Origin of the sequence: Streptomyces sp. NBC_00878 (assembly GCF_026341515.1) — a bacterium.
Taxonomy (GTDB): Bacteria; Actinomycetota; Actinomycetes; order Streptomycetales; family Streptomycetaceae; genus Streptomyces.
Genome location: NZ_JAPEOK010000001.1, coordinates 1261445 through 1376787 on the forward strand (window position 1 = coordinate 1261445; position 115343 = coordinate 1376787).

84 protein-coding genes and 3 pseudogenes (1 of these 87 cut by a window edge) are annotated in these 115343 nt (G+C 71.0%); 41 read left to right on the forward strand and 46 right to left on the reverse strand.

Annotated features, from left to right (window positions below):
• The 6 genes from OHA11_RS05065 to OHA11_RS05090 all read left to right on the forward strand — a co-directional run.
• Positions 1–228, forward strand: partial view of an amino acid adenylation domain-containing protein gene (locus tag OHA11_RS05065; RefSeq protein WP_266506960.1) — the 3' end only. It extends 3615 nt beyond the left edge of the window; only the last 228 of its 3843 coding nucleotides appear in the window; the start codon falls outside the window, past its left edge; the stop codon is at positions 226–228.
• Complete coding sequence (locus OHA11_RS05070; RefSeq protein WP_266492366.1) at positions 228–10097, forward strand: non-ribosomal peptide synthetase; 9870 nt, start codon at positions 228–230, stop codon at positions 10095–10097. Before OHA11_RS05065 ends, OHA11_RS05070 begins: the two co-directional genes overlap by 1 nt.
• 49 nt (positions 10098–10146) lie before the next feature.
• A complete protein-coding gene (locus OHA11_RS05075; protein ID WP_266492369.1) occupies positions 10147–11262 on the forward strand; it encodes a GSCFA domain-containing protein in 1116 nt (371 codons plus the stop codon).
• A gap of 16 nt (positions 11263–11278) precedes the next feature.
• Positions 11279–11902: a hypothetical protein gene (locus OHA11_RS05080; protein WP_266492372.1), complete on the forward strand. Its 624-nt coding sequence runs from the start codon at positions 11279–11281 to the stop codon at positions 11900–11902.
• Between the two features lie 72 nt (positions 11903–11974).
• Complete coding sequence (locus OHA11_RS05085; protein WP_266492375.1) at positions 11975–12856, forward strand: TauD/TfdA family dioxygenase; 882 nt, start codon at positions 11975–11977, stop codon at positions 12854–12856.
• 4 nt (positions 12857–12860) lie between these two features.
• Complete coding sequence (locus OHA11_RS05090) at positions 12861–13616, forward strand: SpcZ (protein WP_266492378.1); 756 nt, start codon at positions 12861–12863, stop codon at positions 13614–13616.
• A gap of 69 nt (positions 13617–13685) precedes the next feature.
• Here OHA11_RS05090 and OHA11_RS05095 read toward each other — a convergent pair whose 3' ends face one another.
• Positions 13686–14150, reverse strand: a complete 465-nt coding sequence (locus tag OHA11_RS05095) for a MarR family winged helix-turn-helix transcriptional regulator (protein WP_266492381.1) — start codon at positions 14148–14150, stop codon at positions 13686–13688.
• A gap of 173 nt (positions 14151–14323) precedes the next feature.
• Between OHA11_RS05095 and OHA11_RS05100 the strand changes: the two genes are divergently transcribed.
• The 4 genes from OHA11_RS05100 to OHA11_RS05115 all read left to right on the forward strand — a co-directional run bounded on the left by OHA11_RS05100 (position 14324) and on the right by OHA11_RS05115 (position 17470).
• The gene (locus tag OHA11_RS05100) at positions 14324–15163 is read left to right on the forward strand and encodes an SDR family NAD(P)-dependent oxidoreductase (RefSeq protein ID WP_266492384.1); all 840 of its coding nucleotides are present in this window, start codon (positions 14324–14326) and stop codon (positions 15161–15163) included.
• 73 nt (positions 15164–15236) lie between these two features.
• On the forward strand, positions 15237–16019 hold the full coding sequence (locus OHA11_RS05105) for an SDR family oxidoreductase (RefSeq protein WP_266492387.1): 783 nt from the start codon (positions 15237–15239) through the stop codon (positions 16017–16019).
• A 209-nt stretch (positions 16020–16228) separates the two neighbouring features.
• On the forward strand, positions 16229–16882 hold the full coding sequence (locus OHA11_RS05110; RefSeq protein WP_266492389.1) for a hydrolase: 654 nt from the start codon (positions 16229–16231) through the stop codon (positions 16880–16882).
• Positions 16883–16921: 39 nt separating this feature from the next.
• Entirely contained in the window at positions 16922–17470 is a 549-nt protein-coding gene (locus OHA11_RS05115) for a dinucleotide-binding protein (protein ID WP_266492391.1), read from the forward strand.
• 106 nt (positions 17471–17576) lie between these two features.
• Here OHA11_RS05115 and OHA11_RS05120 read toward each other — a convergent pair whose 3' ends face one another.
• Together OHA11_RS05120 and OHA11_RS05125 are read right to left on the reverse strand one after the other, a co-directional pair.
• The gene (locus OHA11_RS05120) at positions 17577–18233 is read right to left on the reverse strand and encodes a response regulator transcription factor (RefSeq protein ID WP_266492393.1); all 657 of its coding nucleotides are present in this window, start codon (positions 18231–18233) and stop codon (positions 17577–17579) included.
• A gap of 99 nt (positions 18234–18332) precedes the next feature.
• Positions 18333–20087 carry a sensor histidine kinase gene (locus tag OHA11_RS05125; protein WP_266506961.1) on the reverse strand — a complete coding sequence of 585 codons (1755 nt, stop codon included), beginning with the start codon at positions 20085–20087 and terminating at the stop codon, positions 18333–18335.
• A gap of 165 nt (positions 20088–20252) precedes the next feature.
• Between OHA11_RS05125 and OHA11_RS05130 the strand changes: the two genes are divergently transcribed.
• From OHA11_RS05130 to OHA11_RS05150, 5 genes are all read left to right on the forward strand, one after another.
• Positions 20253–20945, forward strand: a complete 693-nt coding sequence (locus OHA11_RS05130) for a response regulator transcription factor (RefSeq protein ID WP_266492395.1) — start codon at positions 20253–20255, stop codon at positions 20943–20945.
• Positions 20942–22459: a HAMP domain-containing sensor histidine kinase gene (locus OHA11_RS05135; protein WP_266492397.1), complete on the forward strand. Its 1518-nt coding sequence runs from the start codon at positions 20942–20944 to the stop codon at positions 22457–22459. The genes OHA11_RS05130 and OHA11_RS05135 overlap by 4 nt, the downstream gene beginning before the upstream one ends.
• Positions 22456–24411 (forward strand): glycoside hydrolase family 9 protein, encoded by a 1956-nt coding sequence (locus tag OHA11_RS05140; RefSeq protein WP_266492399.1) that lies wholly within the window; start codon positions 22456–22458, stop codon positions 24409–24411. Before OHA11_RS05135 ends, OHA11_RS05140 begins: the two co-directional genes overlap by 4 nt.
• 199 nt (positions 24412–24610) lie before the next feature.
• Positions 24611–27454, forward strand: coding sequence for an AAA family ATPase (locus OHA11_RS05145; protein WP_266492402.1), 2844 nt, complete (start codon positions 24611–24613; stop codon positions 27452–27454).
• Positions 27455–27630: 176 nt separating this feature from the next.
• Complete coding sequence (locus OHA11_RS05150) at positions 27631–29355, forward strand: AfsR/SARP family transcriptional regulator (RefSeq protein WP_266492405.1); 1725 nt, start codon at positions 27631–27633, stop codon at positions 29353–29355.
• A gap of 150 nt (positions 29356–29505) precedes the next feature.
• On the opposite strand, the gene OHA11_RS05155 is transcribed toward OHA11_RS05150, so the two are convergent.
• Positions 29506–32295, reverse strand: a complete 2790-nt coding sequence (locus tag OHA11_RS05155; RefSeq protein WP_266492408.1) for an alpha-L-rhamnosidase — start codon at positions 32293–32295, stop codon at positions 29506–29508.
• Positions 32296–32776: 481 nt separating this feature from the next.
• On the opposite strand from OHA11_RS05155, the gene OHA11_RS05160 reads away from it, so the two are divergent.
• A complete protein-coding gene (locus OHA11_RS05160; protein WP_266492412.1) occupies positions 32777–34639 on the forward strand; it encodes a glycoside hydrolase family 76 protein in 1863 nt (620 codons plus the stop codon).
• A 10-nt stretch (positions 34640–34649) separates the two neighbouring features.
• On the opposite strand, the gene OHA11_RS05165 is transcribed toward OHA11_RS05160, so the two are convergent.
• Positions 34650–34937, reverse strand: coding sequence for an Atu4866 domain-containing protein (locus OHA11_RS05165; RefSeq protein ID WP_266492415.1), 288 nt, complete (start codon positions 34935–34937; stop codon positions 34650–34652).
• A 256-nt stretch (positions 34938–35193) separates the two neighbouring features.
• On the opposite strand from OHA11_RS05165, the gene OHA11_RS05170 reads away from it, so the two are divergent.
• Together OHA11_RS05170 and OHA11_RS05175 are read left to right on the forward strand one after the other, a co-directional pair.
• A complete protein-coding gene (locus OHA11_RS05170; RefSeq protein WP_266492418.1) occupies positions 35194–36234 on the forward strand; it encodes a LacI family DNA-binding transcriptional regulator in 1041 nt (346 codons plus the stop codon).
• Between the two features lie 180 nt (positions 36235–36414).
• Positions 36415–38562, forward strand: coding sequence for an RICIN domain-containing protein (locus OHA11_RS05175; RefSeq protein ID WP_323186522.1), 2148 nt, complete (start codon positions 36415–36417; stop codon positions 38560–38562).
• A gap of 106 nt (positions 38563–38668) precedes the next feature.
• Here the strand turns inward: OHA11_RS05175 and OHA11_RS05185 are convergent, their stop codons facing one another.
• From OHA11_RS05185 to OHA11_RS05200, 4 genes are all read right to left on the reverse strand, one after another.
• Positions 38669–41023: a glycoside hydrolase family 3 N-terminal domain-containing protein gene (locus OHA11_RS05185; protein WP_266492421.1), complete on the reverse strand. Its 2355-nt coding sequence runs from the start codon at positions 41021–41023 to the stop codon at positions 38669–38671.
• A gap of 145 nt (positions 41024–41168) precedes the next feature.
• Entirely contained in the window at positions 41169–42089 is a 921-nt protein-coding gene (locus tag OHA11_RS05190; protein WP_266492423.1) for a carbohydrate ABC transporter permease, read from the reverse strand.
• Complete coding sequence (locus OHA11_RS05195) at positions 42086–42937, reverse strand: carbohydrate ABC transporter permease (protein ID WP_266506965.1); 852 nt, start codon at positions 42935–42937, stop codon at positions 42086–42088. The genes OHA11_RS05190 and OHA11_RS05195 overlap by 4 nt, the downstream gene beginning before the upstream one ends.
• Positions 42938–42993: 56 nt before the next feature.
• The gene (locus OHA11_RS05200) at positions 42994–44319 is read right to left on the reverse strand and encodes an ABC transporter substrate-binding protein (protein WP_266492425.1); all 1326 of its coding nucleotides are present in this window, start codon (positions 44317–44319) and stop codon (positions 42994–42996) included.
• Positions 44320–44696: 377 nt separating this feature from the next.
• Here OHA11_RS05200 and rox point away from each other — a divergent pair, with 377 nt between their 5' ends.
• Both rox and OHA11_RS05210 read left to right on the forward strand, forming a co-directional pair.
• Positions 44697–46154 carry a rifampin monooxygenase gene (gene rox, locus OHA11_RS05205; RefSeq protein ID WP_266492428.1) on the forward strand — a complete coding sequence of 486 codons (1458 nt, stop codon included), beginning with the start codon at positions 44697–44699 and terminating at the stop codon, positions 46152–46154.
• 396 nt (positions 46155–46550) lie between these two features.
• A pseudogene (locus tag OHA11_RS05210) lies at positions 46551–46691 on the forward strand (SDR family NAD(P)-dependent oxidoreductase); the annotation flags it as partial.
• Between the two features lie 62 nt (positions 46692–46753).
• Here the strand turns inward: OHA11_RS05210 and OHA11_RS05215 are convergent.
• The 8 genes and pseudogenes from OHA11_RS05215 to OHA11_RS05250 form a co-directional block, all read right to left on the reverse strand.
• Positions 46754–49135 carry a glycoside hydrolase family 65 protein gene (locus OHA11_RS05215; RefSeq protein WP_266492430.1) on the reverse strand — a complete coding sequence of 794 codons (2382 nt, stop codon included), beginning with the start codon at positions 49133–49135 and terminating at the stop codon, positions 46754–46756.
• Positions 49132–49908 (reverse strand): HAD family phosphatase, encoded by a 777-nt coding sequence (locus OHA11_RS05220; RefSeq protein WP_266492433.1) that lies wholly within the window; start codon positions 49906–49908, stop codon positions 49132–49134. The genes OHA11_RS05215 and OHA11_RS05220 overlap by 4 nt, the downstream gene beginning before the upstream one ends.
• Positions 49905–50144, reverse strand: a pseudogene (locus tag OHA11_RS05225) (hypothetical protein); the annotation flags it as partial. The pseudogene OHA11_RS05225 and the gene OHA11_RS05220, both read right to left, overlap by 4 nt.
• A gap of 155 nt (positions 50145–50299) precedes the next feature.
• The gene (locus OHA11_RS05230) at positions 50300–51175 is read right to left on the reverse strand and encodes a universal stress protein (protein ID WP_266506967.1); all 876 of its coding nucleotides are present in this window, start codon (positions 51173–51175) and stop codon (positions 50300–50302) included.
• A gap of 58 nt (positions 51176–51233) precedes the next feature.
• Complete coding sequence (locus OHA11_RS05235) at positions 51234–51455, reverse strand: hypothetical protein (protein ID WP_266492436.1); 222 nt, start codon at positions 51453–51455, stop codon at positions 51234–51236.
• A 189-nt stretch (positions 51456–51644) separates the two neighbouring features.
• Complete coding sequence (locus OHA11_RS05240) at positions 51645–52163, reverse strand: flavodoxin domain-containing protein (protein ID WP_266492438.1); 519 nt, start codon at positions 52161–52163, stop codon at positions 51645–51647.
• 16 nt (positions 52164–52179) lie between these two features.
• Entirely contained in the window at positions 52180–52902 is a 723-nt protein-coding gene (locus OHA11_RS05245) for a CBS domain-containing protein (RefSeq protein WP_266492441.1), read from the reverse strand.
• An 11-nt stretch (positions 52903–52913) separates the two neighbouring features.
• Positions 52914–55607 carry a bifunctional GNAT family N-acetyltransferase/acetate--CoA ligase family protein gene (locus tag OHA11_RS05250; protein WP_266492443.1) on the reverse strand — a complete coding sequence of 898 codons (2694 nt, stop codon included), beginning with the start codon at positions 55605–55607 and terminating at the stop codon, positions 52914–52916.
• 230 nt (positions 55608–55837) lie between these two features.
• Here OHA11_RS05250 and OHA11_RS05255 point away from each other — a divergent pair, with 230 nt between their 5' ends.
• Complete coding sequence (locus OHA11_RS05255; protein ID WP_266492446.1) at positions 55838–56668, forward strand: universal stress protein; 831 nt, start codon at positions 55838–55840, stop codon at positions 56666–56668.
• Between the two features lie 34 nt (positions 56669–56702).
• The gene (ppk2, locus tag OHA11_RS05260; RefSeq protein ID WP_266492448.1) at positions 56703–57506 is read left to right on the forward strand and encodes a polyphosphate kinase 2; all 804 of its coding nucleotides are present in this window, start codon (positions 56703–56705) and stop codon (positions 57504–57506) included.
• A gap of 71 nt (positions 57507–57577) precedes the next feature.
• On the opposite strand, the gene adhP is transcribed toward ppk2, so the two are convergent.
• The 3 genes from adhP to OHA11_RS05275 all read right to left on the reverse strand — a co-directional run bounded on the left by adhP (position 57578) and on the right by OHA11_RS05275 (position 60320).
• Positions 57578–58600 carry an alcohol dehydrogenase AdhP gene (gene adhP / locus OHA11_RS05265; RefSeq protein WP_266492450.1) on the reverse strand — a complete coding sequence of 341 codons (1023 nt, stop codon included), beginning with the start codon at positions 58598–58600 and terminating at the stop codon, positions 57578–57580.
• A gap of 21 nt (positions 58601–58621) precedes the next feature.
• Positions 58622–59527 (reverse strand): universal stress protein, encoded by a 906-nt coding sequence (locus OHA11_RS05270; protein WP_266492453.1) that lies wholly within the window; start codon positions 59525–59527, stop codon positions 58622–58624.
• Between the two features lie 163 nt (positions 59528–59690).
• Entirely contained in the window at positions 59691–60320 is a 630-nt protein-coding gene (locus OHA11_RS05275; RefSeq protein WP_266492455.1) for a hypothetical protein, read from the reverse strand.
• Between the two features lie 250 nt (positions 60321–60570).
• On the opposite strand from OHA11_RS05275, the gene OHA11_RS05280 reads away from it, so the two are divergent.
• Positions 60571–62295, forward strand: a complete 1725-nt coding sequence (locus tag OHA11_RS05280; protein ID WP_266492457.1) for a SulP family inorganic anion transporter — start codon at positions 60571–60573, stop codon at positions 62293–62295.
• Here the strand turns inward: OHA11_RS05280 and pflA are convergent.
• The 9 genes from pflA to OHA11_RS05325 all read right to left on the reverse strand — a co-directional run bounded on the left by pflA (position 62289) and on the right by OHA11_RS05325 (position 73080).
• A complete protein-coding gene (gene pflA, locus OHA11_RS05285; RefSeq protein WP_266492459.1) occupies positions 62289–63032 on the reverse strand; it encodes a pyruvate formate-lyase-activating protein in 744 nt (247 codons plus the stop codon). The two genes, OHA11_RS05280 and pflA, sit on opposite strands and share 7 nt — an antisense overlap.
• Complete coding sequence (pflB, locus tag OHA11_RS05290) at positions 63029–65296, reverse strand: formate C-acetyltransferase (protein WP_266492461.1); 2268 nt, start codon at positions 65294–65296, stop codon at positions 63029–63031. Before pflB ends, pflA begins: the two co-directional genes overlap by 4 nt.
• Positions 65297–65619: 323 nt before the next feature.
• Positions 65620–66543 carry a carbamate kinase gene (locus tag OHA11_RS05295; protein WP_266492464.1) on the reverse strand — a complete coding sequence of 308 codons (924 nt, stop codon included), beginning with the start codon at positions 66541–66543 and terminating at the stop codon, positions 65620–65622.
• 3 nt (positions 66544–66546) lie between these two features.
• Positions 66547–67548, reverse strand: a complete 1002-nt coding sequence (gene argF, locus OHA11_RS05300; protein ID WP_266492465.1) for an ornithine carbamoyltransferase — start codon at positions 67546–67548, stop codon at positions 66547–66549.
• Between the two features lie 55 nt (positions 67549–67603).
• A complete protein-coding gene (locus OHA11_RS05305) occupies positions 67604–68833 on the reverse strand; it encodes an arginine deiminase (RefSeq protein WP_266492466.1) in 1230 nt (409 codons plus the stop codon).
• Positions 68834–68878: 45 nt separating this feature from the next.
• Positions 68879–70435 (reverse strand): APC family permease, encoded by a 1557-nt coding sequence (locus OHA11_RS05310; RefSeq protein WP_266492469.1) that lies wholly within the window; start codon positions 70433–70435, stop codon positions 68879–68881.
• A 195-nt stretch (positions 70436–70630) separates the two neighbouring features.
• A complete protein-coding gene (locus tag OHA11_RS05315) occupies positions 70631–71071 on the reverse strand; it encodes a pyridoxamine 5'-phosphate oxidase family protein (protein WP_266492471.1) in 441 nt (146 codons plus the stop codon).
• A 226-nt stretch (positions 71072–71297) separates the two neighbouring features.
• Entirely contained in the window at positions 71298–71993 is a 696-nt protein-coding gene (locus tag OHA11_RS05320; RefSeq protein ID WP_266492474.1) for a pyridoxamine 5'-phosphate oxidase family protein, read from the reverse strand.
• Between the two features lie 19 nt (positions 71994–72012).
• A complete protein-coding gene (locus OHA11_RS05325; RefSeq protein ID WP_266492476.1) occupies positions 72013–73080 on the reverse strand; it encodes a zinc-dependent alcohol dehydrogenase family protein in 1068 nt (355 codons plus the stop codon).
• Positions 73081–73353: 273 nt separating this feature from the next.
• Here OHA11_RS05325 and OHA11_RS05330 point away from each other — a divergent pair, with 273 nt between their 5' ends.
• Positions 73354–74055, forward strand: a complete 702-nt coding sequence (locus OHA11_RS05330; RefSeq protein ID WP_266492477.1) for a CBS domain-containing protein — start codon at positions 73354–73356, stop codon at positions 74053–74055.
• Between the two features lie 286 nt (positions 74056–74341).
• Here the strand turns inward: OHA11_RS05330 and OHA11_RS05335 are convergent, their stop codons facing one another.
• Entirely contained in the window at positions 74342–74764 is a 423-nt protein-coding gene (locus OHA11_RS05335) for an Hsp20/alpha crystallin family protein (protein WP_266492479.1), read from the reverse strand.
• 146 nt (positions 74765–74910) lie between these two features.
• Positions 74911–75939 carry a type I glyceraldehyde-3-phosphate dehydrogenase gene (gene gap, locus OHA11_RS05340; RefSeq protein WP_266492481.1) on the reverse strand — a complete coding sequence of 343 codons (1029 nt, stop codon included), beginning with the start codon at positions 75937–75939 and terminating at the stop codon, positions 74911–74913.
• Positions 75940–76275: 336 nt separating this feature from the next.
• Here gap and OHA11_RS05345 point away from each other — a divergent pair, with 336 nt between their 5' ends.
• The 7 genes from OHA11_RS05345 to OHA11_RS05375 all read left to right on the forward strand — a co-directional run bounded on the left by OHA11_RS05345 (position 76276) and on the right by OHA11_RS05375 (position 85777).
• Positions 76276–77148, forward strand: a complete 873-nt coding sequence (locus OHA11_RS05345; RefSeq protein ID WP_266492487.1) for a universal stress protein — start codon at positions 76276–76278, stop codon at positions 77146–77148.
• A gap of 186 nt (positions 77149–77334) precedes the next feature.
• On the forward strand, positions 77335–80022 hold the full coding sequence (ppdK, locus tag OHA11_RS05350) for a pyruvate, phosphate dikinase (RefSeq protein ID WP_266492490.1): 2688 nt from the start codon (positions 77335–77337) through the stop codon (positions 80020–80022).
• A gap of 281 nt (positions 80023–80303) precedes the next feature.
• A complete protein-coding gene (locus OHA11_RS05355) occupies positions 80304–81029 on the forward strand; it encodes a CBS domain-containing protein (RefSeq protein WP_266492497.1) in 726 nt (241 codons plus the stop codon).
• Positions 81030–81260: 231 nt separating this feature from the next.
• Complete coding sequence (gene adhE / locus OHA11_RS05360; RefSeq protein ID WP_266492498.1) at positions 81261–83963, forward strand: bifunctional acetaldehyde-CoA/alcohol dehydrogenase; 2703 nt, start codon at positions 81261–81263, stop codon at positions 83961–83963.
• 165 nt (positions 83964–84128) lie between these two features.
• Positions 84129–84605, forward strand: a complete 477-nt coding sequence (locus OHA11_RS05365; protein WP_266492501.1) for a pyridoxamine 5'-phosphate oxidase family protein — start codon at positions 84129–84131, stop codon at positions 84603–84605.
• 129 nt (positions 84606–84734) lie between these two features.
• Positions 84735–85400: a DUF4389 domain-containing protein gene (locus OHA11_RS05370; RefSeq protein ID WP_266492502.1), complete on the forward strand. Its 666-nt coding sequence runs from the start codon at positions 84735–84737 to the stop codon at positions 85398–85400.
• Positions 85397–85777, forward strand: a complete 381-nt coding sequence (locus OHA11_RS05375) for a hypothetical protein (RefSeq protein ID WP_266492503.1) — start codon at positions 85397–85399, stop codon at positions 85775–85777. The genes OHA11_RS05370 and OHA11_RS05375 overlap by 4 nt, the downstream gene beginning before the upstream one ends.
• Positions 85778–85821: 44 nt before the next feature.
• On the opposite strand, the gene OHA11_RS05380 is transcribed toward OHA11_RS05375, so the two are convergent.
• From OHA11_RS05380 to OHA11_RS05405, 6 genes are all read right to left on the reverse strand, one after another.
• Positions 85822–87705 (reverse strand): PAS domain S-box protein, encoded by a 1884-nt coding sequence (locus OHA11_RS05380; protein WP_266492505.1) that lies wholly within the window; start codon positions 87703–87705, stop codon positions 85822–85824.
• Between the two features lie 251 nt (positions 87706–87956).
• A complete protein-coding gene (locus OHA11_RS05385; RefSeq protein WP_266492507.1) occupies positions 87957–88880 on the reverse strand; it encodes a universal stress protein in 924 nt (307 codons plus the stop codon).
• Between the two features lie 167 nt (positions 88881–89047).
• Positions 89048–89665 (reverse strand): hypothetical protein, encoded by a 618-nt coding sequence (locus OHA11_RS05390; protein ID WP_266492510.1) that lies wholly within the window; start codon positions 89663–89665, stop codon positions 89048–89050.
• A gap of 140 nt (positions 89666–89805) precedes the next feature.
• Complete coding sequence (locus OHA11_RS05395) at positions 89806–92190, reverse strand: phosphoketolase (protein ID WP_266492511.1); 2385 nt, start codon at positions 92188–92190, stop codon at positions 89806–89808.
• A 246-nt stretch (positions 92191–92436) separates the two neighbouring features.
• Positions 92437–93288, reverse strand: coding sequence for a universal stress protein (locus OHA11_RS05400; RefSeq protein WP_266492512.1), 852 nt, complete (start codon positions 93286–93288; stop codon positions 92437–92439).
• 84 nt (positions 93289–93372) lie between these two features.
• Complete coding sequence (locus OHA11_RS05405) at positions 93373–94281, reverse strand: universal stress protein (protein WP_266492514.1); 909 nt, start codon at positions 94279–94281, stop codon at positions 93373–93375.
• Positions 94282–94676: 395 nt separating this feature from the next.
• Here OHA11_RS05405 and OHA11_RS05410 point away from each other — a divergent pair, with 395 nt between their 5' ends.
• Both OHA11_RS05410 and OHA11_RS05415 read left to right on the forward strand, forming a co-directional pair.
• Positions 94677–95141, forward strand: a complete 465-nt coding sequence (locus OHA11_RS05410) for a Crp/Fnr family transcriptional regulator (protein ID WP_266506969.1) — start codon at positions 94677–94679, stop codon at positions 95139–95141.
• Between the two features lie 35 nt (positions 95142–95176).
• A pseudogene (locus OHA11_RS05415) lies at positions 95177–95887 on the forward strand (CBS domain-containing protein).
• 367 nt (positions 95888–96254) lie between these two features.
• On the opposite strand, the gene OHA11_RS05420 reads toward OHA11_RS05415, so the two are convergent.
• Positions 96255–96842 (reverse strand): hypothetical protein, encoded by a 588-nt coding sequence (locus tag OHA11_RS05420; RefSeq protein ID WP_266492516.1) that lies wholly within the window; start codon positions 96840–96842, stop codon positions 96255–96257.
• Positions 96843–97067: 225 nt separating this feature from the next.
• Between OHA11_RS05420 and OHA11_RS05425 the strand changes: the two genes are divergently transcribed.
• Positions 97068–97769 carry a response regulator transcription factor gene (locus tag OHA11_RS05425; protein ID WP_266492517.1) on the forward strand — a complete coding sequence of 234 codons (702 nt, stop codon included), beginning with the start codon at positions 97068–97070 and terminating at the stop codon, positions 97767–97769.
• Positions 97770–97903: 134 nt separating this feature from the next.
• Positions 97904–98899 carry a nitroreductase family protein gene (locus OHA11_RS05430; protein WP_266492519.1) on the forward strand — a complete coding sequence of 332 codons (996 nt, stop codon included), beginning with the start codon at positions 97904–97906 and terminating at the stop codon, positions 98897–98899.
• Here OHA11_RS05430 and OHA11_RS05435 read toward each other — a convergent pair.
• The 3 genes from OHA11_RS05435 to OHA11_RS05445 all read right to left on the reverse strand — a co-directional run bounded on the left by OHA11_RS05435 (position 98885) and on the right by OHA11_RS05445 (position 104186).
• Positions 98885–100618: a GAF domain-containing protein gene (locus OHA11_RS05435; RefSeq protein ID WP_266492524.1), complete on the reverse strand. Its 1734-nt coding sequence runs from the start codon at positions 100616–100618 to the stop codon at positions 98885–98887. The genes OHA11_RS05430 and OHA11_RS05435 overlap by 15 nt on opposite strands.
• Before the next feature lie 211 nt (positions 100619–100829).
• The gene (locus tag OHA11_RS05440) at positions 100830–103235 is read right to left on the reverse strand and encodes a glycoside hydrolase family 65 protein (RefSeq protein WP_266492526.1); all 2406 of its coding nucleotides are present in this window, start codon (positions 103233–103235) and stop codon (positions 100830–100832) included.
• A 75-nt stretch (positions 103236–103310) separates the two neighbouring features.
• Positions 103311–104186: a universal stress protein gene (locus tag OHA11_RS05445; protein WP_266492528.1), complete on the reverse strand. Its 876-nt coding sequence runs from the start codon at positions 104184–104186 to the stop codon at positions 103311–103313.
• 351 nt (positions 104187–104537) lie between these two features.
• Here OHA11_RS05445 and OHA11_RS05450 point away from each other — a divergent pair, with 351 nt between their 5' ends.
• Together OHA11_RS05450 and OHA11_RS05455 are read left to right on the forward strand one after the other, a co-directional pair.
• Positions 104538–104939 carry a Crp/Fnr family transcriptional regulator gene (locus OHA11_RS05450; RefSeq protein WP_266506971.1) on the forward strand — a complete coding sequence of 134 codons (402 nt, stop codon included), beginning with the start codon at positions 104538–104540 and terminating at the stop codon, positions 104937–104939.
• Between the two features lie 24 nt (positions 104940–104963).
• The gene (locus OHA11_RS05455) at positions 104964–105641 is read left to right on the forward strand and encodes a CBS domain-containing protein (RefSeq protein ID WP_266492530.1); all 678 of its coding nucleotides are present in this window, start codon (positions 104964–104966) and stop codon (positions 105639–105641) included.
• 138 nt (positions 105642–105779) lie between these two features.
• On the opposite strand, the gene OHA11_RS05460 is transcribed toward OHA11_RS05455, so the two are convergent.
• Positions 105780–106712, reverse strand: coding sequence for a pyridoxamine 5'-phosphate oxidase family protein (locus tag OHA11_RS05460; protein WP_266492531.1), 933 nt, complete (start codon positions 106710–106712; stop codon positions 105780–105782).
• A gap of 207 nt (positions 106713–106919) precedes the next feature.
• On the opposite strand from OHA11_RS05460, the gene OHA11_RS05465 reads away from it, so the two are divergent.
• The gene (locus OHA11_RS05465; protein WP_266492532.1) at positions 106920–107594 is read left to right on the forward strand and encodes a CBS domain-containing protein; all 675 of its coding nucleotides are present in this window, start codon (positions 106920–106922) and stop codon (positions 107592–107594) included.
• 57 nt (positions 107595–107651) lie between these two features.
• Here the strand turns inward: OHA11_RS05465 and OHA11_RS05470 are convergent, their stop codons facing one another.
• From OHA11_RS05470 to OHA11_RS05485, 4 genes are all read right to left on the reverse strand, one after another.
• Positions 107652–107963 carry a DUF1876 domain-containing protein gene (locus OHA11_RS05470; protein ID WP_266492533.1) on the reverse strand — a complete coding sequence of 104 codons (312 nt, stop codon included), beginning with the start codon at positions 107961–107963 and terminating at the stop codon, positions 107652–107654.
• A gap of 50 nt (positions 107964–108013) precedes the next feature.
• Positions 108014–109363 (reverse strand): nicotinate phosphoribosyltransferase, encoded by a 1350-nt coding sequence (locus tag OHA11_RS05475; protein WP_266492534.1) that lies wholly within the window; start codon positions 109361–109363, stop codon positions 108014–108016.
• 44 nt (positions 109364–109407) lie between these two features.
• Positions 109408–110022, reverse strand: a complete 615-nt coding sequence (locus tag OHA11_RS05480; RefSeq protein ID WP_266492535.1) for a hypothetical protein — start codon at positions 110020–110022, stop codon at positions 109408–109410.
• A gap of 131 nt (positions 110023–110153) precedes the next feature.
• Positions 110154–110972 (reverse strand): universal stress protein, encoded by an 819-nt coding sequence (locus OHA11_RS05485; protein ID WP_266492537.1) that lies wholly within the window; start codon positions 110970–110972, stop codon positions 110154–110156.
• A gap of 257 nt (positions 110973–111229) precedes the next feature.
• On the opposite strand from OHA11_RS05485, the gene OHA11_RS05490 reads away from it, so the two are divergent.
• The 3 genes from OHA11_RS05490 to OHA11_RS05500 all read left to right on the forward strand — a co-directional run bounded on the left by OHA11_RS05490 (position 111230) and on the right by OHA11_RS05500 (position 114965).
• Positions 111230–112108 (forward strand): universal stress protein, encoded by an 879-nt coding sequence (locus tag OHA11_RS05490; RefSeq protein WP_266492538.1) that lies wholly within the window; start codon positions 111230–111232, stop codon positions 112106–112108.
• Positions 112109–112211: 103 nt separating this feature from the next.
• Entirely contained in the window at positions 112212–113687 is a 1476-nt protein-coding gene (locus OHA11_RS05495; protein ID WP_266506973.1) for a bifunctional aminoglycoside phosphotransferase/ATP-binding protein, read from the forward strand.
• Positions 113688–113936: 249 nt separating this feature from the next.
• Positions 113937–114965: an alcohol dehydrogenase catalytic domain-containing protein gene (locus OHA11_RS05500; protein WP_266492540.1), complete on the forward strand. Its 1029-nt coding sequence runs from the start codon at positions 113937–113939 to the stop codon at positions 114963–114965.
• Positions 114966–115343: the final 378 nt, after the last annotated feature.

A 115343-nucleotide genomic window follows, 5' to 3' on the forward strand; every position in this document is an offset into this window, starting at 1 on the left:
TCACCGGCCCGGCTGGTCCTGGTGCAGGCCACCGGCGGCGGCCCCGACCCGGCGTTCCTGGCCGACGTGCGCGCCTTCTGGCAGCGCCGTGCCGAGGGTGAGTACCGGGTCGAGCCGCTGGACTGCGACCACTGGGAGATGCTGGAGAGCGGCGGGGCGCCGCGCGTCGCGCGGATCCTGAACGACGAACTCACCGCCCTCGCACCGGTCTTCACCGGGGAGGCGTGATGTGCCACGAGAGCTACGACTCCGCGACACGGCGTCCCCGCGCGACCGACAGTCCCCCTGCGACCGACAGTCCTCAGGCAGCCGACAACCCGTGCGCGGCGAACAGCCCCGGCGGCACCGACCACGTCCCCGGCATCGCCCCCGCCGAGCACGACGAGCAGACCCTGGCCGGTGCCGTCCTGAGCCAGGCGTGCCGCACCCCGGCCGCCCCCGCCGTCGTCGACGGCGACCGCGTCGTCGACTACGCCGCCCTGGACCGCCTCAGCGGTGCCGTCGCCCGAGGGCTGCGCGCCCACGGTATTCGCGCGGGGCAGGCCGTCGCGGTCCGGCTGCCGCGCTCCTGGCAACTGGTGTGCGTGATGCTCGGCATCCGCCGGGCCGGCGCCACGGTCGTCCCGCTCGACGCGCAGAGCCCGGACGGACGCCGCCGCCACGTTCTCGCCGACTCCGCCGCCGCGGCGCTGGTCCACGCCGGTCCGGACGTCCCGGACACCCCGCCGGGGGTGCTCGCGCTCGACGCCGCCGAACTCCTCGGCACGTCCGATCGTCCGTCCGACGAGTCGGCGCCCGCCCGCCATGAGATTCCGAGCGACGGCCATGACGGCCATACCGGCCATGAGTCGCGGGGCGACAGCCACGAAGCACCGGGCGACAGACACATAGCGCCCGGCGACAGCGACGCACCCCCGTCCTTCCTCTTCTACACCTCCGGAACCACCGGCCGTCCCAAGGGAGTCGAGGTCAAGGACACCGGCATCCTGCGCCTGGCCCGGCCCGGCTGGATCCGCCTGCCCGAGGGCGCCCGGTACGCGAGCGTGTCCAACCCCGCCTTCGACGCGCTCAGTTTCGAGGTGTGGGTGCCCCTGCTGACCGGCGGCACCTGCGTCGTCCTGAGCGACGAGCAGATCCAGAGCCCCCGGCGGCTGGCGGACACCCTGCGACAGGCCCGCATCGACGCCCTGTTCGTCACCGCCGCGCTGTTCAACGCGGTCGTCGACGAGGTACCGGACTGCTTCTCCACCGTCGCCCAGGTCCTGGTCGGCGGCGAGCAGCTCAACGCCGCCCGCGTCCGCCGCTGGTACCGCGACAACCCCGGCAGCCCGACCGAACTCGTCAACGGCTACGGCCCCACCGAGTGCACGACCTTCGCCCTCCACCATCGGGTACCGAGGGACTTCGACGCCGACATCGTCCCGGTCGGGCAGCCCCTGCCCGCCACCGGCGCGCTCCTGGTCGCCGACGGCTCGCGCGCCGCGGACGGCGAGGCCGCCGAGCTGTACCTGTCCGGCGCGGGACTCGCGGACGGCTACCGCAACCTGCCCGAGGAGACGGCCCGCCGCTTCGTCCGCCTGCCCTGGCACGACGGCGGACGGGAGCGCTGGTACCGCACCGGCGACCTCGCCCGCCGCGACCCGTCCGGCCTGATCACGTACATCGGCCGGGTGGACCGGCAGGTCAAGGTACGCGGCTTCCGCATCGAACCGGCCGAGGTGGAGCGGCAGTTGGCCGCCCACCCCGCGGTGCGGCAGGCCCACGTCTGCGTCCGCCGCGACCCGGACGGCGCCCACGAACTGCTGGCCTACCTCGTCCTGCGGGCCGACGTGTCCCCCGACGACTACCAGCGTCATCTGGCGGCCACCCTGCCGCCGTACATGCACCCGCACCGCACCCACCTGATGGACGCCCTGCCGCGCAACGCCAACGGCAAGGTCGACGAATCCGCCCTGCTGGCCTCCGCGGTGCCGCCCTGGCGCCGCTCCTCCAGCGCGACGGACGGCGATGTCACCGACCTCCAGCGGGAGTTGCTGGAGATGGCCGGACGCCTCCTGGACCTCCCCGACCTGCGGCGCGACGACCGGTGGGTGAGCGTCGGGGGCGACTCGCTGAAGGCCCTGCGGCTGCGCTTCGAAGTCCGCCGCCGCTGGCACGTCGACCTGCCCCAGGCCCTCGTCCTGCGCGCCGACTTCGCCGCCCTCGCCGACACCATCGCCACGGGCAGCACGGCCCCGGTCCACCCGCCGGTACCCGCCCCGACCGGCCTGACCGGCGCGCCCGCCACCTCCGAGCAGGAACGCCTGTGGCTGCTCCACCGCGGCGACCCGCACAGCCACGCCTACGACGTACCGCTCGCCTTCCGCCTGGAGGGCACCCCCGACCCCGACGCCCTGCGCGAGGCACTGCGCCGGCTCGTGGCACGGCATCCCGCGCTGCGCACCTCCTTCCATGCCGCCCCCGACGGCCTGCGCCAGGAGATCGCCGCCCCCTACGACCCCTGGGAGCGGGTCGGCCCGCGCGACGACGAGGACTGGCGGGACGCGGCCCGCCGCTTCTTCGCCCCGGCCTTCGACCTCGCCGAACCGCGCATGCTGCGGGCCGGGCTGGGCGACACGGCCGACGGCCCGGTCCTCCTGCTGCACCTGCATCACATCGCCACCGACGGCTGGTCCCTCAACGTGCTGTTCCGCGAACTGTCCGCCGACTGTGCCCGCGCCGCGGGTACACCCAACGTCCCGCCGCCGGACGACACACCACGGACCGGCCCGGTCGAAGCGGCCCTGTGGCAGCGGGAATGGCACCGCAGCCCCGCCTACCGTGACCAGCGCCGGGCCCTGGCCCGCCACTACGCGGCCCTGGACCGCCCGGCACCCGCCCAGCCGGCCTCCACAGGAAGAGCCGGAACAGGCACCGGGAACGCCGACTCGGGCGCCGGGACAGGTCGGCTGCTGCACAGCTCGCTCGACACCGGACGCCGTTCCCGCCTCGACCGGCTGGGAGCCGAACTGGGGCTGACCCGCTTCCAGTTGCTGCTGTCCGTGTTCGCCTGGAGCCTGTACGGCATCACCGGCCGGACCCGGCCACTCGTCGCCGCTCCGGTCGCGGGCCGGCCCGTGACGGAGTTCGAGTCCGCCGTCGGCATGTTCGCCAACACTGTCCTGCTGCCGCTGGACCTCGTCCCCGGCGAGACGCTCCGCGCCCAGCTCCACCGACAGGCGCGGGGAGTCCAGGAGGTCATGGACAGACAGGACGTGACACTGGCCGACGTCCTGACCGACCATCGCTTCCAGGACGACGGCCCGCCCTTCGACTTCCTGTTCGTCCTGGAGAACACCGACTTCGACGCCCTCGCCCTGCCCGGCTGCCGAGTGCGTCCGCTGTGGCCGGAGCCCGCCGAGGCCAAGTGCGCCCTCACCCTCTCCGTCGTCGACTCGGACACCGGCCTCGCCTGCCTGTGGGAGTACGCCGAGGACCGCCTCGACGCCGACCGCGTCCGGGCCGCCGCCCGGCTGTTCGAACGCGGCGTGGACCTCCTCACCTCAGACACCCCGGGCACGCTGGCCGACCTGGTGGCGCCCTACCGGCGCGGCCTGCCCGACCACGGCCGGGGCCCCACGGCGACACCGGCCTTCACCACGGTCGCCGACGGCTTCGCCCGCCAGGTCCGCCGTACGCCCGACGCACCCGCCGTCAGCATGGGCGAGCGCACGCTGTCCTACGCCGAACTCGACGCGCGGGCAGCCGCGTTGGCCGCCCGGCTGCCCGCGCCCGCCGACCCCGGCGAGCCCGCCCGGGTGGCCCTGTACCTGCCGCCGTCGGCCGAGCACGTGGTCGCGCTGCTGGCCGCGGCCCGCCGCAACCTCACCGTCGTACCGCTCGACCCGTCCTATCCGCCGGCGCTGCTGCGGCAGATCCTGCACCGGGCCGAACCTCGTTGCCTCCTGGTGGCGCCGGGCACGCAGGCGGACGCCGAATCCATCGCACCGGCCGGACTGCCCCGGCTCACCGTCGATCTGTCCGCCCCCGCACCCACGGCGCCCATGGCGTCCGCGGCGGAACCGCACGCGGGTCCGCGGCCGCTGTACACGCTGTTCACCTCGGGCTCCACCGGCACTCCCAAGGGCGTCGACGTCCCCGACCGCACCCTGGCCAATCTGCTGCACTGGCAGAGCGAGCACGGCGGCCTGTCCGGGCCGGCCGTCACCCAGCAGTTCTCGATGCTGTCCTTCGACGTCTCCTTCCAGGAAGTCCTCACCACCCTGTGCTCGGGCGGACGGCTGTGCCTGCTGCGCCCCGGCTGGCGGCAGGACGTACCGGCCCTGCTCGACCAGTTGGAAACGGCGGGCGTCGAGCGGATCTTCCTGCCGTACGTGGCACTGCAACTCCTCGCCGAACACGGCGTCCGCCTCGGCCGCTTCCCCTCCCGGCTGCGCGAGGTGGTCACGGCGGGGGAGCAACTGGTGTGCACCGATGCGATCCGCCGCTGGTTCGCCGGACTGCCCGGGGCGCGGCTGTTCAACCACTACGGCCCCACCGAGACGCACGTCGTCAGCGGCCTGTGCCTCGACGGCGACCCCGCCTCGTGGCCGCTGCGGCCCGCCATCGGGAGGCCCGTGGCGAACGCCGTGCTGCGCGTGGTCGACGACGCCGACGAACCCGTCCCGCCCGGCACCACCGGGCACCTTCTCGTCGGCGGGCCAATGGCCGCGCCCTGCTACCTCGACGACCCGGACCTCAACCGCACCCGGTTCACCGAACTGCCCGGCCTCGGCCTCTTCCACCGCACCGGCGACCTCGCCCACGTCGACACCGAAGGACTCTTCCACCACGCCGGACGCAACGACGAGCAGATCAAACTCAGCGGCCACCGGCTGGAGTTGGGCCAGGTCGAGGCCGCACTGCTGCAACACCCCGGGATCGCGTCGGCAGCCGTCGCCCGCGACGGCGACTCGCTCGTCGCCATCCTGGAGTGCCGGGGCGACGCATACCCGAGCACCGACGAACTGACCGCCCATCTCGCCGAGTTGCTGCCGTCGTACGTACGGATCCGCGACTTCCGCCGGGTGGACGCGCTGCCGCGCACCCCGAGCGGCAAACTCGACCGCAGGGCCGCCCTCTCCGCCCCAGGACGGCCCCTGCGGGCCGCCGGCATCGTGTCGGCGCAGCCTGTCTCGGCACAGGAAGCCCGGCTGTGCGCGCTGTTCACCGAAGTGACCGGCAAACCCGTCGCAGCGGACCAGCGGTTCTTCGACGCCGGTGCCACCAGCCTGGACCTGATGCGGTTCCACCTGCGCTGCGGAGCCGACCCGGGTCTCGCATTCACGGTGTCCGACCTCTTCGAACACGTCACCGTGCGCCGCCTGAGCCGGTTCCTGGAGACCCAGGGGACCCAGGAAACCCAGGGGACCCCGGAGACCCAGGGGACCCCGGAGACCTCCGACCGCGCCCCGCGGGAACGCCGCGCACCGAGGGAACGGCCCGTGGACGAGCGTGAGAACACCACCGGCACCGAGCCCGTCGCGATCATCGGCATGGCCGTACGTCTGCCCGGCGCACCCGACCTCGCCTCCTTCTGGCACCTGGTGAGGACGGGCGGATCCGGCATCGAGCACTTCCCGGCGGCCGAGGGTCTCGTCGGCGCCCGCAGCCAGTTGGACGGGCTGCTCGCCTTCGACCCGGACCGGTTCGGCATCGGCCGCCAGGATGCCCGCCTGATGGACCCTCAGCAGCGCCACCTGCTGATGAGCTGCGTCGAGGCGCTCGCCCACGCGGGCCTCTCCGACCCCGGCGGGCGGCGCGTCGGTCTGGTCGCCGGCTGCGGGGAGAACACGTACTTCCAGGCGATGCTGCGCGAGGCCGACCCCGCCGGTCTCCCCGACGGCTTCCGCCTCGCCCTGCACCACGAGAAGGACTTCCTCGCCACCAAGGCGGCCTACCACCTGGGCCTGACCGGCCCGGCCTTCACGGTCCAGGCGGCGTGCGCCAGTTCACTGGTCGGCGTGCACGTCGCGGCCGGGCTGCTGCGCGAGGGCGACGCCGACGTCATGCTCGCCGGCGGCGTCCTCGTCGACACCGGCCTGACCGACGGCTACGCCTACCGGCCGCAGCACATCTACTCGCCGGACGGCCGCTGCCGGCCCTTCAGCGACGACGCGGCCGGCACGATCGGCGCCAGCGGTGTCGGCGTCGTGGTCCTCAAACTCCTGTCACGGGCCCGGCGCGACGGCGACACCGTCTACGCGGTCCTCACCGGGTCCGCCCTGAACAACGACGGCTCCGACAAGCTCGGTTACAGCGCACCCGCGCTCGCCGGACAGCGTGAGGTGATCCGCACGGCCCTGCGGCGCAGCGGCCGGGACGCCCGCGAGATCGGCTACGTCGAGGCGCACGGGACCGGCACCCGGCTCGGCGACCCCGTGGAGGTGGCCGCGCTGCGCCAGGCGTACGGCCTGTCCGACTCGGCGACGTGCGCGCTGTCCTCCGTCAAGAGCCAGATCGGGCACTTGGGCGCCGCCGCGGGCGTCGTCGGCCTGGTCCGCGCCACGCTGGCCGTGCACCTCGGCCTCGTCCCGCCGACCGTCGGCTTCCGGCGCCTCAATCCGGAGATCGGTGACGACCCCACCCCCTTCCACGTCCCCACGACCGGCATCCCCTGGCCGCCGGACCGCCCGCGCGTCGCCGCCGTGAGCAGCTTCGGCATCGGCGGCACCAACGCCCACGTGGTCCTGGAAGCCCGTACGGACCCGGAGCCGGAGCCGGATTCGGATCCGAACCCTGTCTCGGCCGCGGGGCCCGCGAGCATCCCCTGCCTCGTGCTGTCCGGCCACAGCGCGAGCGCGCTGCGCGCGGACGCCCGCCGCATCGCCGACCACCTGGCCGCTCGCCCGGAAACCTACGCACAGGTGCTGCGCCACCTCCAGGCGGGCCGCCCGGCCCTGTCCCACCGCACGGCGGCCGTCTGCCCCGACGCGGACTCGGCCGTGACCTGGCTGCGCGGGGTGGGTACGGGGGGCACGACAGCAGTCGAGGCTCCGCATACGGCAAGTACGCCGGGTACGGCAGGTGCAGCGGGTACGGCTAGTACGGGGACCAGCGCGGCGGCGCCCCGCGTGCTCGCCGCCGAAATCACCCCGCACGCCCTGGCCGAGGCATGGACCGCGGGAGCCGCCGTCGGCTGGCCCACGGGGCCCGCCCAGGCGCCATGGGACTTCCCGCCGCCCGCCTTCGACCTGACCGACCACGACTTCCCCCGTACCGCGGCCGCGTCCGGCGCTGTCGCGGTCGCCGACGGACCGGCCGCCTCCGGCGCACCGGCGAGGGCACCGGAGGACCACTGGCTGTACCAGAGCGCGTGGGTGCGGGCGCGGCGCGCCGCCGAACCGGCCGCCCCGCCCTCCGGACGCGTCCTGGTCGTCGTCACCGACGATCCCGCGGCCCCGGAACGCTGGAAGGGCGCGGCCCGCCACCACACACGGATCGTGCACGTCACAGCGGCCCAGACCTACGCCCGCCGCACGCCCGACCGGTACGAGGCCGACCCCGTCGACCCCGACTGCCTGGCCCGGCTCCTCGACGAGATCACCCGCGACGCGCCGGAGGGCGTGGAGTGGCTGCACGCTCTTCCGCTCGGCGTCGAAGGGGCCGCCGACGAGCGGTCGTTGGACCGCGCCCGGTGGGCCTGTCTCGACGCCCCGGCGGCGCTGTGCCGGGCGCTGGCCGATCTGCCGGGCGAGCGGCGGCCCCGCGTGTGGTGGCTGTCCCACCAGGCGCAGCCGGTCACCGGCCCCGTCCGTCGTCCCGAACTCGGCCTGCTGGCCGGTGCGTTGGAGGTGCCGCGCCAGGAACTGGGGCTGCGGACGCGCTGGATCGATCTGCCGAGCCCCGAACCCGGCGACTGGGCCCACCTGTTGCCTCTGGCCATAGCCCTCTCCGAGACCGGGACCGAGACCGCGCCCAAGACCGAAACCGCCCTCGGGACGCGGCTCGCGCTACGCCGCGGCTACTGGTGGCGCCTCACCCGCCAGCCCCTGCCGGACACCGAACTCGCCCCGGTGGACGACGCGCCGACGAGCCTCGGCACCCGCCCCGCCCTCGGCGGTACCAACGGCATCCACCCCGCCCTCGGCGACAGCGACGGCACCCACCTCGTCCTCGGCGGTACCGGCGGTATCGGCGGCGCGATCGCCACCCGGCTGCTGGAACGCTCCACGGGCCGCGTCGTCCTGCTCGCACGAAGTCCGCACCTGCCGCGCGGCCTGCAACCGTGGGCGGAGCGCGTCACGGTGGTCGCCGCCGACCTGGCCGAGGACCCGCTCGACGACATCCTGGCGCGGCTCGCCCCGCACCTCGACGGTCTCACCGGCGTCGTCCATGCTGCGGGCACCGCCGCCGGTGGCCTCCTGGTCCGCCGGGACAGTGCCGCGATGCGGCGCGCGACCCAGGGCAAACTACGCGGCGCCCTGCTCATGGAACGCCTGATCGCCGACCACCGCCCCGGGTACGCGGTCTACTGCTCGTCCATGTCCGCGGCTCTCGGAGGTGTCGGCCAGTTCGACTACGCGGCGGCGAACGGTGTCCTGGACGCGTTCGCCCACCACTGCCCCGACGGATCCGATGAGTCCAACGACTCCAATGAGTCCGACGAGTCCAACGAGTCCAACGAGTCCAACGAGTCCAACGGCACCGTACGGCTGGGCATCGGCTGGGACGTGTGGCGGGACACCGGCCTGGCCGTCGACGTGCTCGGCGCCGACGCACGCCACCAGGCGCACCTCGCGGTCGGCCTGACCACGGACGAGGCCCTGCGCGTCTTCGACAGGACCGCCGCCCTGCAGTTGCCCCACGTGCTGGTCTCCACGACCGCGCTGGAGGAATCGCGGTACTTCTACGAGCCGACCGAGGAGACCGAGTCGACCGACTCGGCGACACCAGCACGCGGGGAAGGGAGGACGACGCTTCCACCGGAGGACGCGCCCGCCGAACTCACCGCCGCCCTGTGTCATCTGCTCGGCGTCGACGTCCTCGACCCGGCCGCGTGCCTCTACGACCTCGGGGCCGACTCGCTCACCCTCCTCGACCTGCTCTCCGAGGTGAAGCGGCTCTACGGCGTCGACCTCGACCTCGCCCAACTGGGCCACCGGGTCAGCCTGAACGAGATCCTGGCCCGCCTCGACAGGCCGACAGCCACCACCACCACCACCGCCACCGCCACCGCCACCGCCACCGCCACCGCCACCGCCACCGCCACCGCCACCAGTACACGTACCCGCACCGCCGCGTCGGCCGAGGACGCGGTGACCGTCGAGGTCTGGCAGCCGGGAGAGCCGGGAGACGGACACGACGTCCTGTGCTTGGTGCACCCCATTGGCGGCGACATCCAGGCGTACCGGCCGCTGGTGTCGGCCCTCGCCCCCGAGCTGACGGTCTGCCTGATCCCCGACCCCGCGCTGCGAGCCCCCACCCTGCCGCCCTGGTCGGTCACAGAGCGCGCGGCCCGCTACCACGCCGCGCTGCACGCCCGCTTCCCCGGCCCGGACAGCCGGTTCCGGCTCGCGGGCTGGTCGTTCGGCGCCTGGGTGTCCCAAGCCATGGCCGCCCGTGCGGAGGCGGCGGGCGCTCCTGCCGGACACCTGTACCTGCTCGATCCACCGGCGCCGGACACCGGGCCCGTCCTGGGGAGCTACGACGAGGAGGCGGTCCGCGCGGTGTTCGCGCACGAACTGCGCGGCAACGGCACCCCCGTCCCGCCAAGCACCGCCCCCGCCACCACGACCACAACGACAACCGCCCAGGCGTACGCCGAACGGCTCGCCCACTGCTGCCGGGCGAACCTCGCCGCCATGGCCACGCACCGCCTCCCCCGGCTGACCCGCACACCGAGCACCCTGTGGCTGGCCACCCACCCGGTCACCGACCTGCCGACACCCATCACCTTCACCGCCCCGCACACGACGGCAGGAACGGCACGGACGGCAGAGCAGTGGGCCCCGCTCCTGGCCGGCCCGTCGACCACGCACCACGTCGACGCCACCCACTACGAACTCGTCGCCACCCCGCACGCCGAACACATCGCCCGGACGATGAACGCCACTTGACGGACCGTCACATCACCGAGTCGCCGCACAGAACGAGGAAACGATCCCCGTGCACCCCTACGCATCCCTGCCGCCGCGCTCCTTCTGGCGCTCCGCGGTCGGCGAGCGCGACCCCGAGACCATCACCGACCTGTGGACTCCCGCTTTCCCCATCGGCCAGGACGAGCCCGTGCTGACCACCGGCTCCTGCTTCGCCCGGCACATCGGCCCGGCGCTGCTCGCGGCGGGCATGAACTGGTACGACGGCGAGCCGCCACCCCCGGGCCTGACCGCCGCCGAACGAGACGCCCGGCAGTTCGGCCAATTCTCCTTCCGTACGGGCAACGTCTACACCGCCGCCGCCCTGTTCCAGTGGCTGAGCTGGGCATTCGGCGACAGCGCGCCCCCGGACGAGGTGTGGGAGCAGGGCGGCCGCTTCTTCGATCCGTACCGCCCCGCCGTCGAACCCGACGGCCACGCCACTCCCGACGCCGTCCTGACCGCCCGCGACCGCACCCTGGAGGCCATCCGTGCCTCCGTGGCGAAGGCCGGCTGTCTGATCTTCACCCTGGGCCTGACCGAGGCCTGGCGCGACCGCTCCTCCGGCACCGTCCACCAGGTCTGCCCGGGAACGGTCCGCGGCACCTTCGACCCCGACCGGCACGTCTTCCACAACTTCACCGCGGCCGAGGTGCACCAGGACCTCACGGCGACCGTCGCCCTCGCCCGCCGCGCCAACCCCGGGCTGCGGGTGCTGCTGACGGTGTCGCCGGTGCCGCTGACCGCGACGGCCACGGCCGGCCACGCCCTCACCGCCACCACGTACTCCAAGTCCGTGCTGCGGGCGGCGGCCGGCCAACTGGCCCAGGAACTCGACCACGTCGACTACTTCCCGGCGTACGAGATCGTCACCGCCCACCCCTTCAAGGGCGCGGGCTACGAGCCCAACCTGCGCACGGTCGGCCCCGACGGCGTCGCCTTCGTGATGCGCCACTTCTTCGACGCCCTGCACGGCCACGGCGGGACGGACCGGCCCCGCCCCACCACCCACCGCCACCACCCCGGCAGCCCCGACAGCCCCGACAGCCCCGACAGCGGAGAGGACCTCTGGTGTGAAGACGCCGTACTCGACTACTACGACCGCGGCGAGCACGAGGAACGCGGCGAGGTTCCTGCTCCTCGGTGACTCGCACGCCGGACCCGTGGGACGCGCGGCCCAGGCCGCCGACCTGCCGTTCCAGGGCGGGCCGATCGGCTCGGGGCGCGAGTTCAACGCGGATTTCTTCGACCTGCGCGGCGCGGACGTCGTCTTCCGCGACGAGGAGGCCGAGCGCCGGTACCGCGGTTTCCTGACCGCCCTGGACGCGAAGGGACTGGACGATCTGCGCGTTCCCCTGGTGGCCACCCTCGGCCTGAGCCCGCACACCCTGGCCACCACCGAGTACTGGCGGATCTACCGTGACCGGGGCGGCGCTTTCGCCCCCGGCTTCCTCTCCAGCGGCCTCTTCGCCGACATCGTCCGCGCGATGGTGCGCGGCGCCCTCGCCTTCTACGCACACGCCCTCGGCCTGGGCCTGCGCGTCCTCGCGGTACTGCCGCCCCAGCGCGTGCCCGGCATGTCCGACCCGGACGTCTTCCTCGCGGCGCAGGAGGCCGTCCACGGCGAACTGGACCACCTCGGCGTCGAGGTGGTCGACCTGCGCTCCCGCGTCACCGACGCGAGCGGCTTTCAGCGACCGGCATTCTGCGAGGCCGACGACACCATCCACGGCAACCTCGCCTTCGGCCGCCTGATCGTGCACGACCTGCTCGCCCGGGGCCTGTGACCCCGGCCTTCCCTCGCCACTCCAAGCCCCGCCCCCATCCTCATCGCACCCCCCACCCAGGAGGACCCGACCATGGACCAGTTCGCACTGGACGCCCTGCAGCTCGTCACCACCCGGCCCCGCGAGAACTACGGCACCCTGGCCGTCGCCCCGCTCACTCCCGTCCTCGGCGCCGAGATCTCGGGCCTGGACCTGAGCAAGGAACTGACGCCGGACCAGCAGGACGAGGTCAAGCGGGCCTTCCTCGCGCACCACGTACTCGTGTTCCGCGACCAGCACCTCACCACCGAGGACCACAAACGCTTCGCCGCCCTCTTCGGCCCGCTCCACCCGGTGGCACTCCCGGCCGAGGGCTCCGACCCGTACGTCCTGGAGATCAGCGCCGACAGCACGTCCCGTGAGATCGCCGGCAACGGCTGGCACGCCGACGGCACCGCCGACGCCGAACCCTCCCTCGGCTCGATGCTCCACATCACCCGCATCCCCGAGCCGGGCAGCGGCGGCGACACCCTGTTCGCCGACATGCACCTCGCCTACGACCTGCTCTCCCCGGCGCTGAAATCGTTCCTGGACAGCCTCACCGCCGTCCACGACGGCGCGCGGCCCTGGCTCCTGGCGGGCCAGACCCCGCCGCCCGAGTACGACGTCCCGCGCGCCGAACACCCGGTCGTCGTCCGCCACCCCGAGACCGGCCGCAAACTCCTCTTCGTCAACGCGCCCTACACCTCCCGCATCACCCAGCTCTCCGCCGCCGAGAGCACGGCCCTCCTCGACCTGCTCTACGCACACATCGCCCGCACTCCCCTGCTGCACTGCCGGGTCCGCTGGCAGCCGAACACCCTTGTCTTCTGGGACAACCGGTGCGTCCAGCACCACGCCGTCTGGGACTACTACCCCCACTCCCGCCACGGCCGGCGCGTCGCCATCGACGGCACCCGCCCGACGGCCTCCTGACCCGATGACGACGACCGAGGCGAAAGACTTCCGCGCCCTCCTGGCAGGCGTGACCCCGCGGAGGGAACACGGCCCGCCGCCGGCCTGGTTCCGCCAGGCGGCCGCTGTCCTGTACGAGGGACAGGAACCCACACGCCGTGACACGTGGGCCCGTGAGCTGCGTACCGCACTGAGCCGTTCCGGCGGCCGGGTCCCACTCACCGTCACCCACGCGTGGCACGCCCGCACGGTCCTCCCGCTCCTGGCCGAGACCGCCACCCGCCTCGGCCAGGACACGGCCCCCTACGAGGCCCTCGCCGCCGTCCACCACGACGCCCTCACGGACCGCACACCCTCGGCATCCAGCTGGACCGCCGCCCTGGAGCCCGCCCTCCGCCGGATCTACCGCGCAGCCTTCGCCTACGCCGAGGCCTACACGACGGCCCACGACAACGCCCGCGCCTACGCCCTCGCCAACGGTTTCACCCCCGCCGACGCCGACACCTACGGCCGCGACTACGCCGACCAGACCACCGAACCAAACGCCCGGGCCTTCGCCACGGCCAACACCACCGCGAATGCGCGCGCGACCGCCACGGCCTACGCGACCTCCGACCCGGACGCCTATGCCCGTACTTTTCCGGGCGCCCGGACCCGGGCATACGTGCGCGCGGCCGCCGCGACGCTCCCGGAGAACACGCCGGGCGGGACGTCCCGCCACACCTCCTGCGACAGAATCGCCGACGGCCTCCTGGACCAGCTGAACCGCACACGGGCCTGAGCCGCACAGCGGACCACCACTACACGACGGACCGGCCACGACGGAAAGCCGGTGCCGTTACCTTTTCCTTTACCGCGCATTCCTCTCGACGGCATCCAGAATTCGGTCCAGAACGTCACCGAAAAGATGCACCTCGTCGGGTGTCAGCGGATCGAAGACAAGCTGCCGTACGCATTCCGCGTGTTTGGGTGCGGCGGCCTCGATCGCCGCCCTGCCCTTTTTCGTGAGGCACACCATGGAGCCGCGGGCATCATCGGCGCAGGGCTCGCGTGTGACAAGTCCCCGCTTCTCCATGCGGGTGATCTGGTGGGACAGCCGACTGCGTTCCCAGCCGACCTCGGCTCCGAGGTCCCTCGCCCGCAGCACACCGTCATCGGACTCCGACAAGGGCGCCAGGAGGGCGTAGTCCGCCGCCGAAAGGCCCGAATCCCGTTGCAACTGCTGGTCCTGGGCCCGTTGGAGCTCGCGGAACAGCCTCCGGTACTTGGCCCAGACGTCGGCCTGGTGCGGGGTGAGCCATCGCGGTTCGGACATGCGCTCACCGTACCAGCTTGTTGATATGTCACTGAATATCTTGTTCGCCTCGCGTTCCTGGGTGTGCGACTCCCAGGAAAAGCACAGCCTTCATGGCGCCGTGGCCGACGGGCACACTCGAACACGTCAACAGGAAATCCCCGAAAAGGGGAAACGACGAAAGAGGCTTTCCCATGGCTACGTGGTTTGTCACCGGCGCTTCCCGCGGAATCGGTGCGGAAATCGCTCGCGCCGCTCTGGCAGGCGGTAACAATGTCGTGGTCGCCGTGCGAAACCCGGAGCGGGTACCGGCCGACCTGAAGAATTCCGACCAGGTTTTCGCGGTCGCCCTGGACGTCACGGACCACGACAGCATCCCGCGGGCGGTCGACGCCGCCGTGGAGCGCTTCGGCGGCATCGACGTCCTGGTCAACAACGCCGGCCGCGGTCTGCTCGGCGCACTGGAGGAGATCACCGACGCGGAGGCCCGGTCACTGTTCGACCTCAACGTCTTCGGCCTGATCAACGTCACCCGTGCCGTGCTGCCCGTCATGCGCAAGCAGGGGTCCGGCCGGCTGGTGCACATCGGTTCCCGGTCCGGTTTCGAGGGCGAGCCCGGTGTCAGCCTGTACTGCGCGTCGAAGTTCGCGGTCGCCGGCATCAGCGAAGCGCTCTCCGCCGAGATGGCACCGTTCGGTATCCAGTCGATGGTGGTCGAACCGGGCGTCTTCCGCACCGACTTCCTCGACGCCAGCTCCCTCTCGGTGGCCGCGAACCGCATCGCCGACTACGACGACACCCCCGCCCACGTGACGCTGGACTGGATCGACCGGGCCAACCACGCCCAGCTCGGCGACCCCGTCAAGGGCGCCGCCCTCATCGTCGAGGTCGCCTCGACCGAGAAGCTGCCCACGCACCTCTACCTGGGGCGCGACACCCTTGAGCGGCTCGACGTCAAGTACCGGCAGGTGCAGGACGACCTCGCCGAGTGGCGCGAGAAGTCCGCCGCCACCGGGCACAGCGACGCCGCCTGACGCATCGCCGCCCCACCGAACCGCTGCCGCCCAGCCGGGCAACCACCGCTCGCATCAAAGAGATCGAGGATTTGTGATGTCTGCTGCTCTGCTCACCGGTACTCCCCTCGCCGGCCGTGTCGCCGTCGTCTCCGGCGCCTCCAGCGGCATGGGTGCCGTCACCGCCGAACGCCTCGCCGAACTCGGCGCCACCGTGGTCGTCCTGGCCCGGCGCAAGGAGCGCCTCGACAACCTGGTGAAGAACATCGAGACCGCCGGCGGCACCGCGCTCGCCCTGGCCGTCGACGTCACCGACCGCGCCGCCGTCCAGAGCGCCGCCGACCAGGTCGCCGCCCGCTTCGGCAAGGCCGACCTCGTGTTCAACAACGCCGGCGTCCAACTCATCTCCGGCATCGAGGAGTTGAAGGTCGACGACTGGCAGCGCCAGATCGACCTCAACATCAGCGGGCTGATGAACGTGATCGCCGCGTTCCTCCCGCACCTGACGGACTCCGCCGCCCAGGGCAAGCCCGCCGACCTGATCAACACCTCGTCCATCGCGGCCACCCGCATCCTGGCGAAGTTCTCCATCTACTCCGGCACCAAGGCGTACATCAGTCACCTCACCCGGCTGCTCCGCGTCGAACTCGGCCAGAAGATGGTCCGCGTCGCCACCATCGAGCCCGGCATGGTCGACACCGAGCTCCCCGACCACGTCACCGACCCGGACGCCTCCAAGCTGATGGCCGACCTCATCCACGACATCGACGTACTCCAGAGCGCCGACGTCGCCGAAACCGTCGCCTTCATGGCCGCCGTCCCCCGCCACGTCAACCTCACCGAGATCACCATCCTGCCCACCGCCCAGGCCATCTGAGTCCGTCCGTCATGGCGGGGGAGGAACAGCGTCCGGCTGTTCCTCCCCCGCGGCTCCGGTCCGTACTCGGCCGCTGCTCCTACGTAGTTGTCACCGATGTCGTGGCTCTCGGCCGACTGCCATGGTCGAACCGGCGGTCGCACACCGGGCCGCCGACCGGTTCCCATCCGGTCCCATCCCGTTCCATTCCTTCCTCTTCCGGAGATGACATGGCAGCCAACGGCATCACGTACACCGGTCTCGACGCGCTCCTCACACCCGAGAAGTCGGTGCTGCTGCTCATCGACCACCAGGGGGCCCAGTTCGCGGGCATGCGCAGCATGGACGCCACCCTGGTGGTCAACAACGTGACGGCGCTGGCCAAGGGAGCCAAGCTGTTCGACGTACCGACCATCCTTACCACCGTGGTGGAGGACCGCGGAGGTCGCCTCATCCGTTCGGTGCAGGAGGTCTTCCCCGACCAGACGCCGATCGACCGTACGGCCATCAACACGTGGGAGGACCAGCGTGTGGTGGACGCGGTGGCCGCCACGGGCCGCAAGGACCTCGTCATAGCGGGCCTGTGGACGGACATCTGCCTTGCCTGGCCCGCGATTCACGCCATCGCCGACGGCTACCGCGTCTTCGCCGTGACGGACGCCTCGGGCGCCACCACCAACGAGGCCCACGAGCGTGGCATCGAGCGCATGATCCAGGCCGGTGTGATCCCCACGTGCGCCGGAACCGTCATCGCGGAGTGGCAGCGGGACTGGGCCCGGGAGGAGACTGTGCCCGGTATGACCGATATCCTCCTTGAGCACGGCGGCGTCTTCGGCACCAGCCTGGCCTGGGAACTGCAGCTCCTGGGGCAGGCCAAGGACTGACGCCACCGTGCAGGCACGACCGAACAGCAAGGACCCGACATGAACATCACAGTGATCGGACGAGGGCGGGTCGGCGGCGGCCTGGCCCGCTTGTGGGAGAAGGCCGGCCACGAGGTCAGGGCCCTGGGCCGCGACGGAGGCGACGCCTCGGACGCCGACGTCGTGGTCGTGGCCGTACCCGGCAACAGCATCGCCGAGGCACTCCAGCGCGTCACCGGGCTGAAGGGCCAGGTGACCATCGACACGACCAACCTCTACACGGAGCGCGACAGCGCCTTCCCCTCGCTCTCGCATCAGATCAAGTCCGTCATCGGCGGTCCGACCGCGAAGTCGTTCTCGACGGTCTTCGCCTCCGCGTACGAGCAGATCGGCGCGCAACGCGTGACGCCGAGCAGTCTGTACGCGGCCGAGCCGGACGCGAAGGGCATCACCGCGCGGCTCATCGGCGACGCCGGCTTCGATCCCGTGTACGTCGGTGACCTCGATCCGGGGGCACGGCTGCTGGAGGACAGTTCCGCTCTGACCCGCGCGCTGGCCGGTCAGATGGGCCCGTTCTTCTACCGCTACGCCCGGCCCGGAGAGCTGTAACACCTCCGCCGAGGGCACCGGGAAGCCGAGCGTCGAGGCTTCGCCCGGTGCCCTCCGCCTCTCTCCCCGTACAGGACCTGAGCCGGTCCGTGTGCCGCGCGGCGGGTCAGCTCGATCCCAGCCCCGCGTCCCGCGCCAGCAGGGCTGCCTGGACCCGGTTCTCGCACCGCAGCTTCGTCAGGATCCGGCTGACGTACGTCTTCACCGTCGCCTCGCTCACATGGATCCGCTCGCCCGCGTCGGCGTTGGACAGCCCCTCGCCGAGCAGCGCGAGCACCTCCAACTCCCGTGCGCTCAGGGTCTCCAGACGCCGCCGCGCGTCCTCGGCCCGCGCGGCGGTCTGCCCCGAGGCGAGCGAGTCGACCACATGCCGTGTCGCGCCGGGCGACAGATACGCGTCCCCGGCCGCCGCCGCCCGCACCGCCTGGATCAGCTCGGCCGGCGCCGAGTCCTTCAACAGGAACCCGGCGCCGCCCTGGCTCAGCGCACGCAGGACGTTCTCCCGCTCGCCGAACGTCGTCAGGATCAGCGGCCGTACGGACGGCGCCGCCCGCCGCAGTTCGGCGAGTGCGGACAGCCCGTCCAGGACGGGCATCTGGATGTCGAGCAGGGCCACGTCCACGGCGTGGGCGCGGACCAGGTCGACCGCCTCACGGCCGTTGGCGGCCTCCGCCACGACATCGATGTCGTCGGCGGAGGTGAGGATCATCCTGATACCCGCCCGGATGAGCGGTTCGTCATCCGCGACGAGGACCCTGATCACAGTTCTCCTGCAAGGCGTACGGCGGGGACGAGTGACGACCACACCATCGCCTGAGGACGACGGGGCGGCCGAGCACTCAACCTTACTCACGGAACATGGTTATGACTCGACCATGTAGGCCGTCTTCTCGATCAGTTTGCCGCCCTTGAAGCAGAAGCGGTAGGCGGGTTCCTTTCCCCCCTTGGCCGGCCCGTCCTCCGTCGACAGGTAGGACGAGCACGCCGCTCCCGCCGGAACGGCGGGCCCCTCCTCCACCAGTCCCTCGGCCAGGAACGACTTGCCGCGCGGCAACTTGTCCCGCACGGCCGTCTCGGCGTCGCCGACCTGCACCGAGTTGTAGACCGACGGGTTGATCATGACCTTGTCGGCCTCCTTGCCCGCCCAGAAGTAGAGACCTACGACGAGCGCCCCCACCCCGACAACCACGACGGCCAGCACTGCGATGCCGCATCCGATCGCTACGCCCTTCTTCTTGCGTCCCATGGCGATGTCGAGCTCCTTCTGCCTGTCCGGCGGACCGGACCAGTCGATGTCCGCACCACCGTCGCCGGGCACCGCCCCTTCGCTCTGCCCCCGGAAGTCGTTCGCCGCATCGACGAACGTCGTCACTTCCCGCCCCGAGTCCGATCGCCGCCTGCTGCCATCCGACGCGTGCGGCGCCCGGGGCCCGTAGGGCAGTACGGCCGCGACGCGGAACCCGCCGTCGGCCGTGGACCCGGCATGCACCATGCCGCCGACCAGCCGGGCCCGTTCCTGAAGCCCGGTCAGACCGTGCCCGCCACTGACCACGGTTCGCCGTCCCCCACCGGTCGTCGCGGGCACCGGCCCATTGGCCACCTCGACCACCAGTGAATCCGGCTCGTACCGCAGCTCGACGGCGGTCGAGGCTCCCGGAGCGTGCTTCAGGGCGTTGGTCAGCGCCTCCTGCACGATCCGGTACGCCGCGTGGTCCGCGGCTGGAGCCAGTGGCCGCGCCTCGCCCGCACGCCGCAGCTCCACGACCGCCCGTGTGCCCCGCGATGCCGCCACCAGGCCCTCGATCCCCGCGACGCCCCGGGCCGCTGGCTCCGGGCCGCCCTCGCGCTCCGGTGCCTGTTCGGGCGTACCGTCCCGCAGGATGCCGACGGCCTCGCGCAGTTCGTGCATCGCGGCCACGGACGCCTCCCGCAGCACGCCGACCGCCTGACGCTGGTCGTCCGTAAGGTCCGGGCCCACTTCGAGCGCGCCCGTGTGGACGGCGATCAACGCCAGTTGGTGGCCGAGGCTGTCGTGCATGTCCTGCGCTATGCGCTGGCGCTCCCGCAAGCGGGAGTGGGACGCGATCATCTCGCGTTCGCGCAGCAACTGGGCGTTGTGCTCGTGCAGCGCGTGCAGGAGCGTGCGCCGTTGGGTGCGGTAGCGGCTGGCGAGGGCGGGAACGACCACCGTCGCCAGGAACGAGAGCGTGGAGAACAGCAGCGTCTCCAGCACGGACAGGGGGAACGTCTCCTGCAGGACGGACAGTCCCGCATAGAGGACGTACGAGGCCATGAGAAGCGCGAGCGGCCGCCGCCGCGCCTCGATCCTCGAACCCGCCGACCAGGCCACGACCATCAGCACGGCCCAGAAGGAATTCACCGCGCCTGCGAGCGCGGCCGTGAGAACCAGGACGCTCGCCGGGAACGCCCGCCGCAGCAGTGAGACCATCGCCACGGCCACCGCCGCGACGACCGCCCTCGGCGCTCCCTCGCTCCATTGGCCAAGAACCATGAGCAGGGCAAGGACGAGGGCCAACACCGTCTCACCGGCAATCCGCCGCCGGGACCACGTGTCCGCCGCTATCAGGTGTTTCCAAACATCGCGGGCCTTCGTCATCACGTCCACGCGCCAACGGTAGACACCATCGGCCGTGCGCACAGCATCCGTTCGTCGCACCCGCGAGCGACGAAAGTCGCGCCGCTCGGGCACCGCGTGAGCACCGCGAGATCGCCGCATGAGCACCGTGAGAGGCCGATGCCCACACCGTCTAAGCTCCGGGCCATGCGCGTATTGGTCTTGGAGGACGATCCCGAGCTGGGGCCCGTCGTCGCTGCTCAGCTGCGTGGTGCGGGGTTCGCGGTGGACCTCGCGCGGACGCTGGCCGAAGCGGATCTCAAGCTCTCCGTCAACAGCTACGACTGTGTCGTGGCCGACCGCTCGGTCCCGGACGGCGACTCCCTCACCCTGCTCGCCGGACACCGGCGGACAGGATCGGTGCTGCCCTTTCTGCTGCTGACCGCGCTGGACGCGGTGAGCGACCGGGTGGCCGGATTCGAGCACGGTGCGGACGACTACCTCGTCAAACCCTTCGCCTTCGCCGAACTGGTCGTACGGGTGCGTGCGCTGTGCCGCAGGGAGCAGACCACGCGGCCGCCGGTCCTGCGCGCGGGTGACCTGGAGGTCGATCTGCCACGGCGCCGAGTGTCCAGGGCCGGGGTGCTGCTGAGCCTGTCGGCCAAGGAGTTCGCGGTCCTTGAGCTGCTGATGCTGCGCGCGGGCGAGGTGGTGACGCGCACCGAGCTGATCGAGAGCTGCTGGGACGAGGCGAGCGAGCCGATGTCCAACGTGGTGGACGTCGTGATCGGCCAGCTGCGCCGACGGCTCGGGCCGCCCGATCCGATCGGGACGGTGCGCGGTGTCGGCTACCGGCTGGGCGGTGCCGATCAGGAGTCGGCCGCCGAGGCGCGGGCGTGAGCCGCCCCGGCGCGGTGCCCCCCAGGTCGCCCGCCGTGGCCCGGCTGCGGCGCACCCGTCGGCTGATGACGCTCCTGTTCGCCTCGGCGACGGCGGCCTGTCTCGTCGTCCTGGCCACCGTCGCCGTCCGCATCGATGCCGAATCCCGCCGGTCCGGTCTGGACCACGAGGTCGGCAGCCGCGCGGTCGGTCTGTCGCGGGCGGTCTGGTTCGACTCGGGGACGCTGCACCTGGAGCCGCTGCGCGAGGACGAACTCGCGCAGGGCTCGCAGGTGCTGGCCGTCCTCCAGGCGGCGCCGGGAAAGTCGCCGTCGCTTCGGAACGTGGTTCCCGCACGTTCGGCGCTGCCCGATCGGGACCGCCTCGACCGTCTCTGGCGGACCGTCCTGGAGGAACAGCAGACCGTCCTGGTCAGCGCCCCTTCCGCGAACGGCGGACGGCTGAGGTGGGGAGCGGCTCCGGTCTGGGACGGCGACCGGATCGGTGCCGCCGTGCTGGTCGGCACGGAACTGGCGCGCAGCGAACGCGATCACGGCGTCCTCGTGCGCTGGCTGGCGCTCGGCTGCACGGCTCTGGTCTGCTGCGCGGCGGCCGTCGGCCATCTGCTGTCCGGCCGGGCCATGCGTCCCGCCCTGCTCGCGCTGGAGCAGCAGGAACAGTTCCTGGCCGAGGCGGCGCACGAACTGCGTACGCCACTGGCGACGTTGCGGCTCGTGGTGGAGCGGGGCGGTTCCTCCGACGAGGCCCTACGGCTGGTGGACCGGCTGAGCCGACTGGTCACCGGGCTGCTCGCCAGGGCCCGCATGGAGGCCGGTGCGCAGCGGGCCGAGCTGGTGCCCCTGCGCCTCGACCAGCTGGTGGAGACCACTGTCGAGGAGCTGCCGGACCATGAGAACGTCACGGTGCGCTCCGAGCCGGTGGTGGTGCTCGGCGATCCCGACCTGCTGGCCCAGGCGGTCCGGAACCTGGTGGAGAACGCTCAACGGCACGGTGGCCCGGCCGGGTCACCGGTGGAGGTCACCGTCACCCCCGGCCTGGTCGCGGTCCGCGACCACGGATCGGGCGTGCCGGCGGCGGACCGGGAACGGGTCTTCACCCGGGGTGTCACCGGGAGTACCACCGGGGGTTCCGGAACAGGCTCGGGAACGGAAGCGGCCTGGGGAACGGGAGCGGCCGCTGGTACGGCAGCGGCCTCGGCTACCGGAACCGCCTCGGGAACGGGAGCCACCTCGGGTACGGCAGCGGCCTCGGGAACGGGACCGGCCGCTGGTACCGGAACCGCATCAGAAACGGGGGTCGCCCCGCGCCCCGTAGCCGCCCCCGGAACAGGAGCCACGCCCGGTACCGGTGCCGGGCTCGCCATCGTTCGTTGGGTCGCCGAGCTGCACCACGGCACCGCCCGGCTCGCGGACGCTCCCGGCGGCGGCCTGGTCGCCGAGCTTCGGCTGCCTCCGTATCCGGCCCACGCGTCCTCATCCTCATCTCATGAAGGCCCCGGCACCGTGGGCGCATGAACTATCTGCGCAAACCCCGGCTGCTGGTCGCCATCGCCGCGGGACTCGGCACCCTGCTCCTCACCGCGACCGTGCACGGCCTGCCCTTGGGCGACGACAACACGCCTGCCTCGACCAACGTTGCCATCCGGGTCGACCAGGTCGGCTATGTACGCGGCGAGGCGAAACGGGCCTATGTCATGGGGCCCTCGGCGGCCCTCGCGGGAGCGCGCTTCGAGGTCGTCGACGCCAAGAACAAAGTCGTCACGGCGGGACAGCTCGGAGCCGACATCGGCCGCTGGAACACCAAGTACCCCTCCGTGCGCACCGCCGACCTCTCCGCGCTGGACACCCCCGGCACCTACCGCATCGTCCTGACCGGGACCGCGGCCGGCCGCTCCCCCGCCTTCCGGATCGCCGGTGCCCGCGAGCTGATGACCCCGCTCGTCCAGGACAACGTCCGCTTCCTGCAGGCACAGCGCGACGGAGCCGACGTGCTTCCCGGTGACCTGGCGCACGGGCCCTCCCATCTGGCCGACAAGGACGCGACCGTCTACGCCGATCCGAACTACAACAAGGAGGGCACCGAGCTGCTCGACAAGCGGCTGACCCCGACCGGTGACCGGGCCGACGTCTCGGGCGGCTGGTTCGACGCGGGGGACTTCCTCAAGTTCACCGGCACCACCTCCTATTCGGTCGCCGAACTGCTGCTCGCGCAGCGCGACCTGCCGGACATGAAGGAACTGTCGGCCGAGGCTTCGCACGGGCTGGCCTGGATGGACAAGATGTGGGACGAGGACAGCAAGACCCTCTACGCCCAGGTCGGCATCGGCGCGGGCAACGAGGCCGTACGGACGGATCACGACGTGTGGCGGCTGCCCGAGGCCGACGACCGCCTCGACGTGTCCCCCGGCGACCCGGACTACACGATCAAGCACCGGCCGGTCTTCCGCGCGAACAACCCGGGCAAGCCGATCACCCCCAGTCTGGCGGGACGGGTGGCCGCGGTCTTCGCCCTCGCCGCACAGCGCGCGGCCGACACGGACCCGAAGGCGGCGCGGACCTGGCTGGACAAGGCCGCCGCCGTCTACGACCTGGCCGACACCAACCCGAACCCCGACGCGCTCTTCACGGCCTTCCCGAAGGCCTTCTATCCCGAGGACTCCTGGCAGGACGACCTGGAGTTCGCCGGCGCCGAACTGGCCCTGGCCGCACGGAAGCTCGGGGACAACCGGAAGGGCAAGTGGGCCGACGACGCGGCCCGCTGGGCCGGGGCCTATCTGCGCTCCGACGTCCAGGGCACCCTCGGCGTCGCGGATGTCAGCGCCCTGGCCCACGCCGACCTGGCCACCGTCCTGGACGGCACCCGGAGGAAGGGGATCGGGGCCGCCGAGCTCAACAAGGACCTGCGCCGCCAGTTGGAGGACGGGGTCGCCCGCGCCAAGCAGGACCCGTTCGGAGCCGGTGCCGTCTACGACGACTTCGACGCCGTACCGCACACCTTCGGGCTGGTGGCCACCGCCCGCCTCTACGCCAAGGCCACCGGAGACACCCGTTACGCGGCCTTCGCCGGTCGGCAGCGGGGCTGGGCCCTCGGCGCCAACCCCTGGGGAACCACCTTCATGATCGGCGCGGGCGAGGTCTACCCGCACTGCCCGGAACACCAGTTGGCCAACCTCCGGGGCAGCCTCGACGGCAAGGGCGCCATCCTGCGGGGAGCCGTGGTCAACGGCCCCAACGCCGCCTCGAAACTGGACGAGTTGAACAGCTTCCCGACCATGAAGAAGTGCACGGCCGCCCCGCCGACAGGGGCCTGGACCGACTTCGACGGCAAGGGCGCGCGGTACCTGGACGACGTGGGCGCCTGGCAGACCGTGGAACCCGCGCTGGACTTCACCACGACCGCGCTGCTGGCCTTCGCCCTGACCGCACGGTCCGACGCCGATGCCGATGCCAACACCGACGGCGAGTAGCCCGGACCCGCCCCCGCCGCGGCCCGTTGACGGCTTCTTTGCAGGTCGGACGCGGGCCGGCGGCGGGAGCCGACAGGACGTAGACGTGACCGTCGACGTGCCGTAGACGCGTGCCGGTCACGATCGACCCCGGGAGGAAGACGTGCGGGAGGCCATGTGCTCTCCCGCCGCCACACCACGCAGTACCCGGAGGAGACTTATGCAGGTCGCGGCCCCCGCAACGAGCCGCGGAGATGCCACCGCCGACAGCGGAAGGCTGTACGGCAGGGCGCGGGAGGTCGCCCTCCTCGACCACCTGGTGGCGGACTGCCGCGCCGGCCGCGGCCGGACCCTGCTCGTGCACGGCGAGCGGGGCATCGGCAAGAGCGCCCTGCTCGACCACGTACAGACCGCGTCGCGTGGGGTACGAGTGGTTCGGGTCAACGGTGTCGCGAGCGAGGGCGAGTTGTCCTTCGCCGCCGCGCAGCGGCTGTGTGCCCAGTTCCGGGAGAACCTTCCCGGACTCCCCGTTCCGCAGCGGGAGACCGTCGAGTCGATCCTCGGACTGCGTCCCGGTTCTCCCCCGGCCCGTCTCGACGCCGGCCTCGCCCTGCACGGTCTGCTGGCCTCCGCCGCCTGGCGGCATCCCGTGCTGTGCCTTCTCGACGACGCGCACCTGATGGACGCGGCCTCCCGCGAGTGCCTGACCGTGGCCGCTCGCCGCTGTGCCGGGGAGCGGCTGGCCTTCGTGTTCACGCTCCCCGCCACCGAACACCCCGGTGAGTTCGCCTCGTTCTCCGGCCTGGCTGTGACCGGTCTGTCGGACGAGGACGCGCAGGCGCTGCTGACCGAGCGCGTACACGTTCCGCTGGACGCGCGCATCCGCGAGCGCCTCGTGGCCGACGCCCATGGCAGCCCGCGCGCCCTGTTGTCGGTGGCGAGTTCGCTCTCACCGACCGAAATGGCCTTCGTCCGGCCGACGGAACCGGTGCGGCAGGGCCCTGACGCACCGGACGGGCAAGGTGCTGAATCACCGGACGGGCGGGGCGCCGACTCACCGGACCCCGGGACGCTCGCCGGCCTCGCGGACCTCAGCGCCCCGGCGCGCGAGGTACTGCTGGTGGCCGCGGCGGAACCGCTGGGGGATGCGGTGACCGTGCTGGAGACGGTGGAGAGTCTCCGTATCGAGCACAGCGCCGTGACCGAGGCCGAGTCGTCCGGCCTGGTCGAACTGAGTCCTCGCGTACGGTTCGCGCACCCTCTCGTACGTACGCGTCTGTACGCGGCGGCCGGCGTCACGCAGCGCAGGCGCGTGCACCGTGCTCTGGCGGGCGCGTGCGACCCGGTCCGCGCTCCGGAACAGCGCGCCTGGCATGAAGGGCAGGCGGCCGCCTCGTTCGACGAGTCGGTGGCGGCGCGGTTACAGGAAGCCGCGGAGCGGGCCTCCGGGGAACACGGGTCGATGACAACCGCGGCGCTGTGGGAGCTGTCGGCCGCGCTGACCGCGGACCGGCCGCGGCGGGCCGTGCGCCTGCTCGCGGGTGCCGTGGCCCGGCGCCGGACGGGAGGGCTTCGGCAGAGCCTGGATCTGCTCGCGCGCGTGCACACATCCGCGCTGCCCGATGCCCAGCGCGCGCGGGCCGATGTGCTGCGGGCGCGGACCCGGTACGACGTGTACCGCGACGCGGCCTCGGTACGCGCCCTGCGTACGACCGCCACCCAGATCCGTACCCGAAGCGCGGCGGAGGCTCGCGCCGCACTGCTGGAAGCGCTGGCCGCCGGCCTCTTCGCGGGCCGCTTCTGCCACCCCGACGAACTGGCCGAGATCGCCTGGACCGCGCACGACCTGCCGCCGTTGCAGGCTGACGCCCGCCCGCACGAGCTGTTACTGGAGGCAGCGACCACGCACATCTTGAAGGGCTTTTCCTCTGCTGTGGCGCCCGTGCGTCGCGCGGTTGACGCCTATCTCACGGCGCCCTCGGCGACGGACCTCGACAGCAACGGCAGCTGGCTGGTCTGCCAGGCGGCCATCGGCCTGTGGGACAGCGCCGCCTGGGAGACCCTGGCCGACCGGCGGGTCGCGGCGGCCAGGCGGCACTCCGTCGTATCCGCGTTGCCGCTGGGGCTCGTCCACCAGGCGCTGGTGTGCGTGCACGGCGGCCGGCTCACGGAAGCCCGGACCCGCGTCCGGGAGGCGGAGGGCATCTGCGAGGCGATCGGTGCCGCGCCCCTGCGACACGCCACGCTGGTCCTGGAGGCCTGGACCGGTCATGAGGAGCGCCTGGAAGCGCTGGTGAGGGCCGGCAGGCAGGACGCCCGGGCGCGGGAAGAAGGCAGGCTGCTGACCGTGGCGGACTACGCGCAGGCTCTGCTGTACAACTCGCTGGGCAGATACGGCGAGGCTTTCGAAGCGTGCACGACGTCGCCGAACCTCGACGAACCGGCCTTTCGGAACTGGCTCCTGCCCGAACTGGTGGAGGCCGCGGTGCGCACCCACCACCCGGAGGAGGCCGCGGCCGCGGCCACGCGGCTGGAGGAGTGCGCCCGGCTGACGGAGAGCGCATGGGCGCAGGGACTTCACCTGCGCGCTCAGGCCCTGCTGGCCGACGACTCCGACGCCGAGGACCTCTACCGCGGCTCGGCGCAGAAACTGGAGGCGGCGGGAGCCGTGCTGCAAGCGGGGCGCACCCGGCTGCTATGGGGCGAGTGGCAGCGCCGGACGGGCCGCACGACTCAGGCCCGGGTTCACCTCCAGACCGCGCACGACGTGTTCAGCCGGGTCGGCGCCCGCGCGTTCGCCGAGCGGTCCGCCGATGAACTCGCCGCCGCCGGCGCACGGCCTGCCCCGGCGCACCACGGCCCGCAGGCGGCGCTGACCGCACAGGAGCAGCGCATCGTACGGCGGGTCGCCCGGGGTGACACCTCCAAAGAGGTGGCAGCGGCGCTGTACCTGTCGCCACGGACGGTCGACGCGCATCTGCGCAGCATCTTCCGCAAACTCGGGATCTCCTCACGCCGGCAACTGCGCAACTCGGCGATCCCACCGCACGACGAGCGGCTTTGAGGCGGAGCGGAGTGGACCCGAGCGAGAGCGGACTCGAGCTGGAGCAGACACGAGCGAGCGCCGCACCGGCACTGTATCGTTGACGTGACAACATCTTGCCGGGTTCGCGGTGCGCGAACCACTCGGACGCGGATGGTGTCACCGACGAGCGGTACCAGGTGACAGCGAGGTTCGGCATGGAGGCAGCGCTCTCGCGAGACGTGCACTTCTCGCTGCTCGGACGGCTCAGGGCGGGCCGGGACGGCAGGGAGATCGATCTCGGCTCCCCGCAGCAACGGGCCGTGGCCGCCGCCCTGTTGCTGGCCCGTGGCAGGGGCGTGCGGATGAGCGATCTCGTGGACGCGGTCTGGGAGCGCCCGCCCAACTCCCCCAGCGCGGCGGTCCGTACGTACATCTGGCGCCTGAGACGTGCGCTGGAGCCGGGCCATGACGGGTCGTCAGGTCCGTGGCGGATCCTGCGGTCCACGGCTGGGGGCTACCTGCTGGACGTGGGCGACGACCGCGTGGACTGGCAGGTGTTCAAGCGGCGGATCGGCGAGGCCGGCGCGCTGCGGGCGGGCGGAGACACGGCGGCCGCCCGGCTGCTGTACGACAGCGCCCTGGCCATGTGGCGCGAAACGCCCCTGGCCGGGGTTCCGGGCCCGCTGGCGGACAGCGAACGGGCCGTGATGCAGGCCCGGCACCTCGACGTACTCGAAGCCCGGCTGGAGTCCCTGGTGGAGTCGGGGCACTGGTCGCGGGCGGCCGTCGAAGCCGCCGCGCTGGTCGAACAGCATCCGCTGCGTGAGGGACTTCACCAGTTGCTCATGCGGTCCCTGCTCCACACGGGTCGCCAGGCCGAGGCGCTGAACGCCTACGGCAGGATCCGTGGCCTGCTGGCCGAAGAGCTGGGCGTCGAACCGGGCGAAGGCCTGCGGTCACTGCACGCGGAGATCCTCCGGGGCGGCCGGCCCGCCGTCGTCGAGAGCACCCTCGGCAGCGCCGTCCACCGCGAGGCGCCCGTGCCGCGCCAGATCCCCCATGCCATCGCCGACTTCACCGGCCGGACCGACCAGACCGAACGGATCCGCGACGCCTTGCTCCGGCACTCCGCGGAGGCCGTGCCCATCGTCCTGGTCACCGGTATGGGGGGCGCCGGGAAGACGGCCCTGGTCATGCACAGCGTGCGGCCGACACTCCCGGCCTACACCGACGGCCAGTTGTACGCGGATCTCCGCGGCGCCGACGGCACCCCGGCCGGTACCGGCGGCGTCCTGTCCGCGTTCCTGCGCGCACTCGGCGAACCGGACGCCTCCCTCCCGGAAGACCTCCAGGAACGTGCCGCCCTGTACCGGAGTGTGCTGGCCCAGCGACGCGTGCTGATCGTGCTGGACAACGCCGCCGACATGGAGCAGGTGGCCCCGCTCCTGCCCGGCTCGCCCTCCTGCGCCGTCGCGATCACCAGCCGAAACTGCCTGGCGACCCTGCCGGTCGGTCTCCGTGTCACCCTCGGCGCCCTGCCCGCCGAGGAGGCCCTGGACCTGTTCACCCGGCTCGTGGGCAGCGCGCGCGTCATGGCGGAACCCGACGCCGCGCGGCAGGTCCTGACCGCCTGCGGCGGCCTGCCCCTGGCGGTACGCGTCATCGGCTCACAGCTGGCCGCCCGCCCCGAGTGGAGCATGGCGCAGCTCGCCGAACGCCTCGCCGACGCGCGACACCGCCTGTCCGACGCGGAGGCGGAGACGGCGAGCGCGGTCCCGGCGGCGCCGGAGGACACCGTACGGCGGACGCTGGAGCGGCTGGTCGATGCCGGGCTGCTGGAATCCCCGGCGGGGGACGACTACCGCCACCACGACCTGGTGGTCCTCGGAGACGCCCTCTCCTCGCTGGACCGAGCGGAACAGAAACGGCGGCGCTGGTAGCACCGGCAGCGGGCGCCGCGGACATCCTCCGGCATCCGGGGCACCCGGCCGATGCGGCACGAGCGGCGAAACGTCCGTCGGACGACTGACGACCTCGTACGCGGCCCACCGCGTACGAGGTCGTCAGGGTCCGTCCCGACCAGTCGCTCCTCAGGAGGTGAGGTAGCAGGCCTTCCGTACGCCTGGCAGCGGATCGGTGCCGAATGCCGCCTGCGTGCAACCGGTGCCGCCGGAGAAGGACTTGTACACGAAGCTGCCCCGTGCGCCGTAGGCGACGGTCTGCTGTCCGCTGAAGGAACACGTCCCGTCTTCGTCCGAGCAGGCCGCGGCGTAGCCGGCCGGGCCGCCGGTGGCGGTGTAGCAGGACTTCGACTCCCCGGGAATCGGGTCGCCGAACGTGGCGTCGGTGCACGCGGTGTCGCCGGTCGCCTTGACCGTGGCGAACGCGCCGAAGGCGCCGTACATCACCGGCTGTCCCGCGGCGGCCGAGCAAGTCCCGTTCTGGGACGCGCACTTCGTCCAGCCGCCGGCCGGGCCTCCGTCGGGCGGCAGGTAGCAGGACTTGGCGACGCCGTCGATGGGATCGCCGAACTGTGCGTTGGTGCAGGCGACGGAGCCCTTCGTGACCTGGTGGGCGAAGCTGCCGTTGGCGCCGTACGCCACGTCACGGTTGTAGCCGGGAATGGAGCAGTTGCTGCCCTCGGCGGCGCAGACGGTGTAGCCGGGCGGGCCGCCCGCGTCGGCGACGTAGCAGGACTTGACGAGATTCGACGCCGGATCGCCGCCGAAGGAGTCGTTGGAGCAGGCGGTGCTGCCGGTCACCGTCTTGTACGTGTACGTCCCGGCCCCGTAGGCCACCGCGCGGGTGCCGCTGAAGGAGCACGTACCGCCCTCGCCCGCGCACCGGGAGAAGCCCGCGCGCAGGGCGCCGGTACCCGGCTCGTTGGGCGCGCCGGGATTGCCCAGTCCCGTGGCGGTCACGGAGTAGCTGCCCGGGGCGACGCCCGTGAGGTAGACGTAGGTGTCGTCCTGGCTCCCGCCGGTGATGCCGGAGGTTGGCGTGAAGTTTCCGTTGCTCCAGACGACGTTGCCGTTCACGGACACCGAGACGTTGCCGCCGCCGAACTTCGGGACCCCGATGCGGCCGGTGGTACCGGACGGGCTGGTGAGGCGCGCCGCGTACGTGCCGGCGGCGGGGACACGGGACCAGGAGGCGTTGATGGCCCCCTGCGGCATGGTGATGCGGCCCTCGGCACTGGTCAGGTCACCGGGGTGCGGGACGAAGCGGTACGCGCCGGTCGCCGACTCCGGTGCCGTGCCCAGCACGTCGAAGGTGAGCGTGGAGGTGGGCGCGGAGGACCAGCCATGGGCCAGGCTCATGAACGAACCACCGTAGGCGAGGCCGCCATCGGCCTTGACGCCCTCCCAGAAGGTGCTCTTGGTGCCGATGTCGCTGTTCAGCATGTGGCCCCAGGTGCGGCGGATCTGCGCCAAGGCGCCGTAGTCGTCATTGGCGGTGAAGCGCGCGTTCAGCTCCATGCCGCCCACGAAGGGAGACACATTGCCGCCCCACTCGGGGGTCGTCGGGCCGTAGGTGCCCCAGCGCGTGCCGAGCCCCGCGATGATGCTCTTCGACTTCGCCGTGGAGTCGGTGAGCCCGTACCAGACGGCGAGCGAGTTGCCGTCCTGCGGATACAGCCCGCTGGTCGGGTTGTCCTTGTACATGCCCTTCGAGGCGTCCCACAGGCGGGAGTTGGCCGCGGTCTTGAGGGCGGCCGCCCGGCCGGCCCAGCTCGTGGCGAGCGCGCTGTCGCCCTTGACCGTGGCCAGGGTGACCCCGCCCCTGAGGGCCGCGTACAGCAGCGCGTTGGCCGAGATGTTCTCGCCGCCCTGGCCGGACCTGGCCCAGTCCTGGGTGGCGGTCACATTGAGGAGGTTGTTGCCGTTGATCTTGTTGATGATGAAGGCCATGGCGCGCTTGTAGTCGGCCCATTCGGAGTCCAGCCACGCCCGGTCGGCCGTGTACGTGTAGTACGTCGCCGTGCCCAGCAGCGTCCAGGTGTGGTAGGTGTCCGAGCCCTTGAGGTTGAACGGCGGTCCCGACCACGGGATTTCACCCTCGGCGGACATCGCGTTGTACATCGTGGAGAGCGCGTTGCGGGTCGAGGTGAGGTCGTTGGAGTACGCGTACTGCGTGGGTACGGCGATGCCCAGGTCGCCGGGCCACACCGTACGGTCGCGCTTGGCCCCGTCGACCAGGACGGAGTCGCCCACGCCGACGGTGGCACTGTTGTCCCACTCCGAGGACGGCGGGGGCCAGGCGCGGCCCTGGTTGGAGGCGATCGTGTTGAGCTGCACGGTGTACGCCCCGGCGTACCAGATGCGGTTGAGCAGTTCGTCGCTGGAGGAGAAGTAGTTGGCGTAGTCGGCCGGGTTGGCCTTCCCCGGCGCCGCGGTGAACGCGAGGCTGACGCCGTTGAGGTCCACCCAGCCCGAGCTGTCGAGGAAGACGGTGAGGTAGCGGAAACCGCCACGCTGTTTCGCGGTGGGCATCGTATACGTGCCGTTCGCGGAGGCCGTGGCGTAGAGCGCCCCGTCCTCGCCGTCGCGGCCGCTGCTCCGGTCGCTGTTGTTGCCCACGTACAGGGACGACTCACTGAAGGCCAGGCCGACCCGTTGGCCGCTGCTGCTGGTACTGCCGAACGACAACGTTGCCATTCCGGCGACCTCTTTGCCGAAGTCGAGCGTGATGGCCGACTGGGCGCCGGAGATCCGTGTCGGCTGTCCGCTGAGGACGTTCTGCGGGTTCGCGACGCTGCCGGCCGTGCGGTAGACGGCGGTCGGCTTGAGGGTGCGGGACGTCGGCGAGTAGTTCTCGGCGGCAAGCGCCGCTCGGGGTCTGCCCGCCGCGGTCGCCGACGTCGCCCCGGAGGCCGACATGGAGGTGGCCGCGGACGCGGGAGGCGATGCGCCAGAAGCCGGCGTGGGAGCCACGGCCAGCGCGGAGGCCGCGACCATGGCGAGGCCTAGTAGGCGCCCTGGACAGGGCATTCGCTTCAGCAAGGGACGGCGGCGGCGCATGAATACCTCCCGGATCAGTAGGGAAAGAGGCTGTCTGAATCGATTCAAAAAGATCGCCCACGAAGGCCTGGGATCGATGGGACAGTGAGTCTGCGAGGCGCCTCGCCGAAGTTGCACCGATGATGGGCGCCCGGTAATCGACTGTCAACCCATCGCGGCCCCCACGAACTCCACGGAAAAATCCGCGCGTTGGGGCATTGACAGGGCCACACCAAAACGATTCACTGCCACCGAGATAGGTATGGACCAGTGCTCGATTCCTGGCCGACTCAGCAGGGCTGTCGACCGACCGACGCGCCCGCCGACCGGCCTCCCCCCAGGTGAATCCGAGGCGAGTTCTATGACCTTGCGCAGCTTCGACATCGTTGTCAGACCCCGGCTCCTCAGCTTCCTGCTGGCGGCCGCTCTCGCGTGTGCGGTGCTGGTCCCGGCCGCGACGCCCGCGGCCGCCGCCACCCCGGTGTGCGTACTGGCCTGTGACACGCTGGATCCCTCGCAGGCCCGGCAGGAGAGCTTCCCGGTGCCGACCAAGAACCTCAGCGGCCGCCGCGTCCAGCTGCACGTCTCCGACGCGGACGACATGGCGTGGGCCAGCATCGACGACGGAGTGCCCGGCGACTCGGTGTGGCTGGACCGCTCCTGGGACGGCGGCGCCACCTGGGAAGGAGTGCTCGGCAAGGCGAGCGTCCCGAGCACGTGGACCGGCACCAGGACGCTGATGTACAACATCACCGACCCCCGCAACCACAAGCGCGGGCTGATCCGCGCCTGCGGCGACGCCGCCGCCGTCGGCTGTACGGACTGGGCCTACCCCACCGTCTGCGACACGCTGTGCGACGGCACCAGCGCGGGCCAGGCGGCCGGTGACGACCAGCCGGTGCCGTCGACCACGCTCTACGGCCGCAGGATCCGGCTGCACGTCGACCAGCAGAACTCCATGGCCTGGGCGAGCATCGAAACCGGCGGCGCCGGCGACGAGGTCTGGCTCGACCGCTCCTGGGACGGCGGCTCGACCTGGCCGGACGGCTCCTCACGCGGCCGCACCAGTACCCCGTCCGGAGCCACCGGCACCCGTACCGCCATGTACGCCACCCGCGACCCGCGCGGCCTCCTCTACGGCGGCGCGGTCCGCGCCTGCGGCCGCGAGGCGAGCCACAACGAGGGCAGCTGCACCGCGTGGGTCAGGCCCGCGCCGACCAGGGCGCGCGGGGCGGCGGACGCGCTCATGTCCTCGTACGACCCGTACAACGGCTGGTGGCCCAGCAGTTGGTGGAACTCGGCCGCCACCCTCACCTCCCTCATCGACTTCGCGAAGACCACCGGCAGGCACGACTACGACTGGGCCATCGCGCGCACCTTCGAGCAGAACAAGGGCGTCTTCCCCGCCGGTGTGCGCAGCACGGACGCGATCGAGGGCCACTTCATCAGCCGGTCCATCGACGACTCGGCCTGGTGGGCCATCGCGTGGCTCGACGCGTACGACTACACCGGCGACTCCCGCTATCTCAACGAGGCGGTCACCATCGCCAACTACGTCCACCAGTACTGGGACACGGGCACCTGCGGCGGTGGCGTGTGGTGGGACCGCGAGCGGACCTACAAGAACGCGGTGACGAACGGACAGTACCTCTGGCTGACCACGGCGCTGCACCAGCGGATCCCGGGCGACACGGTATGGCTCCAGCGGGCCAAGACGTCCGCCGCCTGGTACAAGTCGAGCGGGATGATCAACTCCTCGGGTCTGGTGAACGACGGGCTGAACTCGGCCTGCGCCAACAACGGCTCCACCGTGTGGAGTTACAACCAGGGACTGGCCATCGGCGGCTTCACCGAGCTGTCGAAGGTGACCGGGGACAGTTCGCTGCTGACCCTTGCGCGCACCCTGGCCGACGCCGCGATCAGCAGCACGGCGCTGACCCGCAGCGGCGTGCTCACCGAGTCCTGCGACATCGGCTCGGCGTCCTGCGACGACAACCAGAAGCAGTTCAAGGGCATCTTCATGCGGAACTTCGCCGAACTCACGAAGGTCACCGGTTCCAGCACCTACCGCGCCTACATCCAGAAACAGTCCGACACCCTGTGGGCCCAGGACCGCACCTCCGTCAACGCCCTCGGCCAACGCTGGGCGGGGACCAGCCCCAACCAGACCGACTGGCGCACGCAGGCCAGCGCACTGGGAGCGCTCACCGCAGCCGCCGGGTGACCGTCCGCTGTCAGGAAGGGGCGGCGTCCTCCCGGTACAGGACCAGGTGCTCGTGGAAGAGCACGCCGTCCCTGACGTCACCGGTGGCGGTGAAGCCGGTGTCGTCGACGTAGTCGATGTGGGTGCCGGTGACGGTGTAGTCGCCGGTGTAGGCGCTCGGCCGGTTGCCGCGGGCCTCGTCGTAGCGGCCGTTCGGGAGGAGTTCCTGGCGGATGTGGCCGTCAGCCGTCACCCACATACCGACGAAGGGGTGCGGCGCTGTGTTCGCATCTGTCTGTGCGTTCGCGTTCGTGTTCATGGCTCTACGGTCGCGGCCCGGCGCACGGGGAACCAGGTCACGCCTTTCTCAGGAGCCACGTTCCTGGGAGTCCGGCACCCACCCTCTGGGGAAAGGGTGGGTGCCGGGGAGCTGCTCCACGCACGCCTTCGCCGGAAGCCGTCGCGCCCCGGTCTTGCCTCTCCGCCCCGGGCCCCGTTACCTTGCGGCGAAGTTTCTGGCCAGCTACGCGGTGCGGTCCGGCGCATCGGTGTTCGGCGAGCGGAGCGGACATCGGGTGACAGGTCGAGACAAGGGCCGGCAGGAAGCGCAGCACGGTCTGCTGACGAGCATCGCCGCCGAGGCGGGGGTCTCGCTCAGCACCGTGTCCAAGGTGGTGCACCGGCGCCGGGACGTCGGCGCGGCGACGCGGGACCGGGTCGAGGACCTGCTGGCGCGGTACGGGTACGTCCGCCCGTGGGAGCGGGATCCCTCGACGCCCCGGCAGATCATCGTCGTCTTCCGGGACCTGTCCGGCCCGTACACGCTGGAGGTCGCCCGGGGCATCGTGGACGCGGCCGGTGAGCTGGGCATCGACGTGGTCACCGGGACGACGAGCCGACGGTCGATCTCCGAGTGGCTGGAGGAGTGCGTGGCACTCGGTGCGGCGGGGATCGTGATCGTGATCTCGATGCTGGCCGAGGAGGACCAGCGGCGGATCGTCGAGCAGCGGCTGCCGGTGGTACTGATCGACCCGCTGAGCGCGCCGTCGGAGGACATTCCCAGTATCGGGGTGACGAACTGGAGCGGCGCCCGGGAGGCGGTTCAGCATCTGCTGGGCCTCGGCCACACCCGGATCGGCATGGTCGCGGGCCGCTCGCACTCGCTGGCCGGAGCCGCCCGCGTGCACGGCTACCGGGCCGCGCTGGAGGAGGCCGGGGTCGTCTACGATCCGGCGATCGTCCGCTCGACCGACTTCGACTACGCGGAGGCGCTCGCCGCGAGCCTGCAGATCCTGCGTGCCGACGACCCGCCCACGGCGGTCTTCGCGGCCAGTGACGCGCAGGCGCTCGGCGTCCTGGAGGCGGCCCGGCAGCAGGGGCTCGCCGTGCCGGACGACCTGGCGGTCATGTCCTTCGACGACACGCTGGTGGCGGCCATGGCCTGTCCGCCGCTGAGCGCGGTGCGCCAGCCGTTCGAGGAGCTGGGGCGCGAGGCGACCCGGGTGCTCCTGGATCTCGCCCAGGGCCGGCCGCCCGCCTCCCCGCGCATCGAGCTGGCCACGGAACTCGTCCTGCGGACCTCGACGTCCGTTCGCCGCAGTGTCAAGAGCGCGTAACCCGCGCTCTGGCGAAACCCTTTCGCAATGTGCCGGTGACAGTACGGGGTCCCCTGCGAATACTGGCTTCCTGCTCCGCACCCTCTTTCCCCCTCTTTTTTGAGCGTGGTGCGCGATTCCCCCCGGGTGAAAGGAATGCCGTTGAGAAGAACATGGGCACGAAAGGCTCTCGCTTCGGCGATGGCCGTCGGCGTCAGCGTGGCATTCGCCCTCGTCTCCACGACGAGTGCGTCGGCGTACCAGCCGAGCCCCGCGAATTTGTATACGGCGGACAACCCCGCCGCGTGCAACAAGAACCCCTGCGTGCTCTATCCGAAGTCCGCCCAGCTGCCGAGCGGGCGTGTCGTGGCGACGTTCGAGAACAGTCAGACCGCTCCGGTGGGGCAGACGATGCCCATCTACAAGAGCGACGACGACGGCACGTCGTGGGCGAAACTGGCCGACGTCAAGGCGCCCGCCGCGCTGTCCAGCGACTCCCGGTACGCGAAGTACACGAGCAACTGGACCAACCCGTATCTCTACGTGCTCCCGCAGGACGTCGGAAGTCTCAGCGCCGGCACGCTGCTGCTGGCGAGCATCGTCTCGGGCGACGACTACTACTACAAGGAGCAGAAGGCCGCCAACCCCAACTGGACGCCGACCGGTGACGGCGACCGCAAGGACCTGGCACTCGCCCTGTACGCCAGTACGGACTCCGGCGCGACCTGGACCGTGAAGAACATCATCTCGGCCGGCGGCTGGCAGGGCGGCAGCGCGGGCAACGTCGGCCGTGTCTCGGCGGCCAACACCCACGCCCAGGTCGACCCCGTCTGGGAGCCGCACCTGCTCGCCCACAACGGCAGGCTCATCGCGTACTACTCCGACGAGAGCGACTTCACCGGCTACAACACGAGCACCGGCGCCCCGACCCTCGACCCGAACAACGACACGGCGACCGACTCCGGCGGCCAGGTCCTCCTCCACCGGACCTGGGACGGCAGCAGCACCTCCTGGAGCGACCCGGTCGTGGACGTCCCGGGCGCCACGGTGAACATGGGCAACGGCAAGACGGAGATAGGCGGCGGCCGTCCGGGCATGACGACGATCGCCCCGACGACCGACGGCAAGTGGCTTCTGACGTACGAGTACTGGGGCGGCGGCACCAATGTCCGCTACCGCATCTCCGACGACCCGCTGAAGTTCTTCTCGGCCCCGGACGCCGCGATCACCGCGCTGCCCGTGCCCTCGGGCGGAAGCACGCTGTCCACCGGCGGCAGCCCGGTCCTCCTCCCGATGCCGGACGGACGGATCGTCTACAACGCCTCAGGCAGCGGCGATGTCTGGGTGAACGAGTCCGGGCTGAGCAACGGCACCTGGAAGCAGTACAAGACGTCGATCGCGGGCGGCTACAGCCGCATGCTGCAGTACGTCGACGGCACGGGCCGCGTCCTCATCCTCCAGGCGTCCTGGAGCGGCGCCAGCGTCGGGCCCGTGAAGTACGCCGAGGTCGACCTCGGCCGCTCCGACGGCGCCTACTACCGTCTCGTCAACCGTCTGACCGGCCAGGTCCTCACCACGGCCGCCGGGAAGACGCAGGACGCGAGCCTCACCGGGAACACTCCCGACCTCGTCCTGGGCGCGTCGGACGCCACCGCCGACACACAGCGCTGGCACCTGACCGCCAAGGGCGGCGACGTGACGCTGCTCAACAAGGCCGGGGGCCGCTCGGTCTCGATCTGGACCGGCAGCGCGACGGCCGGGCAGAAGCTGGCCCAGTGGGTCGACGACGGGGCCACCGACAAGATGTGGACCCTCGTCCCGTCGACCACCGGGTACTCCAAGCTCCGCTCGGTCCGCAACACCAGCCTGTTCATGACCGGTTCGACCGCGGGCGGGTCCGTCACCGTGGCGTCGTCCACCAGCGACGGTTCGCAGGACTGGCAGCTGGTCCAGGACCCGCTGCCGACGGCCGCGTCCTTCACGCTGAAGGGCGCCAACTCCGGCCGCTGCCTCGACGTGCCGAACGGCGCGACGGGCGTCCAGGTCCAGATCTACGACTGCTCGGGCAACGCCAACCAGGCCATCACCCAGACCACGGCCGGCGAACTGCGCGTCTCCGGCAAGTGCCTCGCCGCCAACGGTGACGGCACCACCGCGGGCACCACGCTCATCCTCTGGGCCTGCAACGGGAAGGCCAGCCAGAAGTGGTGGTTCCGTCTCAACGGATCCGTCGTCAACCACTCCAACGGCCTGGCCCTCGACGTCACCAACTGGGGGACGGCCAACGGCTCGAAGGTGCAGCTGTGGACGCCCCTGGGCAACGCCACCCAGAAATGGAGCCGCGGTTAGTCACGTCACGGGAAAGGCGGCGCCACCGGATCCACCGGTGGCGCCGCCTTCTTGTCACGTCCGGAGAGGCGCACTCACTCCCCGTCGCATGCGGAAAGGGGCTCGCTCACTCCCGCTCGACGGTCACGGGCACGCCGTGATGCCGTACGACCGTCGCGTCCCGCTCCTCGCCGACGAGCCGGATGGCGTCCCGCACCGGTGTGTCCAGGCTGGAGGAGCCCGCGTGCAGCAGGATCTCGCCGGGCTCGACGATACGCCGACCCTCCAGGCCGGTGAAGGCCAGGCGGTCGGTGTGGACGTCGAAGCGGACCATGGCCCGTTCGCCGGGGGCGAGGTCGACCTTGGCGAAGCCGAGCAGGGCGCGCACCGGCCGGGTCACCTGGGCGACCGGGTCGACGGCGTACAGCTGGACGGTCTCGGCGCCCGCGACCGTCCCGGTGTTCCGTACCCGCGCGCGGACCGTGAACTCCCCGTCGGTCGGCACCTGTTCGCGGTCGACGGTCAGCAGGTCGATCTCGAAGTCGGTGTACGACAGCCCGTGGCCGAACGGGAACGCGGGCGTCGGGTCGAGGTTGGACAGGAAGCTCTGCCGGTCGGCGAGCGGCGGGTGGAGGTAGGTGTACGGCTGTCCCCCGGGCGAGTTGGGGATCTGCACGGGCAGCTTGCCGCTGAAGTTCGCCTTCCCGGCGAGGAGTTGGGCCACCGCCCGGCCGCCCTCCTCCCCCGGCAGGAAGACCTGTGCCATGGCCGCGGCGGCGGACGCGAACCGGCCCACCGCGTAGGGCCGACCGCTGCTGACGACCAGCACGACGGGCTTCCCGGCCGCCAGCACCGCCTCGACCAACTCCTCCTGAACGCCCGGCAGTCGGAGGTCCTCCACGTCGCAGCCCTCGCCCGAGGTGCCGATGCCGAACATGCCCGCCTTGTCGCCGACGACCAGGACCGTGAGGTCGGCGGCGGCCGAGGCCACCACCGCGGCCGGAATCCCGGAGCGGTCCTCGTCCCGGATCGGGCAGCCCTCGGCGAACTCCCAGTGCACGTCCGGGAGTTCCTCGGTGAGCGCGGTGCGCAGAGAGACGGCCTCGACACCGTTGCCGAGGTCGTCGCGCTCGGCGAGGACGTGGTTGGGGAAGCTGTAGCAGCCGAACATGGTGCGTACGTCGTCGGCGCACGGGCCGATCAGCGCGATCCGGCCGCCGGCCGGGAGGGGCAGGGTCCCGTCGTTGGACAGCAGGACCGCGCTCGACCGGGCCACCGCGAGGGCGAGCGCGCGGCCGGCCGCCTTGTCCAGGTCGAGTTCGCCCGCGCGCAGGGCGGCGGGTCGCGGGTCGAAGTCCGGGTCCAGGAGCCCGAGTTCGACCTTCTGCCGCAGCACGCGGCGTACGGCGCGGTCGACCAGGTCCTCGTCGACCGCGCCCTGTTCCACCGCGTGCACGAGGGCGTCGCCGAAGCCGCGCTGGTCGGGCAGTTCGACGTCCAGTCCGGCGCTCAGGGCGAGCACCCCGGCGTCGGGCAGGTCGGCGGCCACGCGGTGGGCGCTCACCAGGAAGGGCAGGGACCAGTAGTCGGAGACGACGGTGCCCTCGAACTCCCATGCGTCGCGGAGGACTTCGGTGAGCAGCCACCGGCTGGCGGCGGGAGCCTCGCCGTCGATCTCGGCGTACGAGTTCATGACCGAGCGGACACCCGCGGCGACGAGCCGTTCGAAGGGCGGCAGGATGACGTCGAAGAGTTCGCGGCGGCCGGCGTGGACGGGGGCGTGGTTGCGGCCGCCCATGGAGGCGGAGTACCCGGCGAAGTGCTTGAGGGTGGCGTACACACCCGCGCTCTGCAGACCGGTGACGTACGCCTCCCCCATCTCCCCCACCAGGTACGGGTCTTCGCCGTAGGTCTCCTCGCAGCGGCCCCAGCGGTAGTCGCGGATCACGTCGACGACCGGGGCGAGCCCCTGGTGGACGCCGGCCTCTGCCATGTCGGCGCCGATGGCCGCGCCGATCCGCCGGATCAGCTCCGGGTCGAAGGTGGCCGCCATACCGAGCGAGGTGGGGTAGATCGTCGCGCCGTACGCGGTGAAGCCGGTCAGGCACTCGTCGTGCGCCATGGCCGGGATGCCGAGCCTGCTCTGCTCGACGACCTGCCGCTGGCGCTCGGCCAGGGCCCGGGAGTGCTCCAGGGCGGGCCGGGGCAGGGTGCCGTACGGGCGGGTGAGCTGGCCGAGGCCGTGCCGGGCCGTCTCGGTGAGGTCGCCGACCCGGTCGAAGATGCTGGTGCCCGGGGCCACTTCCGGGCCGGCCGGTTCGACGTCCTCCCAGGCGCTGCTGAGCTGCGCGACCTTCTCCGGGAGGGTGAGCCGGGCGAGCAGAGCCTCCACCCGGTCGGGGGTCGGCAGGGTGGGGTCGGCCCAGGGCCGGTCGTCCTCTCCCTGGGGGATGCCGCCGTGGTCGGGCATGGTGGTCGTCATTCACGACTCCTCGGGGATTGCGAAGGTGCTCGCGAGGGCGCGGGCGATGTGCGCGTGGGCACGCCGACGGGGCCGGGCGCGCTGCCCGGCCGCTGCCCGGCCGCTGCTCGGTCGCCGCTCGGAGCGAACTGTCTGCTGAAGTGGCTTACTTGGAGAAACCGGCGGTGAGACCGGCGACGAGCTGGCGTCGGGCGAGGATGAACAGCGCGAACATCGGCAGGGTGGAGAGCACCACCGCGGCCATCGTGGCCGGTACGTCGATGCCGAACTGGCCCCGGTAGAGGGTCAGCGCCAGGGGCAGCACGGCCTTGTCGCCGCTCTGGGTGAGGATGAGCGGGAAGAGGAAGCCGTTCCAGACCTGTAGTCCGTCGTAGACGGCGACCGTCATCAGGGCCGGGCGGGCCAGGGGTGCCGCGAGCGAGAAGAGCATGCGCCAGTCGCCGGCGCCGTCGACGATCATCGCCTCGAACAGGGAGCGTGGCACGTCGCGCAGGAAGCTGACCAGGATCATCACGGTGATCGGCAGCGCGAACGCCGCCGAGGGAAGGACGATCGCGAGGAGGCTGTCGTACAGCTGCATCCTGATGATGAGCAGGTAGACGGGGATGATCACGGCCTGCAGTGGTATCGCCAGGCCCAGCAGGTACAGCCGGAAGGACACGCGGGAGAGGCGGCTTCCGGCGCCTCGGACGATCGCGAAGGCGGCCATGAGGGCGACGACGAGGGTCAGGGCGACCGTCGCCACGGTCACGATCACGCTGTTGAGCAGGTAGGTCGTGAAATCGCCGGCCAGGAGGGTCCGGTAGTTGTCGAGCGTCGGGTGGCTTGGCAGTGCCAGCGGACTGTCGGCGGTGAAGTCCGCGCGGCTGCGCAGGCTGGTCACCACCAGCCAGTACACGGGTACGACGACCAGGGCCGCCCAGCAGAGCGTGGCGCTGCCGGTGAGGGCGCGGCGGAGGATCCCCGCCACGGGATTCGGCCGGACGGGTCCGGGTGTCACCGCTGTCTGTGGGAGGACGTCTTCCTGCCCGGTGGTCGCGCGGGCCTTGGTCACGGTGGCGCTCACATGCCCTCCTGCTGGCTGTCCATCCGGGTGAAGCCGGACAGGCGGGTGGTCAGCATCGACAGGCCGAGGCCGAAGACCACCAGGAGGGTGGCGACGGCGCTGGCCCGGCCCATGTCGTGGGCCTGGAATCCGGTGATGTACATGGCGAGGGGGAGGACGCGGGTGGAGTCGCCGGGGCCGCCGTTCCCGCCGGACAGGACGAAGATCAGGTCGAAGTAGGTCAGCGAGCCCACCAGCATCAGCGTGCTGGAGGTGACCATCGTGTACTTCAGCTGCGGCAGGGTGATGTGCCGGAAGCGGGAGACCGGTCCGGCGCCGTCGAGGGCGGCTGCCTCGTACAGGGCCGTGGGGATCTGCCGTATCCCGGCTTGGTAGAGCAGGGCGTGGAACGGGATGAACTGCCAGGCGATCACGAAGATCACCGTGTACAGGGCCAGGTCCGGCGAGCCCAGCAGCGGCTTGGCCAGCCAGTGCAGGCCGGGTGTGGCGCCGATACCGAAGGACGGGTCGAGCAGCGCCTGCCAGGTCAGGCCGATCGCCACGGCGGACAGCAGCAGCGGGAGGAAGAAGAGCACGGCGAACAGCGCGCGCAGCCGCCCCCGAGGTGCCTGGAAGACGCCGAGCGCCAGCGCGATGGGCGTCTGGACCAGCCAGCTGACCAGCATCACCTTGACGGTGAGCCCCAGCGCCTGCCAGGTGGCGCCGTCGGTGAGGACGGAGCTCCAGTTGCCGATGCCCTCCCAGCCGATCGAGCCCAGACCGTCCCAGCGGGTGAGGCTGAGCACCACCACCCCGCCGAGGGGGACCAGCCCGAACAGGCCGAAGAGCAGCAGGGCGGGGGCGGCCATGAGGAGGCCGCCGAAGCGGCGGCCTCCCCGGCCCGTACGGGTGGGAACCGTGACCGTCACGACGCCGCCTTGCTCATGTTCGTACCGAACTCGGCGGGCGGGATCTGTCGCAGGAACGACTTGTCGGTGTTGGTCAGCAGCGGATCGGCCTGGTCGGACGGCAGTGCCTGGTCCCAGGAGAGCTGGAAGCCCGGGGCCTTGTCCACCAGGTCGTAGACGAACGTGAGCCACTCCTTGTCGGTCGACGACTTCACCGCCGCGAGCTTCGACTCCAGGCCGTTGACCGGCGGCACGCTGCCGGCCGCGAGGTAGGCGTCGACCTGGGAGTCGTTCAGGACGTAGTCCTTGAGGTACGTCAGCGCGTCCGCCTTGTTCTTGCTCGACGCGTTCAGGGACAGGAAGTTCGAGGGGTTGCCGACGATGTTCTTCGGGTCGCCGGAGCCGTCGGTGAGCGCCGGGAAGGCGCTGTAGCCCAGGTCGCCCTTCTTCAGGAAGTCGGGCGCAGCCTTGGCGATGTTGGCGTACTCCCAGGTGCCCATCACCTCCATCGCCGCCTTGCCCGTGTAGAGCAGGGCGGTGGAGGCGCCCTGGTCGTAGTTGACGGAGGAGGCGTTGTCCCCGAAGGCGCCGGCCTTCGCCAGGTCCTGGAGGTACTGGTTGGCCTTGGTGACCGACGGGTCCTGCCAGGCGGCGGAGTCACCGGAGGCGATCTTCGTGAACTTCTCGGCGCCGCCGGTGCGGTCGAGGAGGTACTCCAGGTACATGAGGGTCGGCCACTTGGAGTTCGCGGCAAGGGAGAGCGGCACGACATCCTTGGCCTTGAGCTTCTTCACGGCCGCCAGGAGATCGTCGTACGTCTTCGGCGCCTCGACGCCCGCGTCGGCCAGCACCTTCTTGTTGTAGTAGAGGACCACCGGGGCGAGGCCGTTGGCGGGCACGCCGTAGACCTTGCCGTCGAAGGTGGCGCTCTGCATCACGCTCGGGGTGTACCGGTCGCTGTTCACCTGCGATGTGGTGAGCGCGTCGACCTTGCCCGCCTTGACGTAGTCGTTCAGCGCACCGCCGCCCCAGCTGAAGAAGATGTCCGGGGCCTGGTTCGCGCCGAAAGCCACGCGCAGCTTCTGCTTGTAGTCGTCGTTGGCGAACAGCCGCAGGGTGATCTTCGCGTCGGAGTGGTCCTTGTTGTAGGCGTCGACGGACTCCTTCAGGATCGTCTGGTCGTTCAGCGCCCACATCGTCAGGCCCTTCGCCGACGAGGAGGTGGACGGTCCCGAAGTGCCGCACGCGGCAAGGCCCATGGCCGCCGCGAGAGTGACGGCGGACGCGACGAGGCGTCGAACTCTCGGGCTTCCGAGATTCCCGCTGACCGGCGTTCTCCGCATGGTGGTGCCTCTCTTCTTTCCACAAGCCGTCGGTGAGTCAGGCAGATCGGAGACCGGTACGAAAGGCTTTCGTGCGCCACGGCGCCGACGGCCTGCCTGCTGGCCGGGACACTGACACGGAATTCACGGGCGGGACAAGCAGGGGAAATGCCTCGGTTACGAAACACTTTCGCGAACCGGATCCACGCTGGCGGCCGAGAAAAGAAAAAGGGCAAGGAGATAACCCACTCCTTGCCACTCCCAACATATAGCGCACCGGGGGCCTTGCGGCAAGGCCCGGGTGGTGCCGCAGAATGGTCGGCCGAAGCCAGAATCTGCGGAAATTACAGATTCGCGGAGTATGTGCCGAAATTCAATCTCGTTGGATGGGCGTTTTGATGATTGACGTGATCGTGGTCGGCGGCGGACCCACCGGCCTGATGCTGGCCTGCGAGTTGCGGCTGCACGGCGTGCACGTGGTCGTGCTGGAGAAGCTGACCGGACCGACCGGGGAGTCCCGCGGGCAGGGCCTGCACGCGCGCAGCGTCGAGGTGATGGACATGCGCGGCCTGCTCGACCGGTTCCTCGCGGTCAGTGAGAAGTTCCAGGTCGGCGGCCTCTTCGGGGGCATCATCAAGCCGTGGCCGGACCGCTTGGACACGGCGCACCCGTACGGCGTCGCCACCCCGCAGCCGGTCACCGAGCGGCTGCTCGACGAGCGCGCCCTCGAACTCGGTACGGAGATCCGGCGGGGCTGCGAAGTGGTCGGGCTGAGCCAGGCCGCCGAGGAGGACGGGAAGGACGGGGAGGACGGGGTGACCGTCGAGCTGGCGGACGGTACTCGGCTGCGCTCGCGCTATGTCGTCGGGTGCGACGGTGGCCGCAGTACGGTACGCAAGCTGCTCGGCGTCGGTTTTCCCGGCCAGCCCTCCACGGTCGAGACGCTCATCGGCGAAATGGAGGTGACCGAGGATCCGGCGACGATCGCCGCCGTCGTCGAGGAGGTCCGCAAGACCCAACTGCGGTTCGGTGTCAGCCCCGCCAAAGACGGGGTGTGCCGCGTCGGCGTGCCCGCCGACGGCGTGGCCGAGGACCGTGCCGCCGCACCGACCCTCGACGATTTCAAGAAGCAGCTGCGGGCGGTCGCGGGCACGGACTTCGGCGTGCACTCGCCGCGCTGGCTGTCCCGGTTCGGCGACGCCACCCGGCAGGCCGAGCGCTACCGGGTCGGCCGGGTGCTGCTGGCCGGCGACGCGGCGCACATCCACCCGCCGACCGGCGGGCAGGGGCTCAACCTCGGCGTGCAGGACGCGTTCAACCTCGGCTGGAAGCTGGCCGCGGCGGTCAACGGCTGGGCGCCGGAAGGGCTGTTGGACAGCTACCACGCCGAACGGCACCCAGTGGGCACGCGGGTGCTGGCCAACACCCGCGCGCAGATGACACTGCTGGGGACCGACCCGGGGCCGACGGCACTGCGGGAACTGTTCTCGAAGCTGATGGACTTCGAGGAGGTCAACCGGTACGTCACCGGGATGATCACCGCGGTCGAGATCCGCTACGACTTCGGCGAGGACGAGGGCCACGAACTGCTCGGCCGGCGGATGCGGGACGTGCAGCTGAAGCGGGGCCGCCTCTACGAGTTGACGCACGGCGGGCGCGGACTGCTGCTCGACCAGACCGGCCGGCTCTCGGTCACCGGGTGGGACGACCGCATCGACCACGTCATCGACGTCAGCGACGAACTGGACGTGCCCGCGGTGCTGTTGAGGCCCGACGGACACGTGGCGTGGGTCGGTGAGGACCAGCGGGATCTGCTTGGCCAACTGCCCCAGTGGTTCGGCTCCGCCGTCAACTGAGCACGCGGTCGCGACGCGAAAACAGGTGATTCGGCCCCACCTCGTCACGGACGTACTCCACCTTGTCGCGGACGCAACGGTGCGGGACACCTTGGGACAACCCTGAGTTCCGCACGGTCTCGCGTGGATACGCCGGCGCGACGTCCCACGGTCCGGGCAGGTGGCCCGTGGCCCGTGGCCCGGCATGTGGCGCTTCGGCTCGGTGCTGTCATCCCGGCGAGGAGATGTTCCATGAGTGTGTACGACCTGACCGGGCGCAAGGCCGTGGTGACGGGCGGTGCCCGTGGACTGGGCGCCGGGATGGCCTGGGCGCCGGCCCGGGCCGGTGCCTCCGTCGTCATCGGCGACATCCAGGAGGAGTCGGGCAAGGCCACGGTCGAGGCGCCGAAAGGGGCGATGCGCCCCGGCGGTCCGGCGGGCGACGGTGGGGCCGTCGTCAACATCTCGTCGGTCGCGGCGACCATCCCGTTCCCCGGCATCGCGGGCTACTCGGCGACGAAGTCGGCGGTGGACCGGCTCACCCGGGTGGCCGCGGCGGAGTCCGGGAAGCTCGGCCGCTACCGACCTCCGCGGTCCGAGCGAGGGGCACGCCGCAGGCGTCAGTCGGGCAGTGCCAGCTGCACCGTCTCCCCCGGCTGCACGGACACCACACGATCACGCAGCCGGACGTCGATCGGCGACCGGTCGGACGAGGGCACCTCGATCTCCAGGTTCCCTTGCTCCATTCGCAGCCGCACTCCCCAGTGCCCCTGGTAGCGAAGGGCGAACCCGTAGGAGGACAACTCCGGCAGGGGCACCGGGTCCAGCCACAGGGCACCCTGGCGCGTTTCCAGTCCGGTCAGTCCGCGCTGGACGAGGTCGAGAGTGCCGGCCATGGCGCCCAGGTGGATTCCCTCTCCGGTGGTCCCGCCCTGGAGGTCGGCGATGTCGCCCTTGAGCGCCTCCTGGCAGAACATCCATGCCTCGGCGCGCCGGGCCCGGGCCAGCACCCAGCCGTGGACCAGCCCGCTCAAGGTGGAGCCGTGGCTGGTGCGGCGCATGTAGTAGTCGACGGTGTGCCGCCAGGTGGCTTCGTCGAGGCGGTGGCCGAGTCTGCTGAACAGGCCCTGTAGCTCGGCGGGTGAGAAGAGGTAGCCGAGCATGAGGACGTCGGCCTGCTTGGACGCCTGGTAGCGGTTGACGGTGTCGCCTTCCGCCTCCAGGATCCGGTCCAGCCGGCGGATGTCGCCGTACCGGTCGCGGTAGGCGTCCCAGTCGAGTTCCTCCAGGTCGCCGTAGCCCTCGAACTGGCTGATCACATCGTCGTGGAAGGGCACATGGAGCGTGCGGGACACGTCCTCCCAGAGTTCGAGTTCGCCGCCGTCCAGAGCCGTGCGTTCGACGAGTTCACGTCGGCGCGGTTCGGGAAGGGCCTGGAGTACTTCGAGCGTGCGGGTCAGCACCCAGGCGGCCGTGACGTTCGTGTAGGCGTTGTCGTCGAGGCCGGGCTTCTCGGCACCGGGGTAGGCGTCGTGGTACTCGTCGGGGCCGACGACGCCGCGGATGCGATGCCGTCCGAGGCTCTCGTCGTAGGTGGCCGAGTCCGCCCAGAAGCGGGCGATCTGCAGGAGCATCTCGGCGCCCTTGGTGTGCAGGAACTCGGCGTCCCCGCTCGCCTCGCAGTACTGCCACACGTTGTAGGCGACGGCCGAGCCGACGTGGTGCTGAAGGCGTGAGTGGTCGGGCAGCCAACGTCCGGAGCGTGGGTTGAGATGCAGCTCCTGTGTCTCCTCGCGGCCGTCGCTGCCGCTCTGCCATGGGTAGAGCGCACCCGTCCGGCCGACGGCACGGGCCGCGGAACGGGCCTGTTCGAGCCGACGGTGGCGGTAGCCGAGCATGGCGCGGGACACCTCGGGAAAGTGCAGGTTGAGATAGGGAAGGACGAACAGCTCGTCCCAGAAGACGTGGCCCCGGTATGCCTCGCCGTGCAGCCCTCGGGCCGGTACGCCCACGTCGAGGTCGGCGGTGTGCGGGGAGAGAGTCTGCAGGACGTGGAAGAGGTGCAGCCGCAGGATGCTGCCCGCCTCGCCCGGCACGTCCAGTTCGGCCTGGCGCCACAGCTGGTCCCATGCCGTGATGTGCGACTCCAGCAGGTCGTCGAAGCCGGGCGCCGCACTCACCCGGTCGACCGCCGCGCGCTGCGGGTCGCTGATGGCCGAGTCCCGCGAGGTGTGCAGGGTGACGGTCTTGTCGACGGTGACGCTGCGGTCGGGAGCGAGGGGCAGGCGCGTGTGCTGGACGGCGCGCAGGGCCTCGTGATGGGTGGATACAGGTTCGTGCGCGGTGAGGCGGGCCGCCATGCCGACGCGGATGTCCGACGTACGGGTGCGGCAGCGCAGCCACACCGTGTCCGGGGCAGCGGTGCCGGTCTGCACGTGGGTCAGATGGCGGCCGTCGAGGTCCCGGTAGCGCGCCACGCCCGCGTTGGTGACCGCTCCGTCGAGGGCCGCCTCGACGTCGAGTTCGCCGGAGAAGTTCTCCGCCGTGAACTCGGTGCGCAGGGCGGCCAGATGGGGGTCGGCCATGTGCGCGATGCGCAGCTGGCGTACGGCCAGGGTGCGGCCCTCGTCGTCGGCGTACCGCGTCCGGCGCTCCAGCAGGCCGGTGGACAGATGGAGGGCCTGGCGGTGTTCGAGGACGGTCGCGGTGTCCGGGGTGAGCCACGGTCCCGGGCCGTCGTCGCCGCGCAGACGGAAGCGGAGCGGCAGCCAGTTGGGCAGGTTGACCATGTCCTCGTTCTCGACCCGGCGTCCCGCCACGTCGGAGGTGAGCCGGTTGTAGCAACCCGCCGCGTACGTCCCGGGGTAGTGCACGTCGTCCGCCGCGCACTCGGGAATCGATCCTCGGGTGGCGAAGTAGCCGTTGCCCAGCGTGCACAGGGACTCCCTGAGCCGCTCGTCCGCGGGCTCGTAGCCCTCGTAGTCCCAGGTCCAGCCCGTCACGACGGTGCTCCTGCCTCGATCAGTTCACCCAGGTCGCGTACGACCAGATGGGCGCCGTGCCGCAGGAGTCTGTCCCGGGTGTCTGGACCGGCCGTGCGATCCACACCGATGACCAGGGCGAACCCGCCCAGACGGCCCGCCTCCACGCCTGCCAGGGCATCCTCGACGACGGCGGTGCGGTCGGCGGGGACACCGAGCCGGCGGGCCGCTTCCAGGAAGAGGTCGGGCCGCGGTTTGCCCGGTAGGCCGAGCCGGGCCGCCTCGCCGCCGTCGACCAGCGCGTCGAAGAGGTCGAGGACGCCGGCCCTGGTGAGGAGTTCACGGGCATGGCGGGACGCGGAGGCGGCGGCAAGGGGCATCGCCTCGCGTCGCAGGGCGCGCAGCAGCCGCAGCGTGCCCGGGTAGGCGTCGATGCCCTTCTCACGCAGCCGCTCGGTGAACAGCCGCTCCTTGTCGGCGGCGACGTCGCGGACCGTCCCGGCGGGCAGGTCGAGGCCGCGTGAGGCGAGGAAGGCGGCGGCACCGTCGAGGCGGGACCTGCCGTCCACGTACTTCAGATAGTCGTCACGTGTGTCGAACGGACGCCGCTGGTGAGGGTCCTCGGGCGGATGGTCGCGCAGGAACGCGTCGAAGGCGGTCTTCCAGGCGGCGGCGTGCACCCTGGCCGAGTCGGTGATCACCCCGTCGGTGTCGAGGACGACGGCGCGAACGCCCCGCAGCACGGGTGCGATTCCGTCGAGGGAGTTCCCGGGCCGGGCGGGCGGCCGGTTCACAGCTGCTCCGCCACGTGTTCCTGGAAGCGGCCCGTCGGCTCGGTGCCGGTGAGGTCGAGCAGCCGGTCGCTGCAGCCCCACTCGTTGTCGTACCGGGCGGAGACCTTCACCGGGTCGCCGTACGCCTGGGTCAGGGCCGCGTCGAAGACGCAGGGGGCGGGATCGCCGATCACGTCACGGGAGACGACCGGCGCGGTGGTCACCCGCAGGATGCCGCGCAGCCGCCCGTCGGCCGCCTCGGCGGACGCCGACCTGCCGGACTCGGCACGCTCCGGTGCCCCGCGCAGGTGGGCGCGGCCGACGCGGCCGAATCCGTTGATACCGACTCGGACGGTCATGGACAACTCCTGGGCGAGGAGGGATGAGGTGCGTACGGGGCGTTTTTCCACGGTCACACCGGTTGCGGCACGATCGCCACCGGGCAGTCGGCGTGGTGCAGCAGGGTGTGGCCCACCCGGCCGAGCTGGAGGCCGAAGTGGCCGTGCCTGCGCCGGGCTCCGACCACCACCAGGTCGGCGGCCGCGGAGCGGTGCAGCAGGACCTTGCGGGCCGGTCCCTCGACCGTCGTGCGGCGTATCCGCACATCGGGGTGGTCCGCGACGGCGTCGTGGAGTACCGCGTCCAGCAGGGCCGAAGCCCGCTCCTCGTGGTACCGCGCCGGTTCGTCTCCCGATGTCGGATGGTCGGAGGTCTCGTGCGCGGGGCAGCGCCAGGCTCGTACGACATCGAGTGTGCCGGCGCGGGCGGCGGCCTCACGGAACGCGAAACGCACCGCCTCACCGCTCGTGTCGGGGTCCCCGGCTCCGAGCAGGATCCGCTCGTGCTTGCTCTCCACGGCGATCTTGTCGCCGCGCACCACGATCACCGGGCAGTGGGCCCTGGCCGCCACACCCAGGCCGACCGACCCCAGGAGCAGTCCCGACAGCTCGCCGCGGCCACGGGAGCCCGTCACCAGCGCCGCGGCGTTGCGGCCCGCCAGCAACAACGCGTAGGCCGCCTCTTCGGGCACCAGCTCGGTGGATACCTTCACGGCGGGGTTGCGCCGCCGGGCGCGTTCCGCCGCGGATCCGACGATGTTCTCGGCGAGCACCCGCGCGGAGGGCCGGCCGAGGTCGCTCCCGAGGTCGGTGCCTTCGTAGTGCTCCCAGAGGAAGGCGTGCACCAGGCGGAGCGGCAGGCCGTGGCGGGCCGCCTCGTCCACCGCCCAGTCCATCGCGCGGAGGCTGGACTCCGATCCGTCGACACCCACGACCAGGGGCAGTTCCATCATCGCCACCGCCTTCGGTACGGCCTCGGAGATCCCGCCGCGGTTCGGGGGACCACGTTCACCGTCGCACCGGCGTCCGGTCGGCAGTAGGGGCGGTTCGGCCCCTGTCGGGGACGTTCGGCACTGTTGCGCGGCGCGGCTGCCGACGGGTGGACAGCCGGCGCAGCAGCCACACGAGAGCCCCGTCGGCCACCGCGGCCACGACAAACGTCACGGCCATGGCCGCGACCAGCAGCACGGCGAACAGCTGGTAGAACTCCGGCGTGAGAGTCGTACGCACTGCTCTCACCTCCTGTCGGAAAACACTTCGGGAAGTTCCTTCACTCTCATCCAACTCCTCCTTGAAGCAGGGCACTTGAGCCGAACGGTGTGCAGTCCCGTGCCGGATGGCCCCAGCAGCCGGACACAGGCGGGCCGACCCTCGGCAGAGGTCCTCCCACCTCTGCCGAGGTCGGCCCGGTGTCGCCGTCTACTGAGGCTCCTTTCCTGGAGAAGGCGTGATCAGCTGTGCGCCGATGCCCGCCGCCCAGGTCTCGATCTGCTCGAAGTCGCGGAAGTCTCCGCCCTTTCCGGAGGAGACGATCATCCGGGCCATACGCCCCTTCGCACCCTCTTCGAGGCAGCCCCCGAAGGTGATGTGCTCCTTGGCGCCGAGCCGGGCCATGGCCCGGCGGACGCCGGGCACGGGCGGGATGTCCCGTTCCGAGGCCGTGGCGTCGAGCGGGCCGCTGCTGAAGAACCACAGCGGGCGCCCGGTCAGCGCGCGGCGGTGGCGACGGACGAACCGTCGAGCGTCACGGTGCCACCGTCCCGCGTAGAGCCCGCCGCCGACCACCACCGCGTCGTACGCCTCCACGCTCTCGACGGACCGGGCAGGCAGTGCCTCGACCGTCAGCCCTTCCTTCCGCAGGACGTCGGCGACCGCCTCGGCGATCTGGGCGGTTGATCCGTTCGTCGTTCCGTAGGCGACCAGTACCTTGCTGAGCATGGCGGTCCGCCTCCTCTCACAGTCGTCGCAGCCAGTCCTCGGTGACTCCGTGCAGTACCTGCTCGTCCGGCCTGATGCGCGCGTCGTCGAGCCGGTAGGTGAGCCTGTCGACCACCGCGACCACTCCGTCGATGTGTTTTGTCATGGCGACGGCGATCTCCGTCTCGCTCTTGCGCTCCATGTGACCCGCGAGCGTGACCACGCCCTCCGTCACGGTGATCGTGATGCTCCGGGGCGCCAGCCACAGCGTGCGGACCAGGACCTCCTCGATCACCTCGTGGCGGATGTCGGCGTCCGGGCGCAGGAAGACCTGGAGCAGGTCGCGCCTGGTGACGATGCCGACGAGCCGGTCCTCCTCGTCCACGACGGGCAGCCGCTCCACGCGATGCCGCGCCATGGTCCGGGCGGCCTCGGCGATGGTGTCCTCGGCGTGCACGGTGACGGGTGGCTGGGACATCAACCGGCCGGCCGTTCGGGCATGAGCCTTCGCCGCCTGCCTCCGGGCACCGCGGTTCAGAGCCGCGAGCCGGAAGCGGCGCCCTGGACCGGGGTCCTGCGACTGCCGGGCCATCAGGTCGGTCTCGGAGATCACCCCGATGACCTTCTCGTCCTCGTCGACCACGGGCAGTCCGCTGATGCGGTGGTCGGCGAGCAGCCGAGCCACCTCCTTGAACGGGGTGCCGTACTCGGCGCGGACGACGTCGGCCGTCATGACGGTGCCGATCCTGCTGTGCTTCATGTCGTTCCTCCTCAGCGCAGTCGGCGCAGATAGGGGTCCTGGGCCCGGCGCGGCAGCAGGCGTACCCGCGCGTCGAGCACGGTGACGTGGCCGGGCGTGGCAAGGACGGGGTTGAAGTCGGCCTCGGCGAGCTGCGGCAGGTCGCTCGCCATGCGGGACAGGCGCAGCAGCAGTTGTTCGAGGCCTTCGAGGTCGACGGGGCCGTTGCCGTGCGCGCCGAACAGCAGCGGTGCACAGCGCGGCGCGGTGATCAGGTCGTGCACGTCGTGATCCGTGAGCGGGGCGAGGCGGGCGGCGTGGTCGGCCAGCACTTCGGTCGCGGTACCGCCGAGCCCGAACAGCACCAGCGGGCCGAAGACCTCGTCCTGCACGACGCCGGCGAACAGTTCGGTGCCGCGTGCGGCGAGCGGCTGGACGACCACTCCGGTCATGAGCCCCGCGAATCGCGTCTCCAAGTCCCGGAAGGCGGCCCGCACTTGGGAGTCTCCCTGGAGGTCGAGATGGAGGGCGTGCTGTTCGCTCTTGTGCAGCAGGCCGGGCCAGTGGGCCTTCATGACCACGCGTCCGTCGGGGCCGCGCAGCCGCTCGGCGGCGATGACCGCGTCGTCCTCGGTCTCCGCCCAGGCCCAGGCCAGTTGCGGGATGTCGTAGCAGGCGAGGAGTTCGGCGCAGGTGCGCGGGTCGAGCCAGCCGCCGTCCGGGTGGGCGGCGAGGAAGGTCTCGGCGACCGCGTGCGCGCGGCTCGTGTCGACGCCTTCGAGAACGGGGATCGTGCCGGTCGGCCGGCTCAGCCATGCCGAGCGCCGGGCCGCGTGGGCCAACGCGGCGGCGGCTGCCCCCGGTTCGGCGTACGAGGGGACGGCGCCGCCTTCTGTGGCGGGCAGCAGCTTGACGGGCAGGTCCTGTTCCAGCCGTACGACGGCCACCGTGCGGGCGCGGCGTCCGGGGCCGTCCGTGAGGGCCCGGACGAGGTTGTCACCTGTCGCGGCGGCGACGGCCGTGGGGACGAGGGCCAGCAGGACGGCGTCGATGCCCGGGTACCGCACCATCCGCTCCACGCAGTCCTTGAGCTGCTCTTCCGTCACCGCCGCCGTGGCGTCGACGGGGTTGCCGACGGCCGCGCCTTCGGGCAGGACGGCGAGGAGGTCGTCGATCACCTCGGGGGTGAGCGGGGGCAGGGACAGTCCGGCCTCCGCGCAGGCGTCGGCGGCCAGGACGCCCGCGCCGCCCGCGTTGGTGACGATCGCGACACGGGTGCCGGCCGGGAGCGGCTGGGAGTGCAACAGGGCGGCGGTTTCGAGGAGTTCACCGACCGACCCGGTGGCGGTGATGCCCGCCTGGGTGAACAGCGCCTGGCGCGTCATGGTCCGGGTCGCGGCGGCCGCGGTGTGCGAGGCGGCGGCACGTCGGCCCGCGTCGGTGCGGCCCGCGTCGACGGTGAGCACCGGCATCCGCCGGGTCACGCGCCGGGACGTGCGGGAGAACGCCCGCGGGTTCCCGAAGGACTCCAGGTGCAGCAGGGCGAGGTCGGTGCGCCCGTCGCTCTCCCACCACTGGAGCATGTCGTTGCCGCTGACGTCGTACTTGTCGCCGAGCGAGGCGAAGGTCGAGACCCCGACGCCGAGCCGGGAAAGACCGTCGAGCAGGGCGATACCGACGCCGCCGGACTGCACGGCGACACCCGCCGTGCCGGGACTCGGATGATCGGCGGCGAAGGTCGCGTCGAGGGAGAGGGCCGGATCCGTGTTGGAAACTCCCAGGCAGTTGGGCCCGACGAGCCGCATGCCGTAGGCCCGGCACGCGGCCAGCAGCGCCTGCGCCTCATCGCTGTCGAGCCCCGCCGAGACGACGAGCAGCGCCCGTACGCCGGTCTTGCCGCACTCCTCGGCGGTGGCGGGTACCGCCGCCGCGGGCACCGCGAGAACCGCGAGGTCCGGGACCTTGGGCAGCGCGCCGACCGATGGATACGACGGCACGCCGAGCAGCGAGGTGACGCTCGGGTTCACCGCGAACAGGCGCCGTGTGAAGCCGCCCGTGCGCAGATGGTGGAGAAGGGCACGGCCCACCGATCCGGGCCTGCGTCCGGCGCCGATCACGGCGATCGAGTCCGGCCTCAGCAGGGGGCCGAGGCTGGCCACGGCGGCGGCCCGGCCGCGTGCCTCCACCGCCGACAGATATGTCTCGACCTCTTCGAGTTCGATGGTGCAGCGCACTTCCGGGCCCTCGAAGTGGCGGGCCGTGCGCAGTCCGAGGTCGGCGAAGACCTGGAGCACTTCGTGATTCTCCGCGAGGGCGTCGGCCGTGAAAGCGGTGATGCCTTCGGCGCGGGCGGCCGAGACCAGATGCTCGACGAGAAGCGTGCCGACGCCCCGGTGGTGGAGTCCGTCGGCCACCGCGATCGAGATCTCCGCCCGGCCCGGGTCCTCGCCGGTCTCGTACTCGGCCAGGCCGATCACCTGCTGCTGCGCCTCGGCGAGGAGCGCACGGTATCCGGGGCGGGGCGGTGCGCAGGCGCGGTCGGCCGCCATCTCGGCGGACCTGCGGCTGGCAGCGAAGAACCGCAGCCGGAGATTCTCCGGGGACATCTCCTCGTACAGCCCCTGGAGGGGTTCATGATCGCCGGGCTCCACGGGGCGTATGCACACCGTGGTCCCGTCCGCGAGCAGTGCGTGAACCGTGTGGGGGCCGTGCTTGCCGTCCGTCATCTTGGTCCTCCTCCAGCCTCTCGACAGTTCGAGCATCCGGCGGACCCGGCACTCACCCCAGGGGCTGTCCGGGGTCGGCTTCTGGGCCGGTCGGCCCTGAGTCCTGTCCGGATGGGGAAGGCCGAGGGGCCATTGGGCTCCGTTCGGATCCGTATGGCCTCTGTGAACCGGGCAGTGCCGTGGCGGACCGTGGACGCAAGGACTCCCGTGTGCCAGAAGGGTGAACCGCCATGGAGCGAACGATCGTTGTCGGCATCGACGGCTCTGCGTGCAGTCGCGTCGCGGTCGACTGGGCGGTGGGCGAGGCGGGGTTGCGTGGCCTGCCGCTGCGGGTCGCGCATGTCTCGTCGCTGTCCGCCGAGGAGGCACTCGCGATATGGCCGTACTGCCCTGAACCCACCCCGGACGCGTGGGTGAAGGTACTGGCCGGACATCACCCGGCGCTGCGGATCGAAAGCGTCGGCCTCACCGGAGAGACCGTGCCGGCGCTGCTGTCCGTGGGGACGCGGGCCGACCTCATGGTTCTCGGTATGCGCGGTGCGGGAGGCTTCACGGGACTGGCCGTCGGCTCCGTGGCACACGGTGTCGCCGCGCTCGGGAACCTGCCGGTGGTGCTCGTCCCCGACCGTCCCGCCCCCGGCGGTCGGCGACCCCACGCGGTGACGGTCGGCATCGACGCTCGTCGGCCGGCGGCCGCCGCACTGGACTTCGCGTTCGACGCCGCGGAGCGGCGCGGGGCGCTGCTGCTCGTGGTCCACGCCTGGCGGCTGCCGTCCCCGGCGGCGCGATGGATGCCGTTCGCCCTGCCCGAGGAGGACCGGGGCGCCTGGGAGGACCAGGAGGTCCAGCAGCTCTCGGACGTACTAGGACCGTGGCGGGAGAAGCATCCGCACGTCCGCGTCCACGAAGACGTACGTCTCAAGAGTCCGTCTTCCGCCCTGGTCCAGGCATCGGCATGCGCCGAACTGCTGGTTGTGGGACGGACCGGTACGTCGCTCGGCCCTACCCTGCATGCGGTGGTGGATCACGCCGAGTGCCCGGTGGTGGTCGTACCTTCCTGATGGAGACTGTCGTCATCGAGTGCGAGGAGACGACATGGCCGGCAAGAAGACGCCGAAGGTACCGCGGGCGGCGTACGAGCAGGAGCTGCTGCGGCTGCAGACGGAGCTGGTGAAGCTTCAGGAGTGGGTTCGGGCCGAGGGTGCCCGGCTCGTGGTGGTCTTCGAGGGGCGGGACGCGGCGGGCAAGGGCGGCACGATCAAACGGGTCTCGGAGCACCTCAACCCGCGAGTCGCACGGACCGTGGCACTGCCCAAGCCGACCGAGCGCGAGCGCACCCAGTGGTACTTCCAGCGGTACGTCGAGCATCTGCCCGCCGCCGGGGAGATCGTGCTGCTCGACCGCAGCTGGTACAACCGCGCCGGTGTCGAGCACGTCATGGGCTTCTGCACCAAGGAGGAGTACCAGCTCTTCCTCCGCCAGTGCCCGATCTTCGAACGGATGCTGGTGGAGGAAGGGATCCTGCTGCGCAAGTACTGGTTCTCGGTGAGCGACACCGAGCAGCAGAAGCGGTTCCGGCAGCGGCTGAAGGATCCGACGCGGCGCTGGAAGCTCTCGCCGATGGATCTGGAGTCGATCACCCGATGGGAGGCGTACTCCCGGGCGAAGGACGAGATGCTGGTGCACACGGACATCTCGGATGCCCCGTGGTTCGTCGTGGAGAGCGACGACAAGCGCCGGGCGCGGCTGAACATGATCGCCCATCTGCTCGGCTCCGTGCCGTACCACGAGGTGCCGCCGCCGGTGCTGGAGCTGCCGGCCCGGCCGCCGTCGACCGGCTATCAGCGCCCGCCGCGCGATCTGCAGACGTACGTCCCCGATCACGCGGCGAGTCTCTGAGCCGGCCCCGGTGGTCACACCCTCTGCGGTACGACGGCGACGGGGCCCACCTCACGCCGGCTCCGTCCCCGTCACCTCCCCTCGGGGAAGTCGAAGACGATCCGGGCGTCGACCTGGCCGTGCAGGACGTCGTCGAAGGACTCGTTGACCGAGGCCAGCGGGCGGGAAACGGAGATCACCCGGGTGCGGCCGGCGGCGTGGAGCCGGAACACCTCGTCGAGGTCCTGGCGGGTGCCCACGATGGAGCCGATGACGCTGATGCCCTTGAGGACGGTGTCGAAGATCGGCAGTTGGATGGTGCCGTCCGCGGGGAGCGCGACCATGACGAGCTTGCCGCCGCGCCGCAGCCCGCCGTACGCGGCGGCGAACGCGGCCTCGTTGACGGCGCAGGCCAGCGCGGTGTGTGCGCCGCCGTGCCGCTGGAGCGCCTCGGCCGGGTCCTCCTTGCGGGCGTCGATCAGGATGTCCGCGCCGAGTTCGCGGGCGAGTTCCAGCTTGGCGTCCGTGACGTCGATGGCCGCCACCGTCGCGCCGGCGATCTTGGCGTACTGCACGGCGAGGTGTCCGAGACCGCCGACACCGGAGATCGCCACCAGTTGGGCGGGACGCACGTGGGCGACCTTCAGCGCCTTGTACGTGGTGACGCCGGCGCAGGTCAGCGGCGCGGCGTCCTGCGGGGAGATTCCCTCGGGCACCGGCTGGGCGAAGTCGGCCCAGGCGATCATCTTCTCCGCGTAGCCGCCGTCGCATCCGTAGCCGGTGTTGATCTGCTGCTCGCACAGCGTCTCCCAGCCGGACAGGCAGTGCTCGCACCGCCCGCACGCCCTGCCCAGCCAGGGAACGGCGACCCGTTGCCCGAGGTCGAGGTGGGTGACGCCGTCGCCGAGGGCCTCCACGAGGCCGACGCCCTCGTGGCCGGGGACGAACGGCGGACTCGGCTTGACCGGCCAGTCGCCGTGGGCCGCGTGGATGTCGGTGTGGCACAGCCCGGAGGCCTCGATCCGGATGCGGACCTGGCCGGGGCCGGGCTCGGGGTCGGGGCGCTCCTCGATGACCAGGGGCTCACCGAACGCTCGTACGACTGCTGCCTTCATGGTCTGTCTCTCCTCGGGTGGTCAGGCGTGCGGGACGACGGCGACGGGGGCGGTGGCGTGGTGGAGCACCGCGTGGGCGACCGGCCCTATGTGGGCGCCGATCGGGGATCGGCGGATCCGACGTCCGACGACGATCAGGGAGGCCTCGTGCGAGGCGTCCACCAGGTGGTTGGCGGGCTTGCCGGACCGGGACACCTCGACGACCTCGACAGCCGGGAACTTCTGCCGCCAGGGCCGCAGCACCTCGGCCAGGGAAGCGGCGTCCTGCTTGGCCAGGTGGGCGTCGAACTCGGGGTCCACCGACACCCCGTAGGCGAAGTAGGGCGGCACATTCCAGGCGTGGACGACGCGCAGGGAGGTGGCACGGCGTACCGCGGCCTCGAAGGCGAACTCGATCACCGATGCGTCGGGGCTTTCGGTGTCGAGCCCCAGGACGACGGGACGGTACGGGGCCGAGGCGGAGGGAATCCCCGCCGGATCCGGCATGTGCTCGTCGGCGGCCTGTTCCCCGGCCCGTACGAGGACGACGGGGCGCTCGGCGTGGGCGACGACGGCCAGGCCGACGGAGCCGACCATGAAGCCGCCGAGCCCGCTCAGGCCTCGCGAGCCGAGGGCCAGCAGCTCGGATTCCTTCGCCACCTCGGACAGCACGTCGCCGGGCCGGCCGGAAGGTTGCTCCACAGTGACGTCCACCCCGGGGTGACGCAGCCGGATGCCGTCGGCCGCCTCGCGGGGAATCCGCTCGGTCCAGTGCTGCTGTGTCTCGGCGCCGAGCAGTGGGGCCTGAGCCATGGGCTCCGGTACCGGCTCCCAAACGTTGACGATCTTCAGCGGCAGACCGCGCAGGTCTGCCTCTCGGGCCGCCCATTCGGCGGCGGCCCGGCTCTCGGGGGAACCGTCGAGGCCTACGGTGACGGTGCGCGACATGATTACGTACCTCCTGAACAGGGGATCTGATTCCAGGCTCGTGGCCGGAGCGGTCATGGTGCAGGGGCCGCAGGTCCTCGAAGGGGGCCGACCGGCCCTTTGCGCGCACGGGTTCGACGCGGGGTGCGGGGCCGTGAGCGGGACCCCGCACCCCTTCCCGTGGTCAGCGCAGCCAGCCGTTGTGCCGCACGAACGGCAGCTTCGCCCAGGGCTTCCCGGCCCCCCAGGTGTCGCCGGCCGAGGCAACGGCGAGGGCGATCAGGACGACGGCGTAGATGACGTGGTAGTCGACGAACGGGTTCGTGGACATGCTGGGCGCGCCGTCGGAGAGATGCTGTGCGGGCGGCCACTCGGCAATCCACATCAGCGCCATCATCGCGGCGCCCGCGACGGCCGCGAGCCGCAGCGCGAAGCCTCCGATCAGGGCGAGCCCCACGCCCAGCAGACCGGCCATGAACAGCCAGTCGGCCCAGGTGTCACCGGCCCAGGAGTGGAAGGTGGACTCCATCGGACCGGCGGCGACACCGCTCAGGAACCCCATGGTCGGCGAACCGCCGTCGATCCACCCCTTGCCGGACGGGGTCGCGTAGCCGAAGCCGAAGGTCTTGTCGAGGAAGGCCCACAGGAAGGCGAATCCGGTGAGCAGGCGCAGCGACGCGAAGGCGCGGGCCCGCAGCACGGCCGTGCCGGTGCTCGCCGACACGGCGGACGCAGAGGTGGACGCGGTCCGGTGCCCACGCCAGGAGGGCAGGTGGAAGCCCGGGCGCCGGTGAGGGTGCTCGTGGACGGCCATGATGGTGACCCCTTAGGGAATCGACGATGCCGGGCCTGTGCCCTGACACCGCTCACTCTTGTGGCGCGGGAGGGGGCGTCGCCCGATGCCGAAGGTCCGTGGCCGTAGGGCTGAACGGCCCCTTCCGCAGGGCCGGTTGGGAGCTGTGCCACAGAGCACACGGCAACGTCGCGGTGCGTCCGGGCAGGTCCGCCCGTCGCGGCCGTACGGTCACTCGTGGATCCTTGAGGCCGATGGCAGGAGGAGATCCATGGCCCAGCGCTCGGACGGACACGCCCCGGGGTGGCGCCGTCTGGCGCCCGGAGTCGCCGTACTGGCGGGCTACCGCCGCTCCTGGCTGCGTGGTGACCTGCTCGCCGGAGTCACCGTGGCCGCGTATCTCGTGCCGCAGGTCATGGCGTACGCGGGCGTCGCGGGGCTGCCGCCGGTTGCCGGGCTCTGGGCGATCCTGCCGGCCCTCGTCCTGTACGCCCTGCTGGGCTCGTCCCGGCTGCTCTCAGTCGGTCCCGAGTCCACGACCGCGCTCATGACGGCCGTCGTGGTCGGTCCGCTCGCCGCCGGTGACCCCGGCCGGTACGCCGTGCTGGCGGCCGCCCTCGCGTTCACCGTCGGCCTGCTGTGCGTGGCTGCCTGGGCGGCCCGGCTCGGCTTCGTCGCGGACCTGCTCTCCCGGCCGGTCCTCGTCGGCTACCTCGCGGGCGTGGCCCTGATCATGATGGTGGACCAGCTGTCCAAGCTCACCGGCGTACCGACCACGGGATCGGCGTTCTTCCCTCAGCTGTGGTCCTTCGCGCACAACCTTCCGGAGGCCCACCCGGCCACCGCCGTCCTCGCCGCCATCACGCTGGCCTTCCTGTTCGCCGTGCCGCGGTTCTCCCGTACCGTCCCGGGCCCGCTACTGGCCGTGGTGGTCGGTACGGCCGTGGTGGCAACTCTTGACCTCGACGACCGGTACGGAATCAAGGTGATCGGACAAGTCCCGGCGGGACTGCCCGGGTTCGCCCTGCCGGACCTGAGCGAGCTGCCGGACCTGCTGCTGCCCGCGCTCGGCGTGCTCCTCGTCGGCTACACCGACGTCATCCTCACGGCACGGGCCTTCAGCGGTCATTCCGACACCGGCCAACGACTCGACGCCAACCAGGAGTTGCTGGCCATGGGCGCCGCCAACCTCGGTGCGGGCGCGGTGCACGGTTTCCCGGTCAGCAGCAGCGCCAGCCGCACGGCGCTGGCCTCGTCGGCGGGCGGCCGCACCCAGGCCTACTCTCTCGTCGCCTGCGCGGCGGTCCTGGCCGTCCTGCTCCTCCTCAGCCCGCTGCTGGCCCGCACCCCCTCGGCCGTACTGGGCGCTCTGGTCGTCTACGCCGCCGTTCGCATGATCGACCTGGCGGGCTTCCGCCGACTGGCGTCCTTCCGCCGCCGCGAGCTCCTCCTGGCTCTCGGCTGTCTGACCGGGGTCCTGGTCCTGGACATCCTGTACGGGGTTCTGGTGGCCGTCGGCCTCTCGGTCGCGGAGCTGCTCACCCGGGTGGCCCGCCCGCACGACGCGGTGGAAGGGCTGGTCCCCGGGGTGCCCGGCATGCACGACGTGGACGACTATCCCGAGGCCCGCACCATCCCCGGTCTGCTCGTCTACCGCTACGACTCGCCGCTGTTCTTCGCCAACGCCGAGGACTTCCGGCGCCGCGCGCTGGCCGCCGTCGACGAACAGGACAGCCCGGTGCGCTGGTTCGTCCTCAACGCCGAGGCCAATGTCGAGGTCGACATCACGGCCCTGGACGCCGTCGACGCCCTGCGCAGCGAACTGACCGAGCGTGACATCGTGTTCGCACTGGCCCGCGTAAAACAGGATCTGCGGGACGACCTGGACGCGTACGGTCTGACCGAGTCCGTCGGCACCGGTCTGATCTTCCCGACGCTGCCGACCGCCGTGGCCGCGTACCGGTCCTGGTGCCGTGCTCGGGACGGTGCTCAGTAGGTCACGAGCCCGTGCTCCCTGAACTGGTCGCGAACCCGTTCGGTCAATGCCGGTTCGGGCACGGGGTTGTCGCGCAGCGGGAAGGGGATGTCCAGGGCTTCGTACTTCGAGGCGCCCAGCTTGTGGAACGGCAGGACGTCCACGCGGTCGACGTTGCCGAGGCCGGCGACGAAGCGAGCCAGTCCGTCGACCGCTTCGGGGTCGTCGGTCCAGCCGGGGACCAGGACGTAGCGGATCCACACCGGGATGCCCAGGCGGTCCAGGCGGGTGGCGAAGCTGAGAGTGGGGGCGAGTTCACCTCCGGTCAGTTTCCGGTACGTGGCGATCTCGAAGGCCTTGATGTCGAGCAGCACCAGGTCGGTGTCGGCGAGGAGTTCGTCGGTGGCCCGGACGCCGAGGAAGCCGGAGGTGTCCACGGCGGTGTGCAGTCCCGCCTCCTTGCAGCGACGCAGGACCGAGGCGGTGAAGGCGGGCTGGAGCAGTGGCTCACCGCCGGTGATCGTCACCCCTCCCCCGGCCGTCGTGATGAATCCCCGGTACTTGTCGATCTCCGCCATCACTTCGTCGACGGTGGCCTCCCGGCCGTCCCGCATGTGCCAGGTGTCGGGGTTGGCGCAGTACAGGCAGCGCAGCGGGCAGCCGTTGACGAAGAGGACGAACCGGGTTCCGGGGCCGTCCACGCCGGTGGACAGGTCCCAGGAGTGGATCCGGCCGGTGGTTCTCGTCACCGTGCTCACAGCGTTCCGTGGAAGGTGCGGCTGATCACGTCGAGCTGCTGCTCGCGGGTGAGGCGCACGAAGTTGACGGCGTATCCGGAGACCCGGATGGTCAGCTCCGGGTACTTCTCGGGGTGTTCCATTGCGTCCTCCAGCGTCGCCCGGTCGAGGACGTTGACGTTCATGTGGAAGCCGCCGGAGGCCGTGTACGCGTCGAGGATGCCCACCAGATGGCTCGCGCGCTCGGCGGGCGCGTGCCCCAGCCCTTCCGGGGTGATCGTCGTGGTCAGCGAGATGCCGTCACGGGCCTGCTCGTAGGGGAGCTTGGCGACCGAGAGCGCGCTGGCGGCCACCCCGTGCCGGTCGCGGCCGTTCATGGGGTTGGCGCCGGGTGCGAAGGGCTGTCCGGCACGGCGCCCGTCGGGTGTGTTCCCGGTGTGCTTGCCGTAGACGACGTTGGACGTGATGGTCAGCACCGACTGGGTGTGCTCGGCGTCGCGGTAGGTGGGGTGTGCGCGCACCTTCGCCATGAAGGACTTCACCAGCTCGACGGCGAGGGCGTCGACGCGGTCGTCGTTGTTGCCGTACGCCGGGTGGTCGCCCTCGGTCGCGTAGTCCACGGCCAGCCCGGTGTCGTCGCGGATCACCTTCACCCGTGCGTACTTGACGGCCGAGAGGCTGTCGGCCGCAACCGAGAGCCCGGCGATACCGCAGGCCATGAAGCGGTGCACGGGGTGGTCGTGCAGCGCCATCTCGATGCGCTCGTAGGCGTACTTGTCGTGCATGAAGTGGATGACGTTGAGCGTGTTGACGTAGGTGGCGGCCAGCCAGTCAAGCATCCGGTCGTACGCCTTCGACAGTTCCTCGTACTCCAGGTACTCGCCGGTCAGTGCGGGCGTCTCGGGGCCGATCTGCTCGCCGGTCATCTCGTCCCGGCCGCCGTTGATCGCGTACAGCAGGGCCTTGGCGAGGTTCACCCGGGCTCCGAAGAACTGCATCTGCCGGCCGACCGCCATCGCCGAGACGCAGCAGGCGATCGCCGTGTCGTCGCCGGTGCACGGGCGCATCAGCTCGTCGGACTCGTACTGGACCGCGCTGGTGTCGATGGACACCTGGGCGCAGAACCGCTTGAAGGCGTCGGGCAGCCGGGGCGACCACAGCACAGTCAGGTTGGGCTCCGGGGCGGGGCCGAGGTTGTAGAGCGTCTGGAGGAAGCGGAAGGAGGTACGGGTGACCAGAGGGCGTCCGTCGGTGCCGATGCCGCCGATGGACTCGGTCACCCAGGTCGGGTCGCCGGAGAACAGCGCGTCGTACTCGGGGGTGCGCAGGAACCGTACGATCCGCAGCTTGATCACGAAGTCGTCGATCAGCTCCTGGGCCCGGGTCTCGTCGATGCGGCCCTCGGTCAGGTCGCGCTGGAGGTAGACGTCCAGGAAGGTCGAGGTGCGGCCCAGCGACATCGCCGCGCCGTTCTGCTCCTTCACCGCGGCCAGATAGCCGAGGTAGAGCCACTGGACGGCCTCGTGCGCGGTGGCGGCGGGTCGGGTGACGTCGCAGCCGTACGAGGCGGCCATCTCTGCCAGCTCGCCCAACGCCCTTGTCTGCTCGGCCAGTTCCTCTCGGTCCCGGATGACGTCCGGAGTGGAGGGCCGCGCGTCCAGCAGGGCGCGTTCGGCACGCTTGGCCTCCGCGAGGCGGGTGGTGCCGTAGAGGGCCACCCTGCGGTAGTCGCCGATGATCCGGCCGCGACCGTAGGAGTCGGGCAGCCCGGTGATGATCCCGGCCTTGCGGGCGGCGCGCATCTCGGGGGTGTACGCGTCGAAGACTCCGTCGTTGTGGGTCTTGCGGTAGGTGCCGAAAACCCTGGTGACGAAGGGGTCGGCCGCGTAGCCGTACGCCTTGAGTCCGTTCTCGACCATCCGCAGGCCGCCGTTCGGCATGATCGCGCGCTTCAGCGGGGCGTCGGTCTGCAGGCCGACGATCAGCTCCCGCTCGCGGTCGATGTATCCGGGCGCGTGCGAGGTGATCGTCGACGGGGTCGCGGTGTCGACGTCCAGGATGCCCCTGCGCCGCTCTTCCGGGAACAGCGCGACGATCTTCTGCCACACGGTGCGGGTGCGCTCCGTGGGACCGGCGAGGAAGGCTGCGTCGCCTTCGTACGGGGTGTAGTTGGCCTGGATGAAGTCGCGCACGTCGATGTGGTCGCGCCAGTGCCGGCCCGTGAAACCGTGCCACGCGGACCCGGGTGCCTGTGCCTGCACGCTGGTTGGTGCCACCGTCGCCATCACTGCCTCCGCATACCTTCATGACGCGTCCGCGGAATCCCGTGGACGTCTCTGCTGTCGATACTCGTCCGGGCGGCAGGCGCGGAACAGGGCCGTCGGGAGCCCTCGACGACGCCGATCGGCCCAGGAAAAGCAGGTCGTCCGGGCCGGTGTTCCCGCCTCGATGGGGCCGATCGGCCCTCTCGCACCAGACACCGGACAGGAGACACCCGGCATCCGGCATCCGGCATCCGGCGCGGCGACACGACGTCGCCGTGTCATCGACAGCTGCCCCGTGGTTCCCGCACCAAGGGCCCGGTGTGCCGCCTCATGAGACGGCACACCTAGACGATGGGCAGTTCGGGCCGGATGAGGGTGCCGGCGTTTCCGTGGACGATCTCGTACGCGGCGTCGAGGGCTCCGATCGCCGCCAGGCCTCCCGTGCGTTCGACGAACCGGGCGGCCGCCTCCGTCTTGGGCTTCATCGAACCGTCCGGAAAGCCGCCTCGGCGCAGCTCGTCGGGCGTGGCGTCGAGGACGGGCCGCTGCTGCGGAGTGCCGAAGTCGGCGTACACGTTCGGGACGTCGGTGAGGATCAGCAGGAAGTCGGCCTTCAGCTCCTCGGCGAGCAGGGCCGCGGTGAGGTCCTTGTCGATGACGGCTTCGACCCCCCGCAAAGTGCTGGTGTCGTTGTCGGCCGTGACAGGGATGCCCCCGCCGCCGGCGCAGATGACCAGCGTGCCGCAGGTGAGCAGATCGTGGATGGTGTCGCTCTCCACGATCCGCTCGGGAGCCGGAGAAGCCACGACACGGCGCCAGCCGGTGGTGTCCTCGGCGATGTGCCAGCCGCGTGCCCGGGCGAGCGACCGGGCCCGCTCCCGGGGGTACACCTGGCCGACGAACTTGGTGGGACGGTCGAAGGCGGGGTCGTCGGCCCGGACCACGGTGTGGGTGACCAGCGAGGCGATCCGCCGCCCGGGCAGAACACCACGCAGGGTGCGGGCCAGCAGTGACCCGATCATCCCCTGGGTCTGGGCACCGAGAACGTCCAGCGGATACGGGACGCTCAGGGCGGGGTCGGAGGCACTTTCGACAGCGAGCAGACCGATCTGGGGCCCGTTGCCGTGGGTGATGACGAGATCGTGCTCATGGGCGAGCGCCGCGAGTGCGGTGACAGCCCGGTCGATGTTGGCCCGCTGGATCTCCGCATCGGGGCGTTCTCCCCTGCGCAGCAGGGCGTTGCCACCCAGGGCGACGACAATCCGCATGGTTCAGTCCTCCAGGGTGGCGACGAGCACGGCCTTGATGGTGTGCAGCCGGTTCTCGGCCTGGTCGAAGACAAGGGAGGCGGGCGAGGAGAAGACCTCGTCGGTGACTTCGAGCCCGTCCAGGCCGTAGGTGTCGAACAGTTCGCGGCCCAGCCGGGTGCGCCGGTCGTGCAGAGCCGGCAGGCAGTGCATGAACTGCACGTCCGGGTTACCGGTCGTCGCCAGCGTCTTGTCGTTGACCTGGTACGGGAGCAGCATCTCGATCCGCTCCCGCCAGGTCTCGGCCGGCTCGCCCATGGAGACCCAGACGTCGGTGTGCAGGAAGTCGGCGTGGCGTACGGCGGTTTCGACGTCCTCGGTGAGAGTGATGCGGGCTCCGCTGCGTGCGGCGAGCTCGTGGCAGGCGGTGACCAGCCCGGGGTCGGGCCACAGCGCCCGGGGAGCGGCGATGCGTACGTCCATGCCGAGCAGGGCGCCCATCGAGAGCAGCGAGTTGCCCATGTTGTTGCGGGCGTCTCCGAGATAGCAGTAGCTGATCTCCGTCACGGGTTTGTGGCTGTGCTCGCGCATGGTGAGGATGTCGCACAGGCTCTGCGTGGGATGGGCCGTGTCGGTCAGGCCGTTGAAGACCGGGACGCCGGCGTGTTCGGCGAGTTCGGCGACGATGGACTGGGCAGAGCCGCGGTACTCGATGCCGTCGAACATCCGGCCGAGGACGCGGGCGGTGTCGCGTACGGACTCCTTGGTGCCCAAGTGGGTGTCGCCGGGGCCGAGATACGTGGTGGCGGCGCCCTGGTCGGCTGCGGCGATCTCGAACGCGCAGCGGGTGCGGGTGGAGGTCTTCTCGAAGACCAGCGCAAGATTCCTGCCGGCGAGGCGGGGTCGCTCGGTGCCTGAGCGCTTGGCTGCCTTGAGGTCGGCGGCGAGGTCCAGCAGGTGGTGGATCTCGCGTGCGGTGAAGTCGAGTTCGCCCAGGTAGGAGCGGCCTCGCAGATCGACAGCCATGACGTGTCCTTGTCGGTGTCGGTGTCGGTGTCGGTGTGCCGGTGTGCGGGTGTGGTCAGATGACCGGATCGCGTTCGACAGGGCAGCTCATGCAGCGGGGGCCGCCGCGGCCCCGGCCGAGTTCGGCCCCGGCGACGGTGATCACCTCGATGCCCTGTTTGCGCAGGTAGGTGTTGGTCGTGACGTTCCGCTCGTAGCCGACGACGACTCCGGGGGCGACGGCGAGGAAGTTGCTTCCGTCGTCCCACTGTTCGCGTTCGGCGGCCCGGACGTCCTGCGGCGCGGAGAGCATGCGGACCTTGTCCAGGTCGAGGGCCTCGGCCAGGGCGGTGACAAGGTCCGAGTCGGGTACGACGTCGAAGCCGGACTCACGGTCGGCGCTCGGCAGGAGGGTCCAGGAGCGGAGGGAGTCGGCGAGGCCCGGGTAGATGGCGAAGGCGTCGCGGTCCACCATCGTGAGCACGGTGTCGAGGTGCATGTAGGCGCGGCTGGACGGGAGTTGGACTGCGATCAGCCGACGGGCCGTGCCGTCCGCGAAGAGGCGGGCGGCCAGGATCTCGACGGCCTGGGTGGTGGTGCGTTCGCCCATGCCCACCATGACTGTCCCGTTGCCGAGAACGTGTACGTCGCCGCCTTCGAGGGTGGCCGGTCCCCCGTATGCCGAAATCCCCTCCAGGATCGGGGCGTTGGCGTTCCCCGCGAACATCGGGTGGAAGCGGTAGATCGCCGCGGCGTGCAGGCTCTCGCGTCGCCGGGCGGGCATGGCCATGGGATTGACGGCGAGCCGGTCGTAGATCCAGCAGGAGTTGTCCCGCGGGAACAGGTGGTTGGGCAGCGGTGCGAGGGCGAAGTCCTCCGAGTCCAGTGCGTTCCAGACCAGGCTGTGCGGGGCCGCGAGCGGAAGGTCGTGCTTGAGCAGGCCGCCGATCAGGTGGCCCGCCAGGGTTTCCCCGTCCAGTTGGGTGCACAGTTCCCGTACCGGCTCGGCCAGCGCCGGGCCGACGGTCGCCGAGGTGACCACCTGGTCCAGCAGCCAGGTACGGGCTTGCGGTATGTCCAGGGTCCGGGCGAGCAGTTCGGCGAAGTAGTGCACGCGGACGCCCTGGTCGCGCAGAGCCTGGGCGAAGGCGTCGTGCTCCTCGCGGGCCCGCTTGGCCCACAGGATGTCGTCGAAGAGCAGTGCGTCGACGTTGCGGGGCGTCAGCCGGGACAGTTCGACTCCGGGCCGATGCAGGATCACCTGTCGGAGCCGGCCGACCTCGGAGTCGACGTGGAAGACGGTCATGGCGGAGCGCTCCTCGGGGAGTTGGGGGGGAGACGAATCGGGAGGTCAGTCGTGGTGACGGCGGTTGATCCGGTTGAGCTCGATGACGGGCGCCGAGCGGTCGCCGAGAGGCGCGCGGCGCGGACGCGTCGCGGTCTCCGGCGCCCGCCCTCCGGACTCGGTCTCGGGCGCCGGGGCCGGAGCCGGAGCCGGAGCCGACGGAGTGACGGCGGCCGAGGCCTCCGCGGTTTCCCCGAACTCACCGCGGTCACGCTTCAGCCAGATGTAGACCGGCAGCCCCAGCAGCAGCACGAACAGCCCGTAGTAGACGGTCTGGTAGCCGCTGCCCTGGATCGACCAGTAGGAGAAGGCCATCGCCAGCACGGAAACGGTGACGTCCCGCGCGAGCCGCCGCTTGCCGAGGCTTTCCCGGCCGCGCACCAGCAGCCAGTACAGCTGGGCGGCGGCGGAGAACAGATACGGGATCACCGCGGTGAGCACGCTCAGCAGCACGATCTTGGTGAAGACGTCCTCGAAGCGCGTGTAGCTGAACACCGTGATCAACGAGGCGAGGACGGTGGACGCCACGATGCCGAAGACCGGGACGCCGCCGGCGCCGCGCAGCTTCGCGAAGGCCCCCGGGAAGAGTCCGTCGCGGGCAGCGGCGTACGGCATCTCGGCGCAGATCATGGTCCAGCCGTTCAGCGCGCCGATACCGGAGATGATCGCGGCCACGGCCACGGCGTCGCCCGCCCAGGTCCCGCCGAAGATGTTGTTCGCGGCGTCGGTGAACGGTGCGGTGGATGCGCTCAGTTCGCCGTGCGAGACCGTGCCGAAGACGGCGAGGGTGCCCAGGATGTAGATGACGGCGCAGGCCAGGGTGCCGTACACGGTGGCGCGCGGCACGTTGCGTCCGGGCTCGCGGACCCGCCCGGCGACCACGGAGGCGGCTTCCAGGCCCAGGTAGCTGAACAGGGCGATGGCCGCGGCCGCCGAGATCGCGCCCAGCGCGGACTGCCCACTGGCGTTGAAGGTGCCGAAGTTGTCCGGGTCGATGAACAACAGACCGATCGAGGCCATGAAGACCAGCGGGATGAACTTCAGGACGGTGGTGACGACTTGGAAGGCACCCGTGTTCTTCGCGCCGGTGAGGTTGATCGCGGCCGGGATCCACAGGCCGATCAGGGCAATGAGCACCGAAGTCCCGGTGCGATGGCCGGTGTTGACGAACACCTCGACGTACCCGACCCAGGCCACCACGATGGCGGCGTTGCCCGCCCAGGCGGTGATCCAGTACGACCAGGCGTTGAGGAACCCGGTGAACTCGCCGAACGCCTCTCGGGCGTACACGTACGGGCCTCCGCTGCCCGGGACACGCTTGGACAACGACCCGAAGGTCACCGCCAGAGCCAGGGCTCCGAGGGTGACTGCGACGAAGGCCACCAGCGAAATCGGCCCGTACGGTGCGAGAGCCGACGGGAGCGCGAAGACTCCGGTGCCGATGATGCTGCCGATCACCAGCGCGGTCGCCGCCGGAAGTCCGAGCGCCTGTTTTGCGCCGGGGGGTGGGGCCACCGCCCCCGAGCCGTCGGCATGTTCGGGTCCTCGCTCGGTCGCGGACATGGCCGTGCTCCTTCATCTGACTGTTCCAGCAGGGGAGTTGATCTGGGACCGATCCTGCTGCGCGGGAGCATCCGCGGTCAGTGGCCACCTGTCCCCCAGCGGGACCGTTGGTCCCTACGACCTCGTCCCGATCGGCCCATCGATGACAGCGGCGCGCCCCGCACCAGCCGGGTGCGGGGCGCATGACCCGGAGGTTCAGGAGGAGAGGTCCACCCCGTAGATCGTGCGACCGCCGACGAGTTCACGACCGGTGACCAGCTCGGCCTCGATGCGTACGAAGACTTCCCCGGGTGCGGCGACCCAGGAGTGCGGGCCGGTCAGGGACAGCCGCCTGTGCTCGGCGGTATCGGTGACCACGGTGGCGTGTCCGGTGATGACGACGCTCCAGCCGGAGTGCGCGACGGCGTCGAGCTCGTCCGCCTCGAAGGCGACCACCACACCGTCGACAGCGCGGGACAGTTCCGAGTCCGCCGCGGTACGCAGCAGCACGGCGGAATCGCCGTCCAGGGCGAAGTCGACCGGCAGGACCGCGGGCAGGGCGTGACGGGTGTGGACAATGCGGCCGACGGGCGCCCCGGCCAACAGGCGCAGGCACTCCTGCCGGTCGAGTTCGCGGAATCCGTCGTTGGGGTGCATCGGGCGCTCCAGCTCTCACGTGGTACAGCGGTATGTGTCCCATGCTGTGCGCCTGCGGTGGCGGGGACATGAGTCCACCGGTTCACGACTGCCGGAGAGTGGCCCCCGACGGTGTCGCCCGCGGGCGCGCGTCTGAGCATTCCGCCGTTATGTCGTGGGAGGGCCCGGGCCCTCCCACGACATAACGGCGGTACCGGCCGCGTCTCCGTTCACACAGCTCGCGGCATCAGCGCACCGTGATCGAGCGCCCGGTGATGTCGGCGGCGTCGATGGACACCCACGTGTTCCGCTCGCCGCCCGCCCATGGACCGCTGTACGCCCGCTCCTCCAGCCGGCGTACGGCGTCGGGGCCGGTCACCTCGCGGGCGCGACCGCGCACGAGCACGCTCCAGCCCCGGCTGAGCGCCTCGTCGATGTGGTCGACCTCGAAGGCGACCTGCTGCCCGGCGGCAGCCGCGGGCGCCGTGCCGGGCGCCGTCCGGAAGGTGACCGCACCGTCGACGACGCTGTAGTTCACGGGAACGACAACTGGACCGGTGGGCGTGGACATGGCGAGTCTTCCGACACCGTGCGTCGACAGCCGTGCGCGGCACTCCTCGGTGCTCAGCTTCACGAGATCCGGGTGGCCAGCGGCCCGGCCGACACCCGGCGGCAGGTCGGCGTCACCACCGCGCAGGGCCACAACCGTGGTCTCCAGGGCGTCGGCGAGCCGGATGAGGACGCCGGTGCCGGGCGTGGCGGTGGACTGTTCCTCCAGGTACTGGAGGTAGCTGGGGACCGTACCCGCCCGCTCGGCGGTCTCCTGCCGGGTCAGGCCGAGTTCCCCGCGGCGCTGGGCGATGCGCCGCCCGATGTCGCCCCGTGCGGCGTACGCCGCCGCGGACGCCGCGTTCGCGGCGTTCGGTGGTGTGTGTTCCGGCATCACCGGTCACTTCCTCCTGTCAGGACGCCCTGACCGTCAGGACGTCGTGCGGCTGCCCGCCGAGGACCACTTTGAGCGCGCCGGTGTCGGCGGCACGGGAGAAGACGTCGTACGCCTCTTCCATCTGCTCCAGCTGGAAGGTGTGGGTGACCATCGACGAGGCGGGCAGGCGGCCCCCTGCCATCATGCGCAGCAGGGTCGGGGTGGACGACGTGTCGACCAGCCCGGTGGTGATCGTCACGTTCTTGATCCACAGGTCTTCGAGGTGCAGCACGGCGGGCTTGCCGTGCACACCGACGTTGGCCACGTGTCCGCCCTGCCGCACCATGCGCGTGCACATCTCGAAGGTTTCCGGGATTCCGACCGCTTCGACGACCACATCGGCCCCCAGGCCTTCGGTGAGGTCGGCGACCAGCGATTCGGCCTCGCCCGCGAGGGCCACGGCGTCGGCGCCGAAGTGCTTGGCCGCGTCCAGCCGGGCCGGGGCGAGGTCCACCGCGATGATCCTCTCGGGTGTGTACAGCCGGGCGGCGGCGATCGTGGCGAGGCCAATGGGACCGGCACCCACGACGGCGACGGTGTCTCCGGGCCGTACCCGGCCGTTCAGCACACCCACTTCGTAGGCCGTGGGGAAGATGTCGGCCAGCAGCACGGCGTCCTTGCTTTCCAAGGCGCCTGGAAGCAGGTGCGTGGACAGGTCTGCGTGGGGCACGCGGACGTACTCGGCCTGCGTGCCGTTGATCAGGTGGCCGAGGATCCAGCCTCCGCCGCCGCGGCACTGCCCGTACGATCCCTCCCGGCAGAAGCGGCAGCGGCCGCACGCCGTGATGCACGAGACGAGCACCCTGTCGCCGGGACGGACAGTGCGTACGTCGCTGCCGACCTCGACGATCTCGCCGACGGCCTCGTGGCCGAGGACCGTTCCCGGACGTACCTCGGGTACGTCGCCCTTGAGGATGTGCAGGTCCGTTCCGCAGATGGTGACGGTGTCGACGCGGACGACCGCGTCGGTGGCGTCCTGGATACCGGGGTCCGCGACATCTTCCCAGGCGGACTGTCCGGGGCCGTGGAAGACGAGTGCCTTCATGACGATCCCTTCCCTCGGTGTACCGGCCGGTCGTGGCGACCGCTTCTGCGCGAGGCCCCGGTTGTGGCCAGCCGGTGCCGCCTCACATATCCAGCCTGACCGGGATGGATGCCGCCCGCATGGGCCGGTCGGCCCTCACCTCGGGAAGACCGGCAGGGCCGGTTCGGACCGTTCGGCAGCAGGCGGGGCCCACCAGCCCCTGCGGAGACGTGCCCGGATACCGGACAGTGGACAGGGGAAGCACTGAGAACCAAGCCGAAGGAGGCGGGAGCCATGCGGCACCGCATCGTCAGCGAACTGATGACAACAGAGGTTGTGAGCGTGCGACAGGACACGGCCTTCACGGAGATCGCCAAACTGCTCGCCGAGCACGACATCACGGCCGTTCCGGTCGTGGACGACAACGACCGCCCCGTCGGAGTGGTGTCCGAAGCGGACCTGCTGCGCAAGGAGGCAGGCCGGCTCGATGCGGCGGCAGTGCCCGGACTCGCCCCGCGGACCGCCGCACGGGCCAAGGCCGAGGCGACCACGGCCGGTGGGCTCATGACCAGCCCCGCCGTCACCGCCCGCCCGGAATGGACGGCGGTCGAGGCCGCCCGGGCGATGGAGCGGAACCGGGTCAAGCGACTGCCGGTGGCGGACGGGAGCGGCAGGCTGATCGGCGTGATCAGCCGCGCCGACCTGCTGCGGGTCTTCCTGCGCGGGGACAGCGCCATCCGCGAGGAGATCACCGGGGACGTCCTGGTGCACACGCTGGGTGTCCCGCCCACAGCGGTGACCGTTCACGTGGTGGACGGCCGGGTCACCCTGCGCGGAACCGTCGAGCGCAGGAGCACCATTCCCGTGGTCGTGCGGCTGTGCCGCAGTGTCGACGGCGTGGTCGAGGTCTCGGAACACCTGGATCACCGGGTCGACGACACGGACGGCCCGGCATCGGGCATCGGCTCCTCGCGACGTGACCAGCTGTCGCCCTGACGAGCCGCGGTCACACTCACCCGGCCGCCCGGACCGGCGAGCAGCGCCGCCCTGCCCTGCTCCCAGTCGCCTCGTACTGTCCCGGGCACGCGTGCCTCGCTCGGCGAAGCCCACCGCGACGGCAGCGTCGCGCAGGTCGAGCAGCAGACGGCGAAGGTGACGCATGACCCGGCCCCCCAGTGACCGTGCCGAACGCCGAGACAATGGCGGTCGGGCGAAAAAAGATGCGCGGCCGGAAGAACGTACCGGCCGCGCACACTTGATGCGGCTTGGCGCGAGCGCGCGCTCAGGCGTGCCGCACCGGGATGGTCCGGGTACCCGTCTTCGTCTCCGGCACCGGAACCGTGATGGTCAGAACACCATCCTTGTAGTCGGCGGTCGCCTCGTCGCCCTTGGCCCCGGCCGGCAGCCGGACGGCGCGGGCGAAGGTGCCGTAGCGGAACTCCGTGTGGTGCTTCTGCGTTGCCTCCTCAGCGCGCTCGGCGCGAAGCGTCAGAACGCCTTCCGTAACAGTGATCTCGACATCCTTGGACGGGTCGATGCCCGGAAGCTCGGCCCGCAGCACGTACGTCCCGTCCGCCAGGTCTTCCTCCACACGGATGCCGTGCAGCCCTGGGGCGGTGCGCATACCGGGGAACCCGGCCTCGGCCCAGCCGAACAGGTCGGGCAGCGGCGGCCAGCCCGGCAGCCGCTCGATCATGCCGCTCATGTCTCCCTCCCTCTCTCGTTCACTGCTTCCAGGATCGCGCGCCCGGGCCGGGACGTGTGTGGGCCGACCGGCCCTCAGGGGACCCGGTCGGCCCTGTCGGCCGGTCGTCCGGCCACTCCTCACACCGGTGCGGTCGCGGCCGCTCCTCACCTCTGCGGGAGTCGGGCGGCGACGTACTCGGTGAGGTCGAGCAGGCGGTTGGTGTAGCCCCACTCGTTGTCGTACCACCCGAAGACCTTCACCAGGTCGCCGTGCGCCTGCGTCAGCGGAGCGTCGAGCACACACGAGGCGGGGTCGCCGACGATGTCCCGGGAGACGATCGGGGCGTCCGAGACGCGCAGGATTCCCTTCAGCGGGCCGTCGGCGGCCTCCCGGAACGCGGCGTTGACCTCGTCCGCGGTCACGGGACGCTCAAGCACCACGCTCAGGTCCGTCAGCGAGCCGTCCTCGACCGGCACCCGTACGGCGATGCCGTCCAGAGTGCCTGCCAGCTCCGGCAGGACGAGGCCCACCGCGCGGGCGGCTCCGGTGCTGGTCGGGATGATGTTCACGGCGGCGGTGCGACCGCGGCGCGGGTCCTTGTGCGGGCCGTCCAGGACGACCTGGTCGTTGGTGTAGCCGTGGATGGTGGTCATCAGGCCCTTGACGAGCCCGAAATGCTCATCCAGCACCTTCACCATGGGCGCCACGCAGTTGGTCGTGCACGAGGCGTTGGAGACCACGTGGTCCCGCTCGGTGTCGTAGACGCCCTCGTTGACCCCCATGACGAGGGTGGCGTCGACCCCCTTGCCCGGTACCGACAGCAGTACCTTGCGCGCGCCGGCCTTCAGGTGCAGTCCGGCATCCTCACGACTGCGGAAGCGCCCGGTGGACTCGATGACCACGTCCACTCCCAGCTCCCCCCACGCCAGGGCCGCGGGGTCGCTCTTGGCCGTCACCGCGATGCGGTGGCCGTCCACCGTCAGCGACGTGTCGTCGTGCTCGACGCTGCGGCGCAGCCGCCCGAAGGTCGAGTCGTACTCCAGCAGATGCGCCAGCGCCGCCGGCGAGGTGAGGTCGTTGACCGCCACCACCTCGACGGCGGTACCGGTCCCCGCCTCCGCGCGCTCCAGTACGCAGCGCAGGTAGTTGCGCCCGATGCGGCCGAAGCCGTTGATTCCTATGCGCACGGTCATGTCCGTCGTCCTCCCCGGTCGGTGTCTGGTGTGCGCTGCCAGCCTGTGGGGCCCGCGTCGAAAGGGGCATGGGCCGTACGGGGACGAGGCGGGGGACGTTCGGCCCCGTGCACGGGGCCGGGTCGCGGCCGGCTCACCGGCCGGGCGGTGGCACGGGGACCGAGCAGGAACCGGCCCACAGCCACCATGCGTACCGACCGTCGCGAGAGCGGGACCAGGTGGCCGCAGTTCGGGACCACCGGCCCATGGAGGACGTGACCGCGTCGGGGCGAGGCTCGGAACGAGTACCGGCGGCCGCTGCCGCCACCCGTCGTACCGGACCCGGAGGTATCTCCCATGCTTCGCCCCATCACCGTCGGCCTGGACGGCTCTCCCGAGAGCCTGGCCGCAGCCGACTGGGCCGCCCGTGAGGCGCAGCGCCGCGGCCTGCCGCTGCACTTGGTCAACGCCTGGATCTGGCAGCCGCACGACGTGCCCGTCGCCGAGGACCTGGAGGCCCAGAAGCGCTGGGCCCTGAGCGTGCTGCGCGAGTCCGAGCAGGATCTGCGTGCCCGGTATCCGCAGCTGACGATCGACACCGAGCAGGTCTCCGAGCCGGCCACCGAGGTTCTGCTGGGCCGGGCGGAGAAGGCCGAGATGCTGGTGCTGGGATCCAGCGGGCACGGCGCCGTCGCCGGATTCCTCCTCGGCTCCGTCGGCCAGCACGTGCTCGCCAGGGCAAAGCGCCCGGTGGTGATGGTACGGGCGAACACGCGGTCCGCGGCCGAGAAGGACACCGGGGAAGTGGTGGTCGGGCTCCAGGACCTGGGCTCACCGGCCGGCCCGCTTCTGGAGTTCGCGTTCCGGGCGGCGGCCGCCCGCGGAGCGACGCTGCGTGCCGTACACGCCTGGGATCTGCCTCCGCTGTACGGACGCGGCCCCGAGGCCGGGCAGGCGGCGGTCGAGCCGGGTGGCCTGGCGGAACAGCAGGAGAAGGCACTGTCCGCCACCCTGCAGCCGTGGCGGGAAAGGTTCCCGCAGGTCACAGTGGTTGAGACAGTCGACCTTGCCTTCGCCTCCGGAGTCGTGCTGCAGGCCGCTGCGCATGCCGGGCTCGTGGTCGTCGGCCGCCGCGTGCACAGGCCCGCGCTCGGCATGCGCATCGGTCCGGTCGCGCACGCCGTGCTCCACCACGTGGCCGCCCCCGTCGTCATCGTCCCGCACGACTGACGGCCGACAGGTCCACCGGCCTGTCCACCGGCCGGTCCACCGGCCTCGGGAACGTCCGGGGCACGGCCGCCCCGCAAGAGCCCGTACGGACGGTACCGAGCAGAAGATCCCGGCACCTCACGTCCCTCACGGAGAGCCGAACCACGTCCGGCGACTCCCCCGAATCCGAAGGAAGACGACACCGCCATGGCCCACTACGTGTACGAATTCACCGAGGGCGGCCGTGACATGGCCGACCTGCTCGGCGGCAAGGGCGCCAACCTGGCCGAGATGACCCGCATGGGCCTGCCCGTGCCGCCCGGGTTCACCGTCAGCACCGAGGCCTGCCGTGCTTTTCTCGCCACCGGCAGCGAGCCGGACGGGCTGTCCCGCGATGTCTCCCACCACCTCACCACCCTGGAACAGGCCGCCGGGCGCCGGCTGGGGCAGCCGGACGACCCGTTGCTGCTGTCCGTCCGCTCCGGGGGCCGCTTCTCCATGCCCGGCATGATGGAGACGATCCTCGACATCGGCCTCAACGACGACTCCGTGCTGGGCCTCGCGAAGTCCTCCGGCAATGAGCGCTTCGCCTGGGACTCCTACCGCCGCCTCGTGCAGATGTTCGGCAGTACCGTCATGGGCGTCGACAGCACGCTGTTCGAGGACACCATGACCCGCCTCAAGGACATCCGCGGCGCGGCCGACGACCTCCACCTGGACGCCACCGACCTCGCCGGACTCGTCGAGGCCTACAAGGACCTGATCCACCAGGAGACCGGCGAGGACTTCCCGCAGCTCCCCGCCGAGCAGCTGCGGCGTGCGATCCTCGCCGTCTTCGAGTCCTGGAACGGCGAACGCGCCCGGCTCTACCGCCGCCGCGAGCACATCCCGGACGACCTCGGCACCGCGGTCAACGTCCAGACCATGGTCTTCGGCAACCTCGGCCCCGACTCCGGCAGCGGCGTCGCCTTCACCCGGGACCCGGCCACCGGCGCCCCGGGCGTGTACGGCGACTACCTGCCCAACGCCCAGGGCGAGGACGTCGTCGCGGGCATCCGTAACACCATCCCGCTGGACGGACTGAAGGACCTGGACCCGACCTCGTACGCGCAACTGCGCGACCACCTGCGAACGCTGGAGACCCACTACCGCGACCTGTGCGACATCGAGTTCACCATCGAGCGCGGCAAGCTGTGGATGCTGCAGACGCGGGTCGGAAAGCGCACCGCGGAGGCCGCGTTCGCCATCGCCTCCGCACTGGTCGACGAGGAACTGATCACCGCGGACGAGGGCCTGGCACGGGTCGGCGGAGACGGACTGTCCCGGTTGATGTTCCCCCGCTTCGACACCTCGAAGGTCGGGCAGGCACTCGCGCACGGTATCCCTGCCTCACCGGGCGCCGCCGTGGGCGCCGCGGTCTTCGACTCCGCCGAGGCCGTCCGCCGCGCCGCGGCCGGGGAGAAGGTGGTCCTCGTACGCCAGGAGACCACCCCCGACGACCTGCCGGGCATGATCGCCGCCCAGGCCGTGCTGACCAGCCGCGGCGGCAAGACCAGCCATGCCGCCGTGGTCGCCCGCGGCATGGGCAAGGTCTGCGTCTGCGGCGCCGAGGAACTCGGCGTGGACACCGGCGCGCGGCGCTTCACCGCCGACGGCACCACGGTCGAGGAAGGCACGGTCATCTCGGTGGACGGCTCCGCAGGCGCCGTGTACCTGGGCGCCGCCCCGCTCGTCGACTCCTCCGTGATGCGCTACTTCGAGACCGGCGAACCCTCGGCGGGACTGGTCGAGGCCGTGGCCCGCGCGATGAACCGGGCCGACGGAGCACGACGGCTGGGCGTACGGGCGAACGCCGACACCCCCGAAGACGCGGCCCGCGCCCGCCGGTTCGGCGCCGAGGGCATCGGTCTGTGCCGCACCGAGCACATGTTCCTCGGCGAGCGCCGGCAGCTGGTCGAGGCGATGATCCTCGCCCGCACGGACGCCGAACGCGAACGGGCCCTCGCCGGGCTGCTGCCCCTGCAGCGAGAGGACTTCGTCGGCATCCTGGAGGCGATGGACGGCCTGCCGGTCACCATCCGCCTCCTCGACCCGCCTCTGCACGAGTTCCTGCCCGACCGCACGGAACTCGCCGTACGGCTCGCCGCCGCCGAGGCCCACGGCAACCCGCCGAGCGCACACGACTCCGAGTTGCTGGACGCCGTGAACCGCATGCACGAGGAGAACCCGATGCTCGGCCTGCGCGGTGTACGCCTGGGTCTGGTGGCGCCGGGCCTGGTCGCCATGCAGGTACGGGCCATCGCCGAGGCGGTCGTGGAACGCAAGCGCGCGGGCGGAGATCCCCGGGCGGAGGTCATGGTGCCGCTGATCGACACCGTCCAGGAACTGCGGCTCGTACGCGAGGAAGTGGAGCAGGTCCTCGCCGAGGTCTCCAACGCCTCGGGCGTCCCCGTCGAGTGCCCCGTGGGCACGATGATCGAGCTGCCGAGGGCCGCCCTCACAGCGGGCCCGATCGCGCGGGAGGCGGAGTTCTTCTCCTTCGGCACCAACGATCTGACGCAGACCACCTGGGGCTTCTCCCGCGACGACGTGGAGGCGGCGTTCTTCTCCGCCTACCTCGACAAGGGCATCTTCAAGGTGTCCCCGTTCGAGACGATCGACCGGGAAGGTGTCGGCCGCCTGGTCGAGATCGCGATCGCGGAGGGCCGCGCCGCGCACCCCGGGCTGAAGATCGGCGTCTGCGGCGAACATGGAGGCGACCCCGAGTCGGTCCACTTCTTCCACACAGTGGGGCTCGACTACGTCTCCTGCTCCCCGTTCCGCGTCCCGGTCGCCCGCCTGGAGGCCGGACGGGCCGCGCTCCACGGGCCCGCGGACAACGACGACAGCAAGTGACGAAGAGCCGGACTCCGGTCCGGCAGGGCGGTTCGACCCGATACACGGGACTGTCGGCCCCTGCCCCGGCAGTCGGCCGGGCGAGAGGCTGAAGAAGCACCGGAAGCCGGGCTGCCGGGGCCGTCCGGGGGGACGACCCCGGTCGGTCCCACCGCTTGGGCCCGCGCTTCCGGCCGCCGGACAGCCACCGCGGGCGACAGCCCCCGGCGGAACCCTGCGCCACCCACAGGTGCGCGACTCAGAATCAGCCGCTCTGCTGTACCTGTAGAGGAGGAAGCGCCGTGAAGACCCGCACCGTTGGCGAAGTGATGACCAGCGAGGTCGTCGAAGCCAGCCCGGAGACGTCGTTCAAGGACGTGGCACGGCTGCTGGACGGGCATCGCATCAGTGGGCTGCCCGTCGTGGATCGCGACGACAAGGTCCTGGGAGTGATCTCCGAGACCGACCTGATACACCGGCAGGCCTTCCGCTCCGACCACGGCCGGGAGCGCCGCTTCCGGATGCCCGCGCTGCGGCGTGCGGCCCGCGCGGCGGCCACCAAGGCGACCGCCATGACCGCGGAGGAGCTGATGTCCACACCGGCGATCACCGTGCACCCGGAACAACGCGTCGCGGACGCCGCACGTGTGATGGAGCGCCACCACATCGAGCGGCTCCCGGTGGTGGACGAGGAGGACCGCCTGATCGGCATCGCCACCCGCCGCGACCTCCTGCGCGTGTTCCTCCGAACGGACGACGAGATCCGGCAGGAGGTGATCGGCGAAGTCCTGACCCACGCCATGCTCCTGCCGCCCCAGAGCGTGTTCGTCTCGGTCAGCGACGGGATGGTCACGCTGGAAGGCCGGCTGGAGCGCCGCAGCGACATTCCGCTCACCATCCGGCTGACCTGGCGGGTGGACGGAGTCGTCGGCGTGATGAACAGCCTGACCTTCCGCATCGACGACACCCGCCCTCCCGAGAAGCACCCCTCGCACAGGATCGACCACCACTGGCTTCCGGAGCGGTGACAACCGGCGCCCACGGACCAGGGCCGCTCGGCCCCCACCGGGGACCATCGGCATCTGGGGGACCGCACAGGGCCCGGGAGACCGTAGTGGTGGGAGCGGTACCGATCCCCCGCGGTGCCGCTCCCACCCTCGCTCCCCACGCGCCGCGCACGCACCGGCCGCGCACGCACCGGCCTCGCTCGAACCCGCTGACCTTGCGCCACAGAATTTCAACGACGGAGGCAGATCCCCATGACCCGGCATGACGACAACCGGCCCCGGACCGCTTCAGGCGACGGTGCGCCGTCGGACATCGCCATCGCCGTCGACCGGTTGGTCGCCGACGGGCTCAAGGCGCTCGCCGACTACGAGTCCATGGATCAGGAGCAGATCGACCACATCGTCAAGAAGGCCTCGGTCGCCGCCCTGGACCAGCACACCGAGCTGGCCCGCCTCGCCGTGCAGGAGACCGGCCGCGGAGTCTTCGAGGACAAGGCCGCCAAGAACATGTTCGCGTGCGAGCACGTCACCCACAGCATGGGGCGGATGAAGACCGTCGGGATCATCGCCCGCGACGACATCGACGACATGGTCGAGATCGCCGAACCGGTCGGCGTGCTGTGCGCGATCACACCGGTCACCAACCCGACCTCCACCACGCTCTTCAAAGCCCTCATGGCACTGAAGACCCGCAATCCGATCGTCTTCGCCTTCCACCCCTCCGCCCAGCGCTGCAGCGCTGAGGCAGCCCGCATCGTCCGGGACGCGGCCGTCGCCGCGGGAGCGCCGGAGCATTGCGTGCAGTGGATCGAGTCCCCCTCCATCGACGCGACCGGCGCGCTGATGCACCACCCCGGTATCTCGTTGATCCTCGCGACCGGCGGCAACGCCATGGTCAAGGCCGCCTACTCCGCCGGAAAGCCCGCGCTCGGGGTGGGCGCCGGCAACGTCCCCGCCTACGTCCACAAGAGCGCCCGCCTGCGCCGCGCGGTCAACGACCTCGTCCTGTCCAAGGCGTTCGACAACGGCATGATCTGCGCCTCCGAGCAGGCCGTCATCCTGGACACCGAGATCTACGACGCGGCCCTGGCCGAGTTCCGCACCCTGCACGCCCACCTGGCCACCGCCGAGGAGAAGCGGAAGCTGGAGGTGTATCTCTTCCCCACCGACTCCTCGAACCGGGGGCACCCCCGGCCGGAGGTCGGAGGAGGCTGTGAGCCCAAGGTCAACTCCTCGGCCGTCGGCCGGAGCCCGGCATGGATCGCCGGACAGGCCGGCTTCACCGTGCCCGCAGACACCTCGCTCATCCTCGTCGAGGCCGACCATGTCGGCCCGGACGAACCGCTGACCCGCGAGAAGCTGTGCCCGGTTCTGACCGTGCTGCGCGCCGGCTCACAGCGCCACGGCTTCGATCTGGCCGCCGACATGGTCGCCTTCCACGGCCAGGGCCACAGCGCCGTCATCCACACCGAGGACCCGGCGCTGGCCGAGGCGTACGGCACACGCATGAAGACGGTACGGGTCATCGTCAACGCTCCGTCCTCGCAGGGCGCGATAGGCGGCATCTACAACAGCCTGCTCCCTTCGCTGACCCTGGGCTGCGGCTCCTGGGGCAGTACCTCGGTGTCCAACAACGTGTCCGCCGCGAACCTGCTGAACATCAAGCGGGTCACCGGTCGCCACAACAACCTCCAGTGGTTCAAGGTGCCGCCGAAGATCTACTTCGAGCCGGGATCCATCAGCTACCTCTCCGCCATGCCGGAGGTCCACCGCGTCACGATCGTCACCGACGCGACCATGACCCGTCTCGGCTTCGTGGACCGTGTCGGCCGCGTCCTGCAGCGCCGTCCCCAGCCCGTGACGGTGCAGATCATCGACAACGTCGAGCCCGAACCGAGCATCGACTCCGTGCGGCGCGGCGCCCGTCTCATGCACGACTTCCGCCCGGACACCATCATCGCGCTGGGCGGCGGCTCACCCATGGACGCCGCCAAGGTGATGTGGCTGCTGTACGAGCAGCAGGCCGTCGGCAGGGAAATGGACTTCGCCGACATGCGGCAGAAGTTCTCCGACATCCGCAAACGAGCCTTCCGCTTCCCGGTCCTGGGCAAGCGTGCCCGCCTGGTGTGCGTTCCCACCACTTCCGGCACCGGCGCCGAAGTCACCCCGTTCGCCGTGATCTCCGACCCCGCGACCGGCAAGAAGTACCCCCTTGCCGACTACGCGCTCACTCCCAGTGTGGCCATCGTCGACCCGCTGCTCACCGCCGACCTGCCCCCGGCCCTCGCGGCGGACAGCGGCTTCGACGCCCTCACTCACGCCATCGAGGCGTACGTGTCCGTGTACGCGAACGACTTCACCGACGGCCCTGCCCTGCACGCCATCAGGCTCGTCTTCGACAACCTCGAACCGGCCGTGAACGACCGCGACGCCCGGCCCGACGCGCGGGAGAAGATGCACAACGCGGGCACGATCGCCGGCATGGCCTTCGGCAACGCCTTCCTCGGCATCGTCCACGCCATGTCCCACACGCTCGGCGCGACCTTCCACATCGCCCACGGCCGCACCAACGCCGTCCTGCTGCCGCACGTCATCCGCTACAACGGCACCGTCCCGACGAAGCTCACCGGCTGGCCGAAGTACGAGCACTACCACGCCCCCGAGCGGTTCCAGGACATCGCCCGCGCCCTCGGCCTGCCCGCGGCCACCCCGGCCGAGGGCGTCGAGTCGCTGGCCGCCGCCGTGGAACGGCTGCGCGACGGCGTGCGCATCGAACCGTCGTTCCACGCTCTCGGCATCGACGAGCAGACCTTCTTCGACGCCCTGCCCCAGCAGGCTCTCAACGCCTACGAGGACCAGTGCGCGCCCGCAAACCCGCGCATGCCCATGCTCGACGACATGCAACGGCTCATGCGCACGGCCTACTACGGCGAGACGGGCGCTCCTGGCGAATAGGGTCGACCGGTCGGCGACATGGGCCGAACGGCCCTTGTACGGCGCGATCAACCGCCGTTCGATGTAGATCCACCGCCCGCACCCGGAATCGCGCTGTGGCTGTGGCAGCAGTTCCTCAACCCGCCGCGACACGTAGCGAGCGACGAATCCGTACGGAAGTTCACCATGGCAACCGAGAACGCCCAGCCGCCCGCCGCAGGACCGCGGCAGAGTGTCGAGCTCGACAGCGCCGAAGCCCTGAAACTGCTGGGCAGTGTGTCGCTGGGCAGGGTCGTCTTCACTCAGCACGCGCTGCCGACCATCCGTCCGGTCAACCACGTCCTGGTGGACGGCGACATCATCATCCGCACCCACGAGGGCGCGGCCGTGACCGCGCACACGCGGCACGCCGGGGGTGAGGGCGTCGTCGTCGCCTACGAAGCCGACACCATCGACCCGGACACGCACCTCGGCTGGAGCGTCGTGGTGACCGGATACGCCCACCTGGTCACCGACGCCGCGGAGGTGGCCCGCTATCGGGCGATGCTCCGCCCCTGGATGAACCGGGCCATGGACTACGCCGTCCGCATCCGTCCCGATCTGGTCACCGGAATCCGTCTCACGTCCGCGCCCGGGCCGGACGGCGGGCACGAAGCGAGCTGAGCCCACGAAGGGCCGACAGGCCCAACGGGACAACCCCACACAGCCCTCGCGGCCGCGATCGTGCGCGGCGGACGCTGGTCATGTGCCGGTGGTGTACTTCGGCCGGCGCGGACGAAGGAGCTGATCGCCATGACGACCCTCGTGGGATTTCCGGACCGCCCGGTCCGGGTGAACGCGGAGCTCGACGCGCCGCTGTCCCGGTGGCTGTGGCTGGTGAAGTGGATCCTGGTCATTCCGCACTACGTGGTGCTGTTCTTCCTCTGGATCGCCTTCGCCGTGGTGAGCGTGATCGCGTTCTTCGCCATCCTGTTCACCGAGCGCTATCCGCGCGCACTCTTCGACTTCAACCTGGGTGTGCTGCGCTGGAGTTGGCGAGTCGCCTACTACTCGTACGGCGCCCTGGCCACCGACCGGTACCCGCCCTTCAGCCTGCGTGCGGAACCCGACTACCCGGCGCGACTGGACATCGCCTACCCGGAACGGCTCTCCCGGGGCCTGGTGCTGGTGAAGTGGTGGCTGCTGGCCATCCCGCACCTCATCGTCGTCGGCTTCTTCCTCGGCGGCTACCACCTCGGGTGGTGGTCGGGCGGACTCGTCGCCGTACTGACCGTCATCGCCGCCGTGATCATGGCCTTCACCGAGAAGTACCCGAAGGACCTGTTCGACCTGATCCTCGGTCTCAACCGCTGGGTGCTGCGCGTCGCCGCGTACGTCGCCCTGATGACCGACTCGTATCCGCCGTTCCGGCTGGACATGGGCGGCACCGAACCGACCGAGGCGGAGGAACTGTCGTGACCACCATGCTGGTGACCGTGTTCCTGATCGCGCACGGGCTGCTGCACCCGGGTGTCTGGACGGCGCCGGCGCAGCCCGGCAAACAGCTCGCCTTCGACCCCGGGCACTCGTGGGTTCTCGAAGCGGCGCACGTCTCCGCCGCCCCGGCCAGGGCCGCGTCGCTGGCGCTCGCCTGGTACGTGGCCCTGGTCTACGTCGTCGCCGGGGCCGGAGTGGCCGCGGGGAGCGGCTGGTGGCCCACCGCGGCGATCGTGGCGGCCTCGACCGGGCTGGCCCTCAAGGCGATCTGGTTCGATCCCTGGCTCAGTGTCGGAGTACTGCTCGACGTGAGTGTCATCGTCGCCGTGGCCGGCACCTGGCCCGCGTCCCTCTACTGAACCGACCACGCCACCCGGCGGCCCGGGCTCGTCGGCGGCAGGCACTACAGCGCGAGGGTGAACCACGTGGTTTTGCCCTCGTCGGTGGGACGGACGCCCCAGGTGTCGGCAAGGGCCCGGACGAGGATCAGTCCTCGTCCGGATTCCTCGTCCTCGGCTGCGAGCCGCGGCTGGGGCAGATGCGGGCTGTGATCACTGACCTCGACGGTGAGTTCGGTGGCGGTGCGGCACAGGTGCAGACCGAGGGGGCCTTGGGCGTGCTGAACGGCGTTGGTCAGGATCTCGGAGAGCAGGAGTCGTGCGTCGTCCGCGATTGTGGTGCAGTCCCAGGAGGTGAGGGCCTTGGTGAGGAAGGCGCGGCCCTCGGGTACGGAGTCGGGGACGGCGGGCAGGTCGGTGGTGACCGCGGCCAAGGGCGCGTCCGGGAGCTGGGTCAGCAGCAGGGTGACGTCGTCGTTGTGGCCCTCCGCGTCGGGCAGCAGGGCGGCCAGGACGCGATCGGCGGCGACCTCCAGGTCGGGGGCGGTGGTGAAGAGGTCGCTCAGTACGTCGGTGAGCTGCGCGAGTTGGTCCTCGATGTCACTGCCCGGAGTTTCGATCAGGCCGTCCGTGTAGAGCACGAGTGTGGCACCGGCCGGGATCACCGCGCTGGACTGCTCGTAGAGAACTCCGCCGACACCGAGGGGTGCGTTCACGGGTGCCGACAGCGCCCGGGCGCCTTCACCGGGTGCGGCGACGAGGGTGGGCAGGTGTCCGGCCGAGCAGATGGTCACCTCACCCGCGTCGGCTGCGATCACCAGATAGCAGCAGGTGACCAGCTGGTCGGGCACGTCCAGATCGGCGACGACCGTCTCCAGGGCCTGCATGAGCTGTCGGGGCTGCATGCCGGTCTTGGCCAGGGCATGCGCGGCGGAGCGCAACTGGCCCATGACGGCGGCGGCTTCCAGGCCGCGGCCCATCACATCACCGATCAGGACACCGACCCGGCCGGCTCCCAGCGGGACGAGATCGAACCAGTCGCCGCCCACCCCGGCCCCCTGAGTGGCGGGCCGGTAGCGGCTGGCGGTGGCCAGGCCCGGGATGGCGGGCGGTGTGCCCATCAGGCTGCGCTGCAGGGTGAGGGCGATGTGCCGTTGCTGTTCGTACAGCTCGGTCAGTTCCGCTTCGGCCCGCTTGCGGTCGCTGATGTCGCGGACGATCGCGCAGGCCCCGATGACCGTTCCGTCCGGGGAGCGGGTGGGCCACAGAGTGATGTCGACGTCCAGCAGGTCACGGGAACGGGTCAGCCGCAGGGTCTCGAAGTGCTCTATCCTCTCGCCGTCGCGCAGTTGGTCCATGAGCGCGTCGATCTCGTGGCGGCGTTCGGACGGGGCGAGCAGGGACACGTGGCGGCCCATGACCTCGTTCCGGGTGTACCCGTACAGCCGTTGGGCGGCTGCGTTCCAGTAGGTGATGTGGCCGTCGAGGGTCTTGGCGAGGATCGCGTCCTGGGAGGACTCGACGAGCGCGGCCAGCTCGTTGATACGTTCCTCGGCCCGCCTGCGGTCGCTGACGTCACGGACGGCGGCGGAGACGAGCAGGCCGTCGGCGGTCTCCAGCGGGCTGAGGCTGATCTCGACCGGGAACTCGGTGCCGTCCCTGCGCAGCCCGTGCAACTCCAGCCCCGCTCCCATCGGGCGCACCTGACGGTTGGCGGCATAGCCGTCGCGGTGCTGGATGTGGTGGGCACGGAAGCGGCCGGGGATGAGCAACTCGACGGGTTGGCCGAGGAGTTCTTCGCGTCGGTAGCCGAAGAGCGCCTCGGTCTGGGCGTTGACGAGTCTGATGGTTCCCATGTCGTCGACGATGACCATCGCGTCCGGCGCCGCCTCCAGCAAACCCCGAAACCGCTCCTCGGCGCCTTCCGAACCGCCCTTGAGCGCTCCCACGCAACATTCGCACGCTCCGCAGCATGCCTCTGAGGCTTCCGGAGTTGACGCTGGTCCGACCGTGTCACGCATGTCCGCCCCCAACGACCCGCACCTCGAAATCAGTCGGGCCATCCCAGCGCGTTTCGGTCACAGCGACTCCGGCATGTTCCTTACTGTCCGTACAACGGCCGAACCTGTTCCCTGTGAGAGCACGCGGTGCCCATCTGCCGCCTCCTCCGCCCCTGTTGTGAGCGGTGCGGTCCTCGTGGTCAGTCGTGCGGGACCACCGCTACCGGCACGGTGGCGTGATGCAGGACCGCGTGGGCCACCGGACCGATGTGAGCGCCGATCTGCGCGTGCCGGGTACGGCGGCCGACGACCACCAGTGCCGCGTCCCGTGAGGCATCCACCAGGTGCGAGCCCGCTCCGCCGATCACAGCCTGCTCGTTCACCTCGACACCGGGGAACTTCTTCCGCCACGGCCGCAGTACGTCGCTCAGCTCGTGCCGTACCCGGGCGGCCAGTTCGGCGTCGAACTCGGGGTCGACGATTCCTCCGTAGCCGTGGGAGGAGACCGGCAGGCTCCAGCCGTGGAGAACGCGCAGGTTCGTGGCGCGGCGGGAGGCGGCGTCGAACGCGAACTCGATCACCGTGTCGTCGGGGTTGCGCAGGTCCAGCCCGAGCACGACGTCACGGTACGGAGTGACCGTGGACGCGGCTCCGGCGCCGTCCGGCAGATGCTCGTCCTCGGCGCGCTCACCGGCCCGTACGAGGACGACGGGCCGGGCCGTCCTGGCCACGACGGCGAGTGCGACGGAACCGAGCAGAAAGCCGGTGACTCCGTTCAGGCCCCGGGATCCGAGCACCAGCACCTCGGCGTCCTCGGCGGCGGCGAGCAGCGCGGGTACGGGTTGTTCCGCGATCCTGTCGAGGCCGACCCGCAGGCCGGGGTGCCGACGGGCAAGCCGGCTCTCGGCCTCACGCGGCATGCGCTCGACCCAGTCGCGGTGCGCGTCGCTCACAACCCGCGGCACGCTGACTCCGGCCAGCGGTGTGTACACGTACGGCTCCCGTTCCCAGGCGTGCACGAGCCGCAGGGGCGTGTCGCGGAGCAGGGCTTCGCGGGCGGCCCAGTCGGCGGCGGCAAGGCTCTCGGGCGAGCCGTCCAGTCCGACGATGACATTGCGGGGCATGTCAGAACCTCCTTGAGTGGGGATGCGGATTCAGTTTCCGGGCCGGGCGGTTGCGCCAGGAGGGGCCGCTGGTCCCTGGTGGGGCCCGTTGGTCCCGGGTGGCATCACGGACGCGGGGCGCCACCGCCTCGTCGCGGTGGCGCCCCGGTCCGAGCCCGGCCGAGTGGTCAGAGCAGCCAGCGGTTGCGGCTGACGAACGGCAGGCGTGCCCACGCCCTGCCCAGGCCCCACGTGGCGCCGGCGCCGACGGCCGCGAGGGCGATCAGGACGACGGCGTAGATCAGGTGGTAGTCGGCGAAGGGGTTGGTGGACATGCTCAGCGAGCCGTCGGACAGGTGCTTGGCCGGGGGCCACTCCGCGATCCACATCAGCGCCATCATGGCGGTGCCCGCGACCGCGGCGAGCCGCAGCGCGACGCCGGAGACCAGGGCGAGACCGATGCCGAGCAGGCCGAGCATGAACAGCCAGTCGGCCCAGCCTGCCCCGGCCCAGTCGTGGAACGTGGACTCCATCGGTCCCACGGCGACGCCGCCGAGGAAACCCTTGGTCGGCGAGCCGCCGTCGATCCAGGCCTTGCCGGAGCCGGTCGCATAGCCGAAGCCGAAGGTCTTGTCGAGGAAGGCCCACAGGAAGACGAACCCGGTCAGCAGGCGCAGCCCGGCGAAGACGTACGAGCGGGTCGCCGTGACCGTCGCGGTCTCGGCGTCGCCGGACGCGGTCCTGGTCCTGCGCACCGACGGGAGACGGAACCCCGTGTGCCGGTGGGGGTGCTCGTGGACTGCCATGATGCTCATCCCTTCCAAGGGCCGGTGGACGAGGCCTTGGTGGCTCTCGTTGCGCCTTCAATGTCCCGCTCCGGCAAGGGAGTTCGGAGGGGCTGCAGGGCCCCTGACGACGGGCCGAAGGTCCCTCGCCGAAGGGCCGGTCAGCCGCTCCAGGTCCAGTCGGCGACCTCGGGCAGATCGGTGCCGTGCTCGCGGATCCAGTCGTGGTGGCGCAGCCGGATGTCCTCCATCAACTGCCGGACGGGGGCGGCACGTACGGCCAGTCCGGGGACCCGGTCGATGACGTCCATCACCAGGCGGTAGCGGTCGAGGTCGTTGCGGACCACCATGTCGAAGGGCGTGGTGGTGGTGCCGATCTCCTTGTAGCCGCGGACGTGGAGGTTGGCGTGGCCGGTGCGCCGGTAGGCGAGCCTGTGGATCAGCCAGGGGTAGCCGTGGTAGGCGAAGATCACCGGCCGGTCGCGGGTGAACAGCGCGTCGTACTCCGATCCCGGCATGCCGTGCGGGTGTTCCTCCTGCGGCAGCAGCCGGGCCAGGTCGACGACGTTGACCACGCGGACGGCCAGATCCGGCAGGTGCTGTCGGAGCAACTGCGCGGCGGCCAGCACCTCCAGGGTGGGGACGTCGCCGGCGGCGGCGAGCACCACGTCGGGTTCGCGGATGCCGTCCTCGGTACCGGCCCACTCCCAGATCCCGGCGCCACGGGCACAGTGGGCCCGCGCCTGGTCCATGGTGAGCCAGTCGAAGCTGGGCTGCTTGCCTGCCACCACGACGTTGACGTAGTCGCGGCTGCGCAGCACGTGGTCGGCGACCGACAGCAGGGTGTTGGTGTCCGGCGGCAGATAGACCCGTACGACCTCGGGGCTCTTGTTGAGTACGTGGTCGACGAAGCCGGGGTCCTGGTGCGAGAAGCCGTTGTGGTCCTGGCGCCAGACGTGTGAGGTGAGCAGGTAGTTGAGGGAGGCGATGGGGGCGCGCCAGGGCAGTCGGCGGGTGACGCGCAGCCACTTGATGTGCTGGTTGACCATGGAGTCGACGATGTGCACGAACGCCTCGTAGCAGGAGAACAGACCGTGCCGACCGGTCAGCAGATAGCCCTCCAGCCAGCCCTGGCAGGTGTGTTCGGAGAGGATCTCCATGACCCGGCCGTGCCGGTCCAGGTGTTCGTCGACGGGCAGGGTCTCGGCCTGCCAGGCCTTGCCGCTCGCGTCGAAGACGGCCTGGAGCCGGTTGGAGGCTGTCTCGTCGGGGCCGACGATGCGGAAGTCGCGGCGGTCGCCGGTGTGGTGCATGACGTTTTCCAGCAGGTCGCCGAGGACCCTGGTGGGTTCGTGCAGCGTGCCGCCCGGCTTGTCGACCTGGACGGCGTACCGGTCCAGCTCCGGCAGCGGCAGCTCGCGCAACAGCAGACCGCCGTTGGCGTGCGGGGTGGCACCCAGGCGCCGGGTGCCCTCGGGGACACAGGCCAGCACCTGCTCGCGGGGGCGGCCGTGCTCGTCGAAGAGTTCTTCGGGCTTGTACGAGCGCAGCCAGGCCTCCAGCTGTCGCAGGTGCTCCGGGTTGTCGCGGACGGCCGACAGCGGGACCTGGTGGGCGCGCCAAGTGCCCTCGACGGGAAGGCCGTCGACCTCGGCCGGTCCGGTCCAGCCCTTCGGGGTGCGCAGCACGATCACCGGCCAGTGAGGCCGCTGGGTGACGCCCTCCTCGCGCGCGGTGCGCTGCAGGAGCTCGATCCGCTCAAGGGCGTGGTCCATGGCGGCGGCCATGGCACGGTGGACCGTCATCGGGTCGTCACCGGTGACGTGGATCGGGACGTGGCCGTATCCCCGGAGCAGTGCGTCGAGTTCGGACTCGGGCAGCCGGGCCAGCACCGACGGATTGGCGATCTTGTAGCCGTTCAGGTGCAGGATCGGCAGCACCGCCCCGTCGTGAACGGGGTCGAGGAACTTGTTCGAGTGCCAGGAGGCCGCCAGCGGCCCGGTCTCGGCCTCGCCGTCGCCGATCACGCAGGCGACCAGCAGGTCCGGGTTGTCCAGGGCGGCACCGTAGGCGTGCGAGAGCGAGTAGCCGAGTTCGCCTCCCTCGTGGATGGAGCCGGGCGTCTCGGGCGCGACGTGGCTGGGCACTCCGCCGGGGAAGGAGAACTGCCTGAAGAGCCTGGCCATGCCCGCGGCGTCCCGGCTCACATCCGGGTAGGTCTCCGAATAGGTGCCCTCCAGCCAGGAGTTGGCCAGCACCGCGGGTCCGCCGTGTCCGGGGCCCCAGATGCACAGCGCGTCCTGGCCGCGGGCCTTGATGACACGGTTGAGGTGGGTGTGCACCAGGTTCAGGCCCGGGGAGGTTCCCCAGTGGCCGAGCAGCCGGGGCTTGACGTGCTCGGGACGCAGGGGTTCGGTGAGCAGTGGGTTGGACATGAGGTAGATCTGACCGACGGCCAGGTAGTTCGCGGCACGCCAGTGGGCGTCCAGAGCCCGCAGTTCGTCGTCCGTGATCTGAGCGGGCGCCTGCTGTGGGACGTCGCGCATGGTGGATTCCCTTCCGGTCGAAGTCACGTGCCGGTGCGTACTGCCTTCCACCCTCGGCCCACCCGGTGGACCGTCGACAGGGCCGGTCGGCCCATACCGACGCTCGATCAGGCCCTTTCGGCCGGTCCGAGCGGCGGTGGCGGGCCGGGGTTCGAATCCACGGCGCGTGGGGTCTTGACGGCATCCAGCAGCCCCGACGGCAAGCTCTCTCAACGCCGTCGCGGACTTCCGCCGTGCACCTGCTGTTCAGCGGGTGATCGCGGCGGCCTGCCCCGTGGGGACGACCAGCACCGGGCAGTGGGAACGGTGCAGCAGGGTGTGGGTGACGGGGCCCAGCTGCGGGCCGAGCCGGTTCGGGCGGCGGTGGGCACCGATGACCACGACGTCGGCCTCGCGGGTGGCCTCCAGCAGCGCAGGCGCAGGACCCGAACGGACCGCGCGGGTCTCCACCCCGACCCCGGGGTGCCGCTCCCGAAGGCCGGCCACCGCGAAGCGGGGCACCGCCTGTTCGGTCCGTGCCTGCCGGACGAGGTCGTCCCGCAATTGGTGTGTGGGCAGCGGGTCCGGTCGCTCGGGTGTGAGGTGCCGATAGGTCCACGCACGCAGGATGCGCAGCCCGGCTCCTCGGCGCTCGGCCTCTTCGAAGGCGTACGCGGCCGCGTCCGTGTCGGCTTCGCTCTCCAGGCCGAGCAGCAGCACCCCGCCACGGCGTGCCGGTGCGTGATCGCCTCGTACGACGAGCAGCGGGGTGTGCGAGTGGGCGGCCAGACGCAGGCTCACCGAACCGAACAGCCGGCCGGTGATGCCTCCGAGGCCGCGGGTGCCGACCACGGTGAGCGCCGCGTCCCGGCTGTGACGCAACAGGGCCTGTACCGGGCTGCCCTGGACCGCTGAGGTCGTGACCGGCAGGCCGGGGTGGCGGTCGCGGGCGCGTAACGCCGAGGACGCCAGGATGGGTCCGGCCTCGTCGATGTCGTGCACGGCGTACACGATCTCCAGAGCGGTGCCTCGTAGTACCGCCTCGTCGGCGGCCCGGTCCAGCGCCCGTACGGCGATGAGTGAGCCGTCCACGCCGACGGTCACATGGCGGGTGGTCATGTCCGTTCCTTCCTGTGGATCGATGGGCCGGGCAGGCACGGATATGGCGTCCTGCCCGGTTCGCGAGGTCGGCGCGACGCTGTTTCAGGCATGCGGGATCACAGCGACGGGGCACCCTGCGTGGTGCAGTACCGCGTGCGCGACGGAACCGATGTGCGTACCGAGCCGCGCTTCTCGCACTCGCCGTCCCACGACGGCGAGTGCCGCTCCGGAAGTGGCCCTCACCAACTCGTTGGCCGCACGCCCCTCGACAACCGTCTCGGTGACGGCGACCTCGGGGAACTTCTCGCACCACGGACGCAGTGTCGCCACCACGGCGTGTTCGTGCTCGGCCAGCAGTTCGGGTCCGGACTGCGGAACGAGTCGGTCGGCGGCCGCGTGGGCCGACGGGGCGCTGAAGACGTGGACGACCCGGAGGGCCGCATGGCAACGCCGGGCCGTCTCGAAGGCGAACTCGATCAGCTCGTCACAGGGCCGGCCGGTGTCGAGCCCGAGGACGATGTCGCGGTACGGGGTCTCGGAGATCTCGTCCGGCGAGACTCCGCCGGGGGCCGAGAAGTGCTCGTCCGCGGAGCTCTCACCCACTCGTACGAGCACCACGGGACACGTCGACCTGGCGACGACCCTCTGGGACACGGAACCGACCAGGAATCCCGCGACACCGCTGAGTCCACGGGAGCCGAGGACCAACAGCTCGGCCTGCTCGGCAGCCGCGAGCAATGCGGCGACCGGTGACTGCGACACCGGGTCTTCGATGATGCCCAGCCCGGGGTGAGCGGCGCGGACGCTGTTCGAGGCCTGCGTCAGGGTCTGTTCGGCCCACTCTCGCTGGGACACGCCCATCGGTACCGACGGGGCGGGGCGCGGACGCCATTCCCAGGCATGCACCAGACGCAACGCGACGCCGCGCCGAAGCGCGTCCCGGGCCGCCCAGTGCGCGGCGGCGAGGCTCTCGGGCGAGCCGTCGATCCCCGCGGCGACGTGTCGAAGCATGATCCGCACCTCCTGGGTGTGTACGTGCCTGTCCTGGTGTGGAGCCTCGTGCGGAAAGGACACGGTGAGCAGGGGCCGCCCGGGCCCTTCCGAGAGCCCTTCGGCCCAACGCGGAGCGGTCCTGGCGATGTCGCGCGGCTCTGGGCACCTGCTCCCTACCGGTCCGGTGCTGTACGGCCTGGTCTCTGGGCCGGGTGGCCCCTGGTGAAGGCCGGCCCACCGAAAGACGCTGGAGTCGGCAGGTCCGCACTCCCGTCCGAGGGAGGAATGACACACACCACGCCGCGCTGTGCACAGCTGGTCCTGGCGGCCTTCACCACGGCTGCGGCCCCAGCCCAGCATCGTCGTGTCCGTCGATCGCTCGAAGCGGTCCAGGTTCTCCAGGAAGAAGCAGGATCATGAACACTTCCACATTCAGCATGCTGCGCGCGCTGCCCGCCGAGCACCGGCAACGGCTGATGCGCATCGCCCGGGATGTGTCCTTCCCACAGGGGACCCGCCTTTTCGAAGAGGGCGCACGAGCGGACCGGTTCTGGATCGTCCGCACTGGCACGGTGGCTCTCGACATGCATGTGCCGGGACGCCGTGCGGCCGTCATCGAAACCCTCGGGCACGACGAACTGGTCGGCTGGTCCTGGCTGTTCGCGCCACACGCGTGGCATCTGGGCGCCGAGGCGACGAGCCCGGTCCGCGCCTACGAGTTCGACGCCGTGGCCGTCCGGGCGATGTGCCAGGACGACCACGCCCTGGGCCACGCGGTCACCCAGTGGGTGGGCGACATCCTCGCCCACCGGCTGCACTCGGCCCGCACCCGGCTGCTGGACCTGTACGCCCCGTACGGCAGCGGCAGCACCCTGTGACCGCACCTGGCATCCGACCCGACAAAGGAGTCACCATGCACGGCACGCCGCACATCGTGAGCGATGTCATGACACCCACGGTGGCCGCCATCGGCCGCGGGGCGCGCTTCAAGGAGATCGTGCGGATGATGCAGGAGTAGAAGGTCAGCGCCCTGCCCGTCCTGGAGGGCGAGGGCCGCGTCGTCGGCGTCGTCTCCGAGGCCGACCTTCTGCCCAAGGAGGAGTTCCGCGACAGCGATCCCGACCTCCCCCAGTCTCGGCTTCGCTCGACCGGGGGCACCCCCATCACGCAACTGCGGCGACTCTCCGACCTCGCCAAGGCCGGCGCGGTGACCGCCGGCGAGCTGATGACCTCTCCCGCCCTCACCACACATCCGAACGCGACGCTCGCCCAGGCCGCACGCACCATGGCCCGCGCCAAGGTCAAACGGCTCCCCGTCGTCGACGACCTGGGCATGCTGGAGGGCATTGTCAGCCGCGCCGACCTGCTGAAGGTGTTCCTGCGGGACGACGAGGAGATCTCGGAGGAGGTCCGCAGGGAGGTCGTGTCGTACCTCTTCCCCACGCCGGCATCCACTGTCCGGGTCGAGGTCCGGGACGGGGTCGTGAAGCTCGCCGGGCACGTCCGGGACACGTCCTTGGTTCCAGTGGCCGCGCGCTTGGTCCGGGCTGTCGAGGGTGTCGTGGACGTGGAGTTCGACCTCACGAGGCATGACCGTTCCTCAGAGGCGACGCCTGCCACGTAGGGACAGGGACACGGGGGAAGCCTTTTGGTAGCAGGTCGGGGAATGACGGTCTTACCAGGCACGGGCGTCCGTTGACATGGGTCGTCGACACACCGCTGGTGCCCGTCGCGCGGTGTAGCGCTCACGCGTTGCCTCTGCCGGATGGCGTCGAGCCGGGAACTGGCGCGGTGGAAGCCACTTCCAGGCCGCAGCTACCGAGGGCTGAAGGACACCAAGGTGGACCTGGACCTTGGCAGCCTGTCCGGCGTAGCGCCTCTGCACCGCGGCTGGGACTTCCTCTGCACCAGGCGCTCCAGGTGACAGTGCGGGCGCGTTTCTACAGCCTGCCGAGTAGGACGAAGCGAAACCTCCTGACCGCATCGGCTACTCAGCCGGCCTTGCGCCGCCACTGCGGCCCCACCAGATCCCATTCCTCGCCCCACCGCTCGGTGGCCCGACGCTCGACGCGCAGGCGCACCGTGAGCCCGCCCACGAGGATCACGAGGCATCCGGCCATGGCGACCCCCGTGCCGGCCAGCGCCACGCGTGCCGTCGCCTCCGCAGGACTGACGGGTTCGGACACCACACGTCCCTGTCCGTCGGTCCACACCGTCACCTCGGTGTCCGCCTTGGCGCCCGGCTTCACGCCTGCCTTGGCCGTGTGGGTGACCCCGTTGCCGTCGGTCCAGCGCACCTTCGCCTTCACGTGGTCGTACCTGATTCCGGTGGCCACATCACGCACCCCGGTCGGCGCGGTCTCCAGCAGTACGGCGGCGACCGGTTGCCGGCCCGCGCGTTGCCGCTCGACCGCGCTCTCCATGGCCTGCGCGCCGACGACGCCGGCCGCAGCACCGCCGGCCAGCGCGGTCGCCCAGGTGGCCAGCACGATCCATGCCTCCACGGCATCGCTGTGGCGCCGCAGGGGATTGTTCCGCCACCGCCACCCCCGGACCTTCGTGCGCTTGACCTTCCGCATCGGTCACACCCCCTCATGGGCACAACAAGCACGAGTGATGCAAGGACGGTGTCACCACGTGATCGCCGCCGGGAGGGGCCGCTGGTCCGCGGCAGGGGGACCGGTCGGGGTGCATTGTGGGGAGGAGTGGGGCCGGTCGGCCCTAGTGCATCCGATCCCCGCGAGTGATGATCGTCCCCACGGACAGCCCGTAGTCCATCAGTCACCGGGAAACAGGGGGTCGTCATGACCGAGCCACGCACCTTCACGGAGCAGGACCCGATCCGCGTCTTCCTGCTGGACGACCATGAGGTCGTACGACGCGGTCTGTCCGACCTCCTGGACGCCGAACCGGACATCTCGGTGGTCGGCGACGCCGAGAACGTCGAGCACGCGCTCGCCCGTGGCCCCGCCCTGCGCCCGGACGTCGCCGTCCTCGACGTACGCCTGCCGGACGGCGACGGGATCACCGTCTGCCGTGAGCTGCGCAGCCAGATGCCGGAGCTGGCCGTTCTCATGCTGACCTCGTTCGACGACGAGGACGCCCTGCTCGACGCGATCATGGCGGGGGCGTCGGGCTACGTACTCAAACAGATCAAGGGCTCCGACCTGATCTCGGCCGTACGCACCGTCGCGTCGGGCCAGTCCATGCTCGACCCGGCGACGACCGCACGGCTCATGCGCTCCCTGCGGGCGGACCCCGCCGACACCCCGGCCATGGCCCCCGAACTGGCCGGCCTGTCGCCCCGCGAGCGGGACATCCTCGCGCTCATCGGCGACGGACTCACCAACCGCGAGATCGGCAAGAGGCTCTACCTCTCGGAGAAGACCGTCAAGAACCACATCTCCCGGCTGCTGGCCAAGCTGGGCGTCCAGCGTCGGGTCCAGGCCGCGGTCCTCGCCTCCCAGCTCGAACAGCCCGAGTCCGGTGAGCGTCCCGCGAGGTGACGGACATCCGGGCCGTCCGGCGCCGCAGTGGGGGCCGTACGGCCCCTCCTCCCGCCTCTTCCGGTAACCGCACGCTGGGAACGTTGCCGAGAAGCCCCGCCGACCCGTCGGCTCAGGGCGGTGAGGAGTTCCCCATGAGGTCTGCGACTCTCGACGTCCCGACGCTGGAGAAGCTCGTCTCCGCCGCCGTGGCCGCCCCCTCGATCCACAACACCCAGCCCTGGCGCTTCCGCCTCGACCCGGACACCGTCACCCTGGAGATCCGCGCCGCCGCGGACCGCGGCCTGCGCCACATCGACCCGACCGGACGTGCTCTGCACCTCTCCGTCGGATGCGCGCTCCTCAATCTGCGGGTGGCGGTGGCGCACTTCGGCTGGGAACCGGTGACCCGCCTGCTGCCCCGGCCCGACGAGCCGGACCTGCTCGCCACCGTACGCCTCGGCGGCACCGCCAGAAGCGCCTCTTCGCCACGCTTGTACGACGCCCTGTGGCGCCGCCACAGCAGCCGCTTCCCCTTCTCCGAGCGGCCGGTGCCCGCTGTCGTCCTCACCGAACTCACCGAGGCCGCTCACAGTGAAGGCGCACTGCTGAGCCGTCCCGCGCCGCGCGAGACCGACCGCCTTCTGCAGCTGACCGCGGAAGCGGAGCACCGCAACACCGCCAACGTCGACCGGGCCGCGGAGAGCCGCCGTTGGACACACGAACCGAACCACGAAGCCCTTGGGATGCCGCCCGAGACACTGGGACCGCAGGACTTCCGGGAACAGATCCCGATGCGGGACTTCGGCGCCCACCGGCATCCGGCCGGGCTGGCCGCCCGCCCCTTCGAGAAACGGCCGACGATCGCCGTACTGTCCACCGCGCACGACCGGCGGACCGACTGGCTGCGCGTCGGCCAGGCACTCGAACGCGTCCTGCTCGTAGCCACCGCCCACGGCATACGGGCGTCACTGCTGCACCAGGCCCTGGAATGGCCCGACCTGCGCGAACAGCTCGTACCTCTGCCGAGCGACCGGCGGGATCACGCGCAGATGGTGATCCGCCTGGGGTACGGCCCGCCGGGGCCCTCCTCTCCGCGTCGAGCAGCTCCGCAGACACTCGTCGACGGGACTCCCTCAGTTCCCGGCTGAGCCCGTCGGCACGCGCCACACCAGCTGCGTGCCACCACCGTCCGGCCGTTCACCGAACGTCAGCGCACCCCCGAGCGCGCGGGCCCGGTCCTCGATGTTCTTCAGCCCACTGCGCGCGACCCCGTCGGGCACTCCGCAGCCGTCGTCCGTCACCGTCAGCGCCAGCTCTCCCCCGGCGCACCGCAGATGGACGTCCACCGAACGCGCGCCCGAATGCCGGACCGCGTTGCTGAGCGCCTCACCCAGCACGGCGAGCGCGTGGTCTGCGACATCGCCGGGGACATCGGTGTCGACGAGCCCCTCGATCCGCAACGCGGGAGTGAAGCCGAACGAGTTGGCGGAGGACTTCACCGCCTCGGACACCCGGCCGCGCAGACCGCTGTCCTCCTTGGCCCCTCCCCCGTGCGTACGCAGCCCGAAGATCGTAGAACGGATGATCTTGATGGTGTCGTCGAGGTCGTCGACGGTCCGCGACAGCCGTTCCGTGCCCTCGGGGTGGTCCATGAACCGCTGGGCGCTCTGCAGGGTCATGCCGGCCGCGAAGAGCCGCTGGATCGCCAGGTCGTGCAGATCGCGCGCGATCCGGTCGCGGTCCTGGAGCAGCGCGATCTGCTCCGCGTCCCGGCGCCGCTCGGCCAGCTCCAGCGCCAGCGCCGCCTGGCCCGCGAAGCCGAGCAACGGCCCGGTGTCGTCGTCCGGGAACGGCGTGCGGCCCGCCAGACGTCCCAGCAGCAACACTCCGCGCGCCTTTCCGCCCGCACCGAGTGGTACCGCGACCACGGGACCGAGACCCGCCCAGTGCGACTCCCGCTCACCGGTGCGGGCGTCCTGCTCGATGTCGGCACTGACCATCGGCTCCGCCGTGGTGAGTGCGGCCGCGACGAACCCCTCCTGGGCCGGGAGGACCAGCCCGCTGCGCCGTTCCGCGTCCGCCCCGACCGCGAGCATCGGCCGCATTTCATCCGCTCCGGACACGTATTCCGCGATCATCCCGACATCGGCCGAGGCGATCTCCAGGGCCTGCCCGACGATCAGTTCCAGCACCTCGGCACTGGGAGCGCCCGACAGCAACGTGCTCGTGACCTCCCCACTGGCCCGCATCCAGCGCTCACGCAGCCGGGTCTCCTCGTACAACCGGGCGTTCTCGATCGCCACGCCGGCCGCCACCGCGAGGGTGGAGAGCACCGCCTCGTCCTCGGCGTCGAACTCCGCCGCACCGCGCTTCTCGGTGAGGTAGATGTTCCCGAACACCCTGTCGCGCACCCGGATGGGCACGCCCAGGAACGAGTGCATCGGCGGGTGATGCTCCGGGAAGCCGTACGAGGACGGGTGCTCCGACAGCTCCGGCAGCCGTAGGGGTGCCGGATGCCGGATCAACTCGCCGAGAATGCCGTGACCGCTGGGCAGATCACCGATCTGCGCGCGCTGTTCGTCGCGCATGCCCACCGTCAGGAACTCCGACAGCCGGCTGTCGTCGCCAATCACGCCCAGCGCTCCGTACTCGGCATCCACCAGCACCACGGCGGCCTCGACAATGCGCCGCAGTACCTGAGGCAGATCCAGCTCCCGCCCGACCGACAGCACTGCCTCCAGCAGACTGTGCACCCGGTCCTGCGTCCCACGCGCCGCGTCGATCCGCGACTGCAGCTCGTCCAGCAGCTCATCCAGCCGCAACTTGGGCAGATGCTGCTCCGAACCCCCGCGCACTTCGCCGCTCATAAATTTCCTCCGACCGACCCGCGCAGACAAGGTGCAACTCAACCGACAGACCCGTTCTCACCGTACTGGCTGAGGACCCATACGGAGGGCTGCATGCGCAGACAGTTACGTCATGGCCAGAACGTGAGAGGGCCGACCATCAGCACGTTTCGTGCTCCCGGGCGCCGCATCCCCGCTCCGCGCAGTCGGTCATCGGCGGCCTCCCGGTCGTTCAGTCCTCCGGCAGCAGGAGTGTGCAGGTCTCCCCCGGTGCGACGGTGACGGCCCGATCGGTCAGGACCACGCGGATCGGCGATTCCTCCGAGTCGGGGACGCCGATCCGCAGCTGTCCGCTGCGCAGCCGTACGCTGACGCCCCAGTGGCCGCGGTAGCGCAGTGAGAAGCCGTACTCGGACAGCGCCGGAAGCGGCACGGGGTCCAGCCGGAGGGCGTCCTCGCGGGTCTCCAGCCCGGTCAGGCCGCGTTGCACCAGGTCCAGTGTTCCGGCCATGGCGCCGAGGTGGATCCCTTCGCCGGTCGTGCCGCCCTGGAGGTCGGCGACATCCTGTTCCAGGGCTTCCTGGCAGTATGTCCACGCCTCGGCCCGTCTGACCCGTGCGAGGACCCAGGCGTGGACGACGCCGCTGAGGGTGGAGCCGTGGCTGGTGCGCTTGAGGTAGTAGTCGACGGTCCGGCGCCAGACGTCGTCGTCCAGCTCGTACCCGAGGCGGCGGAACAGGTCCCGCAGTTCGGCGGGCGCGAAGAGGTGGCCGAGCATCAGGACGTCGGCCTGTTTGGAGGCTTGATAGCGGTTGACGGTGTCGCCCTCGGCCTCAAGGATCCGGTCCAGCCGCCGGATGCTGTCGTAGCGTGAGCGGTAGGCGTCCCAGTCCAGTTCGGCGAGGTCTGCGTAGCCGTCGAACTGACTGATGATGCCCTGGTGGAACGGCACCAGCAACCGCCGGGAGATGTCCTCCCACGTCGGGAGTTCACCGCTGTCCAGCCCGATGCGCTCGAACACCTCCTGCCGACGCCGTGCAGGCAGGCTCCGCACCAGGTCCAGGGCGCGGCTGAGAACCCAGGCGGCGGTGACATTGGTGTACGCGTTGTCGTCGAGGCCCGGCCGGGCGACGTCCGGGTAGCTGTCGTGGTACTCGTCGGGCCCGACGACGCCGCGGATACGGTATCGGCCGAGCTCGGGAGCGAACTGCGCGGTGTCCGCCCAGAAGCGGGCGATCTGCAGCAGCATCTCCGCGCCCTTGGTGTACAGGTACTCGGTGTCGCCGGTTGCTGCGCAGTACTGCCACACGTTGTAGGCGATCGCGGAGCCGACGTGGTGCTGGAGCCGGGAGTTGTCCGGCAGCCAGCGGCCCGAACGGGGGTTGAGATGCAGCTGCTGGGTCTCCTCACGCCCGTCGCTGCCGCTCTGCCATGGATACATGGCCCCGGCCCTGCCCGCCGCGCCGGCCGCGCGGCAAGCCTGCGGCAGGCGCCGGTGACGGTAGTTCAGCAGCGCCCGCGACACCTCCGGGAAGTGCAGGTTCAGATACGGCAGCACGAACAGCTCGTCCCAGAAGACGTGGCCCCGGTATGCCTCGCCGTGCAGCCCGCGCGCAGGTACGCCCACGTCCAGCTCCGTGGTGTGCGGCGACAGCGTCTGCAGCACGTGGAACAGATGCAGACGCAGGACACGGCCCGCTTCCCCGGGCACCTGGACGTCCGCACGCCGCCACAGCCGCGCCCACGCCGCGACGTGGGAGTCCAGCAACGCCGGAAACCCGGGCGCCGCGGTCACCCGGTCGAGCGCCGCGCCGAGCGGGTCGCTGATCGCCAGGTCACGTGAGGTGTGCAGGGCCACGGTCTTCTCCACACCGGCGGGGCTGCCCGGAGCGATCGGCAGCAGCAACCGGTGCACGGCACGGCGGCGAGACGGACGAAGCCCGGATGCCGTCGGCGGCTGTCCGACGGCGACCGTGCGGGCCGCCATGCCGACGCCGATGTCGGAGGTGCTGGTGCGGCACCGCAGCCACGTCGTGTCGGCGCCCGCCGTCCCGGTCCGCACATGAGCGAGGTGGTTCCGGTTGAGAGACCGGTAGCGGTGCACGTTGCTGTTGGTCACATCGCCGTCGATGGCGGACTCGACCTCGATCTCTCCCGACCACTCGTCGGCGGTGAAGACGGTCCGCAGCGCGGCCAGGTGAGGATCTGTCATGTGCACCAGACGGGTCTGCTCCACGCTCAGCACCCCCGCCTTGTCGTCCCGGAACCGGAACGTGCGCATCAGCGTGGCGCGGCGCAGGTCCAGAGTGTGCCGGTGGTCGAACGACTGCCGTGTGTCGGGAGAGAACCACTGGCCCACCGATCCGTCGGCGGAGCGGAGGCGGAACCGCAGGGGCAGCCAGTTCGGGAGGTTCACCAGGTCCTCGTTCACCACCCGCCGTCCCGCCACGGTCGACTCCAGGCGGTTGTAGACCCCGGCCGCGTATGTGGCCGGGTAGTGGACCAGGCCCGCCCTGCACTCGGGCATCGCGCCGCGGGTGGCGAAGTAGCCGTTACCAAGCGTGCACAACGATTCGCGCAACCGCTCGGCAGCGGGGTCGCACCCCTCGTACTCCCACTCCCAGGTCCACTCCGACATCCGCCGTCCTCACCCCCTCCTTCACGGGGCCCTCTCCTCCACGAAATACGCAGGAGCGCCGCCCTCGACCAGGGTTCAGGCTCGCAGCGGGACGACGGCCACCGGACACCGCGCGTGATGCAGCAGGGTGTGGGCGACCCTGCCGAGCTGCAGACCGAAGTGGCCGTGCCGCCTCAGCGCACCGACGACCACCAGGTCGGCGTCGGCCGATGCGTCCAGGAGAACCTTGCGCGCGGAGCCCTCGACCGACTGGCGGTGTACGTTCACCCCGGGGTGAACCCGTACGGCGTCGCGCAGAGCGTCGGTGAGTAGGGCGGAGGCCCGTTCCTCGTTCACACGGGCGGCGTCGTCCGCGATCAGAGGGTGGTCCACGCGCTCGTGGGCGGGACTGCGCCAGGCCCGCACGGCGTCAAGGGCACAGCCGCGCGCCTCGGCCTCGTGGAAAGCGAACCGTACGGCAGCCGAGCTCTCGGTGGAGTCTCCGACGCCGACCACGACCCGGCCCGAGGAACCCTGCCGGTTCTGCTCCCCGCCCCGGACCACAATGACCGGGCAGACCGCCCGGGCGGCCACCGTGAGGCTGACCGACCCCAGCAGCAATCCGCCGATTTCGCCGCGTCCGCGGGAGCCCGTGACCAGCGCGAAGGATTCATGGCCCGCGTGCAGCAGCACGGACACGGCGTCGTCGGGCAGCACCTCGCTCGACACCTTCAGCTCCGGGCTGCGGAGCTGGGCGCGCTCCGCGCAGGAAGCGATGATGTGCTCCGCGATGATCTCCTCGGACGGGCGGTCGGTACCGAGGGACGGGCGGACTCCCTCGTACCGCTCCCACAGAGAGGCGTAGACGACCCGCAGCGGCAGCCCGTGGCGCGCCGCCTCGTCCGCCGCCCAGTCCACCGCCTGCAGGCTGGAATCCGATCCGTCGACGCCCACGACCAGCGGGAGCTCCATCGTCCCCACCGCCTTTCTGCCCGGCCACCGCGAGAACCTCCTGTGCATACCGTCGCACCGCCCTGGGCTCCCTGCGACACGCGGACCGGCCATCGGCCGCCGGAGCCTGGCCCGGGTTGCGCCACGCCGCTTTGCGACGATCGTGGAGTCATGCGGCCGGGAGGAGAGCAGGACGACAGCGCTGGGTGCCACCACTCCGCCGCCATGGCTTTTCGCATCGGGTGCGTGCTGAGACGTCCGTGACCGGACTGGAGTCCGGCTCCACCGCGAAGTCACGGAGAAGGGACGGCCATCGTGGTTGCGAGGACCGGCGTTTTCGGCTCTTTGGCCAAGGAGCATCGCGAGCAGCTCATGTCACTGGCTCGTGAGGTGTCGTTCGCGATGGGCGAGCGCATCTTCAACGAGGGCGGCAGGGCCGACCGCTTCTGGATCATCCACACGGGCACGGTCGCTCTCGACCTCCATGTACCCGGCCGGCGCGCGGCGGTCATCGAGACCCTCGGGGCCGGAAAACTGCTGGGCTGGTCCTGGCTGGTCCCTCCCCATCACTGGCATCTGGGGGCCGAGGCAAGCAGCCCGGTGCGTGCCTACGAATTCGACGCCGCGGCGGTTCGTGAGATGTGCGCCAAGGACGCAGGGCTGGATCACGAACTGTGTGCCTATGTCGTAGGCGTGCTCGCGCGCCGGCTCAGATCCGCCCGGGTACGACTGCTCGACCTGTACGCGCCCTACGGTGCGGGCGAGGTGCCCTGACGAGGCGGGACGAGGTGGTGGGAAGTGCCGGAGACACCGCACATCGTGAGCGATGTGATGACCCTGACGGTCGTGGCGGTCGGACGCGACGCGCCCTTCAAGGAGATCGTCGAGACCATGGGCCAGTGGAGAGTCAGTGCCATGCCGGTCCTGGAGGGCGAAGGGCGCGTCATCGGCGTTGTCTCCGAGGCCGATCTGCTGCCCAAGGAGGAGTTCCGCGACAGCGACCCGAGCCTCTACGAGCAACGTCGGCGCCTGTCCGACGTCGCCAAGGCGGGGGCGGTGACGGCGGGGGAGCTCATGAGCACCCCCGCGATCACCGTCCACCCCGACGTCACCCTGGCCCAGGCGGCCAGGATCATGGCGGTCCGGCGCGTCAAGCGGCTGCCCGTGGTCGACGACGTGGGCATGCTCCAGGGCATCGTCAGCCGTGCCGATCTGCTGAAGGTCTTCCTGCGGTCGGACGAGGACATCGAGGAGGAGGTCCGCCGCACCGTGGTGTCCTACCTCTTCCCGGGCTTCAGCCACGCCATCCACGTGAACGTGCACGAGGGAGTCGTCACCCTCCGCGGGCACATTCGCGACACCTCGCTCATCTCGGTCGCCGTCCGCCTCGTGCGTGCCGTGGAGGGTGTCGTGGACGTCGAGCCCCATCTCACGGGCGAGTCCACACCTCCGGCCGGACCGGACGGAGCGCGGTGAAGGTCCGGCAGTGCGGCCCTGCGACGAAGAGGGAGACGAAGAGGGAAGGGAAGAGGCCGACGTCGGCGTGAGGCACTGCGCGGCGAGCACAGCACGTACGCGGAAAGAGCGGAAAGAGAGGAGCCACCGGCACCTCACTCACTGCTCGGCTGGAGTGATGCGGCGTCCCGTGACGCGCGTGGGCCGGATCGACACCCACATCTCGCGTTCTCCCCCTGGCCACGGCGTGGTGTGGGCGCGATCGACCAGTTTTCGCACCGCGTCAGGCTCGGTGACGACTCGCGCGGGTCCGACGACGAGCACGCTCCAGCCCTGGCTCATGGCCTCGTCCACATGGTCGACCTCGAAGGCGACTTCCGAACCGACGGCCGCCGCCGGGACGGAGTCCGGCGCGGTCCGGAACGCGATGGCATCGTCCATGACCTCGTAGTTCACCGGAACCACCGCCGGGCCGTCCGCTGTCGACACCGCGACGCGTCCCACTCCGTGCGTGGAAAGCCGGGCGCGGCATTCGTCGGGACCCAGGTCCCGCACCTGAGGGTGCAGGAGCGCCCGACCCTGGCCGGGCGGCACGTCGAGGCCGCCGCCGCGCAGGGCCGTGACGCTGGTGCCCAGCGCGGCGGCCAGGTTGATGAGACTCGCCACGGTCGGACCGGCTGTCCGTTCCTCGATGTATGCCAGGTACTCCGGAGCCATTCCGGCGCGGCGGGCCGTCTCCGCCCGGGTCAGTCCGAGGCGTGTGCGCTCGGCGGCGACGCGTCGGCCGATGTCACCGGGATTGGGCGGCCTGCCGGGCCGAGTCCCGCCCGGCCCGGCGTCCCCCTGCCGCCCACCAGTCCCTTCCGCGCTCGGCCGGGAAGTCCCGGGAGCTCTCCCGGGGCCGTGCTCGATGTGGCGGATGTGTGCGTCGGGCCCGGGAAAGACGAGGGTCACCTCGTCCGTGTCCGACCAGCGCACATCGTAGGGAGGAGTTCCGTCCGCGTGGTGGAGCCCGACAATCTCGCCGTCGCGCCTCGGAACACTGGTGGCAGGGCTTTCGACAACGAGTTGATCGCCGAGTTGAGCTCGCATGATCGCCGCCCCTTCCTCAGAATGCTGTTGTACCCAACGTGCCACGCGCGGCGTACCGCCGCATGGGATGAGAGCCCCAGTGATCCTGGTGCCGGACGATCGGCCCGGGGCTGCACGCACAACGCCCCCGAGCGAATGGCTCCTGACCCGCTCGGCACCCGACCACCACGGCCCACTGGCTGTCTCCACCCCGAACGGAGAGGCGACATGCACCACCGTACGGTCGCAGAACTCATGACCCGAAGCGTCGTGCGTGCACGGCGCGACATGCCGTTCAAGGAGATCGTCAAGCTGCTCGCGGACAACGACGTCACCGCTGTGCCCGTGGTCGACGACCTGGACCGCCCCGTCGGTGTGGTGTCCGAGGCCGACCTGCTGCGCAAGTCCTCGGCCCAGGCCGACCCGTCCGGCCTGACACCGGTTCCGCATATGGAGGCGTGGGAGCGGGCCAAGGCCGAAGGCGCCAGGGCCGAGGAGCTGATGTCGGCTCCCGCCGTGTGCGCGCGTCCGGAGTGGACCGTGGTCGAGGCGGCTCGCCTCATGGCGGTACAGAACGTCAAGCGACTGCCGGTGGTGGACGAGGCGGACCGGCTGCAGGGCATCGTCAGTCGCGGTGACCTGCTGATGATCTTCCTGCGCCGGGACGACGCCATCCGCGACGAGATCACCGGCGACGTGCTGCGGGGGACGCTGGGCCCCGCAGCCTCGGAGGTGACGGTCGAGGTACGCGACGGGCGCGTCATACTCGGTGGATCCGTCGAGGTCAGGGACCTGATCCCGGTGATCGAGCAGCTGTGCCGAGGCGTTGACGGCGTGGTCGCGGTCTCCGAACACATCGCGTACCGGGCAGACGACTCCCGAGACTCCCCCAACGGCACATGACGCCTGCCGCGGAACCGCTGTGTTCCCGCTCATCCTGCCGCGACGGACAGGCGGCGGTCAGCCTCCTTGTATCTGGTCCGGCATCGGCCAGCCGGTCTCCGGGCGAGCGCTCTGCCCGGTGGCGCCCGTGCCCATGCCCTCGATGTCGCGCTCGGCGGCGTCCACCAGCTGCCGGCCGAGGTCGTGCATGGCCCTGCCCGCCGCCAGTTCGTCACCGATCTCCGGAACATCCGTGTCCGTGGGGTTCTGGTGCGCGGCCCCGTGCCCGGTGAACTCCGTGGTGCCCGTGTTCAGCACCACGCGTGCCTTGGTGGTTCCCTCGTCCTCGAAGAGGTAGAGCCGAACCTTCCATTCCCCGGTATGCGGCATCGTTTCCTCCTCAGCTCGTTACGGACCGCGGTGATCCGGATGCGTTGTGCTCATGGCTTCGCCACTCCCGCGGCTGCGGCCAGGACCTCGTCCTCGATACGACGCCGGACCCCGCCGGTGAGCTCGGTCAGTCGCTCGGAGGTCACCGCCCGCGGCGCGACCGGGGTCCTGATCCGGAGTGCCTCCGACGGGAGCCCCGCCAGGTCGGCGGCGAATCTCTCCCCGCTCTGCCTCGGAGTGGGGCGCTCGACGGTGCGCCTCCCGTTCCGCATCACCGTCTCCAGCAGCGGCACGCCGTCGTCGGGGGGCTGTTCATCGCGGAGCCCGATCACGTCGGCGTATCCGGGGCAGCGGAACACCTGCTTCTGCCCGGGGGCGGTCGCCTTGGCCGAGGAGAGTTTCATCACCGGCCGACCGTCGAACTCGACCATCTTGTAGGCGGAGTCCAGGTACGGGGCATCGGCTGAGACTCCGACGCGGGTGCCGACGGCGTAGATGTCGATCGGCGCCGAGCGGACCAGGTCGTCCACGGCGTACTCGTCGAGACCGCCGCTGGCGACGATCCGCACGTCCGGCAGCCCGGCCGCGTCGAGGATGGCCCGCGCCCGCAGCGCCAGGGCGCCGAGGTCGCCGCTGTCCAGTCGTATCGCCGAGCCGGACGCACGGTCCAGATTCCGCAGCACGCGCGCCGCGACCCGGACCCCCTCTTCGGTGTCGTAGGTGTCCACCAGGAGTGTCAGCGGGCCGGGGTGGGACCGGGCGAAAGCATGGAACGCCGCCTCCTCCGTGCCGAAGGCCTCGATGTACGAGTGGGCCATCGTGCCGACGGCGGGCAGCCCTTCTGCGGTGGCCGCGGCGACGTTGCTCGTTCCGGCGAAGCCGACCATCGCGCTCAGCCGGGCGGCCTGGAAACCGGCCTGGGGGCCGTGGGTGCGTCGCAGAGAGAAGTCCACGACCGGGTGTCCCGCCGCCGCCAGGACGCACCGTGCGGCTTTGGAGGCGATCGTCGTCTGGTGATTGACCTGGTTGAGTACGTACGTCTCGACCAGTTGCGCCTGCGGAAGCGAAGCGGTCACCTCCAGCAGTGGCTCTCCGGCGAGGACGATCCGCCCCTCCGGTACCGCCCTCACCTGGCCGTTGAATTCCATGCCGAGCAGCGGCGCCAGATCGCCCGGAGGCCGGTGCAGCGCCGAGGCGAAGGCATCGACGTCCTCGGGGCCGACCCGGAAACCGGACAGGAAGTCGAGTGACGACTCCAGGCCGGCGGTCACCAGAAACCCGCGGTCGGGCGGCATGTCGCGGACGAACAGGCTGAACGTCGCCGGGCCGGTCATCCCCTCACGCAGGTACGACATCGCCATCGTGACCTCGTACAGATCAGTGGTCGTCGCCGAGGACATCTGTGTCACTCCTCCTGGGCACCGGTGAGGCGCCACGAGTTCGTTCACTTTCCGAACCGTGCGGACCACAGGGGCTCCACCAAGTCCCATTCGGTGTCCCACTGCGCGTACCGCCTGCGGTTCAGCGCCACATGCATGCCCTTTCGCACGGCGACGAGGCCGGCGTACACGCCGACCGCTGTCATGGCGCCCATCACCCAGCCGGCGGCCTTCGCGTTGCCGGCGGACATCGGCGGCTCCTGCACGGTTCCGTCCCGGTCCACCCAGATCCGCACAGTCGAGCCTTCGGCCTTGTCCGACGGTACGCGGGTGGTTCCCGTCAGCTGCCTGCCGTCGTTCCCCGTCCACCTGACCTGCACCTTCTGCTTCTCGTCTGCGGCAATGCCCGGTGCGGTATCAGGGGCCGAGATCAGCCGGGCGGTGACCTGATGCCGTTCCGCGGACTGGGTCTGAACGGCGCGCATCCCGGACTCGTATGCCGCCAGCCCCGCACCCACCGAAGCCATCGGCAGTCCGAGGACGAGCACCAGCAGCAGGAAGCCGGAGCACCAGGCTTCGACCCGGTCGTTCGTACGCCTCAGTGGGTTCGCACCCTTGCGCGGGTGCTCGTGGTGCGGCCGATGAGGACCGGATGCGTGCGGCGAATCCTGTGCACTCATGGTCTGGCCTCCAGCTGTTGCTGGTGCGTCCCCCACGGTGTCTGTTTCTCTCCCTACATTCCAATGGCGACAGATCCCGGTCACGGGGCCGAAGGTCCTTGTCCGGCGGCCACTCGGCCCACGGCCGCCGATCAGATCTGCGGAACGACCGCGATCGGGCACGGCGCGTGATGCAGCACCGCGTGGTTGACCAGTCCCAGCTGCAACCCGACGTGCCCATGTCGTCTGCGGGCTCCGACGACGAGCAGATCGGCGCTGGAGGCGGCATCGAGAAGCGCCTGTCGCGCCGAGCCCTCGACCACCTGGCTGCTCACCGGCACGTCCTGATACGGCTGCGCGGAGCCGCGCAGCGCGTCGGCGAGAACCTGCGCCGGAGGGTGCTCAGGGGCTTGGAGGGGGTATCCGGACAGGCCCGGAGGCCCGGGGTTCCCGACCGGGACACTCCAGGCGTGCACCGCCACCAGCTGACAGTGCCGCATCTGGGCCTCGCGAAAGGCGAACCGCACGGCCGTACCGCTCCCCTCCCCGGCCTCGACTCCGACGACGACGCTCCCGAAGCGGCCGTGCCGGTGCTCCAACCCGCCGCGCACCACGACGACCGGGCAGTCGGCATGGGCGGCCACATACAGGCTGACCGAACCGAGAAGCAGCCCGGCGAGGCCTCCGAGCCCTCTGGACCCGAGTACCAGCGCGAGGGCGTTGCGCCCTTTGCCCACCAGGGCGGACGCCGCGTCCTCGTACAGCAGCTCATTCGACAGCCGTACCGCGGGTGCGCTCTTCCTGGCTCGCTCCGAGGCGGCGGCGACCAGGCCGGACGACTCGTGGTCCGCTGCAGCCGCGTGCAGGAGATGGAGCGGCACCTCGTGCCGGAGTGCCTCGTCAGCGGCCCAGTCCACCGCCTCAAGACTCGCCTCGGACCCGTCGATGCCGACCACCAGGGGAACCGCCATCGCCTCCGCCTCCTCATGCCGGACTTCACGCCGGTCGGTTGTCCGCCCTTCCGGGGACCACATGCGCCGCGAGGAGATCTGGGGTACTCCTCGATGGAGAAGCGCCGTGGTCAACGCGCCGACACAGATGCTCATGCGCTGCGCCGACCACGCCCACAGCCGGCCTGCACGGCCGCCGACACGCGGAGACCGTGGCAGTGCGGACAGCGGCCACACCCACCGTCCTTCCAGCTTCTTACGAAATGGAGGCAGTCGCCATGGAACGAGTCCTCACCGTGGGCCTCGACGGCTCCCCCGAGAGCCTCGCCGCTGCCCACTGGGCCGCAGAGGAAGCCGAGCGGCGCAGACTCACCCTGCGTCTGCTGCACGCATGGCCTCTGCTGGTGCCGGAACCGACCCACGTCCCGGCGGAAATGGACCAGAACTACTGGGCGAAACGGCTCGTGCACAACGCGCAGACAGAACTCCAGGCGGGCCACCCGGGCCTCACGGTCGTCGGCAACCTGGTCGCCGACGATGCCCAGGACGCACTGCTCCACGCGGCGTCGGAGTCCGAGATGCTCGTACTCGGCTCACGGGGCCTGACTCCTGTGGAGAGCTATTTCCTCGGTGACATCAGCATGCTCGTCGTGGCACACGCCGAGCGGCCCGTGGTCCTGGTGCGTGCGGACAAGCGCGCAGAACGGCCTTCGGCGCCGGAGCCAGGTTCGGCAGGCGGTGTGGTGGTGGGGCTGAAACTGCGCGACCCGTGCGACGACCTGCTCGAATTCGCCTTCACCACCGCCGCGGCCCGGGGTGTACCCCTCCGCGCCGTCCATGGCCTCAGCACGCCGCTCCACGCGTACACCCCATGGGGCGTGGATCACACTCTGACCCGGGAGATCATCCAAGACGCGCAGAAGCACCTGAACCAGGCCCTCCGCCCCTGGCGCGAGAAGTTTCCGGGCGTGGACGTGGCCGACACCGCCCGCCTCAACAGCCCCGCCAGGGCCGTCGTAGGAGCAGCCGAGGGCGCCGACCTGCTGGTCGTCGGCCGGCGCAAGCACCACCCCAACCTGGGACCACGCCTGGGCCCCGTGGCCCAGGCAGCCGTCCACCACGCGCGTTGCCCCGTCGCCGTCGTCCCTCATGACTGAGCCCAGCGGTCACGGGGAGCCAGGGGTGTCGGTGCAGCGGGCCGACGCCTCCGTGCTGCGGCTCGGTGCCGCTCGCGGGACTCCGCCGTCGACGCGCGCCGCGGTGCGCGAGACCCATACCGCGGTGGTCCTCTTCGTCGGGGACCGCGCCTACAAGCTCAAGAAGCCAGTGGACCTGACGTTCCTGGACTACACCACGGTGGCCGCCCGGCGGGCGGCGTGCGAACGGGAAGTCGCCCTCAACCGCCGTTTCGCCCCCGACGTCTACCTCGGCGTGGGCGAATTCAGCAGCCCGGACGCGGACGTGCCCGAACCCGTCGTGGTGATGCGCCGCATGCCCACTGAGCGCCGCCTCTCCCATCTCGTACGGGAAGGCTCGGCCGTCGACGACGCCCTGCGAGCCGTCGCCCGGCTGCTCGCCGCCCATCACGCGAGCGTGTCGCCCAGCCGGGAGGTGGACAAGCAGGGCACGCGCGATGCGCTGTCGTCACGATGGGAGGCGAGCTTCGCCCAGGTCCGCGAGCTGTCCGAGAACGGCACCGCGCCCGACGGCGTGGCGGAGACCGAGCGGCTGGTGCGCCGCTATCTCGCCGGCCGCGAGCCCTTGTTCGACGCGCGGATCGCGCAGAGGCGGGTGGTCGACGGCCACGGGGACCTGCTCGCCGACGACATCTTCTGTCTCGACGACGGCCCGCGTGTCCTGGACTGCCTGGAGTTCGACGACAGCCTTCGTTATGTCGACGGCCTCGACGACGCCGCCTTCCTGGCCATGGACCTGGAACAGCTCGGCGCACCGGAGTCCGCGGCGTTCTTCCTCGCCGAATACGGCGAGTACTCCGGCGACCCGGCACCGCCCTCCCTGCGTCACCACTACGTCGCCTACCGCGCGTTCGTCCGTGCCAAGGTCTCGCTGATCCAGGCCGGCCAGGGCACGCCCGGTGCGGAGACGACGGCACACCTGCTGATCACGACCGCCCTGCGCCACCTGCGTGCCTCCGCCGTCGGCCTGACGCTCGTCGGCGGTCTCCCGGGCAGCGGGAAGTCGACGCTCTCCGGCGCACTCGCCGACCGTCTGGGCGTCACACTGCTCAGCAGCGACCGCCTCCGCAAGGAACTGGCGGGCATACCGGCCGAGCAGTCGGCAGCCGCCGCCTATGGCGAGGGCCTGTACTCACCCGAATGGACCAACAAGACGTATGCGGCGCTGCTCGACCGCGCATCCGCCCTCCTGTCCCGCGGCGAGTCCGTCGTCCTGGACGCCTCCTGGTCCGACGCGGGACAGCGCGAAGCCGCCCTGGCCCTGGCCGAACGCACCCACGCCGACCTGGTGGCCCTGCACTGCCAGGTTCCGGACGGGACGACGGCCGCCCGCCTCGCCACCCGCGCCCCCGGCGCATCCGACGCCGACCTCGACGTGGCCACCGCGATGGCGGGCACGGAACCACCGTGGCCACAAGCCGTGAGGGTCGACACGAGCGGTTCCCTGGAGGCAGCGGTCGTCCAGGCGCTGGCAGCCATCCGCCCGCGCGCCACAAGCCGGGCCCCGGTCTTCCGCCGTCCCTACATGGAGCCGGGCTAGGTCGTGTCCGGCTCCCCTGAGGCAGTGGGGGAGCGTGCCAGGCGTCGCCGGGCAGGCGGGACATTGCGGGTGTGGGAGGCCGCCTCGGCACGCTGACGGACACGAGCGAGGCAGCCGTGTCGGACAGGTCCGCGTCCTGCAGCTGAGGAATCAGGAGTCCGGCAGATCCGGCAGTCCCCGCTTGCCCGGACCTCGTTCGAGAGTGACCGTGTAGGTGAGAGGGCCGCGTCAGCCAGGGAGTGGGGGACCATGCGAGCACTCGTCTACCACGGCCCCGGACAAGCCTCCTGGGACACGGTCACGGATCCGGCGATCGAGGACCCGACCGATGCGATCGTGCGCGTCGACTCCACCACCATTTGCGGCACTGACCTGCACATACTGCGCGGCGACCTGCCGGAGGTGAAGCCAGGGACGGTCCTCGGCCACGAGGCGGTCGGCGAGGTGATGGAAGTCGGCCGCGAGGTTCACTCCATCGCCCCGGGGGAGCAGGTGATCGTGTCGTCCGTCTCGGCCTGTGGCCACTGTCAGTTCTGCCGGGACAGCATGTTCGGACAATGCCGCGGCGGGGGCGGGTGGATCCTCGGTGATCTGGCCAACGGAACACAGGCCGAGTTCGTACGGGTGCCCTTCGCCGACTACTCCACCCAACGGCGGCCCGGCGCCCTGGCGCTCGATGACGCCGTCCTGCTCTCCGAAGTCCTCCCCACCGCCTACGAGGTCGGTGTGCGGAACGGACACGTGGGCCCGGGCGACACCGTCGTCGTGGTGGGCGCCGGTCCCGTAGGGCTTGCCGCCGTCCTCACCGCGCGGATCTACTCACCGCGCCGAATCATCGCGGTGGATCTGTCCCGGTCCCGGCTGGAGGCCGCCGGCCGATTTGGCGCCGACGCCGCCGAGTTGCCCGGACGGCTGATGGCCGATCTCGCGGATGGGCCAGGCGCCGACGTGGTCATCGAGGCCGCCGGGGATCCGGACAGCTTCGTCCTGTGCACACGGGTCGTACGCTCGGGCGGGCACATCGCCAACATCGGTATGCACGGCAAGTCGGCCACGCTGCACCTCGAGGCACTATGGCGCAAGAACGTGACGATCAGCACCGGCCAGGTGGACACCTCCTCCACGCCTTGGCTGCTCGATCTGGTGACGTCCGGGCGCCTGCACATCTCCCGGCTCGTCACCCACACTTTCGGCCTCGGCCGGATGGAGGACGCCTACGAGGTCTTCTCGCACGGCACCGAGACCGGCGCCCTCAAGGTCGTACTGCACCGCGAATAGAGAGCCCGGGCCGAGATCAGCCGTGCCCCGGCCCCGCGTTGTCGGGGGCCTGTCGACCCTTCCGCCTGGACCGTTCGGGCCTACTGCTCGCCGGTGGACCGTGATGCCATGGAAGTGAGCCGAGGGCAACACATCAGACGCGGCGGAGCGGAGAGAAACCGCGCACCGCGCAATCCGGGTCCGCGAGAAGCGGGCGGCCCTCGGCTCCCCGACTGCCGAAAGGCCGCTGCGGTCGGTCGAACCGGCGGGCCCACGGTCCAAGAGCCCTCAGCCGCCGGGGTCCTGCCCTTCAGATCCGCAGCGGGGCAGGTGGAGGATTGCCGTACGGCGGGCCCTCCTCGACTCGTGCGCGACTGATCCACGGCCCAGGGCCCGACC

Bases quoted from the DNA above. Each gene is read 5' to 3' on its own strand.
- OHA11_RS05145 (WP_266492402.1), top strand. From the start codon at position 24,611: ATGCAGGTCGCGGCCCCCGCAACGAGCCGCGGAGATGCCACCGCCGAC.
- OHA11_RS05245 (WP_266492441.1), bottom strand. From the start codon at position 52,902: ATGAAGCACAGCAGGATCGGCACCGTCATGACGGCCGACGTCGTCCGC.
- OHA11_RS05115 (WP_266492391.1), top strand. From the start codon at position 16,922: ATGAACATCACAGTGATCGGACGAGGGCGGGTCGGCGGCGGCCTGGCC.
- OHA11_RS05490 (WP_266492538.1), top strand. From the start codon at position 111,230: ATGGAACGAGTCCTCACCGTGGGCCTCGACGGCTCCCCCGAGAGCCTC.
- OHA11_RS05460 (WP_266492531.1), bottom strand. From the start codon at position 106,712: ATGCGAGCTCAACTCGGCGATCAACTCGTTGTCGAAAGCCCTGCCACC.
- OHA11_RS05385 (WP_266492507.1), bottom strand. From the start codon at position 88,880: ATGCCCCGCAATGTCATCGTCGGACTGGACGGCTCGCCCGAGAGCCTT.
- adhE (WP_266492498.1), top strand. From the start codon at position 81,261: ATGACCCGGCATGACGACAACCGGCCCCGGACCGCTTCAGGCGACGGT.
- OHA11_RS05440 (WP_266492526.1), bottom strand. From the start codon at position 103,235: ATGTCGGAGTGGACCTGGGAGTGGGAGTACGAGGGGTGCGACCCCGCT.
- adhP (WP_266492450.1), bottom strand. From the start codon at position 58,600: ATGAAGGCAGCAGTCGTACGAGCGTTCGGTGAGCCCCTGGTCATCGAG.
- OHA11_RS05090 (WP_266492378.1), top strand. From the start codon at position 12,861: ATGACGACGACCGAGGCGAAAGACTTCCGCGCCCTCCTGGCAGGCGTG.
- OHA11_RS05470 (WP_266492533.1), bottom strand. From the start codon at position 107,963: ATGCCGCATACCGGGGAATGGAAGGTTCGGCTCTACCTCTTCGAGGAC.
- OHA11_RS05345 (WP_266492487.1), top strand. From the start codon at position 76,276: ATGCTTCGCCCCATCACCGTCGGCCTGGACGGCTCTCCCGAGAGCCTG.
- OHA11_RS05480 (WP_266492535.1), bottom strand. From the start codon at position 110,022: ATGAGTGCACAGGATTCGCCGCACGCATCCGGTCCTCATCGGCCGCAC.
- OHA11_RS05160 (WP_266492412.1), top strand. From the start codon at position 32,777: ATGACCTTGCGCAGCTTCGACATCGTTGTCAGACCCCGGCTCCTCAGC.
- OHA11_RS05365 (WP_266492501.1), top strand. From the start codon at position 84,129: ATGGCAACCGAGAACGCCCAGCCGCCCGCCGCAGGACCGCGGCAGAGT.
- OHA11_RS05465 (WP_266492532.1), top strand. From the start codon at position 106,920: ATGCACCACCGTACGGTCGCAGAACTCATGACCCGAAGCGTCGTGCGT.
- OHA11_RS05325 (WP_266492476.1), bottom strand. From the start codon at position 73,080: ATGAAGGCACTCGTCTTCCACGGCCCCGGACAGTCCGCCTGGGAAGAT.
- OHA11_RS05200 (WP_266492425.1), bottom strand. From the start codon at position 44,319: ATGCGGAGAACGCCGGTCAGCGGGAATCTCGGAAGCCCGAGAGTTCGA.
- OHA11_RS05140 (WP_266492399.1), top strand. From the start codon at position 22,456: ATGAACTATCTGCGCAAACCCCGGCTGCTGGTCGCCATCGCCGCGGGA.
- argF (WP_266492465.1), bottom strand. From the start codon at position 67,548: ATGGCTGTCGATCTGCGAGGCCGCTCCTACCTGGGCGAACTCGACTTC.
- rox (WP_266492428.1), top strand. From the start codon at position 44,697: ATGATTGACGTGATCGTGGTCGGCGGCGGACCCACCGGCCTGATGCTG.
- OHA11_RS05240 (WP_266492438.1), bottom strand. From the start codon at position 52,163: ATGCTCAGCAAGGTACTGGTCGCCTACGGAACGACGAACGGATCAACC.
- OHA11_RS05230 (WP_266506967.1), bottom strand. From the start codon at position 51,175: ATGGAACTGCCCCTGGTCGTGGGTGTCGACGGATCGGAGTCCAGCCTC.
- OHA11_RS05195 (WP_266506965.1), bottom strand. From the start codon at position 42,937: ATGGCCGCCCCCGCCCTGCTGCTCTTCGGCCTGTTCGGGCTGGTCCCC.
- OHA11_RS05420 (WP_266492516.1), bottom strand. From the start codon at position 96,842: ATGCGGAAGGTCAAGCGCACGAAGGTCCGGGGGTGGCGGTGGCGGAAC.
- OHA11_RS05150 (WP_266492405.1), top strand. From the start codon at position 27,631: ATGGAGGCAGCGCTCTCGCGAGACGTGCACTTCTCGCTGCTCGGACGG.
- OHA11_RS05430 (WP_266492519.1), top strand. From the start codon at position 97,904: ATGAGGTCTGCGACTCTCGACGTCCCGACGCTGGAGAAGCTCGTCTCC.
- OHA11_RS05500 (WP_266492540.1), top strand. From the start codon at position 113,937: ATGCGAGCACTCGTCTACCACGGCCCCGGACAAGCCTCCTGGGACACG.
- OHA11_RS05320 (WP_266492474.1), bottom strand. From the start codon at position 71,993: ATGCCGGAACACACACCACCGAACGCCGCGAACGCGGCGTCCGCGGCG.
- OHA11_RS05130 (WP_266492395.1), top strand. From the start codon at position 20,253: ATGCGCGTATTGGTCTTGGAGGACGATCCCGAGCTGGGGCCCGTCGTC.
- OHA11_RS05330 (WP_266492477.1), top strand. From the start codon at position 73,354: ATGCGGCACCGCATCGTCAGCGAACTGATGACAACAGAGGTTGTGAGC.
- OHA11_RS05275 (WP_266492455.1), bottom strand. From the start codon at position 60,320: ATGGCCGTCCACGAGCACCCTCACCGGCGCCCGGGCTTCCACCTGCCC.
- OHA11_RS05100 (WP_266492384.1), top strand. From the start codon at position 14,324: ATGGCTACGTGGTTTGTCACCGGCGCTTCCCGCGGAATCGGTGCGGAA.
- OHA11_RS05485 (WP_266492537.1), bottom strand. From the start codon at position 110,972: ATGGCGGTTCCCCTGGTGGTCGGCATCGACGGGTCCGAGGCGAGTCTT.
- OHA11_RS05185 (WP_266492421.1), bottom strand. From the start codon at position 41,023: ATGACGACCACCATGCCCGACCACGGCGGCATCCCCCAGGGAGAGGAC.
- OHA11_RS05305 (WP_266492466.1), bottom strand. From the start codon at position 68,833: ATGACCGTCTTCCACGTCGACTCCGAGGTCGGCCGGCTCCGACAGGTG.
- OHA11_RS05450 (WP_266506971.1), top strand. From the start codon at position 104,538: ATGTCACTGGCTCGTGAGGTGTCGTTCGCGATGGGCGAGCGCATCTTC.
- OHA11_RS05155 (WP_266492408.1), bottom strand. From the start codon at position 32,295: ATGTCGGCCTCCGGGGCGACGTCGGCGACCGCGGCGGGCAGACCCCGA.
- OHA11_RS05400 (WP_266492512.1), bottom strand. From the start codon at position 93,288: ATGACCACCCGCCATGTGACCGTCGGCGTGGACGGCTCACTCATCGCC.
- OHA11_RS05070 (WP_266492366.1), top strand. From the start codon at position 228: ATGTGCCACGAGAGCTACGACTCCGCGACACGGCGTCCCCGCGCGACC.
- OHA11_RS05270 (WP_266492453.1), bottom strand. From the start codon at position 59,527: ATGTCGCGCACCGTCACCGTAGGCCTCGACGGTTCCCCCGAGAGCCGG.
- OHA11_RS05250 (WP_266492443.1), bottom strand. From the start codon at position 55,607: ATGACGGACGGCAAGCACGGCCCCCACACGGTTCACGCACTGCTCGCG.
- OHA11_RS05315 (WP_266492471.1), bottom strand. From the start codon at position 71,071: ATGCACCCCAACGACGGATTCCGCGAACTCGACCGGCAGGAGTGCCTG.
- OHA11_RS05425 (WP_266492517.1), top strand. From the start codon at position 97,068: ATGACCGAGCCACGCACCTTCACGGAGCAGGACCCGATCCGCGTCTTC.
- OHA11_RS05280 (WP_266492457.1), top strand. From the start codon at position 60,571: ATGGCCCAGCGCTCGGACGGACACGCCCCGGGGTGGCGCCGTCTGGCG.
- ppk2 (WP_266492448.1), top strand. From the start codon at position 56,703: ATGGCCGGCAAGAAGACGCCGAAGGTACCGCGGGCGGCGTACGAGCAG.
- OHA11_RS05125 (WP_266506961.1), bottom strand. From the start codon at position 20,087: ATGACGAAGGCCCGCGATGTTTGGAAACACCTGATAGCGGCGGACACG.
- OHA11_RS05335 (WP_266492479.1), bottom strand. From the start codon at position 74,764: ATGAGCGGCATGATCGAGCGGCTGCCGGGCTGGCCGCCGCTGCCCGAC.
- pflB (WP_266492461.1), bottom strand. From the start codon at position 65,296: ATGGCGACGGTGGCACCAACCAGCGTGCAGGCACAGGCACCCGGGTCC.
- OHA11_RS05295 (WP_266492464.1), bottom strand. From the start codon at position 66,543: ATGCGGATTGTCGTCGCCCTGGGTGGCAACGCCCTGCTGCGCAGGGGA.
- OHA11_RS05110 (WP_266492389.1), top strand. From the start codon at position 16,229: ATGGCAGCCAACGGCATCACGTACACCGGTCTCGACGCGCTCCTCACA.
- OHA11_RS05165 (WP_266492415.1), bottom strand. From the start codon at position 34,937: ATGAACACGAACGCGAACGCACAGACAGATGCGAACACAGCGCCGCAC.
- OHA11_RS05255 (WP_266492446.1), top strand. From the start codon at position 55,838: ATGGAGCGAACGATCGTTGTCGGCATCGACGGCTCTGCGTGCAGTCGC.
- OHA11_RS05370 (WP_266492502.1), top strand. From the start codon at position 84,735: ATGACGACCCTCGTGGGATTTCCGGACCGCCCGGTCCGGGTGAACGCG.
- OHA11_RS05085 (WP_266492375.1), top strand. From the start codon at position 11,975: ATGGACCAGTTCGCACTGGACGCCCTGCAGCTCGTCACCACCCGGCCC.
- OHA11_RS05095 (WP_266492381.1), bottom strand. From the start codon at position 14,150: ATGTCCGAACCGCGATGGCTCACCCCGCACCAGGCCGACGTCTGGGCC.
- OHA11_RS05390 (WP_266492510.1), bottom strand. From the start codon at position 89,665: ATGGCAGTCCACGAGCACCCCCACCGGCACACGGGGTTCCGTCTCCCG.
- ppdK (WP_266492490.1), top strand. From the start codon at position 77,335: ATGGCCCACTACGTGTACGAATTCACCGAGGGCGGCCGTGACATGGCC.
- OHA11_RS05445 (WP_266492528.1), bottom strand. From the start codon at position 104,186: ATGGAGCTCCCGCTGGTCGTGGGCGTCGACGGATCGGATTCCAGCCTG.
- OHA11_RS05405 (WP_266492514.1), bottom strand. From the start codon at position 94,281: ATGCTTCGACACGTCGCCGCGGGGATCGACGGCTCGCCCGAGAGCCTC.
- gap (WP_266492481.1), bottom strand. From the start codon at position 75,939: ATGACCGTGCGCATAGGAATCAACGGCTTCGGCCGCATCGGGCGCAAC.
- OHA11_RS05310 (WP_266492469.1), bottom strand. From the start codon at position 70,435: ATGTCCGCGACCGAGCGAGGACCCGAACATGCCGACGGCTCGGGGGCG.
- OHA11_RS05395 (WP_266492511.1), bottom strand. From the start codon at position 92,190: ATGCGCGACGTCCCACAGCAGGCGCCCGCTCAGATCACGGACGACGAA.
- OHA11_RS05475 (WP_266492534.1), bottom strand. From the start codon at position 109,363: ATGTCCTCGGCGACGACCACTGATCTGTACGAGGTCACGATGGCGATG.
- OHA11_RS05175 (WP_323186522.1), top strand. From the start codon at position 36,415: ATGGCCGTCGGCGTCAGCGTGGCATTCGCCCTCGTCTCCACGACGAGT.
- OHA11_RS05435 (WP_266492524.1), bottom strand. From the start codon at position 100,618: ATGAGCGGCGAAGTGCGCGGGGGTTCGGAGCAGCATCTGCCCAAGTTG.